Below are 115343 nucleotides of genomic sequence, written 5' to 3'. Positions count from 1 at the left end.
AGTAGTTGGGATGACTAAATATTATTTTATTTAAAATCAATCGGAGGTGGTAAATGGGGGTGGATAAGAATGGGTGGTTTTTGGCTACACCATTGGATGGGATTGAGTTTTGTGCGGATTTTTTTGCTAATTTTATTAGGGTGGATTCAATTTATATTGTGTCGGGTGAGTATTTATTAGACTTTATCAAGCAGCGAGGATTAGAGCTAGATGATGAAGCTGTTGAACATCTGCAGCATTCAGTAGAAAATGACAGCGTTTTTTATAAAGCTTATGCAGTATGGATGTCTGGTGGTAATGCTAAAGAGAAAACAGCGACTTTTCACAGGAAGGTACTCGAATCACTTAACATATTAATGTTATCGCAGATGACATATAAAACCCGTAATTTATATGGGTTACCTAGGCCCTATAACTCTAACTATGGATTTCATTATAGCTCCGTAACATGCCTTGGCCGTGACGGTACAAGTTATAGTGCAATGGAAGCTGTAGGCAAGCCTTTTAGCCTAAAGATTGATGATGATTGGGTAAGAAACTGTAGAGAGGGTTTTTTTGATAGCCTTCTCAAAGTTATAAATGGTAAGTCTGAGGTGAGTGAGAATTGGAGATGGAATATTTATCAAGCAGCAAGTCTGTCTGGAGAAAGTCAAGCATCCAGTAATATGAGGAATGCGTTCATCTGGAATTGGATAGCTATTGAATCAATGTTGTTAACAAAAGAAACCAAAGACCACAAAGGGGAAATAACGAAAAGAATTGACGCGCTAATGGAATGGGCATATGGAATTATTGAATTTAATATGCATGAGGAAATATCAGAAGCCTATTCTAAGCGTTGTGCTTTTATTCATGATGGAAAAGGTGGGGATATAGACATAAAAGATTTAGAGCTCACGGACGTTATTATTATGAATCTTTTGAATACAATTTGTTCACATGCTGAACTTTTTTCCTGTCAGGAGAAAATATATGAGTTTTCGGAGGTTATGGCTGCTGAACGTTTGCTTAAAAAATCGAGCATGAGAAGACCTGACTCATTTACTTTTATAAATTTTGAAGGTGTGGGGGATAGTTATCTTAGATAAAATGATATCCTGTTTGGCGTATTTGTTAGCTAGTGATAATGTTATAGTTTTTCTGTAGTTATGTTTTGGTGTTATATCTCTATGTGATTTCTTTATATTGCCGGTTTTAAGTAGAGCTTTTAATTATTGCGGTAGCTTTTAGAAAAATGTACATGGTCGCATTGCAAGCGTATGTATTTGATATATATAGTGTCAGATCCGTCCTGATTTTGTTAACAATACTTGGCACTATGCTTGCTTGAAAGTGTGATTAAGTGTGGTTGTCAATGCTTAGTAGTGCTCACAGAGCTGGTTGTCGGCAGCAGCATGCTCGGTGTTGCGAGTGCCATCATGAACCGCCATGAGCAAAAATTGTTGCTGACGTGGCGGAGAGCCGCGATATTGGCAGGTCACCTTTCAGCAGTTCGTCACTCGTTGAACGACAAGGAACCCCCAGTGGAACTCACCGTCTGGTTGGCATATGTCAGCGTCATCATCGCCTTGATCACCTTTCCCGGACCGGTTGCGTTGCTGTGCATGGATCATGGCCTGCGGAACGGTCGACGCCGATCCTTCGCGACGGTGGTGGGCGGGGCGGCGGCGTCGCTGGTGTTGATGGCCTTGTCGTCGCTGGGCCTCGGCGCAGCATTGGCGGCGTCCGAGACAGGGTTCCTGGTGCTGAAGATCATCGGGGCGCTCTATCTCATCTATCTGGGCATTCAAGCCTAGCGGGCGCCATCCCAGCCGGTGGTGTTCGATGCCGTGGGGGAGGAGGGCCAGACCCGCGCCAGAGCCACGCGTTGGCAACTGTGCCGCAAGGGCTTCGGTATCGGGATCAGCAACCCGAAGGACCTGCTGTTCTTCGGCGCGCTGTTTCCCAACTTCATCGATATGGCCCAGCCGCAGCTGCCCCAGTTCGTGGTGCTGGCGCTGACCTGGCTGGTGGTGGACCTGCTGACGATGAGCACCTACGCCCATGCGGGTTCCAGCATCAGCCGCTGGTTTGATAGCCACCGGCGCGTGCGGTTGTTCAATCGCACCACGGGCAGTCTGTTCGTCGTGGCCGGCGCGGGACTGGCGGCGTCGCATCGTTGAGCTGAGCCTTGGCTGCTATTGCACATGACGTAAAGCGCATGAAGACGACAACGGCACCCGAGGGTGCCGTTGTCGTGTCTGGAGCCTGTCGATCATCAGTACTATCAGGCTCAGCGCTCAGGGCGTGATTCAAGATACTTGGTCAGCAGAGCACGATCTTGATAGTTGACTTTCTGGTTCCAGCTTTCAATGACGTGCTGGCTGGCGGTTTCAAGGTCTTGGCGCAGTTCCGTTGGCGGAGGTGAAATCAGCTGTGCACCTTCGGCTTGCAGGGTGGCGTGAGCTTTGGCCAGTACTGCACTGGTGGAGGCCCAGCCAGTGTCTTCTACCGCTTGGGCTGCATTGAGCAGTGCCGTCTGTTGTTGCTTGTCGAGCGCGTTGAAGCTATCCGCATTCATGTGAATGATATTGAGCGGCATCGCGTAGTTGAGCGTCGTGAAGTTGGGCATGTAGCGGTAAAGTTCAGCACTGACGCCGCCCATGGCGGAGGTCAGGGCCGCTTTGATGGTGCCGCCTTCAAGTAGTGGGGTCAGCTCTTCCCAGGTCATGATTTGTGGGGCGGCGCCAAGATTGAGAAATACGCGCTGAGTATTGCGATCGTAAGTGCGGACCGGTTGATTGGTGAGCCCTGCGCCATCCTCGATCGGATCTTTGGACCACAGGCCGCTGGGTGGCCAAGGGAGGGCGAAAAGGAGGCGCTGGTTTTCCTCCTTGAGTAGCTCGCGGTAGCGCGGCTTGGCGGTCTGGTACAGACGATGAGCTTCATCAAGATCATAAGCGATAGCCGGTAGCGAAGAGAGTCCAAAGAAGGGTATCTCATCTGCGAGTGCACCACTGAGCGTAGCAGCGATGTCGATGACTCCCCCGCGCGTTGCTTGAAGATGACTGACTGATCGGATGTCGGAGCGAATTTCAACGTTGAGTTTATCTTGGGAGAGCTCAACGACTTTCTGACTGAATTCCTTGACGCGTTCGCCCATTAGCGTACCGGCACCATAGTCACTGCTCATGCTCAATGTGGTTTGTGCATGAAGAGCGCTAGCCGTTAGCATGCCGATTATCAAAAGAGGGCCGATCAGCCAGTAGTGAAGGCGGAGCGCAATCGACATGAGTCGAATCCTTTTCTCATGGGGTTGGATAAAGCAATAGCGGGCCAGCTTAATCTAAACGATCGTTTCTATTAGCTGAAGCGAGTTTACGCCAAGTCTTTTTCGTTAGAATATTTAGTCGTGGCTAATGTGGAAGGGCCGTTATCCTCGCTATAAAAGCGACTCTCCGTTAGAGGACATCGCTATGTAAGAATATGTACTGTCATGGAAAACTCCGCACAGCAGGTTTTGCATGATGGTGTATCAGATACGTATCAACGTTGCTGCATATAGTCATCGAGTATTCTGCGGCCGGTGGCCCCCGCTTTGAGTCGCCAGCTGGTAATGACGTTCTCGCTGGCTTCTACCAGTGCATCTTTCAGCGCACGGCGCGCGGGAGCCGCGACGGTGACGCCTTGCTCTGAAAGCGTAGTATAAGTGTTGATAACGCTATTACGCACGGCATCCCAACTGGCGAGATCAGCTTCTTTGGCAGCTTGTAGTATGGCTTGTTGCTGCTGTGGTTTGAGTGTCTCAAAACGCGCTCGTCCCATATGCACCATGTTGAGCGGCATGGCGTAGTGAATGGCGGTGTAGTACTTCATGTGGGCGGGATAATCGACATTGAGCCCAGCTTCTGCTGAGGTCAGTACTGCATCCAAGCTGCGATTCTCGAGCCCCGGCAATACATCATTCCACGCCATTACCTTCGGAGCTGAGCCTGTATTCAGTAGTACTCGCTGCCCATTGCGATCATAGGTGCGAATGGAGAGAGACTGGAGGTCTTCAGGGCTGCGGAGTGCCTTTCGAGACCAGATGCCGCTGGCGGGCCAGGGCGCGGCGTAGAGTAATATTTGATCATTTTCCATGAAGAGAGCGTCGTATGCCGAGCGAGACATGCGATAGAGCTGCTCTGCCTCCGCAATATCCTGTGTCACGAAGGGCAGTGATGAGAGCATGAAAATGGGGTCGTCGCTGCCAAGTGTACCCGCTAGCGTGTTGGCGATTTGTATCGTGTCATTATTGATGGCACGAGAATGATCGGTGGAGCGTAGTCCCGAGGTGCCGGCGCTTTGCAATATGATTTCCAGCTCATCATTGCTTAGCGCTTGCACGCGCTCGGCAAAGTGGCGTGAACGCTGCCCGATCAAAGTGGTGTCACCGTATTCACTGGTGAATATCAATTGAGTGGTCGAATAGGCGGGCAGGCTGATCAGGCTGCCAAGCATCAGCGCCGCGAGGGAGACAGTAATCCGTGCAGAAAATCTGTACGTCATGGGGTTTCTCTTTTCTATCGGCAGCCATTGAGGTGGGCTGGCGACGAGCGAAAGTACTGCTGAGCCACGGTGTGGCAGTTCCCAGTATTGCGTTGCATCCCGACAATCATGGGCCTAGTGCCGGCCGATAATCTCTTGTTTCGAACAACGATATATAAACGAAGTATGGGACGTGAATTCTGTTGCCGAGCATATGTCGGCGGTCGTGTGAGCCGTACGGACAATGACATTGCTGGCAGAAGGCGACTTGTGGTCTACGCTCAAAACAAGGCCGTGCAATTGCCCTGACACGAATTCCGCGCCGGGAACGCATGACCGGATTGTCGACGACTGTCAACGGGAGGTAGACCACATGCTTACCCACGTATGGGGCCTGATGGCGCATCCGCAGCGGGAATGGCAGACCATCCGCAAGGAACATGAATCCATCACCCACCTCTACGCACACCATGTGCTGCTCATGGCACTGGTCCCTGTTATTTGCGCTTATATCGGCACTACTCAGGTCGGCTGGAGCTTGACGGAGGGGCATTCCATCCAGCTGTCGGCGCTGGATGCCTTCTTTGCCGGCATCGCTTTCTACATCGCTATTCTGACGGCCATCGGGTTCATGGGCACCGTCATCCACATGCTGTCTCAGCGCTTCTCGGGACATCCCAGCCGCCGCCGTTGCATCATCTTTGCTGGTTATGTGGCGACGCCCATGTTCCTGGCTGGGCTGGTCGCGCTCTATCCCATCATCTGGCTATGTATCTTCGCGGGCACTGTGGGGCTTTGCTACAGCGCCTACCTGCTATATCTCGGCATCCCGCCGCTGCTGGATATCTCCAACAAGGAAGGTTTTCTGGTAACAGGCTCTACGCTCGGTATTGGTGTACTGGTGCTGGAAGGGCTGCTGGCCGTGACAGTGCTACTGTGGGGTTATGGAGCCCGCTGGTTCTTATAGCGTAGCGGTTAAGCCTTATCTGCTTAGCCCTGATGATGTCGCTATCGCCGACACTGTGTGGTGGTCTTGAGAAAAGGAGTCCCGAGAAGAAAAGTCCAAGAATATCCTGATAAGTCATGACCAAGGGCGCCCTGATAGCAATATCGGTGGCGCCTTTTGCTGGATACCTACCTGTGCTGGACGCTGCATCGCTTGTGCTAAGCGGCGAGTCCGTGGAAAGTGAGCCCTATTATTGGATGGTCGAGGTGAGGGCGCATGGACAAGTTTGAGCAGAGGTTGGAGCAGGCCGCACGGGCAGCGTGGTTATCTTATGTCGGTGGGCGTACACAGGATGAGATTGCCACGCAGCTTGGTGTCTCGCGCCCTGGTGTACAGCGTTTATTGGCACTCGCGCGGCAGGAACGACTGGTCAAGATCAGCATTGATCATCCAATAGCCGGCAGCATGGCCATGTCGGATGCATTGGTAGAGCGCTTCGGGCTGAGTTTCTGTGATGTGGTGCCTTCCGATACTCAATCTCGAGATAGCATCGCAGAATTCCTCGCGGTAGCGGGCGCTGATCGTTTGTCGTTTTACCTCAATCGCCTTGAACCACAGACCATTTCACTGGGTACCGGGCGTACGGTGCGTTCAGCAGTAGAGGCGCTGAGCCGTAGCGAACGGCCGCAGCATCGGATTGTCTCGCTGGTTGGCAATGTCGCACTGGATGGTTCATCCAATCGTTATGATGGGGTGATGCTGCTGGCGGACAAGATTGGCGCTGAACGTTTCCTGCTTCCCGCGCCGGTGGTCGCCGCTTCAATTGACGATAAGGAATCACTGCTGGGCCAGTACCTGGTCAATGCCGTCTTCAAGGTGGCCTGCGAGGCTGACGTTGGGGTGATTGGTATTGGTCGACTCGATGCGCAGGCGACCCTGTTTCAGGATCAGTTCATCAGTGCTTCCGAACGCGATGAGTTACTGGATGCTGGTGCAGTCGGGGAGTTGATGGGGTGGCCGTTGGATGTGAATGGGCAGTTGATTGATTGCCCGCTGACTCGCCGAATCACCAGTGTGCCGCTTGCTGCGCTCAAGTCTCAGCCATTGATTGGTATGGCGGGTGGTTATGACAAGGGGCCGGCAATTCTAAGCGCACTGCGCGGCGGGTGGCTGGAAGGATTGATCATTGATGAGTCGGCCGCTGCGCGTATCTGTGCCGAGTTGTAAGTTGCCTTGAGAGAGAGGTGATCGCTGCCAATACCACGTCATGCGGGACTATGAAGTGTCATGAGTATGGTGTGTGAGTGCTGCCGAGCTACTGGGTTCAGGCTGCGATGGCTACTCCCTTAGCATCAGATTCTAAGGTTGAATAGCCCAAGGTCTAGCGCACAAGAGTTTGCTTTTTCTGCAACCAGATCCGATCATTTGATCATCGGTTGATTGTTTTGATCGGATGAAGAAGGACAGTCTTGACCTTGGGGAACGCGAGGACAGCGTCTCTTCAAGAGAGCGAACAAGGGAAGAAATCGGTACGGGTAAATCATTGATTACCGATGAGAACAATAACGCCAACAAACGCCCCAGTAGGAGAGCACCATGCGGTTATCTCACTCCATGCTTTCACGTCGTCGCTTGCTGTCATTGGCAGCTCTGGCGGCACTGACACCGCTCAGCGGTCAGGCCAGTGCTGAAACCATCACCGTCGCGACCGTCAACAATGCCGACATGGTGGTGATGCAGAGCCTGACCAATGAATTCGAGAAGTCCCATCCCGATATCAAGCTGGATTGGGTCGTGCTTGAAGAGAACGTGCTGCGCCAGCGACTGACGACCGATATCGCCACCAAGGGCGGTCAGTTTGATGTCATGACCATCGGTACCTATGAAGTGCCTATCTGGGCCAAGCAGGGCTGGCTGACCAAACTCGACAATCTTCCGGCTGACTACAACGAAGCGGATCTCATCAAGCCGATTCGCGATGGCTTGAGCCTGACGGAAGGGGACGATCAAGGGCTGTACGCACTGCCGTTCTACGGCGAAAGCTCCATGCTGTACTACCGCAAGGACCTCTTCGAGAAAGCGGGTATCGACATGCCGGCCAAGCCGACCTGGACCCAGGTCAACGATTGGGCTTCCAAGCTCAATGCACCGGATGAAGGTGTCTACGGTATCTGCTTGCGTGGCAAGCCGGGTTGGGGCGAGAACACGGCGCTGCTGAGCACCATGGTCAACAGCTTCGGCGGCCGCTGGTTTGATGAAGACTGGAAGCCGCAGCTGGATTCCCCGGCCTGGAATGAAGCCGTCAACTTCTATGTCGACCTGATGAACAACTACGGGCCGCCGGGGGCAACTTCCAACGGCTTCAACGAGAACCTGGCACTGTTCTCCAGCGGCAAGTGCGGCATGTGGGTCGATGCGACGTCCGCCGCTGGCAAGCTTTACAACCCGAAGGAATCCTCGGTTGCCGACAAGCTGGGCTTCGCCCCCGCACCGATCGCCAAGACTGAGAAGGGCTCGCATTGGCTGTGGTCCTGGGCACTCGCCATCCCTGAGTCGTCCAAGTCCAAGGATGCAGCACGTACCTTCATCACTTGGGCCACCTCTGAGGAATACATCAATCTGGTCGGTGAGACTCAAGGCTGGGCAAGCATTCCGCCGGGCACTCGCAAGTCAACCTACGAGAATCCGGCCTATCAGGAAGCGGCACCCTTCGCCAGCTTCGTGATGGATGCCATCAACAGTGCTGATCCGACGGATGCGACGCTTGAGCCGGTCCCGTATGTCGGTGTGCAGTTGGTCACCATTCCAGAGTTCCAGTCGATCGGCACTCAGGTGGGGCAGCAAATGGCGGCTGCACTGGCAGGCCAGACATCCGTCGAAGATGCATTGGCCTCTGCTCAGCGCTCCACTGAACGCACCATGCGCCAGTCCGGTTACTGATCACCCTCATCGGTTAGCCATGTCGTTGACATGCTGATCTCGCACCAAAGGCTCCCCGCCGCTCAGGCATGATCACGCGACACTCATTCGATATGCACTTGATATGCACTCGAAAGTTGAATGTTACGCGGACATGAGCGGCGGGTCCCCGTCAGGCGGTGCCAGGCAACTTCCTCTCTATCAGGTTTCTCGCAACGTCCTCGCGGCGTGGCACGGACAGCCTTGGCCGGAAGTTCGCCCATCATCGTCAGACGCTTCTACCGTATTGAAGGACTCACCATGTCTACGAGAGCATCCGGACGCACCGTCGGGGGATTGCGAACCCTGTCGCTGCAAGCCCCAGCCGTTGGCCTGTTATTGATGTGGATGCTGATTCCACTGGTCATGACCCTGTGGTTCTCCTTCCAGCGTTACAACCTGTTGATGCCATCGGTCTCCGGGTTTGCCGGTGTCGATAATTATTACTACCTGTTGACTGATCCTTCTCTGTGGACGGCCATGGGTAACACGCTGTTGCTGGTGGGTTGGGTGCTGGTTGCCACGGTCGTGGGCGGTACCTTGCTGGCGGTACTACTGCAGCAGGAATTCTTTGGACGCGGTGTCGCACGTCTGTTCGTCATCGCGCCGTTCTTCATCATGCCGACCGTGAGTGCACTGGTCTGGAAAAACATGATGATGCATCCGGTCAACGGCATCTTTGCCTGGATCGCCAGCCTGTTTGGTCTGCCGGCGATTGACTGGTTTGCCTCTCTGCCGCTGACCTCCGTGATCATCATCGTCACCTGGCAGTGGCTGCCGTTTGCGGTATTGATCCTGTTGACCGCCATCCAGTCACTGGATGACGACCAGGTCGAGGCCGCGCGCATGGATGGAGCTGGCCCGCTGGCCATCTTCTTCTACATCACGCTGCCACACCTCAAGCGCGCCATCAGCGTGGTGGTGATGATCGAGATGATCTTCCTGCTGACCATCTTTGCCGAGATATTCGTGACCACCTCGGGTGGCCCGGGCCTGGCGACGACCAACCTGGCCTACCTGATCTACATCCGCGCATTGCTGGACTTTGATGTGGGTGGTGCCTCTGCCGGTGGTGTGATCGCCATCATTCTGGCCAACATCGTCGCGTTCTTCCTGGTGCGTACCGTCGCCAAGAATCTTGAGAATTGATGACCCGCGCTCACAGAGGGAGTCTGCATGATGACTAGTTCAACCAATTCCGTGGCAGCTGCCAGCATGGCAGTGAATGCCAGCCGGGCTCGCCGCTCCGTCCTCAACCGCAAGCTGGTACTGACTCTGGTGGCGTGGACCATCGCGCTGATGATGTTCTTCCCGATCTTCTGGATGTTCCTCACCAGCTTCAAGACCGAAGCGGAAGCGATTTCCACACCGCCGAGCCTGTTCTTCACGCCCAGTATCGATGGCTATATCGAGATTCAGGCACGGGCTGACTACTTCAAGTACGCCCTCAACAGTGTGGTGATCTCGCTGGGTGCCACACTGCTGGCACTGCTGATCGCCATTCCGTCGGCCTATTCGATGGCTTTCCTGCCGACCAAGCGCACCCAGACCACGCTGCTGTGGATGCTGTCGACCAAGATGCTGCCGTCCGTTGGCGTATTGCTGCCGGTCTATCTGATCTTCCGTGACATGGGCCTGCTGGATAGCCGCACCGGCCTGATCATCATCTACATGCTGATGAACCTGCCGATCGTGGTCTGGATGCTTTACACCTTCTTCAAGGACATCCCGAAGGACATCCTGGAAGCCGGTCGCATGGACGGCGCCAGCACTTTGCAGGAAATCTTCTACCTGCTGCTGCCGCTGACGCTGCCGGGTATCGCATCGACGGGGCTGCTGTGCGTCATTCTCAGCTGGAACGAAGCGTTCTGGAGTCTGAACCTGACCACATCGAATGCTGCACCGCTGACTGCTTACATCGCCTCCTTCTCCAGTCCTGAAGGGCTGTTCTGGGCCAAGCTGTCAGCGGCCTCCACGCTCGCCGTCGCACCGATACTCATCTTCGGTTGGATGACGCAGAAGCAGATGGTGCGTGGCTTGACCTTCGGCGCGGTGAAGTGATCCGCCGCCTTGTCTGAGCAACAGATCCGTCGTTACTGGATCACGCCTGAGCGCCAATGATGCGCCGGCGGCAATCCACCCAATTTGCCATCGCCTGCTCTTGTGGCAGGCGCGGAAAGGAAGCTTACGATGTCCACACTCACGCTCAAGAATATCGTCAAGGAATTCACCTCCGGCAGCGGGGCAAGCGCCTCCACGACCCAGGTCATCAAGGGTGTCGATCTGGAGGTTAAGGACCAGGAGTTCGTGGTCTTCGTCGGTCCGTCCGGCTGTGGTAAATCCACGCTGATGCGCATGATCGCGGGACTTGAGAATGCGACCTCCGGTGACATCCTGATCGACGGCCAGCGCATCAATGATGTAGGCCCTGCCGAGCGCGGCCTGGCTATGGTGTTCCAGAGCTATGCCCTGTATCCGCACATGACCGTGGGCGAGAACATGGGCTTCAGCTTGAAGCTTGCCGGTGTCTCCAAGGAAGAGCGTGCCAATAAGGTCAATGCGGCGGCGGACGTGCTGCAGCTGGGGCCGCTGCTGGACCGCAAGCCCAAGGCACTCTCCGGTGGTCAGCGTCAGCGTGTCGCCATCGGCCGCGCCATCGTGCGTAACCCGAGCATCTTCCTGTTCGATGAGCCGCTCTCGAATCTGGATGCCGCACTGCGTGTACAGATGCGTATCGAGCTGGCGCGTCTACATGCTGAGCTCAAGGCGACCATGATCTACGTGACCCACGACCAGATTGAAGCCATGACCATGGCAGACAAGATTGTCGTGCTGCAAGGTGGCGTGGTCGAGCAGATCGGTTCGCCGATGGAGCTTTACCACCATCCGCGCAACCGCTTCGTGGCAGGCTTCATTGGCTCGCCGAAGATGAACTTCCTTGATGTGACTGTCACGGACGTGCAGGCCGAAGGCGTAACGGTACGTCTGCCGGATGACAGCGAGAGCCTGGTTCGGGTCGCTGGCCAGCCCGAGGCCGGCTCGGCAGTCAGCGTGGGTGATCGCCTGACAATGGGCGTGCGTCCGGAGCACCTCATCCTGGATGACAGTGGTCCGTTGGGTGGTCAGGTTCAGGTCATCGAGCGTCTGGGCGGAGTGACGTCGCTGTACCTGGCATCGCCGGATGGCTCGGGTGACGGCAAGATTGGGGGGCTCAAGGCTGACGACCAAGCAGATAGTGGTTGGATTCTGATCGCTGACGGTGATGTGGCGAGCCGCGTCGGAGATAATATTCGTTACACCTTTGATTCGGCACGCGCGCATCTGTTCACGAGCGATGGCTTGGCGTTGCCAAGTCTTGATCGCCATCCGCTGACGGGTCTGACGCGTCAGGACAATTCCTTGTCCAGCGTGTCTGCCGCGCAGGCGACGGACGTATGAACGGCGACGACCACCGCTCAGTGAGCGGACAGCCCTCTGCTACAAGAACAGTGCTCCAGCAGGTGATTTTCGATTGTGATGGTGTGCTGGTCGACAGTGAAGTGCTGGCCGAGCAGGTATTGACTCAGCAGCTTGCCAAATGGCTGCCAGATCTGGATGCCGAAACCGAACTGCGTGCAGCACTGGGCATGACAACCGATGCCATCCTCGCGCACCTGGAAGCCATGAGTGCCCATCAGCTGCCCGAGCAAGCACTGGAGCGTATCGACTCGGCCATCGAATCACGACTGGCAGATGAACTTGTCGCCATTGATGGCGTGGCAGAGTTGCTGGAGCAGCTTTCGTTGCAGGGCATGGCAATGGCGATCGTCTCCAATAGCTCAGCGCGGCGGGTGAAAGCCTCGCTGGCGGCAACGGGGCTGGATCGTTGGTTGGGTTCGGTGCCGCTCTTTACGGCTGAGCAGGTCGCCGTGCCGAAACCAGCCCCTGATGTCTATCAGCTGGCCTTGCGCCGTCTGGGACGTGATGTGAGCGAGTGTGTCGTGGTCGAAGACAGTCTGGCGGGAGTCACGGCTGCCGTGGCGGCAGGCCTGCGGGTGATTGGTTTTACCGGGGCTGGTCACATCCCACCGGGGCACGATCATTCCCAGCGAGGCGTCGGAGCCTGGCAGTCCACGGCGAGTATGGCCGAGGTTTCTAGCTTGATCAGCAGCTTGCTCACGGATGACGCGCTAGCAAAGGAGTAGTCGCATGAGCCAGATGACAGCACACACCAGCGATAGCGCTCAACAACCTCGTGATATTCCCTCGCGCAAGCTGGTCGGCAAGGTGGCCGTAGTGACGGGCGGTGCCGGGGGGATTGGTCTGGCGATTGCCACGCGCTATGTTCAGGAAGGTGCCAGCGTGGCGTTGGCAGATATCGATATCGAGAGTGCGAATCGCTCGGCAGTGGCATTGCGTCAACAGGAGGGGTCGCAGGCCCGCGTACTGGCAGTGGAGTTGGATGTCACGTCCAGTGTCTCGCGCCAGAGCATGATCGAGTGTGTTCAGGCGCAGCTGGGGCCGATCGATATTCTGGTCAATAACGCTGCGGTCTTTGACATGGCGCCGGTACTGGAAGTCAGTGAAGGCATGTTGCACACCATGCTGGCGGTCAATGTCGAGGGGCTATTTTTTACCCTCCAGGCAGTGGCCAGAACCATGGTAGATCGTGGTCAGGGAGGGCGCATCATCAACATGGCCTCGCAGGCCGGACGTCGCGGCGAAGCGCTGGTCAGTGCCTATTGCGCCTCCAAGGCAGCAGTGATTAGCCTGACTCAGTCCTGCGGACTCGATCTCATCAAGCACGGTATCAACGTCAATGGTATTGCGCCCGGTGTCGTGGATACGCCGATGTGGGATGAGGTAGACGCGCTATTTGCGCATCATGAGCACCGACCGCTCGGTGAAAAAAAGCGTTTGGTCGGGGAGGCCGTGCCTTTCGGGCGCATGGGGCGCCCGCAGGACCATGCAGGTGCTGCCGTATTTCTGGCCTGTGAGGACAGCGATTTTGTCGTTGCTCAGACACTCAATGTCGACGGTGGCAACTGGATGAGCTAAGGATGGGGAACATGTTCCCTCCTGTTGCAAGGTTGTGCATCCATGAATGAGGTAGCCACGTGACATCTTTACCCAATTCTTGTCTGGCCCACATGGTGCCGGAACTTGGTGATATGGCCAGTCGCATACTGGCTCAACATGCCCGTAGTCAGCGTCCACGCACGGTCGTGGCGCTGGCAGGTCCGCCGGCGGCAGGCAAGTCGACGCTCTCTGAGCGTCTGTGCGAAGCATTGAATGCGCTGGAATCCGATATCGCAGTGGTGGTGCCGATGGACGGCTATCACTTCGACAATGCTGTGCTCGCTCCGCGCGGGCTGTTGGACGTCAAGGGCGCACCAGAGACCTTTGATGCTGAAGGTCTGCGTCAGGACCTGATACGTCTGCGCGCGAATGCTGGCCCGGTCGCTGTGCCCGTGTTCGACCGACCGCTGGATCTGGCGCGCGCCGGTGGGCGTATCGTCGAATCCCATCACCGTATCGTGCTGGTAGAAGGTAACTATCTACTGTTGGAGCACCCCTTGTGGGACACGCTTTCGGCGCTATACGACCTGAGTATCTTTCTCGATATCGAGGATGAAGTGCTGATTCCTCGTCTACTGAACCGTTGGCGGGAAATGGGGCAGGATGCGCGTGGTGCTCATGATCGCACGCATCATAAGGACATGCTCAACGCCCATCTGATCAAGACTGCCTCGCGGTCTGCCGATTGGCGTTGGCGTCTGGCAGACACACCCATTGCCAGGGAAGACGTACTGCCTCCGTCGGTTTGATTCTCTTATCTGTTGTTTACAGCCTTTGCTGTTGTTCATAGCCTTTATTGCCCCAAGGAGTGCCATCATGGCGGTGTCGACATCTACACCTTCTGCTTGTGTGTCCCTGACTCAAGCAGTGCTGGATAAGCCACAGGGGCTGAACAACAGCATTGCGCTGCCGGGGTATGATCGTCGCAGGCTCACCGCCGGGATCGTGCACTTTGGTGTCGGTGGCTTTCATCGCGCTCATCAAGCCATGTATCTAGATCAGTTGATGAACCAGGGTGAGGCACATGATTGGGGTATCGTGGGTGTTGGCGCGATGCCCGGTGATCGGCGCATGCAGGAGGCACTGGCGGCTCAAGACTATCTGTTCACACTGATGGTCAAGCACTCGGATGGGCGTATCGACGCACGGGTAATCGGCAGCATGATCGATTATCTGTTCGCACCGGATGACCCAGAGGCCGTTATCGAGCGCCTGTGTGATCCCGCAATTCGTATCGTCTCGCTGACCGTGACGGAAGGCGGCTACAATTTCCACCAGATCACCGGCGACTATGACGTGGATGCCCCTGCCGTCGTGCATGACCTGGCCAATCCGACACGGCCGCAAACCACTTTCGGACTGGTCATCGAAGCACTGGTTCGCCGTCGTCAGCGCGGCATCGCGCCTTTCACCATCATGTCGTGCGACAACATTCAGGGGAATGGCGATGTAGCGCGGCGCATGTTTGTCGCGCATGCCCAAGCATTGGATGCGCAGAGCAGTGCTGGCAGTAATGCCAAGGCTAGCGAGTTGGGTCCTTGGATCGCGAGTGACGTCAGCTTCCCCAATTCGATGGTGGATCGCATAACGCCCGTCACCACGCCGGAAGATATTGCGCTACTGGAGTCATCGTTCGGGGTGGCCGACCGCTGGCCAGTTACCTGTGAGCCGTTCACCCAGTGGGTGTTGGAAGATCACTTTGACAGCACTGGCAGTAGGGGCGAAGGCGGTGTACATGCCGAGCGTCGTCCAGCGTTTGAAAAGGTGGGTGTTCAGTTGGTCGACGATGTTGTGCCCTATGAACTGATGAAGCTGCGCCTGCTCAATGCCAGCCATCAGGCCTTGACCTACTTTGGCTATCTCACCGGTTTTCGCTATGCACATGAGGTTTGCCAAGACCCTCTCTTCATCGACTTTCTGCTCGCCTATATGGAACGTGAAGCCACACCGACGCTGAGTCCATTGCCCGGGGTAGACCTTGCTGCCTATAAGCGTACGCTGATAGAACGCTTCGCCAATCCGAATATTCGCGATACGCTCGCACGGCTATGTGCCGAGTCCTCGGACCGCATCCCCAAGTGGCTGGTGCCGGTGGTCCGTCAGCAGCTGGCTACCGAAGGCGATGTGCGCCTGTGCGCTGCCATCATTGCTAGCTGGGCGCGTTATGCCGAAGGTGTGGATGAGCAAGGTGAGACTATCACGGTGGTTGATCGCTTGAGCGAGCGACTGACGCGTATCGCGCTGACGCAAAAGTCTCACCCATTAGCCTTCCTTGAGCAGCAGGATCTGTTTGGTGATCTGGCGGCTGTACCGCGCTTTGCCGAGGCTTATAGCGTGGTGCTCAATGACCTACATCAGCTGGGCGCACGTGTGACTCTCGAGCGCCTGATGGTGTCTGTCAGCTAGCCTGTCTGAGCGCTTGCTTTCAAATCGAACAGGGAGAGGGCACATGTTGGTAGGTGTGGATTGTGGCACTCAGAGCACCAAGGTCGTGATTCTTGATCCAGCCCTTGGCCGAATCGTCGCCCAGGGGCAGCGCAGCCATGAGCTGCACGAAGGCGCGAACGGTCGGCGTGAGCAGGACCCTGCTGACTGGATTCGTGCACTGGAAGGTGCCTTTGATGATGCCTTGGCGGCAGGTCAGATTGACCCGCAACACATTCAAGCCATCGGTATCTCCGGTCAGCAGCATGGCATGGTCGCGCTAGGTGCAGACGGCATGCCACTCTATCCTGCCAAGCTGTGGTGCGATACTGAAACCAGCGAGCATAACGCTGCACTTATTGAGGCGCTTGGCGGTGAGCGTGGCTGCCTCGATGCGCTCGGGCTCGTGCTGCAAACTGGCTATACGGCTTCCAAGGTCGCTTGGCTGCGGGAGCAGCATCCTGAGCTATACCAGCAGATTGCAACGTTGCTACTGCCTCACGACTACCTCAATTTCTGGCTGACCGGTGAGCGCGTTACCGAGCGCGGTGATGCCTCCGGTACGGGCTATTTCGATACTCGTCGCCAGCAATGGCATCAGGAAATCTTCCATCTCATTGCACCGGAACTGGATGCGCGCCGCGTGCTGCCGAGGATAATCGAGTCGCATGCGCCGGCAGGGCGGATACGCTCAGAGATCGCTGCGCGGTTTGGCCTACGCGAGGATGTGATTGTCTCCAGCGGTGGTGGCGACAACATGATGAGTGCCATCGGTACCGGCAATATTGCGCCGGGGCGTGTGACACTGAGCATGGGCACCTCGGGCACAGTCTGTGCCTGGTCCACTGACTATCCTGATGGATGTGATTCGCAGGTAGCGAGCTTCAGTTCAAGCGATGGTGGCTGGCTACCGCTGGTGTGCACCATGAATGTCACCTCGGCCACTACGCGAGTGCGTGAGATGTTTGACCTTGATATCACGGCTTTCTCTGCCCAGGTGGCAAGCTCACCGCGCGGTGCGCAGGGCGTGCAGGTATTGCCGTTCTTCAATGGCGAGCGTGTGCCGATGTTGCCGCGTGCTGAGGCTAGCTTCCACGGCCTCGACAGTCGTAACACCACACCCGCGAATTTGTGCCGGGCGACCATGGAAGGTGCCAGTTACGGGCTACGTTACGCGCTTGAATGCCTCGGGCCATTGGGGGCCAATGCGCGCCAGATTCGCGTGGTGGGTGGTGGTGCCAAGAGTCCGCTATGGCGACAGATGCTGGCCGATATTCTCAATGTCGAGGTGGTTTGCCCGCAGGTCTCAGAAGCGGCTGCGCTGGGTGCGGCGATTCAGGCTGCCTGGTGCTTGGGGCTGCAGCAGGGTAATGAGGTGACGCTGAATGGTTTATGTGAGCGATGGGTGATACTGGACCTCTCCACGCGGACCTTGCCTGAAGCCGCTGGCGTCGCTGACTATCGCAGCGGTTACACCCGCTACCGCACGTTGCTGGAAGAGGTGCATGGTATTGCAGTAGGTGCCACGGTAGATTGATGTGACTCTCGTAAAACGCCCGCCTTCTGATCACTCAGAGGCGGGCGTTTGTGTGTCAGAGTACTATTTTTACTCGATCTGGGCTTCAGCCCTAAAGTCACACGTCTCAAGCATCTGAGGAGCGCGCCCATAGATTGACATCGCCATCAACGGCGTAGCGATCAATCTCATCGAGTTCCGCTTGGCTGAATTCAAGGTGATCAAGTGCCTTCACGCAATCGGTGACCTGTTCTGGGCGGCTTGCGCCGATCAATGCTGTGGTGACGCGATTGCCGCGCAGTGCCCAGGCGAGTGCCATCTGCGCGAGCGACTGGTCACGCCGTTCGGCAATCTCGTTCAAGGCACGGACTCGCGCAAGGTTATCCTCACTCAGGTGACTATCCTTGAGCGCTCCGCCCCGTGCCAGGCGGCTATCTTCGGGGATGCCACCGAGATACTTGCCGGTCAGCACGCCCTGCGCCAATGGCGAGAACACGATGGACCCCATACCTTCATCATCAAGAGTGTCCAGCAGGCCATCGTCCTCGATCCAGCGATTGATCATCGAGTAACTGGGCTGATGGATGATGCACGGCGTACCCAGCTCGCGCAGGATGGCTGCGGCCTCGCGGGTGCGTTGGGCGTTATAGGAGGAGATGCCGGCATACAGTGCCTTGCCGGAACGCACCGCGCTATCCAGCGCGCCCATCGTTTCTTCCAGCGGAGTGTCCGGGTCGAAACGGTGGGAGTAGAAGATATCGACATAGTCGAGATCCATACGCTTGAGGCTCTGATCGAGGCTCGACAACAGATACTTGCGGCTACCCCACTCGCCATAAGGGCCAGGCCACATGCGATACCCTGCCTTGCTGGAAATCACTAGCTCATCGCGGTAACCAGCGAAGTCGCGCTTGAGCATGCGACCGAACATCTCTTCGGCGCTGCCCGGCGGCGGGCCATAATTATTGGCCAGGTCAAAGTGGGTGATACCGTGATCGAAGGCAGTGCGGCAGATGGCACGGGCATTGTCTTCGTGACTGTTGTGACCAAAGTTGTGCCACAGCCCCAGTGACAGGCGCGGAAGCTTGAGACCGCTCTTGCCACAGCGCTGATACTGCATGCGCTCGTAACGATCATTGGCGGGGGTATAACTCATGAGGGAATCCCTTCTGACACGTCACCTGACTTGGTCAAGCCAAGTGGTGCTATCGATGAGCAGGGCCGATGCACTACGCACCGGTTATCCATGTCAGTTTAGGTTGCCAGACAGGCACTGATAAGCCGCGCTCAGCGAATAGATTGTTTGCTATAACAGACAATCATCACGAGCTCATTAGTATAGAAAGAGGATAAAGAGGCTAGAGTGAGGCCAGCCCACTGGCTCGCAAGGGGCTGCACATCAGCATACGACAGGAGCCTGCATGCAGCAGCACAAGAAGATGGAGCGCCTGATGTTGTTCGCCCAGGTAGCAGAATCCCTGAATTTCACCCGTGCAGCAGAGGTGCTGGGTATTTCACGAGGTTATCTCTCCGAGCAAGTGCGCCGGCTGGAGCGAGAGATGGGCGCACCTCTATTGATTCGTACTACCCGGGCCGTGCGTTTGACCGAGGAGGGTGAGCGCATTCGTTTGCGCATGCGCGGTGTGCAAAGCGAGCTACTGGCATTGGAGCGCGACCTCGAACATGAGCGCCACAGCTTCAGTGGTGTGCTGCGGATTACCGCGCCGGTGTTGTTTGCCGAACGTTATCTGATGGCCATCTGTCGTGATTTTCAGGTGCGTCATCCGGCACTGGAGATTCGCCTCGACGTCAGTTATGAAAGTCATGATCTGACCCGGGAACCCTTTGATGTGGCGTTTCGCGCCACGCGTCAGCCGCCGGACAACATGATTGCGCGGCATCTACTCGACTATGCTCACTGTTGTTGTGCCTCGACCGGCTATCTGGCGGTTCATGGCACGCCTCATCAGTCGTCGGATCTCACCGCGCATCGCTGTCTGCGCTGGACGGGGCACGCCCATTGGACGATGGCCAACGGTGAGGTAGTCGTCAGCGGTGGCTTGGCCGTCAATGATCATCGCTTGCTGAAGCAGCAGGCACTGGCCGACGGTGGCATCATCCGCGTTGCCGAATATCTGGTGGATCGTGAACTGGCCGATGGGCGTCTGGTTCGGGTGCTGGAAGCCGAAGAAGGTGTACCGCACAGTATTTACATGCTCTACCCTCAGCGCATTCAGCAGTCTGACAAGCTCAGGGCTTTCATGGATGCGGTGATCGCGGGCATGCCGAGATAGGCATGAGCACACAAAAAGGACCAGCGTGCCATTCCTTCAGCATGCTGATCCTTTTTACTGCCAGCCTGACGAATGGCAGGCCAGGCCTGAGAGTTAGAGTCCGAGTGCTGCCACACCAGCCTTGGCGATCTGTGCATCTTGCTCCGGCTTCACGCCTGAGACACCGATGCTGCCGGCGATCTGGCCTTCCACCATGACGGGTACACCGCCGCCCAGCATGCCTTCGAGTTCCGGTGCTGACAGGAATGCTGTGCGCCCTCCATTGATGGAGTCTTCAAATAGCTGAGTCTCGCGGCGACCCAACGCAGCGCTCTTGGCTTTCTGCAGCGCGAAGTGGCCGGTCATCGCCGGAGTATTATCGAGACGACGCAAGCCCATCGGATGGCCGCCATCATCAGCGACGGCGATGGAGACTGCCCAGCCGTTGGTATCGGCTTCTTTCTGTGCGCCCTCCAGCATGAGGTTGACGTCGTCGAGGGTCAGTACGTGGCGAGTGATCATGGAGCTTCCTTTCGTCTTGATGGATGGTCTTGATGGATAAGGAGTGTCAAATATGACTCAGGGTGTGGTGGACAGTGCTTCATCCACCAGTTCGATCCAGTGGCGTACCGGCATTCGTCCGGCACCATTGAGATGCGTCTGGCAACCGATGTTGGCGGTCACGAATGTCGTGGCACCACTGGCTTCCAGTGCATCCAGCTTGCGGTCTCGAAGCTGGCGTGACAACTGCGGCTGGGTGACGGAGTAGGTGCCGGCAGACCCGCAGCACAGATGACCCTCCGCCACGGGAGCAATGTTGAAGCCGAGCCTGCTCAACAGCGCTTCTGTCTTGCCGCCAAGCTGCTGAGCGTGTTGCAGCGTGCAGGGACAGTGGAAGGCCAGTGTCTTCTTGCCGCTCGTCGCTGCATTCAGCAGTAGCATATTGTGTGAGTGATCGGCGGATGCCTCATCTGCTGCGGCAGTGCTCACTGCAGCATCCAAGACCTCGACAATGTCCTTGGCCAGTGCACTAACCCGTGCTGCTCGCTCGGCATAGTCAGGATCATCGGCGAGCATCTCACCGTACTCCTTGACGAAGGCACCGCAGCCGCTGGCAGTCTGCACGATGCTCTCGGCACCAGCTTCAATCGCTGGCCACCAGGCATCGATATTGGTGCGCATGCGTGCCCGACCCGCCTGCTGAGCGTTGAGATGGTAGTCGATGGCCCCGCAGCAACCGGCTTCTTTTACGGAGGCGACACCGATGCCGAAGCGGTCCAGCACGCGTGCCGTGGCGGCATTGGTGTTTGGCGAAAGGCTGGGTTGGACACAGCCCTCTAGTATCAGGACCTGTCTGGAATGACGCTGTGGCGATGGTCGTACAGGCGACGAATGTTGATCCGTGACAGGGATTTTATCGGCCAATGAGGCTGGCGCGAGTGGTCGAAAGCGCACGCCCAGCGCCAACAGCGCCTTGAAGCGCGTGGGCTCAACTAGCGCATGGCGCAAACCAGTGCGCAGCAGTCGTTCATGCCACGGTCGGCTGACGCGACGTTCGAGTTCATGGCGGCCGATATCCAACAGCTTGTGATACTCGACGCCGGAAGGGCAGGTCGTCTCGCAGCTGCGGCAGCTCAGACAGCGATCCAGGTGCAACTGTGTCTCGCGCGTCACCTGTGATGCGCGTTGACGTTCGCTTTCCTCTGCGCTGTCGGGATCGCTCTCCAGCAGCTGTTTGATCAGATAGATACGTCCACGCGGACCGTCGCGCTCGTCGCCCAGCAACTGATAAGTCGGGCAGGTGGCATTGCAGAAGCCACAGTGAACACAGCTACGCAGCACCTTGTCGGCCTTCTGGATGTGCGGCTTGGCGAGTGCGGCTTCGCTGAAGTGTGTCTGCATGGTCAGGCCTTCCTTGAAATAGGGCAGAGTTCTCTATTTATCATTGCGGTATCAATGCTTGTGCCTTATAGCCCTGCATATAGTCGGCCGGAATTCAGGATGCCGAGTGGATCGAGCTGCTGCTTGAGCTGTGCGTGATAGCGGGCATTGATCGTGTCCAGAGGCATCAGTGGGCTGTCTTGCTCACTGACCACGCCTGGCGTGTAGCAGACAGCGTGACCGCCCAGGCGATGCGCTAGCTGACGGACGCGCTCGGCAGGCGCATCGCTGTAAAGCCAGCGCTGCGCACCGGCCCAGTCACACAGCAGGTCTGCCTCATCAATGTGGCCAAGCGTTTCGCTCACCGCGGCCTGCCAGTCGCCATGATTGAATACCAACGGCAGCGATAGGCGCCATAGCGCCTCATGGCTGGCACGAGTCGTGAAAAAGGGAAGTTGGTGCTCGCGTAGAGCAGTCCAATGATTGCCTGTGTCAGAAGATTCGCCCAACGATTCGCCTCCTAGCATCGTCACGCCGGCTTCTACGGAGCGCATCCCGCCTTCCAGCCGCAGGGATAATGTACCGGCCTGCCAGCTGGCAGCAGTGATCGGCAGTGGCGTGCGCCCCCAAGCTGTCAGCCGGGTGAGCGCTTCACTCAGTGGCAGTTCAAGGCAGAGTGACTGGCTCGCCGCCGGACGTGGCATTACCTTGAGCGAGACTTCGCTGATCACTCCCAAGGTGCCCTGAGCTCCCGTCATCAAGCGCGACAGGTCGTAGCCGGCCACGTTCTTCATCACTTCACCGCCAAAGCGCAATGCCTTGCCCTCGGCACTGATGATGCGCGTACCCAACACCAGATCACGCAGACTGCCACTCCACGGGCGGCGTGGGCCCGATAGCCCGCAAGCAAGCGTGCCCCCGACAGTGGCATTCGCTCCGAAGTGGGGCGGCTCGCAGCTCAGGTGCTGATGCTGCTCGGCCAGCACGGCCTCAAGCTCAGCGAGAGGGGTGCCAGCCCGCACCGAGACCATCAGCTCCACGGGGTCATAGTGAGTGATGCCGTGATGCGCGCGCATGTCGAGCACTTCATCGGCCTTGACTTTCCGGCCGAGAAAGGCCTTGCTGCCACTGCCGGTGATGCGCAGCGGGCGCTGTGCCGCATGTGCTGCGCGCACCTGTTCACCGAGTGCCTCACTCGCGTCATGTCCGTTCTGGTTGCCGTGGGCATACTCGGCATGTGCCGGTACCTGACGTTGAGAAACAGGGGATGGCTCTGACATGTCATGTCCTTGTGTGGCAGTGCAGCCTTGGTTCAACGCGAAGCTTTGAGATCAGCCGTACGGATGCTCAGAAGCGCGGCAGCTCGGGGTGCGGCAGCTGGTTGTGGTGTACATGCATGGCACCAAATTCAGCACACCGCGCCAGGGTCGGGATATTCTTGCCGGGATTGAGCAGGCCAGTCGGGTCGAAGGCAGCCTTCACGGCATGAAAGACGGTGATCTCATCACTGTTGAATTGAGCGCACATCTGATTGATCTTCTCGCGGCCCACGCCGTGCTCACCGGTGATACTGCCGCCGGCGGCCACGCAGAGTTCGAGAATCTTGCCGCCGATATCCTCGGCCAGTTCAAGCTCACCCGGACGATTGGCATCAAACAGGATCAGCGGGTGCATGTTGCCGTCACCTGCATGAAAGACATTGGCGACGGCCAGTCCCGACTGGCGTGAAAGCTCGGCAATTCCGGTCAACACTGTCGGGAGTTCGCGGCGAGGGATGGTGCCATCCATGCAGTAATAGTCAGGCGACATGCGACCGACGGCAGGGAAGGCATTCTTGCGTCCGGCCCAGAAGCGCGCGCGCTCCTGCTCGTCACGTGCCAGACGAATCTCGGTGGCGCCGGCGTGCTCCAGCACCTCACGCACTCGCGCGCAGTCGTCACTGACATCCCCTTCGGCACCATCCAGCTCACACAGCAGGATGGCAGTCGCCTCGATCGGGTAGCCAGCATGAATGAAGTCTTCAGCGGCGCGAATGGCCAGGTTATCCATCATCTCCAGGCCACCAGGAATGATGCCGCAGGCGATGATGTCACCGACGGCGCGACCCGCCTTGTCGATGTCATCGAAGCTCGCCATCAGTACCTTGGCTGTCTCCGGTTTTGGCAGTAGACGAACCGTCACTTCCGTTACCACACCCAGCATGCCCTCGGAGCCCGTGAACAGCGCAAGCATGTCCAGTCCCGCGGCATCGAGGCTGTCGGCGCCAAGTGTCATCGGCTCGCCTTCGATGGTCAGCACTTCGAGTTTGAGCAGGTTATGCACGGTCAAACCGTACTTGAGGCAGTGCACGCCACCGGCATTTTCAGCGACGTTGCCGCCGATGGAACAGGCGATCTGAGAGGAGGGGTCCGGGGCGTAGTAGAGGCCATAGGGGGCGGCCGCTTCTGAAATCGCGAGATTGCGCACGCCGGGTTCCAGACGTGCTATGCGTGCATCAGGGTCAATCTCGAGAATTCTCGCCATGCGTGACATCACCAGCAACACCCCCTGCTCCAAGGGCAATGCGCCGCCGGAAAGGCCGGTGCCAGCACCCCGCGTGACCACAGGTACGCCAAGGGCATGGCACTCGCGCAGCAGGGCGGCGACCTGCTCGACGCACTCAGGCAGCGCGACCAGCATCGGCATGACGCGATAGGCTGCCAGACCATCACACTCGAAAGGGTGCAGGTCTTCTTCACGGTGCAGTAGCGTCAGGCTCGGCAGCATCGCCGTGAGATGTGCCAGTACCTTGGCCTTGTCGTGTTGCGTCAGCGGTCCATCCAGCGCTGGGTCGTACAGGATATTCATGAGGCGACTCCCGAAACGGTCAGTCTTCAATCTGGCGTGCAGACCTCGCATTGTCCATGTATGAGTCAAGTGGTCTGACCAGACATTCGTCTAGTGACTGTCGCTAGTGCTCGTCTGTTTGATAGGGATGTCTGTAGGGTGTGAAGAGTGGTCTGACCAGTGAATCGCCGCGATTGATGACAACGAACAACGACACAAAGAGGTCAGCAATGCAGGTAATGAACAGTGCTCTGCCATCTGATCTGCGGGCGCCTGAGCAAGCCGCGGCACGTCTTGAGCAATTGATACTCGATGGCGTACTGAAGCCGGGTCAGATGATTCCCTCTGAGCGTCGCCTGTGTGAGCGATTGGGGATCTCGCGCCCCTCTCTGCGCGAAGGACTGAGACTGTTGCGTGGCAAGGGCATCATCGAAACGCGTCACGGAAAGGGCTCAAGCGTCGCGCAGCTGCTGCCGAGTGCTGATATCAGTCCACTGATGCATCTGTTTCGTGATCATCCGCGCACACTCTACGATCTACTGGAGGTAAGGGCGTTGCTGGAGGGCGAGTCGGCGCGACTTGCAGCACAACGGGGGACGCCGGCTGACCGCGTATTGATTCGCCGCCACTATGAAGCGATGGCAGCCTGCATACGTGAAGCGACTGGAGACACGCTGCCTGATGCTCAGCAACTGGCACGCCTGGACCACGCCTTCCACCATGCCATTTGTGAGGCGTCGCACAATCCGGTGTTGGTGCATACGCTGCAGGGCATCAATGATCTGTTGCTGAGCTCGGTGTTTGCCTCACTGCGCAATCTCTATCACCGACCTATCCCGCGTGGGCAGATCAATGCCCAGCACACGGCGATCTATCGTGCGGTCATGGACCAGCTACCCGAGGCTGCGGAGCAGGCGGCGTTGCATCACCTGCACAGCATCCGCGATAGCCTGCGCGAGCTGGAGGCCGAAGATGAGCGATTGGTGCGCGCCGCGATGCGTCTGGAAGGCTTCGAGTAGACGATGATCGGTAGCGAGATATGGCCACGCTCAGAAGAGTATGGGAGTAGCCGCACGGGCCGACTCAAGGCAAAGTAGGCGAATCCTTGTCCGGAAATCGTGTTGCCACCATGTTGAAACTCTCTTCTGCCAGCGATTGGCTCGACCGTCTCAATCACTCCCGTCACGCCATGCTGTGGCTGTTTGTGGCCTCGGTGCTCGAAACCTTGCTGATCCCGATTCCCATCGAAGTGATCCTGATTCCGTGGATGCTGCGTCACCCTGAGCGGCGCTGGCGGATTGCCGCCGTGGCGCTGGCGGGCAACTTGTCGGCAGCGTTGGTGGGTTTCTATCTCGGTGCGCATGCACTGGCACTCTGGGGTGACAGCCTGATTGGACTCTTTGGTGGCCAGCAGGCCTTCGAGGCCTTCCAGCAGCGCTTCAGTGAGCAGGGCTTCGTCGCCATCATGCTGATCGGCATCGTACCGATTCCCTTCCAGAGCGCCATGTTGGTGGCGGGCGCCAGCGACTATCCAGTCGGACTCTTCATGCTCGCGGCACTGATCGGGCGTGGTCTACGTTACTTCGGACTGGCAGCACTGGTCGCGCTGGTGGAGGACAGGGCCATGGCACTGTGGAGGCGTTATTCGCGACCGTTGGGGTTGGTGGGGCTTGTCGCGGTCGGGGCCTGGCTCTGGCAGGCCTTCGTGGAGTAGCCCCCTCACTACGCAAGGGGGGGCTACGCTCAGCGGCGCCGGGCTAACAAGGCCTTGCCGCGCTGGTATTCTTCTTCCCAGACATCGCGTGGCACCATGCTGCCACCGGTTGACCAGACGACATGTGTGGTATTGGCCTGAACGGCAGGGGTGCCCAGTCCTGTGGCCTGGCGCCATGTCTGCCAATGAGGAGAGTCTTCCAGTACGCGCAGCACTCCGGGTACGCCGGCCAGTGCCGAGGGTTCAAGCCTGAGCCCCTCACTGTCATGAGCCAACGCCAGTAGCTCAAGCAGCGTATCGTCGTGCAGAGTGTAGATGCCGCTCAGCAGTGGAGCCATGACGCGTCCGACAAAGGCGGAAGCACGACCCACCGCCAAGCCATCGGCACAGGTGTGATTGTCGATGCCGATATCCTGTACGGCGATGGCGTCATGTTCGCCGGTCAGCATCCCCAGCAGCATGCAGGGCGAGTGAACGGGTTCGGCGAAGAAGCAATGGACGGCATCACCAAATACCTGCTTCAGTCCAAAGGCCACGCCGCCCGGGCCACCGCCGACACCGCAGGGCAGATAGACGCACAAGGGATGCTGGGCATCGACCTGGATGCTCTGTTCTGCCAGTTGTCGTGCAAGTTCACTGGCGGCTGTCGCGTAGCCATTGAACAGATCCTGTGAGCTTTCATCATCGATGAAGTGTGCGTTGGCGTGCAGCTGTGCTTCACGGCGTCCGGCCTCCACTGCTTCGCTGTAGTCTCCCGTATGCTCCACCACCTGGGCGCCACGCTCGCGCAATAGATCTTTCTTCCACTGACGCGCATCGGCTGACATGTGCACCGTGACGCGAAAGCCAAGGCGTGCACTCATGATGCCGATGCTGAGCCCCAGGTTGCCGGTAGAGCCGACCAGGATGTGCTGTCGTGAAAGATGCTCACGCAGGGCCGGTTGTTCGAAAGCGCGATAGTTGTCGCCATGCATGAGCAAGCCGCTGTCCAGCGCGAGCCTTTCTGCCTGCTTGAGAACTTCGTGAATGCCCCCTCGTGCCTTGATGGAGCCAGACACCGGCAGTGCGTGATCGCACTTGATCATCAGTCGTCCGAGGGGCGCGTTGGCGGTTGGCATCATTACCGACAAGGCCTGTTTCAGCGCTGCTGCCTCGACAAGAGGCGATTCGATCACCCCTGCGCTGTCGTGCGTGTCCGCAAAGGCTTCTGCTATCCACGGCGCGAAGCGTGCGAGTCGCGCCGTGGCATCCTCTACTGAGTGCAGACTCAAACCGCTGTCCTGCAATGCTGATGAAGCCAGTGCCTCGCGATAGGGTAATCGCTCGGGGTTGATCCAGCTGGTTTCCTGATACGCGACAAGGGCGGCAAGTTCAGGAAAGCGGGTGATGAGATCAGCGGAGGTACGAGGCGTCACGGGCATCCATCCTTGGGGTGAGTCGTAAGAGAAGGGCAGTGATAAGCAATGTGCTGCACGCGAGAGAGTTGTCACGTTAGCTCGTCAGGTATGGCGCTGTCTGCCCTCGGTGGTGTCTTCAGCGGGCAACGCAAGTAGCCCAGTCTTCACACTTAGTAAAGTACTGTGACAAAAAAGGCTGAATTCTTTTGGATGAGATGGGATAGAAATTGAAAAGGCGCGGTCGTAGTAAGCAAGGACATGATGTTATCGCGATGTTATGTCTGGCTTTAACTGTTCCTTATCTCCGCCATGATCTTTCCTGGCGGTTTTTTTTGGTTCAAATTCAGACGCTCAGTATAAGACTCATGCGCTTGGCGGTTATTTTCGTCCGAGACAGATCGCTTTCAGGTTGTGATAGCTGCGCCTTTCGGGCACGAAATAGCCTTCTTCAGTACCTGTATTGATTAGCTGTTAGATAACAATTATTGAATATTTCATGATGTTATCAAGCCGTTCGCTTATGGCGACGAGCATATGAAAACGCCCCGCCGGCACACTGCCAGTGGGGCGTTTTCATGCGTGATAGAGAGCTGGATGACGGGGCTTATGATGCGGGGACTCAGCAGCCTGATTGCATGATCAGCAGTGCACTCAGCACGTCGCGGCGTGTGACCATACCCAGCAGACGGCCTTGCTCAACAACGGGGTAGACCTTGGGGCGCTGGCCATTCATGCGCTGCGCCAGGTCAGTGATACTGTCACCGGGGCCCACGCTGAGCACCTCGTTGCGCATCAGATCACCGACATGGGCGTGTTGGCCGCAATGATAAGCACTGTCGAGCAGCTTGCCGAGAATGTCCTGCTCAGAGATAAAACCGATCAGGCGGTCCAGGTCATCGACGACAGGCACTCCAGGCAAACGATGGTGCGTCAGGCCTTGAGCGAGCTCGAGAATGCTGGTGCGTGCTTTTACTCGATAACAGTCGCGGGACATGATGTCGCGAATGGTCGAGGGGACCGCGAGGTGCGCTGCTTTCATGGCAGGTCTCCTACTTCCGACTGGGAGTTGTTCGATGAAGGCTGGTGTTCACTTGGGTGATCACCAGCGACATGCAACATCTAATCAGAGCATAGGGCATCCGCTCGTGGGTTGCCTATGAGCGTGGACTAACGAAAACCTCAGTCGCCGGGGCCACATTCCATGCAGCGTTCGACGATCGCTGGGCCCAGCTGCAGGTTGGCGTTGAGGTCGCGTAGTGCGGTGCGTAGACCTTCTTCGATCACCGGGTGGTAGAAGGGCATCTCCAGCATCTGCTCAATGGTCATGCGCTGTTGATGTGCCCAGGCTAGCAGATGCGCGAGATGCTCAGCGCGCGGGCCGAAGATTTCGGCACCCAGTAGCAGGCCAGTCCCCTGCTCACCGTAGACGCGCAGCATGCCCTTGTTCATGCGCATCACACGCGAACGGCCCTGACCCGTGAAATCCACTTCGCCCGTTGCGTAGCAATCACAGGCACCGTAACGCTGTTCGATCTCGGCAGTGGACAGCCCGATGGTGGCCATCTGCGGATCACTGAACACGACTGCAATGGTGCTCTTGCGATGTCCGGCGCGGACTTCGGGGAAGCGACCTGCATTGTCACCCGCGATACGGCCTTCGTCCGAGGCTTCATGCAGCAGCGGCAGATCGTTGTTGGCGTCACCTGCGATGAAGACGTTGCTTGGCTGATCGTCTGCCAAGCGGGTCTGCAGCGTGTGACGGTTGAAGACCGGTACGCCACGCTCATCCAGCTTGAGGTTCAGTGCGTCAATATTGAGGCTATCCACATTCGGGCGACGGCCAGTGGCTGCCAGCAGATAATCAAAACGCTCCGTCAGACGTGCTTCACTGCCGCGCTCGATGAAGGTGATCTCGACACCCGCGCCGTTGTCGTCTTCGACGCGTTCGATCTTCTCGACCTTGGCGTCCGGGTCCAGGTAGAACTCTTCATTGAAGACGCGATCAGCATTGGCACGGATTGTCTCGTCGCGTAGCGGCCCGATGGCACCGCCGACCCCGAACATGCGGATACGCACCCCCAGACGACTGAGCGCTTGACCCAATTCGAGCCCGATGACGCCGGGGCCGAAGACTGCGACGGACTCAGGTAGATCATTCCACTCGAACACGTTGTCATTGATGATCAGGCGATCACCGGCGTTATCGAAGAAGCCCGGATAGCTGGGGCGTGAACCGGTCGCGATGATGACGCGCTCGAAGGTCACGCGGGTCTCGTTGTCGCCGATGATCAGGCTATTGGCAGTTTCGAAACGCGCGTTGCCACGTAGACGATCATGTGACGGGATACCCTCGATGGACTCGATCACGAAACCGACGAAGCGGTCACGCTCACGCTTGATACGCTCCATCACGGCGCGGCCGTTGACCTTGACCTCGCCTTGGATCTCGATGCCGAAAGGGCCGGCATCACGGGCGTGGTGCGCTGCTTCTGCCGCACTGATCAGAAGCTTGGAGGGCATGCAGCCCACACGGGCACAGGTCGTACCGTAGGGGCCGCCCTCTATCATGACCACCGAATCGGTGTGCGCCTTGGCGGCGCGATAGGCACCGAGTCCCGCACTACCTGCACCAATGATGGCAACTTCTACTTGGCGTTCATTCATCTCGTACTCTCCTGAGGGCCCGTGGCTAGCACGAGCCCTTCTCTTGACGGGGCTGGCAGGGGTGACGTTGGGCTGGTACTGGCTCAAACTCAGGCTTGGCTTCAGGCGCTGGTGAGGCTTCCGAAGTAGCGTGCGACTTCATCGCTGCCGCCGATATGTTCGCCATCAATCCAGACCTGCGGCACAGTTGCGCGGCCTGTCATGGCACGTAGAGAGCGGGAGGTCACGCCACGGGTGCCGACTTCAATGACTTCATAACTGATACGAGCCTCGTCCAACATTTGCTTGGCACGCGAGCAGTAAGGGCAGCCGGGCTTGCTGAACAGTGTCGCGAAGCTGGGGCGACCGGCGTCCGGGTCAAGATAGTCGAGCATGGTATCGGCGTCGGAGACTTCAAAGGGGTCACCGGGCTTTTGCGGTTCAATGAATTGCTTCTCGATCACACCGTTGCGTACCAGCATGGAGTAACGCCAGCTGCGTTTGCCAAAGCCGAGATCACGCTTGTCGACCAGCATGCCCATGCCGTCGGCGAAATCGCCATTACCGTCAGCAATCAAACTCAGGTTCTCGGCTTCCTGATGCTCACCCCAGGATTCCATCACGAAGGCATCATTGACCGATAGGCAGACGATCTCATCGACGCCAGCAGCATAGAAGCGATCGGCCAGTTCGTTGTAGCGCGGTAGATGAGTGGAGGAGCAGGTTGGGGTGAAGGCGCCAGGTAGCGCGAAGACCACCACGTTGCGGCCATTGAAGATCTCGTCACTGGTACGATCAACCAGTCGGCCATCACGGCGTATCTTGAACGTGACCTGAGGGACAGATTGACCTTCACGGATATCGATATTCATGGAGATGATTCCTGGGACTGAAAGGCGAGTGTCGGGCCGCGGGTTGAGTCATCGTCTATCGGCAATGAGCGTCAGGTCACACGTGCCCTCTGAAACTTGCGCCAGTCTAGGCAGAAGCTGTGCTGTGGTGAATTTGATTGAATCAAGCGAGTCGATAGTTTTTATTGATAGCAGGGCTGCGAGTGGATTCTCTGTCGTAACGTTCACTTCAGGGCTTGATATTCAGGATCACCAGCCTCAACTAAAGAGGTAGAACACGATAACGTCAGTTAAGCAGTTCTCTGACAAGTGAGGCATGCGATGAACGCAAAAGAATACATGGCCAAGCATGGCATCTCTCCCGACAGGGAAGAGGACAAGCCTCAGAGTCTGGAGGAGCACGCTTGGGCAAGAGCACGTGAATCCGGCAGTCATCGCCCCCGTAGCGGCACGCCGCACGACTGGGAAGACTGGGAGAAGTATCACGAACAGCTGGCGGCTGACTCGGAACAGCTGTCACAGAAAATCGATCACGATTCTCGTGTGAAGGCATCTCAGTCGAAAGAAGCCAGCGATACTGACGGTGAAGGTCATCAAGACAGTGGCAGTGATGATGACCATGTCGGTAGAGACACCAGCAGTAAACATACACATTGATATTGAGTGCATCAGTCTCGATGAATACGTACTGGCAAGATAGGTGCTGGTGCAAGACTGGTGACAAGTAATCTATCGTTCATGACTTCCGTGAGTTCACGGTCGTCACATCCAGACCGCAAGGAGCACATCATGGATATTATCCGCATCATACTGGCTATCATTTTGCCCCCGTTAGGGGTACTGATGCAGGTCGGGATCGCCAACAAGCACTTCTGGATCAACATCATCCTGACGTGCTTCGGTTTCCTGCCAGGCGTCATTCATGCTGTATGGGTCATTACCAAGTTTTGATGCCGTGAATCGTTGAAAGATTTTGAAACCTGAAAGCCCCACTCGCAGACTCTGCGGGTGGGGCTTTTTGCGTTGGCACTTTTTATCGTCATTCAGACGGATGTTTGCCTGAAAGGCACGCCATATATCGGCTGTAAAGGGGCGTAGTTCATTTATCGTATTGACGCACGGGCTGAGTTAAACGCTATTCAGCGCGGGAATGCCTTGTCGACTTTGGTTTGACGCCGTAGGGTCAAAGTGGATGGCAGTGGCGGAGAGGGCGGTGGGCAAAGGCCCAGCGGTTCCCGAGTTACCGCTAGACTCCACTATAAGAACAACATGATGGATACAGCGTATGGTCATGACTGCAGAGCCCGACGTGCCGCAGGAGACCAGCTCCTGTTTTGCTCGATTCAGTGATGTACAGAAGAGTTACGATGGCGAGACGCTAGTGGTCAAAGGCTTCAATCTTGAAGTCCGCCGCGGCGAGTTCGTCACTCTGCTAGGGCCGTCCGGCTCCGGCAAGACCACCTGCCTGATGATGATGGCAGGCTTCGAAACTCCCACCCATGGCGAAATACTCCTCGATGGCGTCCCGATCAATAAGCTACCGCCTCACAAGCGCGGTATCGGGATGGTATTTCAGAATTACGCACTATTTCCGCACATGAGTGTCGCCGAGAATCTGGCCTTTCCGCTAGAAGTGCGTGGCATGAGCAAGGAGGAAATCGACAGCAAGGTCGCCAATGCATTGGATATGGTGAGACTCGGTGAGTTTGGTGATCGCCGTCCGGGCCAGCTCTCTGGTGGGCAGCAGCAGCGCGTGGCACTCGCCCGTGCACTGGTGTTTGAGCCCGAGTTGGTGCTGATGGATGAGCCGCTTGGTGCGTTGGACAAGAATTTGCGCGAAGAGATGCAGTTCGAGATCAAGCGTATTCATCAGCGTCTTGGCGTTACCATGCTGTATGTGACGCATGATCAAACAGAAGCGCTGACCATGTCGGACCGCATTGCGGTCTTCAATGATGGCATCGTGCAACAGTTGGCTACGCCCGAGGCGTTGTATGAAGCTCCCGAGAATGCGTTTGTGGCTTACTTCATTGGTGAGAACAATCGACTTAATGGTGTGGTGAAAAGCCTCGAGAGCAGTGAGGAATATTGCACGGTGTCACTTGACAGTGGCGAAGAGGTCAAAGCATTACCGATTGCCATAAGTGCGATCGGGGAGCGAACTCAACTATCGCTGCGTCCAGAGCGAGTCAGGCTTTTGGCGACCGAGAGCAATGGTGAGTCTTTACCGGACAATGTCTTCACCGCCGAAGTGAAGGAAGTGATCTATCTTGGAGATCATCTGCGAACTCGTGTGTCGGTCTGTGGGAGTGAGGAATTCATTATTAAAACACCCAATGCTGATGGTTATCCGGTGTTGAAACCCGGGCAATCATTGCGAGTCGGCTGGGATGCGCAAGACTGTCGTGCGCTGGATGCCTAAAGATAGCGAACGCAGGTAGGGGAAGTCAGTCGCAATCAATACCGCAGAACAACAATAAATCAGGGAGTATCATCCATGACAGTATTCAAAAAACTCACATCAACCCGTTCAGGATTACCGCTACGCAGTGCCTTGGTAGTAGCGGTTGCGGCAGCGGGAATGAGTGCGGGTGCTGTTCAGGCCCAGACACTCAATATCGTGTCGTGGGGCGGCGCTTACAGTGACAGCCAGATCAAGGCCTACCACGAGCCTTGGGAGGAGAAGAGCGGTGATACCATCGTCAATATCGACAAGTCCTCGAATGCACTCTCCGGGCTGCGTGCCCAGGTGCAGGCCGGCAATGTGACGTGGGACCTGGTGGACATGCTGCCCAGTGATGCGTTGATCGCCTGTTCCGAAGGGTTGATCGAACCACTGGATGCGGATGCACTGTTCGCCAAGGCGCCTGATGGTACTCCCGCCAGCAAGGATTTCATCGAAGGCTCCCTAGGTGAGTGCTTCGTCCCGCAGATCGTCTATTCCAACATCGTGGCTTTCAATACCGAGATGTTCCCCGAAGACAAGCAGCCGGATTCCATTGATGACGTCTTCAATCTGGAGGACTTCCCGGGTAAGCGCGCGCTGCAGAAAAAACCGATCAATAATCTCGAGTGGGCCTTGGTTGCGGATGGTGTGGCGCCAGAAGATGTCTACGCCATGCTGGACACGGACGAAGGCATTGAACGTGCCTTTGCCAAGCTCGATACCATCAAGGACGACGTGATCTGGTGGGAAGAAGGCGCACAGCCGCCGCAGTTGCTGGCGGATAAGGAAGTTGCCTTCGCTTCGGCATATAACGGCCGTATCTTCAATGCTGAAGTGAATGAAAAGCAGCCTTTTGCGATTGTCTGGGATGCGCAGGTCTTCGAGCTTGATGGCTGGGTAGTGCCGACAGGCAAGCTTGATACGGTGAAAGACTATCTGATGTTCGCCACGGATACTCAGCGGCTGGCAGACCAGGCCAAGTACATCTCCTACGGCCCGGCACGTACCTCGTCCGCGTCACTGGTCTCGACTCATGCTGATACTGGCATCGACATGAAGCCACACATGCCGACCTATGGCCCCAACTTCGAGACCGCCATTCCCAAGGATGATGAATTCTGGGCAGATAATCTCGATGAGCTGAGTCAGCGCTTCAACGCCTGGCTGGCACGTTAATCCTCGCACTGTCCTCGATGGCTCCGGTGGCATAGGCACGCTGGAGCCATTCTTGATGATGCTCGACAGCCATGCGCTATCGCCATGTGTCTGCCGAGTCCTCGCGGATGGCCGATCAAGGAGTGCAGGATGAGCGATTCCTCCGTACCGGCAGCGTCCGGCCCCGAGGGGCTGACTACCGCAGACGGTGTCCCCCTCAAGCAAAGTCTCAGTCGCGCCGTGCGCCGCAGTCGCCTCAAGGCACTGTTGCTCGTGGCACCGCTGTTGATCTTTATCGGGCTGGCTTTCGTCATGCCCATCTTCGACATGCTGTCACGCAGTGTCGATAACCCTGAAGTCTCGACCTACCTTCCTCGTACCAGTGAGTCACTGACCCAATGGGATGGCGAAGGGTTACCAGGTGAAGCGGCTTACGCGGCCTTGGCGCAGGATCTCGCGGCGGGTCTCAAAGCGCGTAATCTGGGTCGGGTAGCATCACGGCTAAACTACGAAATGTCCGGGATGCGTTCACTGTTCATGAAGAGTGCGCGCAAGGCAGGACGGATGGAGGCGCCTTTCAAGGCAGCCTTGATCAAGGCTGATAAGGACTGGCAGGACCCGGACATCTGGCGATTGATCAAGCGTGAGTCGGGGCTTTACACCGCTTCCTACTACCTTGCGGCGATTGATCGACAGTTCTCGCCGACGGGGGAAATTGTCGAGAAGCCCGAGTATCTACAGATCCATGTTGTGCTGTTTATTCGTACTTTCTGGATGAGTGCCGTCATCACTGGTCTGGCGCTATTGTTGGCTTATCCGGTGGCCTGGCTACTGGCGACCTTGCCTGCAGGGCGCGGCAATCTATTGATGATTCTGGTGCTACTGCCGTTCTGGACCTCGCTGCTGGTGCGCACGACAACCTGGATTGCGATTCTCCAGCAACAGGGGGTACTCAACGACATGTTGGTAGGAGTGGGACTGATCGCTGAAGAAGCGCGCATCCAGATGATCTACAACAAGACGGGCACCATCATTGCGATGACGCATATTCTGTTGCCGTTCATGATTCTGCCGCTCTACTCGGTAATGAAGACCATTCCGCCTAGCTATATGCACGCCGCCCGTTCTTTGGGAGCAGGGCCAGTAACGGCTTTCCGGCGCGTCTACTTCCCACAGACACTGCCCGGTATCGGTGCAGGCTCCATCCTGGTGTTCATCCTCTCCATCGGCTACTACATTACGCCGGCGCTGGTAGGTGGCCAGTCAGGACGGTTCATTACCAACTTCATCGCCTACCACATGCAGACCTCGCTTAACTGGGGGCTGGCAGCGGCCATTGGTTCCATTTTGCTGGTCGTGGTGATCCTCTTCTATCTGGTCTACAACCGCTTGATCGGTGTGGACAAGGTCAAACTGGGGTGACAGATGGCCATACCTTCCTATGCAACGCGCGGTGAACGGATCTGGCACTGGGTATTTTGCACGCTCTGTGCGCTGATCTTCCTGTTCTTGATTGGGCCTATCCTGGTCATCATTCCACTATCGTTCAATGCTGAGCCGTATTTCACCTTCTCGGACAAGATGCTCTCACTTGATCCAGCGGGCTTCTCGCTGCGCTGGTATCAGGACTTCTTCACCTCCGATGAGTGGATGCGATCAATAAAGAACAGCATCATCATCGCCATCTGTGCGACGGTGCTGGCGACAGTACTGGGGACGATGGCGGCGCTGGGTCTATCGAGTCGTTTCATGCCGTTTCGCAATACCATCATGGCGATCTTGATCTCACCGATGATCGTGCCATTGATTATCAGCGCGGCGGCGATGTTCTTCTTCTTCTCGAAACTAGGGCTGACTCAGACCTATCTCGGGGTGATTCTGGCGCATACGGCGTTGGGCATTCCCTTTGTGGTCATCACGGTGACAGCGACGCTATCGGGTTTTGATCATTCACTGACACGCGCGGCACACTCGCTGGGAGCCAGTCCGAGTCGCACCTTCTTTCGCATCATTCTGCCATTGGTGACACCTGGCGTGGTGTCGGGGGCGCTGTTCGCCTTCATCACTTCGTTCGATGAAGTGGTCGTGGTGCTGTTTATTGCCGGCCCCGCGCAGACCACTATCCCGATTCAGATGTGGTCCGGTATTCGTGAGGAAATCAGCCCGACTATCCTTGCGGTCGCCACGCTGCTGGTACTGGTGTCGATTATGCTGCTGGCCACACTTGAACTGATTCGACGTCGTAATGAGCGATTGAGAGGTCTGACGCCCAGCTGACCATGTACGTTGATGGATAGGAATGGAGAGAGGAAGAGAGGTCCAGATAAGGACAAAGGATGGTGAGATATGTCGTCCTTGCCGTAATACACAGAAGCCCCGCAAACAACGTTTGCGGGGCTTCTGTGTATTACGGTACTTCCCACCAGTCGCCGATAGACCAATGGCACCTCTGACTAGTCGTGTGTACCTAGTCGCTTGTAAAGCGTCGTGCGGCTGATGCCTAGTGTGCGCGCCAGGCGTGAGACATTGCCACCAAGGGCATCCAGCGCTATTTGCAGTTCTTGTGCGGAAGACAGGTCGTGCAGTGCAGCGATGTGATCATCAAGTGAGTTCTTGGTGACTCGCGAATCGTTATCCGCAGATGATAGTGGATCGGTGTGTGATGGGCAGATGGTGACGGGTGAAGTGCGCAATGCAGGCGACGCAGCAATACCGGCAGTGAAATTCATCACATTCTGCGCGGGATGAAGCATCAGATGGACAGCATCCAGTTGATCACCATCGCACAACGCCAGCGCCAGGCGTAAGCAGTTCTCCAGCTCGCGGATATTTCCCGGCCAGTCATGATCGCGCAAGCAGCGAAGGATGTTCGGTGAAAGGGAGGGTGTATGACGTTGCTGCTCAGCACATAGGCGTGTGAGCAGGGCGCGACTCAGGCCATCGATATCCTGACGCTCTCGCAATGGTGGCAGGGTGATGGTGGCGCCACACAGACGATAATAGAGATCAGCACGGAAGCTGCCTTCACGAACGCGCTCCAGCAATGGCTGATGCGTTGCTGCCACCAGCTCGAAGTCGACCCGCCGTGGCTGGCCACCGCCCAGTGGAGTGATCTCGCGTTCTTGCAGCACTCGTAGCAAGCGCGCTTGAACGTGCAGCGGCATGTCGCCAATTTCATCGAGAAACAGCCGGCCGCCATTCGCTTCTAGCAAGCGTCCCTCACGGCCTGCCGGGTCTGCCCCGGTGAAGGCTCCTCTGCGATATCCGAATAGCTCGGCCTCCACCAACTCAGTCGGCAACGCCGCGCAATTGATGGCTACCAGCGGCTGATGGGCACGACTGCTGGCTTGATGCAGTGCCTTGACCACCTCCTCTTTCCCGACACCTGTTTCACCTTGTAACAGCAGTGGCAAGCGAGCATTGGCGAGCCGTTGCAGCAGGGCACACACCTGCGCCCACCCCGGGTCGCCATGATGAAGTCGCGCCAGGCTGGCAGTGAGGGGAGCGGTTGTTGAGTCTGACGCGAAGAGCGAAGGTGATGTCGTAGTGGCACGCGCTGCCGGTGCACGAGGAGTGATCCGAGGGACAGGCTGTTGGCAACGCAGTGCGTAGCCCGCGAACTGAGGATGATCTGCCAGTGTGAGCTGATGATTTCCCGTCAGCGCAGGCCAATCCAGTTGCCAGCGATCAAGAGGTTGACCCAATAATAGATGCACATCATCTCGAGTAGGTATGTTTGTGCCTTTGGCGAGATTATCGTCAGGGCCTGTGGTTAGTTGACTGGCGAGTAACTGAAGTCCGCGTCGGCTGGCGGCAGCGATGACGCCGGAAGGAGTGACGGCCAGTAGTGCCGCGCTGGGCGAATCCAGTTGGCTCGTATTGAGGTGTAACCGCAGGAGGTGATGATCAGCTCCAAAATGTTCACTCAACCGCCGTTGCTCGATGTCATCGGCCAGTACGCTCAGCATGCCCAGACTGTACTGGCGTACCCGATAGGGGTCACAGATCAGCCCCAGACATCCCTCACAAGCACCCGGTGTCAGGCCACGGCCTGACTGCCAACATGCAGGAGACAACAACGCTGCGCTAGCGCTGGCCAGTCCCTTGAGTAGCGGTGCCTCATGATCTTCCAGTGCCACGCGTGCCAAGCGATTGGCGCGTGGTGCATTCAGCGTCTCGGCCAGTGCATTGTGCCCAAGTGATTCCTCGCGCCAGCGAGCCCCGGGGCTTAACAACAGTGCATCACTACTGAGCAAGCGCTGATGACCATAGCTGGCGAGCACCACACCATCACGATCGGTCAGCACCAGACAGGCTTGCCAGTGTTCGAGAAGATTGAGTGTATGTCCGGCGACAGCTGTCGCGACGGTCGACATCAAACTGGCTGACTGACGCTGGCGCCAGGCCAACTCATCGGGTGGACAGGCAGTGCTGAGGGCAGCACTAGCGAGCAGGTCGTTGGTAGTAGGCGAGAGGGGAGGCGCTGAAGCAGCGGTAGCACATTGCGTTACTGATGAATCGGCGGCGTGACGTGATGGCATGGTAGTCCCTTGTACGGCGGGCCCTGAGAGCCTCTGTTGTTATATGTCTGATCAATTCTGGAGGCGTGAATGTTCACTAGTGCTCATCAAGTGTTCAATCTCACAGCCCAATCTGTTCAGATACTGTTCATCAGAATAGTGGCAAAGGCGCCGTTGCGCGGGCTAGACCATCGTCGCCCCCCTGCCTTGGTCGTGTATGGCAAGTCACTGAAAGCGCATTGAAAGGCATTGTTCCTTACGGTTTGGAATCGGCGTTACAGTGCTTTCTGCAGGTCTGGCGCGACATGGCTGGCACGCGGTTCGCTTTATGATAGTCAACAGGTGGGCGTGAACACTTGGCAGAGAGCTACCGTGCCAGCGCCCTGATGACTTTCACCAGACGAGAAAGCGCCATGTCCCTGAGCCTTGAGGCGGTGACCCGCCGGGTTGGCCGTGAGACCCATATCGATAAGGTTGATCTAACCTTTGAACCCGGCTCCTTCAACGTGCTGCTCGGGCGTACTCTGTCCGGCAAAACATCGCTGATGCGTTTGATGGCGGGTCTGGATGTGCCAAGCGAAGGGCGCATCTTGATGAACGGCGAGGATGTGACCGGTCGACCGGTCCGCGAGCGCAACATCTCGATGGTCTATCAGCAATTCATCAATTACCCCAGTCTGAACGTTTACGACAATATCGCTTCTCCGCTCAAGCTGGCGCGCATGGCGCCGGATGAAATTCGCCGTCGAGTGCACGAAATTGCCGAGATGCTGCATATCGAGCAGTTCCTCAAGCGCCAGCCATCGGAGCTTTCCGGTGGTCAGCAGCAGCGTACGGCGATGGCACGAGCACTGGTCAAGGATGCCGATCTCGTGCTGTTCGATGAGCCGCTGGTCAATCTTGACTACAAGCTGCGTGAAGAGCTACGCCACGAGATGCGCAGCCTGTTCGCGACGCGCAACACCATTGCGGTCTATGCCACGACTGAACCCGGTGAGGCACTGGCACTAGGCGGTACCACCACACTGATGCACGAGGGGCGGGTGTTGCAGTCCGGGCCGACGGAGTCGGTCTATCACCATCCGGTCAGCGTCGAGGCAGCGCGGCTTTATTCTGAGCCTCAGATCAATCTGTTCGAGGCGGAGGTGCGTGGCCGCGAGCTGTCGTTCTCTGGCGCAGCTGATGCGGGCTCCCACGGCAGTCGCTTCGTGTTACCTGCGCCATTGGCGGGACTAGAGAGTGGTGCCTACCGTTTCGGCATTCGCCCCAGTCATCTGGGGTTGGCTCCACTAGCAGATGATGATCTCGAGTTCGCGGTCAACGTGGATATCGCCGAAATCTCCGGCTCTGAAACCTTCCTGCATGTGAGTAACACTGATCACTCGTTAGTGCTGCATCTGTCGGGTATTCACGACTTTGATGTGGATGATTCCATTCGCGTCTACGCACCAGCGCATAAGCTTTTCGTCTATGCCGAAGAGGTAGCGGAAGGGGCTGATAGCGCATTGATTCGCTCCCCGACACGAGCTGACAACATCGTGCCAGACACCTCATCAGGAGGGCTTGTTTGATGGCCGCGATTCATCTTAATGACCTGGCGCACAGCTACATGGCTGCGCCGAGCGAAGACGCCGATTATGCCATTCGGCGCATGAACCACGTCTGGGAGCAGGGTGGTGCTTATGCGTTGCTGGGCCCCTCTGGCTGTGGCAAGAGCACGCTGCTCAATATCATCTCAGGGCTGCTTGCTCCCTCGGAAGGCGAGGTGCGCTTCGATGATCGGGTGGTCAATCAGCTACCCCCGGAAGAGCGCAATATCGCACAGGTTTTTCAGTTCCCGGTGGTCTACGACACCATGACGGTCTACGACAATCTGGCCTTTCCGCTACGCAATCAGCGTCAACCGGAACACAAGGTGCAATCGCGGGTACGTGAGATTGCCCAGGTGCTGGAGCTGGAATCACTGCTCGAACGGCGTGCCAGTAACCTGACGGCTGATGAAAAGCAGAAAGTGTCGATGGGACGTGGACTGGTGCGCGATGACGTGGCCGCCATCCTGTTCGATGAACCACTGACGGTGATCGATCCACATCTCAAATGGAAGCTCAGGCGCAAGCTCAAGCAGATCCACGAGCAGTTCAATATCACGATGGTGTATGTGACTCACGATCAGCTCGAGGCCTCTACCTTCGCCGACAAGATCGCAGTGATGTATGAGGGGCGCATCGTGCAGTTCGGGACTCCGCGTGAGTTGTTTGAAGATCCTGCACATACCTTCGTGGGCTACTTCATCGGCTCACCCGGCATGAATCTGGCGCGTATCTCGCTTGAAACGCAGGGTGTTCGGCTCGGTGAGGGGGATTCTGCTCCATTGCTCAGATTGCCGCGCACGTTGCTGGCGACACTCTCTGAGCGTAACGGTGATCTCAAGCTGGGCATTCGGCCTGAGTTTGTAGAACTCGAGGCTGCAGCGCTTGAGAGAAGCGAGGCCGAAAGCACTGAGCATTGGCTGAGTGGGCAGGTCACGTTGGTGCAGGATCTTGGCACCTACAAGGTAGTGGACATCGATATAGGCGGTGGTTGCGTGTTCAAGGCACGCATTGAAGAAGATGCGGCCATTCCACATGGACGAGTGCGTATGCGCTTACCGGCGCGCTGGCAGCGCTTCTATCTGGACGAACATCTGCTGGATGTACTGCCCGCCTCTGCCGAAGTCACAGATGATGTCGTGGATGACAAGGGAGGAGTGGCCTGATGCAGCGCACTCACAACAATCGCGCCTGGTGGCTGGTGCTCCCGGTCGTCATCGTGGTGGCCTTTTCGGCCATCATCCCGATGATGACGGTGGTCAACTACTCGGTGCAGGACATCTTTGATCCCTCGACGCGCTTCTTCGTCGGTACCGAGTGGTATCGCGAGATTCTGCGCGATGAGCGGTTGCACGATTCGTTGATCCGCCAGTTCATCTATTCTTTCGCCGTACTGGCCATCGAGATACCGCTCGGTATTGCGGTAGCACTCTCGATGCCGCGCAAGGGTGCGATGGTCTCGCTGTGCATGATTCTGTTGGCCCTGCCGTTGCTGATTCCCTGGAACGTGGTCGGCACCATCTGGCAGATCATCGGCCGTGAGGATATTGGGCTCTATGGTTGGGCGTTGGGTCAGTTAGGCATTGACTACAACTACGCCTCCAACCCGGCAGATGCCTGGGTGACGGTGCTGGTAATGGATGTCTGGCACTGGACCTCGCTGGTGGCGCTGCTGTGCTACTCGGGGCTGCGCGCCATTCCCGATGTCTACTATCAGGCCGCGCGCATCGACCGTGCCTCGCCGTGGGCGGTATTCCGCTACATTCAGCTGCCCAAGCTCAAAAGTGTGCTGTTGATCGGCATCATGTTGCGCTTCATGGACAGCTTCATGATCTACACCGAGCCCTTCGTGCTCACCGGTGGTGGTCCCGGCACCACTACCACCTTCCTGTCGCAGACCCTGACCCAGATGGCGATTGGCCAGTTCGACCTCGGACGCGCCGCTGCCTTCTCGCTGATCTACTTCCTCATCATCCTGCTGGTCTCGTGGCTGTTCTATACCGCCATGACCCATCAGGACAGTGACGACGCCTGAGGAGACGAGTGATGAAAACACGCAAGCGTCTGGTAATGACGATTTACCTGCTGTTCCTGCTGGTGCCGATCTATTGGCTGCTGATCATGTCGTTCAAGTCGAATCAGGAGATTCTCGGCGGTCTGACCCTATGGCCCGAGAACTTTACCTTTGATAACTACCACGTGATCTTCACCGATCCGAGTTGGTACATGGGCTATGTGAACTCGATGAGCTATGTGGTGCTCAACATGGCGATCTCGCTAACGGTGGCACTGCCGGCAGCCTATGCCTTCTCGCGCTATCGCTTCCTCGGTGACAAGCATCTGTTCTTCTGGCTGCTGACCAACCGTATGGCACCGCCGGCCGTCTTCTTGTTGCCGTTCTTCCAGCTGTATTCCTCGGTAGGACTGTTCGACACACCACTGGCCGTTGCGCTGGCGCACTGTCTGTTCAACGTGCCACTGGCGGTGTGGATTCTGGAAGGCTTCATGTCTGGCGTACCCAAGGAAATCGATGAAACGGCTTACATCGATGGTTATAGCTTCCCACGCTTCTTCCTGACGCTCTTCATCCCGATGATCCGGCCTGGTATCGGAGTGACGGCCTTCTTCTGCTTCATGTTCTCGTGGGTGGAGCTGCTGCTGGCGCGCACGTTGACGGCGACGGAGGCGAAACCGATTGCGGCGGTGATGACACGAACGGTCTCGGCCTCGGGTATCGACTGGGGCGTACTCGCTGCTGCCGGTGCCCTGACGCTGATACCCGGCATTCTGGTGATCTACTTCGTGCGTAACCATGTTGCCAAGGGCTTCGCGCTGGGCCGTGTGTGATCGGCGTCTTGAGCGCTCTTCACGGGAGCGCTCCTCATTTGAGCCCGTCGCGCTAAATATCGACGGCGGGCAGCAAGAGGAAACACTCATGGAATGGATGGCCTGGACCCTACCCACGACACTGTTCTTTGCCGGTATCGGCATCATTTTACTCGGCATGACCGCATGGCAGTTCGCGACACCGACCCTCAGTCGGCAGGGCTTCCTGCCGATCGCGACGACCCGCGGTGATCGCCTGTTCATCGGACTACTCTCCAGTGGCTGGCTACATCTGTTATGGCTTGGCTTTACCGACCAGGTGTTGTGGATCATCAGCGTCGTATGCGTGGTCTGGATGTTATTGCTGATGAAGTGGGGCTAAGTGAGCGCATAGAGAAGATGCTGGGCAAACGGACTGGAGAGAGCTGGGTAGAAGGGTGTTGCAATCACGCGACAGGGAACCCGATGTGTTGAGTGGAGTCCCAAGCGGTTCTGATGAGTTTTGTCTCCGCCGCTGTCACTGCCATTGCTGATGCTTTCGCCAAGGATTGTCCTGAATGCCGTCTTCTGAGTCTTCCGTTCCCCGCCGCATGATTTGCTTGTTGCTGTCGGGGCTTGCTGTCATGAGCGTGCTGAGTATCGGCTATTGGGTTAGCCAGTCACACGAGTCTTCATCTACTGCACAAGGTACTCAAAGTACAGCCGTCGGTCAGAGTACCGCCGAGCCGGAGGATGGTGAACACGATATTGATAAGCAGGGAACGGTATCCGGCATCCCTTTGTGGCAGCGCTATCGCAGCACTTGGCTTGCCAATCGTGAACGAACTGCTGAAGAGCGCGTGGCATTGCCGCTGCCTGATTTCTCGCATGCTGGCTATCGACAGGGTGAGGCGTTGCCGGCCTCCGTCAATGTGCAAAAGAGTGAGCAGCGAGCTGATGAGAATACGCGGCGTTTTGACGTGACTGACTACGGTGCTCGTGGCGATGATGAGGTGAGTGATCGTTTGGCCGTACTCAAGGCACATGCCGCGATGCGTCGTTGGCAGCAGGCGGGCAGTGATGGTCACAGTGACAGAAGTCCTCGACGTGGGGTGCTCTACTTTCCTGCAGGAGATTACGTACTGTATGGCATTGAAGAGCGTGCCTGGTTCTTTGCACGATTGATTGCTCTCAAGGCAGTGGTGGCTGATGAGGAGCGCCAGCAGCAGTTGCGCGAGTCGCTGTTGAAGATGCAGGGCCTGAGCCTGGCAGGCAGTTATTGGACATTGGCAGGCGCGGGCAGCGGCAGCACGCACCTCAAACAGACGGCAGCGATGCTGCCACTGCATGCCAGCTGGTATTGGAGCACGCCTTGGCTGCTACATCTGGGCAGCCTGGACGAGGGGAGGACGCTAGACGAGGGTGGCAAGCAGGAAGCCTGGCAGCCACTCGCGGCAAGCTCACGGAATCAGCCTGCTGATACGCAAGATACGGTCATGCTGGTGGATTCGACACAAGATGCGGGAGCGGCCTCCTCCCTTGCAGTAGGTGATGAAGTTCTGCTGGAGAGCATCGACAAGCGCTCTGAGGCGGTGGCCCGCGCATTGGCTCCCTACCAGATGGAAAAGGATGCCAAGACCGGCAAGTCACGCTGGTTGATCGAGCGTGATGGCGTCGTCAAGCGAGCGCGTTATCGCGTGGTGGCGCGCGAAGGAAAACGTCTGACGCTCTCATTGCCGCTGGCGCACGAACGCCTTCCCGGTGAGACGTGGCGGATTGCGCGCATTCATCCTGCGCGGGAAGTCGGGGTGGAAGGATTAGCGTTGAGTGGTAACTGGCGTGGACAGTTCAAGCATCACCGTAGTGCCGAGGATGACAGTGGTTTCGGCCTGTTGGATATTGATGGTGTGACCGACAGCTGGGTACGTGACGTGCAGCTTGTCAATTTCAATCAAGGGATCAAGGTACGCCACAGCTCACAGACAACCCTCGAAAATGTGAGGTTGGCAGGCAAACCAGGCCATATCGCGATGACGATCAGCGATAGCAATCAGGTACTGGCGAAACGTGTGATCGACCAAAGTCATGCCTGGCATGCACCCGGTGTTGCGCGCTATGCGACACATAACGTCTACCTTGAACTTGAGCATGCTGGTGACAGTGGTGTTGAGCTACACGGGCAGCAGCCGCGCGATACGCTGTTTGATCGCAAGCGTGGCGGCCATGTGCGGGATCGCTGGGGTGCCAGCGTCGGGCATCAGCCCAATCATCTGCGTGGGATGGTGTTGTGGAATCCGGTCAATACCGGTGAACCGCATGACGCATGGCCCTTCATGCGTGCCGACAGTCACTACGGCAAGGTCATCATGCCGATCGTTGTGGGGGCGACGGGGCGCGCATTAGGGATTGCCAGCCAGCATGACTACGCACGTGTGATGAATGCCAAGGGCGTGACGGATTACGCTGAATTGCCGGCGATGGATGCGTTACAGGCCATCGTCGAGTCACCGGGAGAAGCAGTGACACCGGCCTCTCTCTATCGTGCTCAGCGCGAGTTGGCAACTGAGAAAGGTCGGTGAGAAGAAGATGTTGTAGGAGAAACCTGCCAAGAGGAGCTAGAGACGTAACGTCAGTACCGAAGAGTCGGTGAAGAGGCGCCAGTAGAGAGCTAGTGACCGAGAGAGTGCGTCAACATACAGCAGTCGAGAAAAGTGGTTGATAAAAAGCGGTTGAGAACAATAACGCCAATAAAGGGACATCCCATGAGTCAGCAGATGATCAGACCTGCACGCCTGCGTTACGCGATTGCCTTTGCCACTGCCGCCGGGCTTGCGGGGCTGTCGAGCCAGGCGATGGCGGATCAGTACCAGGACGCCGCCAAGAAGTGGATCGACAAGGAATTCTCGCCTTCTACCCTCAGCCAGGACGAGCAGATGTCCGAGCTTGAGTGGTTCATCAAGGCTGCCGAACCGTTAAGAGGCATGGAGATCAAGGTTGCCTCTGAAACTCTCACGACGCATGAATATGAGTCCAAGGTGCTAGCCAAGGCCTTCAGTGAAATTACTGGCATCAAGCTGACTCATGATCTTATTCAGGAAGGCGATGTCATCGAGAAATTGCAGACCCAGATGCAGTCGGGGCGCAATATCTACGATGCCTATGTCAATGATTCCGACCTGATCGGCACTCACTTCCGTTATGGCAAGGTCGTGCCGATCAGCGACATGATGGAAGGTGATGGCAAGGACTACACCTCACCGACGTTGGACCTGGATGACTTCATCGGGTTGGATTTCACCACCGGACCGGATGACAAGCTCTATCAGCTGCCGGACCAGCAGTTCGCCAACCTTTACTGGTTCCGCGCGGACTGGTTCGAGCGTGAAGACCTCAAGAAGCAGTTCAAGGACAAGTACGGTTACGAATTGGGCGTACCGGTCAACTGGTCTGCCTATGAAGACATCGCCGACTTCTTCACCAATGACGTCAAGGAACTCGACGGCAAGCGTGTCTATGGCCACATGGATTATGGCAAGAAGGACCCGTCACTCGGCTGGCGCTTCACCGATGCGTGGTTCTCCATGGCGGGTGCAGGCGATAAGGGTTTGCCCAACGGCCTGCCAGTGGATGAGTGGGGCATTCGTGTCGAGGAATGTCAGCCGGTCGGCTCCTCCGTGACACGTGGTGGTGCGGCGAACGGTCCGGCGGCGGTCTATGCGACTACCAAGTATGTCGATTGGCTGGACAAGTACGCTCCGCCGGAAGCTCAGGGCATGACCTTCTCCGAGTCCGGCCCTGTGCCGTCGCAGGGTAATATTGCCCAGCAGATTTTCTGGTACACCGCCTTCACTGCAGATATGACGCGTGAGGGATTGCCGGTGGTCAATGATGATGGCACGCCCAAGTGGCGCATGGCCCCGTCACCGCATGGCCCGTATTGGGAAGAGGGCATGAAGCTGGGCTATCAGGATGTGGGTGCCTGGACCTTCTTCGATTCCACGCCGGAGAAGAATCGTCTGGCTGCGTGGTTGTATGCCCAGTTCGTGACGGCAAAAACCGTGTCACTCAAGAAGACGCTGGAAGGACTGACGCCGATTCGCGAGTCTGATATCCAGTCGCAGGCGATGACCGATGCTGCACCCAAGTTGGGTGGTCTGGTCGAATTCTACAGAAGCCCGGCGCGTGTGCAGTGGTCGCCGACTGGCACCAACGTGCCGGATTATCCGAAACTGGCCCAGCTGTGGTGGCAGTACATTTCTCAGGCTGCCAGTGGCGAAGCCACGCCTCAGGAAGCACTGGATGGGCTAGCCAAGGCGCAGGATCGTATCCTTGAGCGTCTGGAACGGGCCAATGTAATGCCAAACTGTGGACCGAAGCTCAATGAAGAACGCGATGCTCAGTACTGGTTTGATCAGCCGGGCGCACCCAAGGCCAAGCTGGAAAACGAGAAGCCCAAGGGAGAGACGATCGGCTACGAGGAATTGTTAGAGAGCTGGAAGCAGTAACGTCTCTTCCGTAACATGTAAGTCAGCAACGCGAACGCCCCTGCCGGAATCCCGGCAGGGGCGTTTTGCATACTACGATTACCCACCTGATCATGACGTTCAGGGAGGGCTCGCGCGAGGCTCAATGGATCAGCAATCATGAGTCTCGCTGGGCGCTAGTCGCGGTAGAGATCGATGCTCGGGCAGGAGCAGATCAGCTGACGATCGCCATGCACGTTATCGACCCGGTTGACTGCTGGCCACTGCTTGGCAGCCTTGACGTGTTCGCTTGGGAAGGCGCCGATTTCCCGCGAGTAGCCACGATTCCAGTCAGCGTCCATCAGATCAGCCTGGGTGTGCGGGGCATGTATCAGCGGGTTGTCTTCCAGCGTCCACTCGCCTTGCTCGACGCGAGTGATCTCGGCACGAATCGCGATCATCGCATCGCAGAAACGATCGATCTCGTAGAGCGACTCGGATTCAGTCGGCTCTACCATCAAGGTACCGGCGACCGGGAACGACATGGTCGGCGCATGGAAACCGTAATCGATCAGGCGCTTGGCGATATCTTCTTCGCTGATACCGGAGGCTGCCTTGAGCGGACGAATGTCGATGATGCATTCATGCGCCACGGTGCCGTTCTTGCCACGATAGAGCACTGGATAATGGCCATCGAGGCGTGTGGCGATGTAGTTGGCATTGAGGATAGCCAGCTCAGTCGCTTCACGCAGCCCGCGTGCGCCCATCATCTTGATGTAAGCCCAGGAAATCGGCAGGATCGCCGCGGACCCGAAAGCAGCCGCTGAGACAGCCGTACATTCTGGCTTCACACCTTGCAGCGGCGTGACCACGTGGTTGGAGACGAAAGGTGCCAGATGTGACTTGACGCCGATAGGGCCCATGCCCGGACCGCCGCCGCCATGCGGAATGCAGAAGGTCTTGTGCAGGTTCAGGTGTGAGACGTCGCCGCCGAAATCGCCAGGGCGGCAGATGCCGACCTGAGCATTCATGTTGGCACCATCGATATATACCTGCCCGCCGTGATCATGAACGACCTGACAGGCCTCGCGCACGGTTTCCTCGAATACGCCGTGGGTAGACGGGTAGGTGATCATGATCGCGGACAGCTTGTCGCTGTGTTGCTCGGCCTTGGCACGCAGGTCGTCGATATCGATGTTGCCGCTGGCATCGCACTCGACCACCACCACCTTCATGGCGGCCATCGCGGCGGAGGCCGGGTTGGTACCGTGAGCGGAGCTGGGGATCAGGCAGATATCACGCTCACTTTCGCCGACGGAGGCCTGATAGCGACGAATCGCGACCAGACCGGCGTACTCGCCCTGGGCACCGGAGTTCGGCTGCATGGAGATGGCGTCATAGCCGGTGATCTCGACCAGGAAGGCAGACAGCTCGTCGATCATCTGACGATAGCCCACCACTTGATCGGATGGCGCGAACGGGTGAATGTTCGCAAACTCAGGCCAAGTGATCGGAATCATCTCGGTGGTGGCATTGAGTTTCATGGTGCAGCTGCCCAGCGGGATCATGGCATGGGTCAGCGACAGATCCTTGTTCTCCAGACGCTTCAGGTAACGCAGCATCTCGGTTTCCGAGTGGTAGCGGCTGAAGGTCGGGTGGGTCAGGAAATCGCTGTCACGGTGGCAGGCAGCAGGGATGCCGCGGGTGCCTGAGGCAAGCAGTTCCTGATCCAGCCCGGCGACCGACAGGCCGTGCTCTTCACCCAGCAGTACGTCAAATAGCACGCCAACATCGGCAGCGGTGGTGGTCTCATCAAGGTTGATCGTGACGCGACCATCGCCGTGATGACGTAGATTGATCTCGTGTGTCAGCTCGCGACCTAGAATCTTGCCTTCATCGATGCCAGTGATGGTGATGGCATCAAACCAGCTGGAATGCTGCAGATTCAGGCCACCACGCATGACGCCTTCGGCGAGAATGCTGGTCAGGCGTTGTACGCGAGTCGCGATACGCTTGAGGCCTTCGGCACCGTGATAGACCGCGTAGAAACCGGCGATGTTGGCAAGCAACGCCTGTGCGGTACAGATGTTGGAGGTCGCCTTCTCGCGGCGGATGTGCTGCTCGCGGGTCTGCATGGCCATGCGCAATGCCGGGTTTCCGCGTGAATCCTTGGAGACGCCGATGATGCGGCCCGGGATGGAGCGCTTGAGCTTGTCAGTGGTCGCGAAGAAGGCTGCGTGTGGGCCGCCGAAGCCCATCGGTACACCGAAACGCTGGGAAGTACCGACGACGATGTCAGCGCCCAGACTGCCGGGCGACTTGAGTACCACGAGGCTGAGCAGATCAGCGGCAACGACGGTCATCGCGCCGCGTTCGCGAGCGGCTTCCAGCAACGGTGCCAGATCACGCACTTCACCGGTATTGCCCGGATACTGGAACAGCGCACCGAAGATATCGTGCTCGCCGACGTTTTCGGCAGCATCGACGATCAGCTCAAAGCCGAAGTAGTCAGCGCGGGTACGCATGACGTCCAGTGTCTGCGGCAGTACATCGTCAGAGATGAAGAAACGGGTGCTCTTGTTCTTCTTGTTGCCACGCTGACATAGCGCCATGGCTTCAGCTGCGGCGGTAGCTTCATCCAGCAGACTGGCGTTGGCCAGTTCCATACCGGTCAGATCCATCACGGCTTGCTGGAAGTTGAGCAGGCCTTCAAGGCGCCCCTGAGCGATTTCCGGTTGATACGGGGTATACGCGGTGTACCAACCCGGGTTTTCCAGCACATTGCGCTGGATGACCGCAGGCAGGTGAGTATTGTGATACCCCTGACCGATGTAGGTCTTGAAGACCTTGTTCTGACGCGCGAGGCGTTTGAGGTAATCCAGTGCCTCGGATTCCGTGCGTGGCCCTTCGAGATCCAGCTCCCGACCCAGACGAATGGCAGCCGGTACGGTGCGGTCAACCAGCTGGGCGATACTCTCTTCACCAAGTGTGGCCAACATGCGCGCCACATTGGCGTCAGTCGGGCCGTTGTGACGGGAAATGAAGTCATCGTGTCCGGCCAGCTGGGCCAGGGTAAGCGTCTCGTGTGCCATGCAAAAAGTCCTGTGCTGCTTCGGGAGCTGCAGGGTGGCAGCCCGCGGGAGGAACATCGCCTTGCTTGTGTAGTGTCAACGTACCTACCGCAATGAAGCCGCGCGGAACGTGCGATGGCAGAGCAAGGGAGTGAAATGAACAGGTGCTGCAAGGAAAGCTCAGCGGATGTGAAACGTACGTAGAGCCAAAGGTGCCTCCCACTCGCGAGGGCAGGAGGCTGACAGGCATCAAGCTTCGCTTTCGACCAGCAGGGTATAGGCATCAGCGTCGAGCAGCTTTTCGAGATCAGTGCTGTCGGCGACTTTCATCTTGAGAATCCAGGCATCGTCGTAAGGGCTTTCGTTGACGGATTCAGGTGCGTCTTCGAGGCTTTCGTTAATGGCAATGACTTCACCTGCTAGAGGTGCATACAGATCGGAAGCTGCCTTGACGGACTCGATGACACCGAATTCTTCTTCAAGCGCCAATTCACGGCCGACTTCCGGCAGCTCGACGAAGACGACATCACCCAGTGCTTCCTGAGCGTGGTCAGTGATTCCGATGGTCACGGTGCCATCACCGTTGTCCTGAACCCACTCGTGACTTTCGGTGTACTTAAGCGTGGCAGGAATATTGCTCATGAGTGTTTTCCTATGTGAAAAGATTTTCTAATTCAGGGAATCGGTTCGTCATTATGCACGAAGGTATCCAAGCGTGGCAGTGGCTGGATGTCACGTGCCGCTACGACTTTTGGCGGGTGCGCATGACGTCCGCCTCTCTATCGTGGTCTGCCGCTCATCGAACGTCCAGTGCCATCCTGCAGTGAACCATGAGTCGCATGTTATCAGGCCCAGGGCAGGCGGTTGTTATATCAGGTGATGCTTGATTCCTTGCCTGGCGAGCACATCAGTCGGCTATGGCCAGGCTTTCAGTGAAAGCCTGGCCTCGACTTGCGAGCTATTTCATCCCGCGCTAAAGTGCTGGCTGTTTCGTATAGGAAACTTGTTTCCATATTGTGCTCCGGTTGCAGGACTGTCAATTGCGTTTGGCACCCGTGTAGAAGTAAGGCCTGCACAGTCCTACCGTTACTCCAAGAGAGTGCTGCTGCCTCACAAGAGAGAGTTACCCGTACTGGATCACCACACGAAAACACGATGAAACGTTATGGAGTGGCGCATTTTTTTGTATTTTTTGCGCACTATCTTGCTCGCAACCTAGCGTAAAGACCTGCCGGACTAGTGAAGTCTGGTGGCTTCCGCTAATGTGAGCTTTCACATGGCGATCGAGACATGTGAAAGCCAGGATGTGTGCACTGCGCATCGTGTAACAAAAATAATTCAGCGGAGGAAATCTGCGTGGAAATGATCAGTTCTGTCTTTACTGCCATCAATGGTGTCGTGTGGGGCCCGTTGATGTTGATCCTCCTGCTCGGGGTGGGTTTCTATCTTCAGGCTGGCCTCAAAGGCATGCCGATTCGCAAGTTGGGCACTGGTTTCAAGTTGCTATGGGGTGGGCGCGCTCCGGGCAAGGAAAGCGATGGTGAGATTTCTCCGTTCAATGCCCTGATGACGTCTCTGTCTGCCACCATCGGCACGGGTAACATTGCCGGTGTGGCCACGGCGATTGCGCTGGGTGGGCCTGGTGCGATCTTCTGGATGTGGATGACGGCGTTAGTCGGCATGGCAACCAAATATGCTGAGGCTGTGTGCGCAGTGCGTTATCGTGAGGTCGATGAGACCGGTGCGCACGTGGGCGGGCCGATGTATTACATCCGCAATGGACTTGGCCCCAAATGGGGCTGGTTGGGCGGCGCGTTTGCCTTCTTTGGCTGCTTCGCGGCATTCGGCATTGGCAATACCGTACAGTCCAACTCAGTGGCCGATGCACTGGAAACGTCCTTCGCTATCCCTCACTGGGTGTCTGGGGTCGTGATGATGGTGCTGGCAGGCGCGGTTATTCTGGGCGGCATCAAGCGTATTTCCAATGTAGCAGGCAAGTTGGTGCCGTTCATGGCGATTGCCTACTTCCTGGCAGGCATCATCATCCTGGTGATCAATGCCAGCCAGATCGGTCATGCCTTTGGCTTGATCTTCACCTACGCGTTCAATCCTGTCGCCGCGACCGGTGGTTTTGCCGGTGCAGCAGTCATGGCAGCGATTCGTTTCGGTGTCGCGCGCGGTATCTTCTCCAACGAGGCTGGTTTGGGGAGTGCGCCGATTGCACACGCAGCTGCGCAAACCAATAACCCGGTGCGTCAGGGCCTGGTAGCGATGCTGGGTACGTTCATCGATACCATCGTCATCTGCACCATTACTGCATTGGCCATCATCACCTCAGGGCTATGGTCTTCTGGTGAGACAGGGGCTGCACTGACCTCGATGTCCTTTGACCAGGCATTGCCGGGCGTGGGCGATCACATCGTGGCTATTGCGTTGGCGGTATTTGCCTTTACTACCATTCTTGGCTGGTCCTTCTATGGTGAGAAGTGCTTCCAGTATCTGTTCGGTGCGCGTCCGATCATGCTGTACCGCATCCTGTTCGTGATCGCGATCCCGGTAGGGGCGATGGCCAAGCTGGATCTGATCTGGCTCATGGCGGATACCTTCAATGCACTGATGGCAATCCCGAACCTTATCGGTCTGGCATTGCTGTCACCGGTGGTCTTCAAGCTCACACGTGATTACTTCGACGGCAAGGATGTGATGGCCGGCGAAGATCGCTAAAACATATTTCTGATGTGATGAATCATGAGGCTATCCATCAGCCCTCGTGATCAGCGGATCGGGACTGGGTGGGGGGCGCTCTGGCAGCTCTCACCCAGGTGTCCAGATTTTCAGTTCACTAGCCTCCCGCGGCCTGGGGCCACACCCTTGGCTGTCTGCGGGTTTTGCATGCCAACCTGGAGAATTCCGATGTCCGATTCCGCCTCAGTGCAAGGTCTCAAGCAGACCGCCCTCCATGACCTGCATGTCGAGCAGGGTGCCAAGATGGTCGAGTTCGCCGGCTACGCCATGCCGGTGCAGTACCCGCTAGGTGTCAAGAAGGAGCATGAGCACACGCGCGCCAAGGCAGGGTTGTTTGATGTCTCTCATATGGGACAGTTGACTCTGCGTGGCGAGAATGTGCAGGCCGCACTGGAGACCTTGGTGCCGACTGATATCGTTGACCTGCCAGTCGGGATGCAGCGTTATGGATTATTCACCTCTGATGCCGGTGGCATCCTCGATGACTTGATGATCGTCAATGGTGGCGATCATCTCTATGTGGTGGTGAATGCCGCCTGCAAGGATCAGGACATCGCGCATCTGCGTGTCGGCTTGCCAACGGAGATCGAGATTGATGTGCTCAATGATCGTGCACTGCTGGCATTACAGGGTCCGTTGGCTCACGCCGTCATGCAGCGTCTTGCTCCTGAGGTGTGCGAGCTGACTTTCATGCATCACGCGCGTGTCAGTATTGAGGGTATCGAGTGCTGGGCTAGCCGTAGCGGCTATACCGGTGAGGATGGCTTCGAGATTTCAGTGCCGAATGCTGATGCAGAACGTTTCGCACGTCTGTTGCTGGCTGAAGATGAAGTCGAGCTTATCGGCTTGGGTGCGCGCGATTCTCTGCGCCTGGAAGCAGGGCTGTGTCTTTACGGCCATGATCTGGACACCACTACCACGCCCGTGGAAGGTAGCTTGATCTGGGCGCTCGGCAAGGTGCGTCGTCACGGTGGTGAGCGTGAGGGCGGCTTCCCGGGAGCAGATGTCATTCTGACCCAGGTTGCCAACAAGGACCACGCACGCAAGCGTGTTGGACTCGTGGCTGAAGGGCGTGCGCCGGTTCGTGAAGGCGCTGAGCTCTTCGATGGTGAAGGGAATCTTATCGGTGTCGTGACCTCGGGTAGCTTCGGGCCGACATATGGCAAACCGGTGGCGATGGGCTATGTAGTGGTCGCGCACAGTGCGCTGGAAACACAGCTGTTTGCTGATGTGCGTGGCAAGCGTCTGCCGATGACAGTGACGAAGATGCCGTTCGTTGAGCAGCGCTACTACCGCGGCTAGAGGCTGGTGAGTTGATGTTGTTGCGTACCGCTCGCGGCGATACGTCACGTCAAAAGGGACTGCCATGGCAGTCCCTTTTTCATGACTGTCTTTTCCGTGACGGTCTCTCAGGCCTGCTTTACTCACCGCCGTTGAGCGTTCCAGCCATCGTGTCGGTGCAGAGGCTGTTGTATCAGTACAGAAATGACAGACGCAAAAAAGCCCGCCGAGGCGGGCTTTTTTGTCGGAGGAGGGGTTAGCCTCTTCCTGCTAAATCAAAGCTTAGTCAACCAGCTTGATGTTAGCGGCCTGGAGGCCTTTCTTGCCCTGGGTGACGTCGAAGGAAACCTTCTGACCGTCTTGCAGAGACTTGAAGCCTTCAGCCTGAATTTCGGAGAAGTGTGCGAACAGGTCGTCACCGTTGTCGTCCGGAGAAATGAAACCAAAACCTTTAGTGTCGTTAAACCACTTGACTGTACCAGTTGCCATGATCGTAATTCCTTACTGATGATATTGCCGGGAGTTACCCGATATACGTGGGTAAAACAAGGAGGATATGCACCAGGTACCGAAGTGTTTCGATCACGACTGACGATATTCGACTTGCTAACCAACGAGAGCAATACTGCGCTGCTAAGGCCGTAAGGTCAAATGAAATATCAAAAACTTCTCTGATTGCCTAATAATCGTGCGCCGGATTTGAGCGCACAAGCGTATTGTAAGGCATGAGAATTGTGTTACGGAAAGAGGACTGTGATAAATGATTTTTTATCCCGTTATCTTGCGAGAAAGCACTACTGTTGTTTGCTTTCAGATCTTTCCTCACAAGAGGGATAGTCGTGTATAGCTTCAGTGGCAAGAAAGTTAGTGAAGATATTAACTCTATATATATCAATAGATTGGATGAAAAAAACCGACAACGATGGCAGCGCTGTCGGTGGATGACTATAACGTCATCAAGGCTCTCGGAGAGAGAGTGTGATGCGCCCATCACACTGTGAGAGATCTTTATCAAAAGGGGAGAGTCAAAGAGGCTGAATCAAGCCAATAAAATTACTGAAAGGCCGGGCAAGAATTCAGCCTCTTGTCGCTTACGCGTCGAGCTGCATTTCTGGCACGTGATCCGGAATAATCAGCTTGCCTGCGGTCAGGCGGCTGATGTCTTCGACACTGACGCCAGGTGCGCGTTCCAGCAGGTGGAAGGCACCGTCCTTGATTTCGAGGAAGGCCAGATCGGTCAATACGCGTCGAATACAGCCAGCACCGGTCAGCGGTAGCTCACACTGGCTAAGCAGCTTTGACTCACCGTGCTTGGAAGCATGAGTCATGGTGCAGATGATGTTCTCGGCACCGGCGACCAGATCCATCGCGCCGCCCATGCCCTTGATCAATTTGCCGGGAATCATCCAGCTGGCGATGTTGCCGTTCACATCGACCTCGAAGGCACCGAGCACGGTCAGATCAACGTGGCCACCGCGAATCATCGCGAAGGATTCGGCCGAGTCGAAGATGGCCGCACCGTCGATGGCGGTTACGGTTTCCTTGCCGGCGTTGATCATGTCTGCGTCGACTTCATCCTCGTAAGGGTAGCGGCCCATGCCCAGCAGGCCATTCTCGGACTGCAGCATCACTTCGATACCATCGGGGATGTAGTTGGCTACCAGTGTCGGAATCCCGATACCTAGATTGACGTAAGAGCCGTCCTGAATTTCCTGAGCCACTCGCTGGGCCATCTGTTCACGTGTCAAAGCCATGATTCATTCCTTGTTCTTGAGCGCCATCAATATGGGCTGACGCAATGCATGCGGGAGAAAGTCAGTGCGGGCGGAGCGAGGCTCAACGCGTGCGTACGGTACGTTTCTCGATGCGCTTCTCGAATTTACCCAGGATGACGCGATCGACGTAGATGCCGGGTGTATGGACATCAGCCGGGTCCAGCTCGCCGGGTTCTACCAGCTCTTCTACTTCCACCACGGTGATCTTGCCGGCTGTCGCGGCGAGCGGATTGAAGTTACGCGCGGTATGGCGATAGACGACGTTGCCGTAGCGATCCGCTTTCCATGCCTTGACGATGGCGAAGTCACCCTTGATGGCTTCTTCAAGAATATAGGGGCGGCCGTCAAATTCGCGTACTTCCTTGCCCTCGCCGATGGGCGTGCCGTAGCCAGTAGCGGTGAAGAAGGCGGGGATACCTGCGCCGCCGGCGCGCATCTTCTCGGCAAGCGTACCTTGCGGCGTGAGGATGACTTCCAACTCGCCACTCAGCATCTGCTGCTCGAACAGGGCGTTCTCGCCGACGTAGGAGGCGATCATGGTCTTGATCTGACGGTCTTCCAGCAGTACGCCGAGCCCGAAGCCGTCGACACCACAGTTATTGGAGACAACGGTCAAGTCTGTGACGGCAAGACGCTTGACTTCCTGGATCAAGTTCTCGGGAATACCGCACAGGCCAAAGCCACCGGCAATCACGGTCATGCCATCTTTCAAGCCAGCCATGGCATCAGCGTAGCTGGTCACCACCTTGTTGAATCCTGCCATGCGAATCTCCTTGAGCGTGTTGTGTTGTTAGAGTCGATGCCGACATGTCGGGACGTTCACGCTATATCCCACTGCAAAAGAGTATGACTTCATCATTGCCGACAAAAGTGGCGCTGTATATATTTGTATAAGTTTGTTTTTCAGATAGATTGATCAGATTTATTTATAAATGGTTGATCTGCAGGCTATCAGTGATTGTCTTCACGGTAGCTGCAGGTGGCACAAGCGGCTGCTTCAGCAGTGATTTTCCCAACGAGGAGTGCTCATGACGCTCAAGCAGTTGCGTGCCTTCGTGGCCGTCGCACGGACCTTGTCATTCGCCGAGGCCGGTACCTTGGTGCATCTCTCGCAGCCGGCATTGTCGTTGGCGGTCAAGAATCTTGAGGAGTCGTTGGGCGGTCGGCTATTTCAGCGCTCCACTCGTCAGGTTAGCTTGACGCCGGAAGGCCGAGCCTTTTTTCCGCTCGCACGGCGGCTGTTGTCTGACTGGGAGCATGCCGAGGATGATATGCGTCAGCGCTTCAGCCTGGGGCGCGGGCGAGTGGCACTGGCGGCCATGCCGACCTTTGCCGGTAATTTGCTGCCGGGCGTATTGGCCGCCTTTCGGCGCCAGTTTCCCGAGATCACCATTGAAGTGAACGATGTGATTGCCGAGGAGGTGGTCGAGCGCGTTACCGATGGCCGAGTGGAGCTGGGCATCAGCTTTGATCCCGGTGTGCGGGAAGACCTGATTTTCGAGTTGCTGTTCGAGGACCGCTACATCGCCATCCTGCCGCCTGGCCATACGCTATTGCAATCCAACCCACGGCACATCGACTGGGCACAACTGCATAAGGAAGATTTCATTACCTTGCAACGGCCTTCTGGTGTGCGGCATATGTTAGAGCAGCGCTTGGCGGAAGCTGGTCTTGGGCTAGCAGTAGCGTTCGAGACCCATCAGCTAGTCACGTGCGGACGCATGGTGGCAGAGGGCCTGGGGGTCAGTGCAGTGCCCGCGATGAGCGCTGGCCAGATGACGGCGCTCGGGTGCCACTGCATTCCGCTTGAAGGTCCCGTGATTCACCAGAAGGTGGGGGTGATACGCCGTCGCCGTCACGAGCTCTCCGTGGCGGTACAAGCCATGCTCGACACGTTGCGCGCCCGCTATCCGAATGCTGCTCTCGCGAGTGATCAGCGTGAGGGTGTCAGTAACTGACGATAGGTCAGGCTAATGCGCAGACCTTCGAGTTTGCGCGGTGGCAGGGCGTGATGCAGGTGATCCTGACAGCCGCGCCCCATGACTAGCAGTGAGCCATGCGGCAACCAGAGATTGAAGGCTGGTGTCTCTGCATGTGGGCTGCGCGGATGGCCTTTGAAGCGTAATGGCCGCATCAGTCCCAGTGAGATCGCCAGTACCACGGGGCGATTCCCCAGCTCTGGCTCATTGTCACTGTGCCAGCCCATGCGATCATTGCCATCGGCATAGCGATTGGCCAACAGGCTGTTGAAGGGGGTGCCTATTCGAGGCTCGATACGCACTTTCTGGTCCGGTTGAGCACCGAGTTCATCATTGATCGCGCACCGTGATAACTCACCAATACGCCAGGCCATCGGTAGCCAGGGCGTTGGCTCAAACAAACTGCCCGAGTAGCGATAGCGTGCTCCTCTATCTCCCATCCAGACCTGTCGGCGGGGTATCGGGTGTGTCTGTCCATGCACGCTCAAGCTAGGACGTTGCCAGTCGAGTGTGCCTTCCAACGTGGCAAGCGCCTGATCGGCCTGGAGCGGCGTCAGTGCTTGCGGTTTGAGGTAAAGCGGATGTAGCGGATGGCGATACCAGCCGTGAGCGAGCGGCTGCCAGTCCTCGGGCAGTCGTCGGACGATATCGACAGCAGACGGTGTCGCATGTGTCGCGAACAGATCATCGGTTGGAGGTGGTGTGCTCATTCATCGAGATTGCCAGAGCCGTCGCGTAGTGAGCAAGCCTCTGTAGAAGGTTCGGTAGAGACGATCGTACTAGCGGGCTAGAGATTCGAAACCCAGGATCGCCAGCTCCGCCAGACCCAGACCGAGCACTGCACCGGCCAATACATCGCTGACGTAATGCAGCCCCAGAATTACGCGAGACAGTGCAATCAGTAGGGCGAGTGGTGTCACGATGATGGCTAATTCAGGCACCTGTTGTGCCGTCAGGCTGGCAAATAGCGTGGCATGCAGGGTGTGGCCGCTGGGGAAGCTGTAGCGGTCCAGCGGTGGCATGGTGCAGTTGATGGTCGTGAACGTGATGAAGGGGCGTTCTCGACAAAGACGTGTTTTCAGTGCGCGATAGAGCAGTGCCCCCACCCCGGCCGCCAGGCTAAATTCCAGTAATAACCAGCCACCCGATGCAGTGTGTAACGGCAGGCTTAGGGTCAGCAAGAGCCAGACTGGCCAGTCGCCCAGTCGAGAGACGCCTCTAAATAGTGCCAGCACTGGTCGAAACAGCGCCAGGCGGGCGACCTGTCGGCACAGCCGCCATTCCAGCAGGTCTAGCCGTTCAAAGACGAGAAGGTTGCGATCGTGCATGAGCTTTTTCCTCGGCGTGGCGCAGGCAGGCGAGAAAGCCATCGGCGATACGGCTCCAGCCTAGCGGTTCGACGCGCACACGTGCAGCGCGTCCCAGGCGGGCGATGCGGGCCGGCCGTTGGCAGACCTCCACCGCCTGTTCGATGAAGCGATCGGGTTGTGTGCATGGTGCTAGCAGCCCCTGATGATCATCACGAATCACTTCTCCCGCCGCCGCGTAATCGAACGCGATGACGGCTAGCCCGCTGGCCATGGCTTCCAGCACGACATTGCCGAAGGTTTCCGACAGTGAGGGGAAAACGAAAATATCGGCGCTGGCATAGTAAGTGGCGAGAGCGTCGCCGGTCTGAAAGCCAGCAAAGATGGCATTTGGCAGGCGCTGCTGTAGTCGTTCACGTAGAGGGCCATCGCCTACCAGTACCAGTACGAGGTCCGGCTGTACTGCCTGCATGGCATCGTAGGTGCGAATCAGTAGCTCGATATTCTTTTCGGCCGCCAGACGCCCGACATAGAGTGCGATGGGTTGCTGAGAGCTTACCCCCCACTGCTCGCGGAGCACCTCGCTACGATGCTTGGGAGAAAAGTGCGAGCAGTCCAGTCCGCGTCCGACGACCTGTACATGCTGAAAGCCTTGCTGCATGAGGGTGTCAGCTTGGGTGCGCGTCGGGACGAGTGTCATGCGTGCGGCATTGTGGAATTGGCGTAGGCCATACCGTACCAGCGGACGTAACGCCTTGAGCCGATAATGGGTGCTGTATTGATCAAAGTTGGTATGGAAGCCAGCGACCACAGGTAGCCCCAAGTGGCGTGCTACCAGCAGGGCACTGATGCCAAGCGGGCCTTCGGTTGCGATATACACTACCGTCGGACGATATCGACGCCACAGTCGCATCAAGCGGCGCGGTGCGGGAACACCGATCTGAACGCTGTCGTAACCGGGAAGGCGGAAGCCACTGACCTGCAGTTCTTGCTGTGCGCGGGGCTCGTGACTGCCATCACGTGTGGCAGGACGGATGAGCTGGAGTTCACAGCCGCGTGCGGCGAGTTGCCCGCACAGATGGCTCAAGGTATGAGTCACACCATTGATCTCCGGGTGCCAGGTTTCACTGACGAAGGCAATACGCTCCATGACGTCTCCCTAGGTGGCCATTGAGGAAAGTATTGGCCAGTGGGGTGACGACGAGATAACAGGCAGGTGACGAAGTGATGACACCCGAGCCTGTGAAGGCCGGGTGTCATGGGGGGTATGCCGATCGGCTGGCGTAAAGTGCCGTCGAGACAGGTGTTGCTTACATCGATATCACTAAGCGCAATGTCTTCATGATCAACAGCTTCAGCGCTTCTCGAGGATGTCGCGTGGATTGATGGGCTTGCCACCATGCCGCACATCGAAGAGCAGCTCATGCTGGCCATTATGGCTTTGCGCGACACGGCATAGCGGTGTGCCCGGTGTGACCTGCTGTCCAACCTTGGCGAGAATCTCACCACACTGCGCTAATACGCTTTGCAGATTGCCAGAGTGGTGAATGATGACCACGTTACCCAGCTGCCGCATGGTATCGGCGAAGCGCACTTGCCCCTTGGCTGGTGCGCTAGCGACACCATTGGTGCCAGTGCGAATCTGCATCGGCGCAAGCTGTCCGTTGCCGTTGGTGCCGAATTCACGCGTGACCTGACCGCTTGCAGGCCAGCGCCACAATTGCCTCGGTTTCTTCAGAGGCCCCGGGTCTGGGCGCGCGACAAGACTGCCGGCGCTGGCGCGTCCTACAGGGGCACTGCTACGACTGGGTCCACCATTGAGTGGTACCGAAATAAGCGTCCCTACCTTCAGGTCATTCGGATTCAGCCCCGTGTTGGCCGCCTGAATCCGTTGAGGACTGGCAGCAAAGTAACGTCCGACCTTGGAGTAGGTGTCACCGGGGCGCATCTGGTACCGATAAGGACCGCCAGAGGGCGCTCGCTCGCTGGCGGTAGGCACCAGGATGCGTTGGCCAACCTTGAGGTCACGAATCTTGACGCCGGGGTTGAAGCGCGTCAGACGCAACAAGGGAATATCGGCATCACGCGCGATCTTGCCCAGCGTATCACCTTGCTGAATGGTGACCCATTGGCCAGCCGGCGAGCCCGAATAGCTACCTGTTGCACAACCGCCAAGCCACAGTGACAGGCACGCGAGCCCCAGCCAGCGAAGAGCAGCGCTGAGAGAGGGGAGTGTAAAAGCACGGCCACCATTGTGGACGATTTCAGTATTCATCAATGTCATTTCCTGCGCGTGACAGTCGGGCATCCTTGTCCTTCCAGACCTGGTTGAGCCATTGCTGGAAGCGCTCGCGATAGGCGGCATCCGCATGATAATTCCCGCTCAGCATCCAAGGTTCCAGAGGGCGCTGCACGATATCGACGCTGATATCGCCACCGTGCCCGCACAGGAATCCCCAGAAGCTGGCGCTGGCATGGCGATAATCGAGGGTCGCATCGAGAATGCCCGAAAGTCGGTCGCCAAGAATATTGATCACCTGAGCACTGCCCCCGGCACGCGGCCTGAGTAGCTGAGTGAACGGGCTTTGCTGCTCATCATGCTTGGTCGGTGTGAAGCGTGTGCCTTCGACAAAGTTGAAGATTGCCATTGGTGCCTGACGCGCTCGCTCGCAGATACGCCGTGTCGCCTCGCGGTCACGTGCCGCCAGATGAGGATTGTCTGCCAGCTGTTCACGGCTATAACGACGCATGAAGGGAAATTCCAACGCCCACCAGGCCAAGCCGATTACCGGCACCCAGATCAACTCCTGCTTGAGGAAGAACTTGGGCATAGGGGTGCGACGATGCAATGCGTATTGCAACACGAAAATATCGGTCCAACTACGGTGATTGGCAATCACCAGCCACCAGCGACGATGAGCGGACCCGTCCTTCAGCGCAGCTGGCACGCTGATATGCCAGCGTGGACGTATCCATGCATGAATCCACACATTATTGGCACCAATCCAGCCCATGGCGAGATAGTTCAATCCTTCCAACAGGTGAAGTTGCAAGCGTCGTGAAGGGGTAATCAGCTTGAGTAGTGCCAACAGGTAGAGCGGTATTGCCCAGAACAAGGTGTTGATGATCAGAAATAGCAGGCTGATGACGCCTCTGATACTCGACATGCATGACTCCTTCATCAGATCGCGCCATCGTAATTCACCGGCGAGTGGAAGCCCACCCCGAAACCACAGATCCAAGCAACTTGTCGTTGCGTCTATTGAACGCATCGCAGGTCGAATGGTGGCGCTTTGCGCCGTGTGGTGTCATGCACATGTCGGCTATTTTGCCAGTCGACCCCAAGGCGATGAAGTCTGCTCATGATGAGCTGGCCAGTGTATGCGCTACTAACTGCTGTCGCACCGGGTGACAATTCAGGGCGGCAACTCAGGGAGAAAGAGTGACATGTGGTTGCAGATATTGTTGGTGGGGCTGGCGTTGGCCGCCTTTGTTCTGATTGCGATCGAGGACGTGATTCACCTCAACAAGGCCAAGACGACCCTATTGTTGGGGACGTTTAGCTGGTTGCTGCTATTTATCTTCGGTCCGATGGCGCTGAAAGTGGATGACGTAGCAGAGGCGCTGAATGAGAATCTGCTGGAAATCGCCACATTATGGCTTTTTTTGATGGCCGCCATGACCTTTGTCGCCTACCTGAATGCCAAGGGATTGATCGCCAACCTGATTTATCGTCTGCTGCCCAAGCGGATCGGTGAGCGAGGGCTGCTCTATCTGACTGGCACCTTTGCTTTCGCTTTCTCATCGCTGGCGGACAACATCACCGCCACGCTGGTCTCGTTGACGTTGGTGCTGTCGTTAGGATTGCCCCCCAAGAAGACCCTGCGCTTTGCAGTACTGGCAGTGTTTGCGGTCAATTCTGGTGGTGTGGCACTGATAACGGGCGATGTCACCACCCTGATGATATTCCTCGCCGGCAAGGTGCGTATCAGCGAATTGATGTTATTGGCCATCCCATCCTTCGTGAGTGTGATGCTGTTGGCGACGCTACTGTTACCCGGCTTGGGTGGAGAAGTGACGCTGTCGCGAGAACGCCGTGAGACTCGCCGACTAGACCGTATTGTGGCCTGGTTATTTCTGGCGACCATCCTTTCAACACTTGGCTTCAATGTGCTGTTTGGCATTCCGCCGTTGCTGACCTTCCTGTTCGGGATGTCAATCATGTTCCTGCTGGGACATTTCGCCGAGCGACGGAGTGATAATGAAGAGAGGCGTATCCTTGATTACATTCGTATAATCGAATTTGATACGTTGCTGTTCTTCCTCGGCATCCTGCTCATGGTGGGTGCGCTGAAGGAAGCTCGCCTGCTGGAAGGGTTGGCTCATCTGTATGAGCTGATGCCAGCCATGCAGGCCAATTACCTGGTCGGTCTGTTGTCGGCAGTGGTCGATAACGTGCCGCTGACGGCAGCAGTACTCAAGGCAGATGTCAGCATGAATGACGCGGAGTGGTTGGCAATGACCTACGCCGCGGGGGTGGGGGGATCGCTGCTGGTCATTGGCTCTGCGGCAGGGGTGATAGCGCTATCCAAGGTGCGAGAAGTCAGCTTCATGAGTTATCTGCGCTTTTTCCCCGCCTTACTGCTGGCCTATAGCGTTGGCTATATGGGCGCGTATTGGCTGGGCAGTCAGGTCACTGATACACCGATGTCCATGCCGCTGACACTGATATCTCTCCAGCAGCTGGTTAGTTGATCAGCAGCTGCGCTGTCAGAAGACGCGGTAACAGAGCAGGTAGCAAGGCCAGCAGTAGAGTGGATATTGGCAATGAGGTCTCTGACTGCTGAAAGCTGTTGATGGTTTTTTGATCAATCTGTTGTCAGTAGCTTGATACCGATGACAACGAGTAGATGTACAGAGATTCTTCACAGCTTTTTCCACAGCTTCTGTTGATAACCTTTTTACGACGTTCAGATGAGATGGTGAATCGTATGTTTCGTGTCGATTAGCCGTGCACATGAGCGGATAGCAGCAGTGGTTTACCTGGATCGGGATACATGAAAGCCCTCGTCGTTTCCGGCGAGGGCTTGGATTATTACGTCAGGCGCTAGAGCTATGCGCTTAGCTGGCAGAGCGTATACTCCGGCAGCAATTGTTCTGCCGCCCGCTGATTCTGGTCGCTTTTCATCGTTGCCAATAGTGCAATACCGCCCAATACCACCATATGCTCATCACCATCAGCAAAGACCATGCGCTGCGCGTGTGCCGGGTAGTAGTGATATTCCAGCTTGGGGTTGATCGGCAATATCGCATGATGGCGTCCTGACTGTGGAGCCATGCCCTGCATCAGCATGCCTTCACAGACGGCTTCCAGGGTTTCGCCGAGCTCATTGGCATTGAAGCCGACATGATGCAGACGGGGCCCCATGACTGACAGCCAGGCGGCCAGCGGATTGGCTTCCAGCAAACGTTCGAAGGTTGGCCAGTTCGGCATGTTCCAGGGGCGGCAGGGCGCAAGAAGATTCTGCCCTTTGCAGTCGTCGCGATGGCTCTGGCTAATCAGGCATTTTAGCAAGTCACGATGTAGAGGAGGCAGGCTATTGGCCTGTAGCTCGGCCAGCATTACTGCTGCTCCACCATCGGGGGGGAGCAGCAGATCCACCAATAAGCCTCGGTCGGCCATCGCATACTGTTTGATGCGGCGATAGCCTTGGTGATAAAGGCTTGGAAGTAGCTTTTCGCTCCGAAACGGTCCTTGATCGAGCGTCAGGAACATCAGATATTCGGGCTTGATGCTATCTGGCCAGATGTCCAGCGCTCCGATATCCGGATGCCGGTGAACAAAGTCCAGCCATAGCTGTTGTTGGAATTCCTCGCGTTGCATGCTGCCTCCTTGAACGGGTTATATGAACCCTGTGCTGGAAGCGATTATAGGTAGTTGCCCAGAAGGCATTTCAACGCCTTTATCCGATTTTTTCAGCCCTTTGTCCGGAGAGTGAAAATGCCAGTGCTGGTGGCGTATTGCGTGGTTCTCATGGTGTGGTCGACGACACCGCTGGCGATTTCATGGAGTGCCTCCGGGTGGCTGCCTGCATGGTCGGCCATGGGTAGGATGTTAATTGCCGCATGTATTGGTTACCCATTGTTACGCGTGATGGGACTGAAAATGGACTTCTCGGTAGCGGCCATGCGCAGTTATATCGCGGCAGCGTTGGGAATATGGGGTGGCATGTACTTTGCTTATATCGCAGCAGGCTGGTTACCAAGCGGTATCATGTCGTTACTCTTTGGACTCGCACCGCTGCTGTCGGGGCTCTATGCCCGCTGGTGGTTGAAAAGTGCGCCACTTGACAAGCTGCAATGGTTAGGGTTCGCATTGGCATTGGGTGGGTTGGCCGTTGCTGTTTCGGATTCTCTGGCATTGCCGCCGGGTAGCTGGAAGGGAGTGCTGACCATGTTGCTGGCGGTTAACTGCTTCGCTGCATCGGGTGTGCTGGTGCAGCGCGAGCGGGCAGGGCTGCATCCTCTTGTACAGACAGAGGGAGCGTTACTGGTCTCGCTACCTCTTTATTTCATCTGTGCGCTGGTCGTGGATGGTGTGCCAGCTGCCTTGCCCGTGGGTCGGCCGCTAGGAGCCATTCTCTATCTCGGGGTGTTCGGGTCTCTGATTGGTTATCTATGCTATTACTTTGTGCTGTCGCGGTTATCGGCCAGCACGGTGGCACTGGCGACCTTGATTACGCCGATATTTGCGATGAGTCTCGGCGCTACACTCAATGGTGAGCTGATCTCCAGCCGTGTCTTGTCAGGTGCGCTGCTGATTGTCGTTGGACTATGCGCGTACCTGTTTGGTCCTCAGTGGCGCTCGCGGCTGCAGGGTGGGCGCATCACGCGTTCGTGATGGCAGACGCCTAGCTGGGCGTAACAAACAAGAAGGCCGACCCCTTGTGGAGTCGGCCTTCTTGTTTGTTACCAGTAGATATCACCCCTACAACCTGCACATATCATCTGCAGAAGCACTGGCGAGAGTAGCCGTGGTGATATCAGGTGTTGTTCTGGAAGAGACGTTTGAGTTCGGCCATGGCGGCTTGCTCGCTGGATACCAGTGCTTTCTGGTCATGGCGATTGTCAAAGTCCTTCTTGAGCATATCGTCATCCATCTCGCGGAAGGCGCGTACGACCTCATTGGCGCGAGCGCTCGGGTACCCCAGTGCTCCCAGCAACCCTCCACCCATCTCGAGGCTGCTGGCGTAGGTTTCACGAATGACGTGCTCGACGCCCAGCTCCATCAGTTGCCAAGCATGGTGACGGTTTCGGGCCCGTACGAATAGCTTAAGATGTGGGAACTGATGACGCACCATACGCACGATATGCGTAGTGGTATCAGCGTCATCCACGGCCACCAGCATGATGCGTGCGTGTTCGGCACCTGCCGCGCGTAACAACTCGGCACGGCTGGCATCCGCGTAGAAGATGCGCGAACCAAACTGACGTACGAATTCGACCTGCGCCATGTTGGGATCGAGGGCGGTGAAGTTGATGCCCTGGGTTTTCAGCAGACGTGCACTGATCTGTCCGAAGCGACCAAAACCTGCGATGAGCACTTGCGGTGACTCTTCGCCGAAGTCTTCGTCGTAAGGACGCTTGGCCTCGCTCGCTGCTCCCAGCTTGTGAGCAAAGCGATAGAGGAAGGGGGTGGCAGCCATCGAGAGTGTCACTGCGCTGATCACTAGACTGGTCAGTGTCTGATCAAAGATGCCCGCGGCCATACCGGCGGTCAACAGGACGAAGTCGAACTCGCCACCCTGTGCCAGCACCGCTGCCAGTGGCAGCGCCTCGGCCAGTTTGAGGCGTGCAGCCCGTCCGATTAGCGCGATTACCAGCACCTTGCCAAACATCAGGGCCAACGTTAGCCCGAGGACGGTGAGAGGGCGCTCCATCACCAGTGATACGTCGACTGACATGCCCACTGCCATGAAGAACAGCCCCAGCAGCAGTCCCTTGAAGGGGTTGATGTTGGCTTCCAGTTCGTGACGATAAACCGTATCGGCCAACAGTACCCCAGCGAGGAAGGCACCGAGTGCCATCGATAGGCCGACCCACTCCATCAGCAGGGCAGTGCCGATCACGACGAATAATGCGGCGGCGGTAAAGATCTCGTGAATTTCGCTGCGCGCCACCATCTTGAGCAAGCGCGGTACGACAAAGCGTCCGACGATAATTACGGCCGCCACCATACCAATACCCTTGATCACGCCTAACCAGCCGCTGCCGGTGCTCGAATCAAAGTTATCCGAGAATAATGGCAGTAGCGCCAGTAGAGGAATGACGGCGAGATCCTGGAAGAGCAGGATGGCAAAGGTTGATTGGCCGTGCGGAGTGGCGAGCTGGTGATTCTCACCAAGGACTTGCAGGGCAAAGGCGGTGGAGGACAGCGCCAGAATGAACCCGAGGAGTATCGATGACGTAAGAGACAGGTCTAGCCATAGTCCGACAGGGGTTAGCAGTGCGCCACACAACAGCATCTGTGCGCTACCGAGTCCGATCAGCTTGAGGCGCATGTCCCACAGTCGCTTGGGTTCAAGCTCTAACCCGATCATGAACAACAGCATGACGACGCCGAATTCAGCGAAATGCAGTACCTCACCGGGGTCAGAGATAAAGCCGATCAGCGATGGCCCTAGTAGTACCCCGATGGCCAGATACCCAAGGATAGATCCCAAACCAAGTCGCTGAAATAGCGGCACGGCAACCACCGCACAGCCCAGCAGCACGGCGCCTTCCAACAACATACTCATTTTCGCTTCCTTGTCCATCTGTAGGCCAGAAGTCGCAAATTGTCGCTGGCCTCCGTCGGGGTCGCAAGCGATATACCTGCTTGTTGGGCAACGAGGATGAACAGGATGTCTTGATTACCCTATCACCAGACACAAAAAGGCCCTCGCATTATGCGAGGGCCTTGGTGCAAATCTCGAGCGCTGGTACTGACATTTCAGAGCCGAGGTGCCAGGGCTGAGGTATCAGGCCTGCGGCATTAGCGCTTCGTCTTGCACATACTGATTGAACTCGGTGAAACCACCGATGTGATTCTGATCGACAAAGATCTGCGGCACGGTATCCACCGGCTTACCGATGGTCTTTTCCATGTCGGCCTTGCTGATGCCTTCGGCATGGATATCGATATAGCGATAGTCGAAATCATCGCGCTTGGCGGTGAGTTCTGCGGCGAGGTCCTTGGCGCGGACACAGAAAGGGCAACCCGGACGACCAAAAATGACTGCAAGCATGATGTTCTCCTGAATATCTCAGCACAGGTTAACGTGACTGGAAATGAGTTTCCGGCAAGGCCGGTGAATGATTCGTTGGTCGCTATTGTGCTTCAGCATCGCTGGGTTTGCCAATTGAGCGGTGCTACTGCAGCGATTGCGGGAATCAATCACCTGACTCATTCGTTGCTTGGGGCGTCTATTGATCAGCTGTCCAGCTGGGTGACTCCAATGCCTGGATCAGGCTTAACCCATCAGCAGAAGGTTGGCACCAAAGCCGCCGACCATTAGCAGGGCGAACAAAATCAAGGCCAGCAGGAAAGGCTTCATGCCGAGTGAACGCAGGCGATCGATGCGTGTTTCGACACCCAACCCAGCCATGGCCATGGTCAGCGCTACACTCCCCAGCGTCGACATGCTGGTATGCAGCGTGGCGGGAATTTCACCGGTGCTGTTGATGCCGGCCATGGCGATGAAGCCAAGCGCGAACCACGGGATGGTCATGCTACCGCCGGATTCGCGCTCGTCACCGTCGGTGCGGGCACGCATGGCCCACAATTTCGGAAGTAGCAGCAGGAAGGGCACCAGCATCATGACGCGCATCAGCTTGACGATCAGCGCGTTGGCGAGGGCATCCGGACCGACCGCTTCACCGGCGGCAACGACCTGTGCCACCTCGTGGATGGTGGAGCCGATATAGATCCCGAACAACCCTTCATGCATGCCCGTCATCGGATAGAGAAGCGGATAGACCAGCATGGCCAGTGAGCCGAACAGCACGACTGTGGCAACGGCCATCGCGGTAGCCGCTGGGCGCGCCTTGATCATGGACTCCGTCGCCAGGACTGCCGCAGCGCCACAGATGGCAGAGCCTGCGCTGGTCAGCAGGGCGGTATCGCGATCAAGTCCCAGCCAGCGAGTACCGATGAAGTAGCCGCTGCTCATGACGGCAGTAATGACCAGGATATCGAGAAAGACCACGCTCCAGCCAAGACCGAGAATCTGCTGCAGAGTAATGGACAGGCCGAACAGGATGATGCCGAGTCTCAGGAGCTTCTTGGTCGCGATATGCAGGCCAGGCGACAGCGTCTTGGCATGACGGCTGACGATAGGAAGGTTGCCGACCACAATGCCGCACAACAATGCGAAGACCAGCGGGCTGACACCGGTGGAGGCCAATGCCGGGATAGCATGCAGCGCCAGTCCGGCAAGTGTCAGACCGCCACACAGCGCAAGTCCAGGCACCATGCGGCGCAGCTGTTCAGAGATAGAGGGGGCGGTCAGGGTCTGTGCGTCCATGGACATTCTCCTTACAGGTATCAGCAGAAGTGCTGCGTATTGTTATCGTGTTGGCATGAGGCAGTGCGTGAGGCAGATGATGTGTGCTTAGTGCCTCTGGTTTGGTGATTAGTCTATCCAGGAATATCATTGACTGGTTAGTCGATTGTTCTTTTACTGCTTACCGGAAAAATCGATATGCAAATCCATATCACCCTACGTCAATTGCAGGTGTTCGTTGCCGTGACACGTCACGGGTCGGTAAGCGCTGCGGCGCGTGAGATCGGACTGTCACAATCGGCGGCGAGTCAGGCGCTTTCTGAGCTGGAGCGCCACCTGGATGTGCAGCTGTTTGAGCGTCTCGGCAGGCGCTTGGCATTGAATGCCAATGGGCGTCGTTTGCTGGCGCGTGCCGAGCAATTGCTTGAGCAGACACATGCGCTGGAGCTGGAAGCTCGTGAACCGGATCTTGAGGGGGGGAACTTGCGCGGTGAGCTGGAGATTGCGGCCAGTGCCACCATTGGCACCTGGCTTCTGCCGGGTCTGGCAGGCAATTTCATGCGTGAGCATCCGGGGACTGAACTCAACCTGCGTCTGCGCAATACGCATCAGGTGGTTGAGGCCGTGCTCAATTACGATGCCGAGCTGGGACTGATCGAGGGTGACTGCCATGCGCCGCGCCTGATGAGTCAGACCTGGCGCGAAGATGAGCTGGTGGTGGTCGCGCCACCGACGCATCCGCTGGCGCTGCGGAGTGAGCCTCTCGGTGATCAAGACCTGGCGACCGCTGACTGGATTCTGCGTGAGGCAGGGTCAGGGACGCGGGCCGTATTTGAGCGGGCGCTGCACGGGCGTATTGAGCGACTCAAGGTGCGTATGGAGCTAGGGCAGCATGAAGCGATCAAGCAGGCCGTCTTCGCCGGGCTCGGAATCGGCTGTCTGTCGCGCTTGTCGGTGGCCGCCGAGTTGGCCCGCGGCGAACTGGTCGTATTGCCGACACCGCAGCTCAATCTCAAGCGTCATTTTTCGATGTTGTGGCATCCGGAGCGTTATCGCAGTCCGCTATGGCAGGCCGTCAAAGTCTATCTGGAGGCTAGCCCTGGCTGAGTCTGTCTGCTGGTTAAGCTTATTCTGCTAGCCGAGCGCATCTCCTAGATAGTCTGCTAACATGAGTGCTTCCTAAAACTTGGTGTCCATAGAGGTGGTGATGAGCACAACGGTCGAGCTTTTTTATAATGAGAGTGACGCTCGTGCAGCCGCTCAAGTAGAAAGTAATGTTCTTCAGGAAGCCCCCCCTCTGGTCGTCCTGCATGGTCTGTTTGGCAGCGCAGATAACTGGCGTTCGCATATCAAGTCGTGGGCTGAGACACGGCGTGTGATCGCGGTAGACCTGCGTAACCATGGCCGCAGCCCACATGTTTCGGGCATGAGTTATTCGGAGCAGGCAGCTGATGTCATCGCCTTGCTTGATCGCCTCGAGATCGAGCAGTGCGATCTGCTGGGTCACTCGATGGGCGGCAAGGTCGCGATGCAAGTGGCACTTGACGCTCCTGAGCGCCTGCGTCGTCTTGTCGTCGCCGATATCGCGCCAGTGGCCTATGGCCACGGTCATGATGAGATATTTGCAGCCTTTGAGGCTGTGCGCGACGCGCATCCTGCATCACGCAAGGAGGCTGATGGCGTGATGGCACAGCATGTCGACACACCGGCCATTCGCCAATTCCTCGCGACCAATCTGGTGCGCCTCGAGGATGACAGTATGGGCTGGCGGGTCGGTCTGGATCAGATCGCGGCGGGTTACATGCAGATTGTCGAAGCACCGCAGGGAGCAGGGCCGGTCGAGCTACCGACATTGCTGCTGTGGGGCGCACGTTCCAACTACGTACAGCAGAATGGTATGGCAGTGATGCGTGAGCGTTTTCCGGCGCTGGAAGATGCTTCATTGGATGCTGGTCACTGGCTGCATGCTGAGCGTGCAGCGGAGTTTCAGCAGGCAGTGCTGGTGTTTCTTGATCGCGACTCACGCACTTGAGCAAGCCGTCATCACGACACCCGCGCCAGGTATCACATGGTGCTCCATCTCCCGTGACCACTCATGAGCGATTAGTGGTGGCGCTGGTCACTCTGTTGCAATTTGCCGTCATCATGGGCTTTACCATGGTGATGGCACTGGGGCCTGACTTCGCACAGTCATTGGGCATTCCGCTGGACCGGCTCGGCTACATCGTCGGTAGCTACCCGCTTGCGGCGGCTGTCGGGACGCTATTGTGGACACGGCATGCCGACCGTTTCGACCGCCGCTGGGCGGTGCTCGGTTTTCTGTTTGGCGCTGCGCTATGTCATCTGATTGCCAGTTTCGCGACCGGCTACGAGACGTTACTGGCGGCGCGTATGCTAGGAGGGCTGTTTGGCGGACCTGCCGCGGCGACGGCATTGGCTATCGTAATCGATGTCGTGCCTGGTATCCGGCGGGGACGTGCGATGGGCATGGTGATGGGCGCTTTCTCGGTCGCGTCAGTGCTTGGGCTGCCTTTTGCGCTGTGGCTATCGGAAGGCTTCGGCTGGCAGGCACCGTTTCGTGCGGTAGCGCTATTGGCGCTGCTGATATGTGGGTTGCTGGCCTGGATTCTGCCCCCGATTCGAGGTCATCTTGATAACCCGGAGACGCGCAATCGCAGTCGCAAGGGCACCACGATCATGGCGATTCTGGCCCAGCCAAATCATCGGCTCGGCCTGGCACTGATTGCCACGGCCATGTTCAGCAACTTCCTGGTCATTCCCAATCTGGCCAGTTATCTGTTGTTCAACCTGGACTTGCCGCGTGAAGACCTCGGTGGGCTCTACATGATTGGCGGCGGGCTTTCACTGGTTGGCATGCAGCTGACTGGCCGTCTGTGTGATCGCTACGGCAGTGTCTGGCCCGGCACCATTACCTGCCTGCTGACAGCGCTTGTCGGGTGGGCCTTCCTGCTGCATTCGCCCGGTCCGTCGTTGATCTGGATAGGTTTTGGGGCTTACATGCTGTTCTCCTCGGCGCGTCGAGTCGCTCAGAACACGCTCAATAGCTTCATTCCGGCCGACCATGAGCGCGCCGCCTTCACCAGCACTCAGAGTGCGGTACAGCATCTGAGTTCTGCTGCCGGTAGCTATCTCGGGGCGGGGTTATTGGTCAGTACGCCGAGTGGTGCGTTGGAAGGCATGCCCTTGCTGGTAGCCGTGCTGGTGGTGGCACTGATGATCCAGCCGCTGCAGATGGCCTGGTTGTCATGGCGTCTGGCGAAGAGCCCCAGCCAGGATGTGTAGCGTACGCTAGAATCAGTGATGCGACACACACGAGAAGCTCCACCCAAAAGCGCCCTGTCGGCATGCCGACAGGGCGCTTTTGCATTGGAATATCAATCTGGGCCTGAACCAGAGTATCAGACGCTCAGAGCATCAGGGCGCATTGACGTCGACGGCCAGGTGGCTGAGTGATTGACGTTGCTTGATCATGCCACGCTCAAACAGGAAGTTCTCGAAATCACGATAGCGTCCGGCATCCAGTGCCGCAGGACGCAGCGCAAAGCGCGGTAACGTGGCATACCAGGCCTTCTTGTTGAGCGGGGTGTCGAGCGCAGGGTCGGAGTCGCGGAACATCTCCCATGCCTTGTCAGGATGATTGATCATCCAGGCCGTCGCCTCGCCCACGGCTGCGAGGAAGGCGGCATATTGAGCGTGCTTGCGCGAGTAGCTGTCGCTATTGGCGACAAAGATCAGCTCGTCATAGGTCGGTACGCCTTCCTCTTCGATATAAAAGGCACGTCCCTTGACGCCTTCCTGTGCCATCTGGGCCAGCTCGAAATTACGGAAGGCGCCAGTGACAGCATCGACCTTACGGGTCAGCAATGATGGTGTCAGCGAGAAGTTGACGTTGGTCAGCGTGATGTCATCAAGGCTCAGCCCACTATGCTGAAGCATGGTGGAGAGCAGTACTTCTTCGACACCGCCGACGGAATAGCCGACCCGTTTGCCCTTGAGATCGGCAATCGACTTGATATCGCTATCGGCGCGCACGACCACTACGTTGAGCGGCGTGGCCACGAGAGTGCCGATGCGCACCAAGGGCAGGCCTTGATCCACCTGCAGGTGCAGTTGTGGCTGATAGCTGATGGCAATGTCGACACGCTCCGCGGCGGCAAGCTTGGGCGGCACGCTAGGGTCCGCCGGCGCGATCAGCTCTACCTCCAGGCCATGTTGCTTGAACAGCCCCAGCTCCTGCGCCAGCACCAGCGGGCCATGCCCCGGGTTGGTGTACCAATCCAGCATGACCTTGAGTGGTATCAGTGGCTTTTCCTGTGTGGGCGAGGCTTCATCAGTTGGTGTCTTGTCACCAGTCGCCTTGTCGCCCGCTGTGCTGCCCATTGCGGCTGCTTCTTTTGTCGCTGCTTTTTCGGTTGCTGAATTTTCTGCGCTCGTCTCTATTTTGGCGTCTTCGGAAGCCGCCTTGGACTCAGTGAGCGTCGTGGTGGTCTTGGCGGTATCTTCGACAGCATCTGCGGCAAATGCCACACCGGACAACGTGCCCAAGCAGAGCGAGGCAAACACTGCCGCAAGCGGTAATCGCAGCTGGCGTGCCAGTGCGCTGAGTCGGCGAGGCACCGATGACACATGAGACATGGCGGAGTTCCTTGTAATCACGAGGTATTGGGTCTGCCTTTCAATAGCGGGCAGAAGGACGTTATTGAGAACATCAGTAAAGCGCCGCTTCAGTTGAGGCGCGTCAGGCTGTCGCGATGCCAAGGCATCAGCTTGCGTAATAGGGCATCAATCGAGAAGTACAGTAGAAGCGAAAATGCGACCAGCACCAGCAGGGCGGCAAACATCAGGTCGATTTCCATGCGTGCGTTGGCATTGAGCATCAGATAGCCCAGCCCTTGGCTGGCGCCGGCCCATTCACCGATGATGGCGCCAATGGGGGCTGCAGTTGCTGCCATGCGCATGCCAGAGGCGAGCGATGGCAAAGCGGCCGGTAGCTGAATATGGATCAACAGCCGCCACGGACTCGCGCCTAGCGTCTGTGCAAGGTCCAACCAGCCTTGTCGTGTCTGACGCAGACCGTCATAGCCGGTAGAAGCGACGGGGAAGTAGATGATCAACGTTGCCATCACGACTTTGGACAGCATGTCGTAGCCTAGCCACAGCACTAATAGCGGTGCGATGGCGAATAGCGGGATGACCTGGCTGATCAACAGCATCGGCAATAGAGTGCGGCGCAAGCGTGGGATGAAGGCGAGTGCCAACGCCGTGCCCAGGCCGAGCAGGATGCCCAATACCAGGCCGGCCAGAATCTCGGTAAAGGTAATGCCAGCATGATGGGCAAGCGAGGGTGCCTGGTGGATCAGTGCCTCCGCCACTGCACGAGGAGCCGGCAGAATATAGGGCGGGACTTCAGTGATGACGATGACCAACTGCCAGAGGCCTAATAATACGCAAGTGCTGATCAGTAGATGGCGCAGTGCATGCAGGCGCTTCATGCATTCACCTCCGCTGCGGCCGGAATGAAGGCCTCATTCGGGTCCCGCAGTCGCGCGATCAACTCGGCCTGTGCTTGTTGCAAGGCGGGTGTATCGAGAGGCACTGGCCGCGGTGGTGATAGTCCGGGCAGGCGATCGAGCACAGCGCCGTAGCCTTCGCGTGCGTCTGGGCGTAGCACTAGTAATTGGTCTGCCAGACGCAGCGCTTCCAGCGGGTCATGCGTGACCATCAATACGGTACGCCCGTCGAGCAGACGGCTGGCAAGATCGTGCAGCTCCAGGCGTGTGATGGCATCCACCGCAGAAAAGGGCTCGTCCATCATGACGACCGGTGCTTCCTGATAAAGGGTGCGTGCTAGCGCGACTCGCTGGCGCTGGCCGCCGGAAAGGGCATCCGGCCAAGAGTGCTCACGTCCCTCTAATCCCACTGCGGACAGCAGCTCCCGTGCACGGGCGACGTTGCGTGGCCGCCGATGAAGGTCATCGCCCAGACATAGATTGTCCAGTACACGCCGCCAGGGAAGCAGCAGGTCTTGCTGAGCCATCCAGGAGATACGCCCTACCAGAGGGCGACCATCATCAGTGTGCAGCTCAAGCTGATGATGGTCCGGCATCTCGAGCCCTGCCAACAGTCGCAGCAGTGAACTCTTGCCACAACCGGAGCGTCCGAGCAGCGCTGTCCAGCTGCCAGCGTCCAGACGAGCTGTCAGGTCGCGGAATAGCGTATGGCCGGCGTAGTCAATGCGAGCATTATTGAGGGTGAGTCCCAGCGACACGATATTGTCCGAGGTCAGGCGGCGTGCCGGCAGGAGGGAGCGCACGGGAGACCTGTCTCGCAATATCAGGTATCCGGGATTCCCTCCGCCGGTATCAACCGGATCAGGTTCCAGGGGTTGCCGTGTTGCGTCTTGACCGCAGTGGCTCTCAGCCCGTTATCGGGCACCCCCATCCAGCGCACAGTGTAACGCCACCGCCTTGTCGGTTGCATCCCTGCCATCGTCGGGAGGGTAGGTCGTTCAAGTCACTGTCCTGTCAGAAAGTATTGTCGTGCCACGCCCGTGCTATGCCGAATGGCATTCAGTTGGGTATGCTGTTGGATATGTTGCTTGCGCCCCTCTGTGATTGGAGATCGCCATGCCTGACACTTCGGATCTCTCGAGTTGTTCTCATTACCCTGTGCCCCCGCAACGACCTGCCGCACCGCCAGAGTCTCTCCCTCGTGGTTGGCCCGAAGAAGCATTGACGCGCAGGCTGTCAATTTATCTCGGTCAATCGCTTGAGCCCCTGGCGTTGGCATGGCCCGACAGTGCCAACTGGCTGTGGCGTCAACGCGGCGGCACGCCCGGCATTATCAAACTGGCGCGTACCGGGCCCGATAACGATCCCTTCTGGCGTGCCATGCGTGGCGTATTTGGCGCTGATCGCTGGCGTGAGCCCGAAGCGCTGACGCGTCTCGCCAGTGCGTTACCGGCACGTTTGCCGCTGCCACCATTGCCACTGACCTATCTCGGGCGTCTCGATGGCGCACCGATCTGGCATCTGCCATGGTCCAGTGGGCAGCCCAGCGATCTCAGCGCTACCTTTTGTGAGCTGCTTGGTGATCAACTGGGACGCTTGCACCAAGATACGGTCTCGGGCTTTGGTCAACCGCTGGCACAGCCAATGCCGTTGTTGTACTGGAATACACGTGTCACTCGCTTCCTCGAGCAGCATCCACGCCGTGCAGAGCTCGGCGATGTGTTGGCACGTACCTTTAGCCAACCGAGTCGAGCAGTCTGGAGTCTGCCAGACATGCGCGCTGATCAATATCTGTGTTCCGCCACCGGTTGGGTGTGGAGCGACTGGGAGGCACTCGTGTGGGCGCCGATCGAATTCGACTGGGCTTTGATCGAAGTGCTATTGGAGACATCCGCTCAGCGTCAGGCGTTCATGGCCGGCTACTCTCGGCATGGCCGCATGGTCGACATTGATGGGCAGCGTGGGCTGTGTCGTGCGCTGTTGTGGGCGATGGAGGCATTTGGCCCGATTCCGTTTACAACGTTGGCGGCAGCACCGGCCTGGGTCTCTCCACGCAGCCTACCTTGAGCTCAGTGCGAGGGGCGATAGCCGCAAGTACATGAATGGCAGAGAAATTTCTCTGCAACCCCGCTCTCGACATGGAATACTGTCTGTGAGTCGTCGCGGACGTCACTCGAGATCTGGTGTAGGGCATGGCGGGGGAGAAAACGTGGTAGAGAACCTTAATTATTACTTTTTATTAGCAGGGATGCTGATTGCGCTGAGCGTATTGGCCAGTCGCGTGTCAGCGCGTCTTGGTACGCCGTTGCTGTTGCTGTTTCTCGGTCTTGGCATGCTGGCTGGTGAGGATGGTGTACTGGGCATCCAGTTTGACGATGCCTCGACAGCCTACCTGATCGGCAACCTTGCTCTGGCATTGATTTTGCTCGATGGCGGCTTGCGTACTCGCCTCTCTACCTTCCGTGCTGGCTTGAGGCCTGCGCTCTGCCTTGCCACCTTTGGTGTCTTCATTACCAGCGGCCTGGTGGGCCTGCTGGCCATGTGGCTGTTTGATCTCACGTTGATCGAGGGCTTGCTGGTCGGTGCGATTGTCGGTTCGACTGATGCCGCCGCCGTTTTCTCGCTGCTCGGCGGACAAAGCGTTCACCTCAATGAGCGTGTCGGTGCCACGCTTGAAATCGAGTCTGGTACTAACGACCCGATGGCCATCTTCCTGACTATTACTCTGGCGGAAATTCTCACCGGACAACTGACAGGGGTGGCAGCTGGCGTAGTGAGCTTCCTGCTGCAGTTTGGTGTCGGGGCTGGCATGGGGCTGGCTGGAGGCTGGTTGATTTCCCGCTTGATGCGTTACCTGGATCTGGCCCCCGGACTCTATTCGCTATTGGCTCTGGCACTGGGGCTGAGCCTGTTCGCGACCACCAATGAGATGGGCGGCAGCGGTTTTCTGGCCATCTATCTGTGTGGCTTGATGATTGGTAATCATCCTGGGCGTCATCTCGAACATATCCTGCCGGTACATGATGGTCTGGCGCATCTGTCGCAAATTGTCCTGTTCCTCATGTTGGGACTGTTGGTCTCGCCATCGACCATGCTGCACTTTGCTTTGCCTGCAGCAGCCTTGAGCTTCGCGCTGATTCTGGTGGTGCGCCCGCTGGCGGTGATTATCTGTCTCAAGCCATTTTTCCGCTTCCGGTGGCGAGAGCTGTGGTTCATCAGTTGGGTAGGATTGAGAGGAGCGGTACCTATCGTGCTGGCCATTTTCCCGGTGATCACTGGCGTCGAGAATGCGGCTGTCTATTTCAATGTCGCGTTCTTCGTCGTGATTATCTCGCTTCTGGTACAGGGTTCATCGCTGGCACCAATGGCGCGTCGGCTCAAGGTGATTGTACCGCCCGGCGCTCAACCTAGTCGGCGTAATCTACTGGGTATCATGCCGGTCAATGATTACGAGATGCTGGTCTACCGTGTCGATAACACGGCACTCGAAGGTGTCGCATTACGCATGCTGCGTTTTCCCTCCGGTGCCAAGGTGGGGGCGCTATTTCGTTCCAAGGTGCTGATACATCCCAAGGGAAGCACCTGCCTGCATCAGCAGGATGTGCTGTGCGTCGTCGGACGTTCCTGCGATGTGCCGAGCCTCAATCGCATGTTCAATGGCGAGAGCCTACAGCATGAGCAGCGTGCTTTTTTCGGCACATTCACGCTTGAAGGGGGGGCCAGCATGCAAGATATCGCTGATGTTTACGGCCTGACCCTCTCTCAGGGTGAGCAGCAGCTGACGATTGGCGAATTCATCACGCGTCGTGTTGGTGGTGTGCCGGTCGTCGGTGATGATGTCGATTGGCATGGTATTCACTGGGTGGTGAATGAGGTTGCAGGTAACCGCATCACCAAAGTGGGGCTGCGCCTGCACTGATGAGTACTGCAAGGGGCCGTTAGAAAAAGGGGAGTGCGTGTAATGCACTGGTCACCTTTCGACTGAGGAATATCGTACTCTGGTTGTGTCAGGCTAATGTGTGCATGACAGAGATTGGCCACCGATTGTGGTCAGTGGCTCAGGAGTCGATCTCATGGCCAGTCCACATCCGCACCTCGCGCGTTTTTTGATGCGCTTTGAACACTTCCCGACCGGCCTGACGCCGGACGAGAAAACCTTTCATGCCACGTTCAATGTGGTGTATACGCTGGCGGTCGCCTGCCATCTTTTCTATGCCATCATGATGCTATGGCTGGGGGAGATGGGTATTTTGGCGCTGAATCTTGCGATGCTCGTTGTCGATCTTGTGTGCCTGCAGTTGCATCGTGCGCGTCGTGAAGTCTTGGCAGCCAATCTTCTTGCCTTGGGTACCTGTGCCCAGATCAGCTTTTCTCTGCGCTATTTCGGTCCTGAAGCGGGTTTTGATTATTTCTACTTCGGTGCGCTGCTGTGCATCTACTGCATCCGCACATCCTTCATGCGCCGTGTGATGCTGTGTGCGGCTTGCCTGTGCATGCCACTGGCAGCCTACGTTGTATTGATGTTGGAAGGGGCGATCAATCCGCTGTCGGCAGGCTGGGCGCTCACTTTCCGTGTCATCAACCTCTGCGTGCTGACTATCTTCTTTACGCTAGTGCTGGTGCAGATGGGGTGGTCATCTGATCGTCTGCGGCAGCGTTTCGAATCAGGCGTGCGTTTTGATGAGTTAACCGGCGCGCTGAGCCGTAGTGAGCTGATCGAGAAGGGACGTGGCATGTTGGCCGATATTGGCCCGATGAGCGTGATGATGGTCGATGTGGATCATCTGAGTCTCATCAACGAGACCTGGGGGCGGCAAGCGGGAGATCAGGTACTGAAAGAGTTGGTCAGGCGGATGCGTAGCATCTTGCGCAATGAAGACCTCGTGGGGCGCTACGGAGGGGAGGAGTTCGTGCTGCTATGCCCTAACTTGCATGGTAAACGAGCTGACCAGGTCGCGGAGCGGCTGTGCAAGGGAGTCTCGGCACTGCCTTTCGTGATCAATGATGGCATTAGTAGCCTGGACGTCAGTCTGTCGATTGGCGTGGCATTGCGTCAGTCTGGCGATAAGGACCTTGAGGCGCTGATTGCCAAGGCGGACGTCAACTTGTTCCGCGCCAAACATGAGGGTTGCAATCAGTTTGTCAGCGACAATCAGCTAGGGCCGGTGTTAGGGCCCGGTGTGGCGGGGGTTATATGAGCTCAGTGAATACTGAGCTCATGATTTTCACTTAGCGCTTGTTCGATTGATGTCGACGACCCTTATGAGCTTTTGAAGGAGCATACGCGGCATTTGAATCAGGCACGGATAAGGTCGGCTCAAAGCCTTCAATCACTTTGCGTGTAACGAAATAGCCTAAATGCTGCTCGATGGCGCAGAGGTTTCGGAAATCATCACGCGAGACAAGTGATATGGCTTCACCTACCGCGCCAGCGCGCCCGGTACGGCCAATACGGTGTACGTAATCTTCCGCTTCGTCGGGCAAGTCGTAGTTGATCACTCGCTCCAGGTCATCAATGTCAATGCCGCGTGCAGCAATGCCTGTCGCTACCAGAAACTGAATCTTTCCGTCCTTGAAGTCTGTCAGCAGTTGTTCACGAACGGCCTGGCTACGGCCACTATGAAAAGACTCAGCGGCAATGTCGCGCTTTTCCAGCTGGCTGACCAGCTTGGCCGCACCCCGTTTGGTTTCGATGAAGATCAGCGCTTGTTGCCAGTTGTTCTCGTGAATCAAGTGGCTGAGCAGCGAAGACTTGAATTCCTTGTCGACGGTAATCAGGTGCTGCTCAATTTCTGGGACCGTGACATTTTCAGGTGTGATTGAAATCTCGACGGCGTCCGTGACGGCCGTTCTTGCCAGGAAGCGTACTTGCTCAGACAAGGTTGCCGAGAATAACAAGTTCTGACGTTCTGACGGCAGCTTCTCGACAATCTTGTTGATGTCGCTGATGAAGCCCATGTCCAGCATGCGGTCAGCTTCATCAATGACGAGAATGCGTGTTTCATCAAAGTGAATGGCGCGACGGGTTTGCATATCCAATAAGCGCCCTGGCGTTGCTACCAGAATATCAACACCTTCAATCAAGCGTTGTTTCTGAGGCTCAATGTCGACACCGCCGTACATCGCCATGGAGCTGATATCGAGGTGTCTGGCATAGTGCTGGACGTTCTCTTCAACTTGGATCGCTAGCTCACGTGTTGGCGTCAAGATGATTGCATGCACGCGTTTTGCACGCACCGCTGGGGCATCAATCAGCTTTTGCAAGATAGGTAGTACAAAACTGGCTGTCTTGCCGGTGCCTGTCTGCGCTGCTGCAATGACATTCTTGCCTGCCAATACCACTGGAATCGCTTTCTCCTGGATAGGCGTCGGCGTTAGGTAACCTTGCTCAGTGACAGATCGTACAATCGGATCGCTTAATCCAAGGGTTGCAAAGGACATTTTTTCTCTACTTGTAAAGTGTGAAGTGGTTTGGAGAAGTTGATTTTAATATTAGAGGATATAGAAGGCTGATGTGCATGTGTCGGAAGGCAATCACTATAGCGCATGGTGCATGACAGGCATCATGAGGTGCTGTGGGGAGGGCGCAAGCTGAGACATTGCGTCAGCGTGCAACCTGAGTCTTTAAAGCGGGGGCCTTTTAAGCAAGACTCTATAAAGCTAGAGCCAGAGCCAGAGCCAGAGCCAGAGCCAGAGCCAGAGCCAGAGCCAGAGCCAGAGCCAGAGCCAGAGCCAGAGCCAGAATGCGGATTCGCCAAGGCAAGCGTCTGCCACATGAGGTCTGGTGGAGAACTGACATAAGAAAAGGCCCGCTCACAGAGTGAACGGGCCTTTTCAAGATCTAGGTGGTGGAGGGACAGGGATTCGAACCCTGGGTAGGTGTTACCCTACGTCGGTTTTCAAGACCGGTGCATTCAACCGCTCTGCCACCCCTCCAACTCACGGAGCAAAATACTACCGAAGTTGGTGAGAATTGCAAGTGCTTCATGATGATTCGTGTCAGAAAAGCTATCACTGGCAGCTACTTGCACCTTGTAACAATCAAGATCGCTTTCTTTACGGCATGAAAAAAGCCCGCTCACCAAGTGAACGGGCTTTTCAGAAGCTGGGTGGTGGAGGGACAGGGATTCGAACCCTGGGTAGGTGTTACCCTACGTCGGTTTTCAAGACCGGTGCATTCAACCGCTCTGCCACCCCTCCAACTCACGAGATCAAATACTACGGATTTTTCAGTCGGGGTCAAGGGGTTAGCGTAAAAATCCTTGTCGTTCAGGTGCTTGAAAGGTTATCTCTGCAATACTGAGCGTCGAGACTGACGCTGTAGTTGCCTTTTATGCGTTTAGCGGTTGCATGAATCGGCTTTTCATCGTCGTGTCTCTTGATTAGGCAACCCCCTAAGGGCATGCTGGGTCAATTCGATGAATCCATCGTAGCAACGTGAGGATAGACACCATGGCTAACAGCTCCTGGCAGGTTTCGCAGGATACCGCGAGCCGTTCCCTCAGTACCCACAAGGTACTGCGTAATACCTACATGATGCTGGCGCTGACGCTATTGTTCTCTGCGCTTACCGCAGGTGTGGCAATGAGCATGGGCGTCGGCCGCATGAACATCTTCGTGCTGCTGATCGGGGCCTATGGCCTCATGTTCCTGGTGCACAAGACAGCTAACTCGACTGCCGGCATCTTCGCGACCTTCGCCTTCACCGGCTTCATGGGCTTCACCATCGGCCCGGTGCTCAACGCCTACATGAGCTTGCCCAATGGTGCACAGCTGGTCATGACGGCGCTCGGCATGACAGGTATCACCTTCGCGGGCCTGTCAGCGGTTGCGTTGGTCACGCGCAAGGACTTCTCGTTCCTGAGCAATTTCCTGTTTGCAGGCGCCATCGTGCTGATCTTGGCGATGCTGGCGGCGATGATCTTCAATATCAGTGGCTTGGCCCTCGCGGTTTCCGCTGGCTTTGTACTGTTCGCCTCAGCGGCGATTCTGTTTGAGACCAGTCAGATCATCCACGGCGGGCAGACCAACTATCTGCTGGCCACGGTGAGCCTGTATGTGTCGATCTACAACATGTTCATCAGCTTGTTGGCATTGTTGGGCTTTGCGTCTTCCGATGATTGATTCTGGCACGCGCTGATTGCCTGTTTGACAACCCCGCTTCGGCGGGGTTGTTTGCGTCTGGAGATTGGCTTTCTCTCGTCGTGGCAAGCGTCTGACAGTGGTGATCACACACGTTAGAATACCTATCTCCATGAGCAGCCCAGTCGAGGTCTTCATGCGTTATGCTCTGGCCGTTTATGGCGGTCCTTATAGTCAGCAGGCTAGTCACTCCGCACTGCGTTTTGCCGAGGCACTGTTAGCGCGCGGACATCAGCTGACCACCGTGTTTTTCTATCATGATGGTGTATACAACGCGGCTTCGATGATGGCCCCGCCACAGGACGAACCGCATCTGCGTGATCGCTGGCTTGGCCTTGCTGCGCAGGGTGAAACGCGCTTGCAGGTGTGTGTTGCAGCAGCGCTGCGACGAGGTTTGCTCGATGAGCGCGAAGCCACGCGTCATGGTAAGCAGGGTTATACGCTGGAGGCGCCTTTCGAGCTGACAGGGCTTGGGCAGCTGGTCGAGGCCACGCTTGAAAACGATCATCTGATCACCTTTGCCTGAGGCGAGAAGGCGTTACGGGACAAGGTGTGGATGACACGATATGAGCGACAAGACATATGAGTGATGAGATGGGCATTGTGAGCCCTGGGGAGTCTTTGGCACCTGGTGAGCTGCTGGTGATTCTGCGTCATGCGCCGCATGGCAGCAGCTGGCTGCGTGAAGGGCTTGAGGCAGCCATGGTCGCTGCCGCCTTCGGGCGTGAAGTCGGGTTGTTGTTTACTGGGGAGGGTGTTCTGGCCCTGTTGGAGGGACAACAGGCCGGAGCACTGGGGCAGAAGGGGAGTGATAATCTGCTGGCAGCATTGGAAATGTATGATGTTGAGCGCTGCTATGTCGATGCTGCGGCGCTAGAGCGGCGTGGGTTGAGTGAAAATGATGTCTCTCTCCTGCCAGTGACGGTGCTGGCACATGCCGATGTAGTGGCACTGACGCAATGCTTCTCACGTGTGCTCAGTTTCTGACATTTTTACGATGCTGTTGGCTGATATGCTTCTTGGGATGTCAGCAGCGTATGCAGGGAGAATCATATGGATAATGTCGTGAATAACTGCATGAATCTTCACCTGCTCAATCGTTCGCCGTTTTCCAGTCGTGTTTATGAAGATGTGCTCAATGCCATGGGCTCCGAAGATCAGCTGTTGCTGATTGAAGACGGTGTCAATGGTGCGCTCAGCAGTGCGGGGCATTATCTGGCCGGACTGGAAGGTCGCTTGTTTGCCTTGCGTGAAGATCTCGAGTCACGTGGCCTGTCGGGACGTTGTAGCGAGAGCGTGATCGTGGTGGACGTGGATGGCTTCGTCGCGCTGACCGAGGCTGCGGACAAGACGATCTCCTGGTTCTGAGCGGCGCGATGTGTCACGCCAGCCGGACAGGCATGCCGCATGTCATTTCTTGAGTGGAACGAATCATCAGGATGAGCAATGGCCAGCAGTGAAACGGTACATACGCTTTCTCTCGACGGGCGTGAGATCGGTCTGGATGCCGAGGGGTATCTGGTGGATCTCGAGGACTGGAGCCCCGCGCTGGCCGAGCGGCTGGCTGCGGAAGAAGGCCGTGAGTTGACTCCTGAACACTGGGAGGTGATCGAGGTATTGCGCGATTTCTACCAACGTTTTTCGTTATCGCCAGCGATGCGTCCGTTGACCAAGGCCATGACTCAGCGCTTTGGCGCTGACAAGGGGCGCTCATTACACCTGATGCGGTTATTTCCGGATAGTCCGCCGAAGGTAGGGGCGCGCATTGCTGGCTTGCCTAAACCGACCAATTGCCTGTAACTGTTGATCAGCAAAGGCGGTATTGGTCAGAGCGGTGCGATGAGCTGAACGCGTGAGACCCGCTATCGATGGCGACGCGCGACGTTGTCTGCGTTATTATTCGTGACAGCGATGTATCTGTGGCTTTCGAGCCATTGGGTGCCTCAGGTTCCGCGACCATGTCGCGTGGACATTTGAATTCAGGGCGAACAAGAGTCGACTTGCATGGGAAGAGCATTCCAAAACCGTAAAGAATCGATGGCGCGTACTTCACTCAACAAGGCGCGCGTGTATTCACGTTATGGTCGCGAGATTTACGTCTCGGCCAAGAGCGGTGGGCTCGATCCCAACGGTAATCTCAGTCTGCGTCGTCTGATCGAGAAGGCCAAGAAAGACCAGGTGCCGACCCACGTCATCGAGAAGGCCATCGACAAGGCCAAAGGCACTGGTGGTGAAGACTTTACGCTGGCGCGCTATGAAGGTTTCGGGCCGGGCAATGTCATGGTCATCGTCGATTGCCTGACCGACAACAACAACCGTACCTTCGGGGAAGTGCGTACCTGCTTCAACAAGGGCAAGGGCAAGTTGGGCGCCCAGGGCTCGGTCTCGCACATGTTCGATCACCGCGCCATCCTGTCCTTCAAGGGCGCGGAAGACGACGAGGAGAAGGTGCTCGAGGCACTGATGGAAGCTGACGTCGATGTCAGCGACATCGAACTCGATGACGGCATCATCACTGTACTGACGCCGACCACCGAGCACTTCAAGGCCAAGGGCGCACTGACCGACCTCTTCGGTGAAGATCTCGATTTTGAAGTCGATGAGATCAGCTTCATCCCGCAGATTCACACCGAGATCAGCGGTGAAGACGCCGAGCTGCTCAACAAGATGCTCGAGATGCTGGACGACTGCGAAGACGTGCAGCAGGTCCATCACAATGGCGAGTTCGTCTGACGGAGCTGTGCATCAAGGCAGATCTCGTGGCATGAGCCATTGAGACGATAGCCCGCAAGGCCCCGCCGGTGTCCACCGGCGGGGCCTTTTCATGTCCGCTCCCTCAAGAAAGCGGTGCGAGATCGTCGCAAGAGCAGCACGAGGAAAGTGTGAAAGCAGTGCAGAGCAAGCCACCGTCACGACGACTGGCTCAGCAGTGAGCGTGATGCTGGGCATGCGGGTCCGTCTCGCGTGGGTCGGCCATGCCTCCCTTGATGCCACGCTTCACCAGCCAGACATTGACGGGCCAGGCGGCGAGCAGGCCGAGGCTCAGCGAGATGACCATCGAATTCCAGAACAGGGCGTCATGCATGCCTGAACTGCCTCCCAGCCACAGGTCGACCGAGATGGCCACCAGCTCCATGACGAAGATCGAGGCGGTCTCGCTTCTGAACGCATCCTGGATGACCTTGCGCTTGTCATCGCTGCCGGCCTGAAGCATCGGGCCGACGGTCAGCAGGAAGCCGAACAGGTAGGCGAAGAGGAAGGTGATGATCGCCGTCGCGAAGTTGCCCAGTGCCAGCAGACCCACCGCTAGCACAACCCCCACGAATTCCCCGAGTCCGCAGCCCGAATAGCAGTGCGCGACGCTCCTCAGTCCCTTGCGTGCATCACTGTTGTCTGCGATCTGGCGGCGTCCGGCGAAGCGATAGACGAGAAGGCCCACTATCCCGGAATATAGAGTGGTCAGCCCCCAGACCCACTTCATCATCGGCGCCAGGTGAGCATTGCTGGAGGTCAGGTCCCGGAGTACCCAGACCAGTGACGGCACCATGAGCAGTAACCAGCCGAGAAACAGACTCCAGTCGGAAAGTAGATCACGTAGCGCGGATTGCATGAGTCCTCCTGTCGTATCGGGTATTCTGATGGTATTGCATGGATGACATGGCGCTGTTGTCCTGGTGTTGATGGCCCGGCGCTGATGTCAGCGAGTCAATATCAGGGCATTCAGTGATACCTGATGGACAAGACGCGAGAGATCAAGGGGGCACAAACGCAACGTACCGGTGCGATAACATGTCAGATGGTGCCTTTCATGGCTTGTTAACCTTCGCTTAAGCCTCCATCGTTGATGATGAGCCTCCGTTGATGTGGGCTACCCTCTTCTTGCCAAGGAATCACGATGTCCAGACACACTGTCTTACCTTTCTCGCGTACCGCACGTACTCTCATGGGCGCGACCAGTCTCGGCTTGCTGGCAGGCGTGATGCTGATAAGTGCACCCGCGCAAGCCAGTGAAGCAAAGGCCGATGGCGGCAAGGTCTTCGGCTGGGTGGAAAAAGCGACCATTGAGCCATGGGGCGCGATGGTAAAGGCAAAATTGGACAGTGGGGCGCTGACATCCTCGATGCATGCCGAGAATATCGAGACCTTCGAACGTGATGATGAGGAATGGGTACGTTTTGACGTCGAGGTCGAGGATGAAGCGACGGGTGATCAGGACGAGAAGTCCTTCGAGCGCCCGCTGTATCGTGATTTGACGGTCTCTGGCGCGGGTGGGCGGGACAAGCGCCCGGTGGTGCTGATGACGCTATGCATGGGCGGCGAGCGTTATGAAGAACAGTTCAGCCTGCGTGATCGTGACGGCATGAATTATCCTGTGCTGTTGGGGCGCCGTACCATTCAGAGTCTTGGACTGTTGGATGTACGCAAGACTTTCCAGACCACTCCCAACTGTAGTGATGATGCGCCGCTGCATCGCTATGAAGATAAAGAATATTCCGACAAGATTGGTGCCGCCTCGTAGTCGAAATCGAGTAGCTCGCATTGGGTTCACGAAAAAAGGTAAGCGATTAGCTGATTTAGAAGGGGGGCGTATTTCAGACACTACGACCAGACCGACGCTCAAGGTCTATTACGATGCCAGCTGCCCCGTCTGTCGGCGTGAACGTGCCCGTTATGAGCGCCTGACGCGCCAAGACTCGAGTGTGGAATGGTGGGATGCCACCGATCACGCCCGCTATCTGGAAGCACGGGGTATCTCGCTTCAGCAGGCGTTGTTGTCATTGCATGTCGAGACGGCTGTCGGCCAGATTGAAGACGGTATGCCTGCCTATCGTTTGCTGCTGGCTCGTATCCCTGGCATGTCGCCGCTTGGTTGGCTGATCACTCGTCCTCTGATCCAGCCGCTGCTGACCCGTTATTACGATGCCTGGGTGCGGCGGCGGCTGTGCAACGATGGTCGCTTGGAACGTGATGAGAGGTCATGATGGTCACTTGTGGCAGGCGTTAATGTCCTTCCGTTTTCCATCAGGTGATTTTAATATGCAAATGCTAATAGTTTTCGTTAAGATGTGAGGCAACGTCCGTCTCTTCACGTCTGCGAGCCCCCCGATGATCGACGCGCTTTCTCCACTCTACTCCGGCCCTCTGGCGGCCTATCGTGATCTCATCACGTCTTGCGCTCGCGTACAGGCGGATGAAGCACAGTCTCTGGACGGATTGATTCCTGCGCGCGAAGTGCTGAGCCCCGGTTGGCTTTCGGCCTGTATCGCTGCACATGGCATGCAGTACGAGGGGCAGCAGGGCGCGGAGGCGCCGGATGAACGCGCACTGCTATCACAGTGGTCGAAATATCTGTTGTCCTCGATGGTGTCGTTGCCACTGGCTGCAAATTTACTGTTGGATCATCAGCTACCGCTGGAGCTTCGCCATCTGTCCTTGCGTTTGGGGGACAACGGCGTCGTCACTCAGCTGGTACTGGACGATGCTGCCGGCCAGGGCGAAAGCCTCACACCAGCCATCATGGCGGCGGGAATTGATGAGCTTGCCATGCTGGAAGCGCGCTTTGGGCATTATCTCGCTCAGCTTGAGGCCGTCATTGCACGGCTAGTGCCGCACACCTCATTGGGGGCCAAGGTGTTCTGGAGTAACGCAGCCCATTACTTCGTGTATGTTGTCGGGATGATGGAAGAGCAGGGCTGGGCGCAGCAGGCAGCACCGGCCCGTCAGTTGATGGCGACCCGTGTGCTGGCGGATGGCCGTCGCAATCCGCTTTATCAGCCAGTCAGTACCGTCATGGACCGGCATGGCGAGCGGCACACGCCGCGCAAGGTCTGCTGCGTACGTTATCGCATCGAGTGCCTCGGATACTGCGGTAACTGCCCCTTGTCGATCGAACGTCCCATCGCCAGCCGTAGCGCTGCACGTCGTACGGATACCGCCCAGGGCAAGCCCGGGCGTGCTTTGATGATCTGCAGCGATCTCTCTTGAGCCACATCCTTGAGTCACCCCTGATTTTATTGAACCGAGCGATGGCAATGGCTGGCTCTGGTAATATGGCCGGCCATTGCCATCGCTCGGAATCCTGTCATGCGCTCGCCCCCCCGTCGTTCTCCCACTACTTCTGCTACTGATCATTCTGGTGTTCAGCCCGCAAAGTCTGGTGATGGCTCATCACAAGCGCGCAAGCAGACAGCAATCAAGGGAAAGCAGGCTGTCGTGAAAGGCGAGCTACACCCACGTAATCCGCATCGTGGACGCTATGACATGGCCGCGCTTGTCAGCGCCAGCCCGGCGTTGGCTCCCTTCGTTATCCAGACGCCAGCAGGCAGTGACTCGATCAGTTTCTCTGATCCACTCGCAGTCAAGGCGCTCAATCGCGCCTTGTTGGCTCACTATTACGACATCGCGCACTGGGATATTCCGGCGGGCTATCTGTGTCCACCGATTCCCGGCCGTGCTGATTATCTGCATTACCTGACAGACCTGCTGGTTGAAGCTAATGCTGGCATATTGCCTGAGGGTGGGCGGGTCAAGGCGCTGGATATTGGTGTCGGTGCCAATGTCATCTATCCGCTGCTGGGGAATCGCAGCTTTGGCTGGCAGATGGTCGGCAGTGATGTCAGTGTGCAAGCCATCGAGTCAGCACGTCAGACCGTGAGCGCCAATCCTCTTGTGCATGGCCAGATTGAACTGCGCCTGCAGGCGAATCAACAGCGCCACTTCACGGGTATCTGGGCGCAAGATGAGCGCTTCGATCTTGTGTTGTGCAATCCGCCATTCCACGCCAGCGAAGCTGATATGGCGCGTGAGGCCGAGCGTAAGTGGCGTGGTCTGGACAAGTCACGCCAACAGCGAGGCGCAAAAGGGAGTAAGCGTGGTCAACGTGGGCGCGCAAACACTGATCGCCACGCCTCTCGGAGCGTCTCTCCGGGCGCGGCACCAGCGCTCAACTTTGCCGGTCAGGCTGCCGAGCTGTGGTGTCCAGGCGGCGAGGAGGCCTTTGTCACACGCATGATAGAGGAGAGCTGTGGCTTCTCTCGACAGTGTCTGTGGTTCAGCTCGCTGGTAGCACATTCGGCCAGCTTGCCCGCGATCAAACGAGCTCTGGCGAACAGTGGCGCGAGTGAGGTGAAAGTGATCGAGATGTCTCAAGGGCAGAAAATAAGCCGTTTCGTCGCCTGGAGCTTTCATTCCTTGGCTCAGCGTCGCGAGTGGGCAGCTGAGCACTGGCAGAAAGAGAGTGCGCATGGCTGAAAGACAAGCCAGGTAAGCGCTGTCCGTCATTCTCTGTGATATTAACGTTCGCTATATATAAAACGCCCTGTCGGTGATTCCGACGGGGCGTTTTATATTGCCATGAAGATGAACCATCGTCGGTGGAGAATTATCGAAGGCTGAGTTCAATGTCATCCAGTGCACATTTAATTTTGTCTTAATGCCAAGACCTCACAGTAGCCACTCACGCATCAGGGAGTCTCTGTCGTCACATGAATCCATCTACCGCACCCACCATGGCCTGCCCCCGCCATACGTCGTCTGACGACGACTCTCTGAATGGTGGCATTTCAGTATTGATTCCAGGGCGCGATGAGCGTGACAACCTGCCGAGACTGGTTGCTGAAGTGCACGCTGCACTGGCAGGCAAGCGTTACGAGATCATCGTGATCGACGATGGTTCCAGCGATGACAGCTGGCGTTGGCTCAAGGATGCGGCGCTTGATGACTCGCGCCTGCGCCCCTTTCATCATGACACCAGCTTCGGGCAGAGCACCTCAGTGTGGCAGGCCGCACGGCTGGCGCGTGGTGAGTGGCTTGCCACGCTGGATGGTGACGGTCAGAACGATCCGGCCGATCTGCCCGATATGCTGAGCCTGGCGAGCCTTGAAGGGCTGGACCTGGTTGCAGGGCACCGTACCGAGCGCCGCGATGACGCCATCAAGCGCATATCGTCGCGTCTTGCCAATGCCATCCGCCAGTCACTGCTGCATGACGACACGCCCGATACCGGCTGCGGCATCAAGGTGATTCGTCGCGAAGTCTTCCTGCGCCTGCCGTACTTCGATCACATGCATCGCTTTTTGCCGGCCCTGGTGCGTGCACAGGGGGGGCAGGTGCAGTCACTGCCGGTACGTCATCGTGAGCGTGTAGCCGGTGTCTCCAAGTACGGATTCTTTGATCGCCTATGGGTCGGTATCAGCGACATTGTTGGCGTGATGTGGCTAGTACGCCGCTCGCAGCTGCCGTCGCCTTTGCAGAACACGTCAGGCCACGCAGCCTCCGAGGCGCTTGGTCCTGTGCGTGGCATCATGCCAGGTAACGCTGAAGACCTTGCTGACGCTGAAGCTGCGGCCCCCACAGAGACTGACATGGCTGCAGATGGCCTGACGCTTCATCAGTCAGGGGCGAATTAATGGACGTCAATCCATGGTGGGTCGCGATTGGTTTTGCAGGCCAGGCACTATTTTCAGCGCGCTTCATCATTCAGTGGCTCGCGAGTGAAAAGGCACGCCGCTCCATCGTGCCACGTGCCTTCTGGTGGTTCTCGCTGGCGGGCGGCATGACCTTGCTGGCCTATGCCATCCATCGTGAAGATCCGGTGTTCATCGCAGGGCAGGGCGCAGGGCTATTCATCTACCTGCGCAACCTGAGCCTGATCAATCGTGATCGCAAGACTCAGCAAGAGACTGACCAACAAGAGACCAGTCAGCACAAGGATGACGCCGTACAACACAAGGACGGCGCGGCATGAGGGCGCAGGGGCAGACAGCACCCTCCCGCGAGGTATCTGAGCGTCTCTATCATCAGCTGATGCGTCATCCGTGGTGGAGCCTCACGTTGCTCTACCTGCTGGTTTCGACGATTGGACTCGGCATGCGGATGCCGTGGCCAGCAGATGAGCCCCGCTTTGCGCTCAATGGGCTCGAGATGTGGGTGACCGGCGATTGGTGGTTGCCGCATCGTGCCGGTGAACTGTATCCCGACAAGCCGCCTATTTTCATGTGGCTGAGTGGTTTGGCGACAGGGCTCACCGGCGATATCCGCCTTGGCTTTGCGTTGCCATCATTGCTTGGTGGGCTTGCGACGCTCGGGCTGAGCGTGGATCTCATCCGGCGTCTGCACGGTCGTCGTAGTGCTTTTATCGCCGGGTTGTGGCTGATCGCCTCACTGCAGTTCGTGTTGCAGGCGCGTACCGCGCAGATCGATATGCTGGTCACTGCCTTCATCCTGCTCGGCACCTGGGGCATGTTGCGTCATGCGCTGCTGAATGATGGCCCGCGCTATTTCTATCTGGGCTGCTTCGCGATGGGGCTGGGCATTATCACCAAGGGCGTCGGTTTCTTGCCGTTGTTGATGCTGCCGCTGTGGCTAATGACGATGCGTCGCTCATCACGCTGGCGTAGTGGCGGGCAGCGTACTGGGCGGTTATCACCGCGCCAGTTGCTGATCGGACTGGGGTGGCTGCTGCTTGCACCGTTGGCTTGGGCAGGGCCAATGCTGGTGATGTCATTGATCTCTTCCAATCCTGAACTTGCGGCCTACCGCGACAATATTCTTCTCAAGCAGACTGCCCAGCGTTATACCGAAAGTTGGCATCACCTCAAGCCGTGGCACTACTTCATCACCAGCGTGATTCCCTGGGCATGGATGCCATTGCTGCTGACATTGCCGTGGTGGCCAAAGGCACTTCTACGTCGCTTTGCACGACGTGACTTGCGGGTCTTGCTGCCGTTGACGGGGGCACTGCTGATTGTCGTGTTCTTCTCGCTATCGCCAGGCAAGCGTGGTGTGTACGTGCTGCCCGCCTTGCCATTGCTGGTCATCGGCCTGTCGCCGTTGCTGCCGGGACTGTCACGCCGCCTTGGCCTCGCTCGACTGGCCTTTGGTCTGTGTGCCTTGTTGTCGAGCATCTTCTTGCTGGCGGCGATTCTCGGTGTCTTCGGGCTACCTGCTCTGACGCATCTTGCCGAGAAGGAAGGGCTGGTGCCGTGGGGCTGGTGGGGATTGCTGGGGGCAAGCGGCCTGGCACTTTGTGTAGGACTCAAGCCGCGCGGTGGATTGCTCGCACTGGGCTTGTGGCTAGTGATGTTCTGGGGGCTATGGGGCACTTGGGGCGCACGTCTGATGGACCCGGTACGCAACCCGGCCGTGCTGATGTCGCAGGTGGCTGAGCAGAGTCACTTCGAAGCGCTGGCCATCCCGGACTTCCGCGAGCAGTACATCTTGCAGGCTCAGCAGCCGGTGTGGCACTTCGGCTACAAGACGCCGGACGCTGCTCAGTTTGCTCGGCTGTTTGCCTGGCTAAAGGCCGAGCCTGAGACACGCTGGACCCTGCTGACGCCGAAGGTACTCGCGCGCAATGCTTGTCTCGATGCGACCCAAGCGGTAGTGCTCAGCGAGCCGGATGAGCACTGGGCGCTGTTGCCCGGTACCGCCGCAATGGCATGCCTGGGAGATGTTGAGGCAGCGCCGCTGTATCTGGCACCGACCTCCGTCTCGGATGAAGCCGCGCGCTTGATCGGGTTGCCAGCACGACATTCAACACGTGCTCGAACCCAGCCCTCAAGTCAGACGCAAGTGCAGGAGCGTGATCAATGAAGCGTCATGAGCAGACACGCGATGCTGGCTCGGCACCGCTGTCGTCATCTACCTCCTCTTCATCCATTTCTCATGCTGCCGAGTCACGTCCCACAAGAAGTGTCTGGGTTGGATTGGGAGGGATTGTCGAGAATGAGCGGCTGTCATGGGCATTGTGGTTAGTGTTGTTGATAGCCGGTGTACTGGCGCGACCTTATCTACCGATCGATGAGACACGTTACGTCTCGGTAGCGTGGGAGATGTGGCACAACGGTCAGTGGTTTGTCTCGACCATGAACGGCACACCCTATGCCGACAAGCCGGTGCTGTTGTTCTGGCTGATTCACGCTGGCTGGGCGCTGTTTGGCGTCAATGACTGGTGGCCGAAGTTGGTGATGCCGCTGGTCAGTCTGCTGGGTATCTGGCAACTGGGCCGAATGGCACGCACCTTGTGGCCGATAGCATTGAACCAGCAAGTGCCTACAGGCGAAGCACTGGCGAGCCGCGAACAGTGGATACGGCTATCGCGTTGGACTTTGGCGGGCTGCCTGATGTGGATGCTCTACAGCCAGGCACTGATGTTCGATGTACTACTGACGAGTTGTCTGCTTGGAGCGCTACGCCCGTGGTGTTCACCGCAGGGTGACGTGTCAATGGCACGTCGCGATGTGCTGGAAAGCGGGCTATGGCTGGGATTGGCCTTGCTCGCCAAGGGGCCGGTCGCACTGCTGTGGTTCGTATTGGTGGTTGGCAGTCGACCCTGGTGGGCGCAGGCACCCGCGCGGCAAGTGCTGGCGGTTGAATGGCGTGGCTGGCTGGGCAGTCTGCTGCTGGGGCTGGGCGTGCTGTGTCTATGGTTGGTGCCTGCCGTGCTTGATGGCCCTGCCAGTTATGTGCAGGACTTGCTGTGGGGGCAGACGGCGAATCGTGTCATGGAGGCGCAAGATCATGCGCGTCCGCTGTGGTGGTATCTGCCTTGGCTCGCGCTGTTGATCTTTCCTTTCAGTTTGCGCCCGCGTCTGCTGGTAGAGGGGTTGCTGTCCTCTATTTCGCAGCGTCCGGATCATGAGCACCCACTGTTACGCATGTGTCGCGTCTGGAGTCTTGCTGGGTTGGCCGTGTTCTCACTGATCTCCGGCAAGCAGATTCATTATCTGATGCCGCTACTGGTGCCGATGAGTTTGCTGATGGCATGGGCTGCGCTGCGCCAGCCGGCTGCACGTACCTCGCTGAGGCTGTTGGCGATGCTGTGTGGTGCGCTTGCTGCCTCAAGTCTGGTGTTGGGCGTACTGGTCATGCCGGCATTGACATTGCTGCCAGCTGACTCAGCGCTGGTGGCGTCAACTTCTGGCAGTCTGGCCTGCGTGTTGGCGGGCGGACTGCTGATGTTGCTGATGCTGTGGTTATGGCCGTGGCACGAGGCAGAAGCAGTATCACTGGCAATACAGCTGAATGCTCAGCGACGGCTAGTGCTGGGAAGTCTGCTGCTGGTGACCTGCCTGCTGACACTGACACTGCGTCCGCTATGGCCGCGCTTGGATCAAGGCTTATTGGCGCAGTGGGTGAATGCACGTCAGCAAGCGGGGCAGCAGGTGGCAGTCGTGGCCAATGACTATCAGGCGACGTATCAGTTTCTAGGCCGGCTGACCCAGCCTCTGGATACCGTGAGCCGTAGTCCACAGCAATTGAGTGACTGGCAGCACGCGCATCCCGATGGCTGGCTATTGATTGATGCTGCCAAGTGTCTGGCGCTGGATGGCTCATCGTTTCAGGGGAGAGACCCTCTCCTCGGCATGCAGTCCTGGTGCCAGACACACACTGCCGGTAGCGTCGCTATCGGAAGTTCTTCACCACTCGACAGCACGCCGGTCTTTCATCAAGGACGTCATCAGCTGATCGCCATTCCTGCACAGGCGTTGGGCTCGCGGTTACACGACAAGGAGGGAGCATGAAGATATTGATTACCGGTGCCGCCGGCTTTATCGGGGCTGCGTTGTGTGAGCGTCTGCTGGAAGAAGGCGTGCATGTCGTGGGAGTCGACAATCTCAATCCCTATTACCCGCTGGCGCTGAAAAGCCATCGTTTGACTCGATTGGAAGCATTGGCAGGCAAGCCGAACCAATCGGAGATGACGGGCAGCTTTCGCTTCGTGAAGATGGATCTCACCGAGCGCGACGCCCTGATGCAACTGATGCAGGACGAACGCTTCGATGTGGTCGTCAATCTCGCGGCACAGGCGGGCGTGCGTCACTCCATCAGCCAGCCACATGATTATGTGGATAGCAATCTAGTCGGCTTCGTCAATCTCCTGGAAGCTTGTCGTGCTGCGCGTCCGTGTCATCTGCTATATGCCTCCAGTAGCTCTGTCTATGGCGACGATGCCCGTCAGCCATTGACGGAAGAGCAGGCGGGTGCGAAGCCATTATCACTCTACGCGGCCACCAAGCGCGCCAATGAATTGATGGCGTATAGCTATGCACATCTCTATGGCTTGCCAGTCACTGGATTACGTTTCTTTACCGTCTATGGCGCGCGTGGCCGGCCTGATATGGCGCCGTTACGATTTGCACGCAAGCTGATGGCGGGTGAGGCGATCGATGTCTATAACCACGGCCAGATGGCACGTGATTTCACGCATATCAGCGATATCGTCGAAGGCATTCGGTGCTTGATAGATCTGCCGCCACCTCGTGAGGTGGATGCGGCGCCCTCACGTGTATTGAATGTCGGCCGCGGCGAGCCCATCGCGCTGAGGGACTTCATCAGTGGGCTAGAGGATGCATTGGGGCTTAAAGCACGCAAACGGTGGCTGCCGATGCAGGCAGGTGATGTTGAGCGTACTTGGGCGGATACCACGGCGCTCGAGGCATTGAGCGGATTTCGCCCTCATGTCAGCTTAAGAGATGGATTAGCGGAGCTGGCTGACTGGGCGCGTGCTTATCCAGAGCTACTGGCGGAGGAGTCGACGGACGCCGCGATTCCCGATCCTGTTCATCGGCCAATAAGTGGCATGTTGGCTTTTACGGCTGATGTGACGCTGGATGCGCGAGTGATGATCTAGGCTATCACTGTCATTGTCAGACCTCTTGGCCCTACGCCCAAACGCACTGCGGCCCGTCAAATAATGACGGGCCGCAGTGCGTTTGGGGTATCAGGTGTCAAGTGCTGAACGTTGAGTGCTGTGGGCGTGAACGAGGCTCAGCAGCGACCCTCGCAATTGGCGGGCTTGTCATTGGCAATACGCCAATCTTCTTCATTCGCCAGCGTCGCCAGCGGTGACAGCATGGCGAAGTCGAACGACGTGAGGGGGGTGCCACGCTTGAGTCGCTTGGGCCAGTCATGATTCGCCAGTGCTGAGCGACCAACCGCGACCAGGTCTGCCTGTGCCAGTACGGCATCAGCTTTCTCTTGGCTGTCAGTGCCCCCATTGGCGATCAGCGTGACATTGGCGTGTTGTGCCTCTCGCACCTGTGCCGCCAAGGCGGTCAGGCTGAGTTGGCGGTCTGCCTCATCTTCAGCCTCAGGGAAGGCCGGGGCCTGTACATCGCCGCTGGTCAGGTGCAGGAAGTCCAGCCCGCTCTCCATCAGGTATGCCAAGCGTTGGCGGGCAGCATCCGGGCCGCCTTGCCACTGAAGTCCAGGTTCGGTCACGGTGCCTTGTGACAGACGCATGCCGATTGGGAAGTCCTCACCGACGGCTTCACGTACGCTGCGGATGACGGCCAGCGGGAAGGCAAGGCGTGCGAGAGCATCCCCCCCCCATGCATCGTCGCGCTGGTTGAAGCGATAGCTGATGAATTGGTGAATCAGGTAACCATTGGCACCGTGAAGCTCGATACCATCAAAGCCTGCCTCCTTGGCCAGTCGTGCACTGGTGGCAAAGCCGGCAATCGCCTCGTGAATCTCTTGCTCACTGATCTCCCGCGCCAGCGGGAAAAGGCCCGAGCCGCCGTAGAAACTCAGCATCTCTCCACTGGCACGGCACTCGGAGGGGGCGACGACCTCATCCTTGAAGCGGTTGTGCTGAGTCTGGGCACCAGCGTGCATCAGCTGAGCAATGATACGTCCCTCCTGTTGATGGACGGCATCGACTACGCAGCGCCAGCTCACCTGTTGTGTCTGATTGGCCAGCCCTGGCTGATTGGCATAGCCCTGACTGAACGCCTCATCGGTATACAGGCCTTCAGTGATCAACAGTGAAAACTGGCCGCGTGCGAAGTCACGGTAGTAATCCACCATGTCGTGATGCACCTGGCCGTTATCTTGTGCGCTGGTGCGTGTCATGGGAGCAAGAACTGCCCGGTTGCCCAGCTCATGTCCTGCGAAGGAAAGAGGGCTGAATAATGAAGTCGTGTCTGTCATCGGTGCTTCTCCCGCGGAGCGAGCTCCGCTGTCATATGGCCACTCACCACTAGCGTGCTGAAAGAGGTAAAGTCTGACGCAGTGGCGGTGCTTTGAGTGAATGATCAACAGATCATCTGCATATCGTTATCCTGCCTGCCGACCTTGGGTGTCACAAGCCGGAAACATGGAAGGAGAGTGTTGTCGTTTCGACAACCAGTCACGCTATTTGACTGAAATATAATGATATTTTCTTGATTTATTCATGGTTTCTGCATGTTGCGGCAACGCAGTACTGTTTTACTGGCACAGTCAATAAGCACCGCATGAACGACACGTGCCCCACAGCGACAGGCTGCGGGGCACGTGAGGGTGTTCTCTGTCCTCGAAATGGCTATGACTGGCCTGACAGAGACTTACTTGCCATTGCAGTGGCTGGACTGCTTGCTGCCTGAAGGAGAGCACCCGAACCAGTTTTCGGTGGGCTTGGCTTGCCCCGTCGTGGCGTGGCGTCCGCCTTCGCTACCGACCTTGCCGCCAGATAAGCTCTTCTGCACCTGACGCTTGGCCTTGTCTTTGGCCTGCTGGCTGGCGATGGGCTGAGAGTCCTGCTGATAACGCGCACCGTTGTCGCTTTTCTTGTCAGCCGTGCGATTGGAATTGCTGCCAGTGGGCAAGCCTTGAGAAGAATGCTGGCTAGCGGCGGTACCGCTGATACCAGCGCTGGTGTCCATGCTGTCTGCAGCATTGGCCGATGATAGCGGCAATGCCAGGCATCCCAAGACCAACAATGTGGAACTGAGCAGGCGTTGTGCAGGCTTGTGAGTCGGCGAGTGTACTGCTGCAAGAGGAGAAATCTTGTGAGGCATGTCTGGAGCTCCTGACGGATCAGGCTGCCCGGATATATGCTTGAGGCAGCCCCGCTGGTGGGGCGGAGGGTAAGTCTTCGGATAACGCAATTCTGCGTTGCTATATAAGTGTTATCGGGGCAGATGACGCGATTTCAACTCTTGGTCAGCTGTCAGCCATCTTTTGATGCTTCGTGACTCACTCATTTCGGCAGTGGCCTTGAAGTCACTCTCCTTCGGGACAATGTCCTTGGTACAGGGCAATCGCCCTTCGGACTTTATTCAAGGTAAGGAGACATGCATGACGATCAAGAAAACCGGTTCCGCGCATTGGGAAGGTAGCGTCAAGCAAGGCAAGGGTACCGTCAGCACGCAGAGCAAAGCGTTGCAAGCCCAGCCATATGGCTTCAATACACGCTTTGAAGAGGGGGCTGGCACCAATCCCGAAGAGCTGATCGGCGCAGCACATGCCAGCTGTTTCTCGATGGCGCTATCGATGATGTTGGGCGAGGCTGGGGTAGAGCCAACCTCAATCGACACGACTGCCACCGTACATCTGGATAAGGATGACAGTGGATTCAGCGTCACGCATATCGCGCTGGAAACGAAAGCCAGCGTGCCGGGGATCAGCGAGTCAGACTTCCAGTCGGTAGCTGAAAAGGCCAAGGCCGGTTGCCCGATCTCCAAGCTATTCACTGCTGAAATCAGCCTGACAGCGACGCTCACGAAGTAACTGCTGGTTCATGGTTGGTTGATGCAGATAGATATGCTCAGCGCCAAAAAGCCGCCCCTTGGGGGCGGCTTTTTGCGTGAGTGAGTCATGAACTGTGCTGATCATTCTTGTCAGGCGGGATGGTGCTCGATACGTCCCTTGAGCTCTCGCCTTGCTCTATCTCATCCTCGGCAATCTCGCCGGTATGCTGCATCGCGTTGCGGCGTGACTGCAGGCGCGTCAGCGGTGTGCGGTTCGGTGTGCGGTACCAGCGGATATTCTCGCGTGAGCACTGCTCCAGCTCGGCGATGACCTGTGCCCCCAACAACAGGATGATGGCGCCGATTTCCAGCCCAAGCAGCAGCACGATCAGTGTGGCGAGGGAGCCGTAAACAGCGCCGACAAAGGAGAGGTGGGTGAAGTACCAGCTCAGCGCTAGTCGTGTCAGTTCCCACAAGGTTGCTGCTACCAGACCACCGACCAGTGCGCGACGCGTCGAGACACGAGTCTGGGGCAGAATCTTGTAGATGGCGCTGAACAGGCCAAACATGCCGACAATACTAATCACATAGATCACCTCGCTACCGGCATCGCCTAATGTCACTTCAATGCCGGTGAGTAGCGTCAGCGCATCATTCATGGCCGATGCCAGCGCCACCAATAGTGTCAGTGCCAACAGGCCAGCGCCTAGCACCATCACGAAGGCGTAGGGCAGTAGCGCGGAGATCCAGGCACTGCGCTTACGAATCACCGGGTGCTGATGGAATATCAGTGCGATGGCATCTTCCAGCATGCGGAAAGCCAGTCCGGCGAAGAATAACAGCCCACCCATGCCCACCCAGCCGATCACCTCGCGGTTGTCGAGCAGCTTACGTACCGCATCGAGCAAGGTATCTTCCTGTCCCGGGCCGAGGTGCTGCACTTGAATGGCAATGATGCTCATCAAGCGCGACTCATCGACCAGATGGGTCAGCAGCACACAAATCACGGCAAACAGTGGCACGCTGGACAGCAGGATGTTGTAGCCGACACCGCCGGCCAGGAGCACACCGCGATTTGCGATGAACTGGCCAAGTATTCGCCAGGCGAACGCGATCAACCGTGGCAGAAAGCGCAGCAGGCGTGCACCAAGGGTGTCGGGTGCTGTCTCGGGTACAGCGTCTTTCATTTCAGCGTCCTCCTTCGCGGGACAGGCTGACCGCTGAGGTACTCGGTGCGGCGATGACGGCGTCTTCATCCGAGACCTGATCAGTGCGTGAATCTTGCGAAATCCATACTCCAGCGAGTACCAGGCTGGCGGCGACCATCTGTATTGGCGTAAACGTTTCGCCTAGCACCATGAAGGCCTGTACGGCGGCGAACAGCGGTAGCAGGTTGACGAAGGCCGAGGCCTGATTGGCCGGTACTCGGCTGATTGCCCAGTTGAAGAGTCCGTAGGCGCCGAGGCTGACGGCGATACCCAGATAGAGCACTGCCCATAGGCTTTCGTTGCCGAGCAGGCCGCCAGGCAGCGCGCTCAGTGACGCTGGCCAGTGGCTGGGAAAGAGTATCAGGCCGGTGCCGAAGAACAATGTCCCCGCGAGCGCTTGCCAAGCCGTGATGAACCACGCTGAGACCCGCGAAGTGAGATGCTTGACCAGCAATGTATAGGCGGTCGCGGCCATCATGGCCGCCAGTTCCAGCAGATTACCCATCAGTGGCGCGGGGGCATGATGATTGCTCTCGCCCGACAGTGATAGCCACAACGCCCCTATCACGGCGAGTACGAAGCCTAGCGATGTGCGCCGCGAGATACGCTCACGTAGAAAGGCCCAGGCGCCTACGGCGACCATCAACGGCAGCAGAGCAGAGATCATGCCGGCTTGGCTTGCGGAGGTACGTTCCAGCGCTAGCGCCTCGAAGACGAAATACAGGCAGGGTTCAAACAACACCAGAATGATCAGCCAGCGTATATCGCGCCCGGTCAGGCGTTTTCGAGGACGAATCCAGCGCCACAAGGGTACGAAACAAGCCAGCGCAATGGCCATGCGGGCAAAAATCACGAAGAGCGGGTCGAGATCCACGAAGGCAATCTTGAGCGCAACAAAGGAAGACCCCCAGAGCCACATCGCGACCAGCAGGGCGAGCGTAGCGCGCCGGTCTCGACTTCCTGACAACTCATGGCCGGACATCGGAGCGCTCCTGCTGAGCTATTTCGTCTCGCTCGGCCCGCCGCCGTCGACCACTGGCGCGGTGCTCCAGCAAGGTTGAGGCGGAATACAGTGCCAGCCCGGACCAGATCAGCACAAAGGTGATCAGCATGGATGCGCTCAGAGCCTCCTGGAAAACCAGCAGTGCGATGACGAATTGCATCGACGGATTGATGTACATCAGAAAGCCGACGGTGGCGAGGCGCAGGCGACGTGCAGCGCCCGCGAAGGCGAGCAAGGGCAGCGCCGTGAGTACGCCACTGGATATCATCAGCACACTGGCGGGCAGCTCGAGCGGCCCGATGTCGGTGGCCAGAAAGTGTGATTCCCCCGCGCGCCACAGGCCGCCGATCAGCAGAAGAGCGAGGGGGGCAAGCATCAACGTCTCGACGAACAGCCCCGAGAGACCATCTAGCGCAACGCGCTTTCTAAGCAGACCATAGGTGCCGAAGGACAGCGCCAGTGACAGCGTGATCCAAGGCAGTTCTGTCAGTCCGATGAGCTGCAGGCTCAACCCCAGCGCAGCCAACCCCAGTGCTATCGCTTGCAGACGCGTCAGACGCTCCTTCAGGAACAGCATGCCGAGCGCCACGTTGACCAGTGGTGTGAGGAAATAGCCGAGACTTGCCTGTAGCACCTCATGTTGCTCCACCGCGTAGATATAGATGCCCCAGTTGGCGGCGATCAATAGCGAACATACCAAGCCAGGCCACAATTGGCGCGGCTTGGCTAGCGCGGCACGGATGGGTGCCCAACGCCGCAGTAGGCTGATCAGTACCACCAGAAATAGGCAGCTCCAGACGATACGGTGCAGCAGCACCTCCCAGGCGGGAATGCCGGAAAACAGCGCGAAGTAGAGGGGGAAGCATCCCCACATCACATAGGCGGTCAGGCCAAAGCCGACGCCCTTGAGCTCCTCACTACGAGCCTGCTGTGGCGCTGTGGCGAGTGTTGGCGATGGCTTGTTCATTACACCTCGCCTGATGTATCGCGGCCCAGCGACTGGCTGGCGATATAATAGTTAGAGGGGCTGAGCGCGATGAAGAAGGTTTCTGCCTCGGGGTAGCCAGCTTTGCGCATGGCCTGATCAATCGCTGTCGCGCAGGCATCACGGGTAGCCTGCCCACGCTCGAACCACAACACCTCAACAAAGGGGAAGGCATCGACTGTTTCGCCATCGAAGACATATTGGGTAGCCACGCATTCCAGGGTGAACTCGTCGCGTGCCGTCGTGGTCGTCTCGCTCAATTGATCAATCAGTACGCGCGAGACAGGGGCAAGACGTGCAGGCGTGACGCCGTGGAAGCGAAGCTGTGGCATGTGAATCTCCTGAAATGGCGCGGTGTTTGTTGTCCGTCGAGGCTCAGCAGAGCTCATGTCCAATATATCATTAGCTTCTGATGCTCACACCCGCGCGACGGCGCCTGTCAGCCTCCGATGAGCTCCTCCAGAGATACTGAAGCGACGACCATCAAGCGTCTCGATCAGCCCCTGGGGAGTGATAGGCAGTCGATGGTGTATTGCCACTCACATCTGGCGGCCACAGACGGTAGAATGAGCGCATTCAAGGCCAGTGCTGCGGGGGGTATAATGACTTGCATGATGACCCGCAGGCACCGTACGTGATCAGGGGGCAGCATGATAATGACGACACAACCACATGCAGAGCAGCTGCAAACGTCAGCCACACCGGCTACACAGCGTCTACGTGTAAGCTTGGTGCAGGCTGATCTTCGCTGGGAAGACCCTGCAGAAAACTGCCGCCTGTTGAGCGAGCAGTTGGATGCTGCGGGTCTTGTTGCAAGTGCTGTCGCCGGGCCCGAAGGTCACAACGCCGTGACCGACCTGATCGTGCTGCCAGAGATGTTTGCGACCGGCTTCACCATGAACTCACGCCAGATGGCCGAGCCCATGGCGACCAGCAGTAGCGTTGCCTGGCTCAAGCAGCAAGCCGTCACTCGTGGCTGCGTGATGACCGGCAGTGTTGCCATTCTCGACGGTGAGGAATGCTATAACCGCATGCTATGGGCGACGCCAGATGGACAGGTGACGCACTACGACAAGCGTCATCTATTCCGCATGGCGGGTGAACACGAACGCTATGGCATGGGGCATGAGCGTGTGATCGTTGAGCTTGGAGGTTTCCGCATTCAGCTCTCGGTCTGCTATGACCTGCGTTTCCCGACCTGGCTGCGTCAACGGCCAGTGATTGGCGGTGTCAGTGAGGCAGAAGCGGCGACCGATAGTGCCTTCGAATATGACTTGCTGCTGTGCGTGGCCAACTGGCCCGGCGTGCGACGGCACCCATGGCGCACCCTGCTTCAGGCGCGCGCCATCGAGAATCTGGCCTACGTGGTGGGCGTCAACCGAGTGGGTGACGACGCTAATGGGCTGCATTATACCGGCGATTCCATGGTCTGCGATTTCAAGGGCGAGCCCATCCTCGACCCTGTGCCAGACCAGCCTTTCATCGAGACCGTGACGCTTGAACGCGCGGCGCTCGACGAGTTTCGTACCAAGTTTCCGGCGTGGATGGACGCCGATCATTTCATTTTGGAGGCCTGATGCGCCTGGACAAATTCCTTACCGAAACCACGGATCTCAGCCGCAGCGACGCCAAGAAAGTCGTGCACCGCGGCGATGTCACTGTGGATGGTGGGGTGGTCAAGAACACCGCGAGCGCTATCAAGGACGGTATGCGTGTCGAATGGAACGGCGAACACCTCGAGTTGATGGGGCTGCGCTATCTGATGCTTTACAAGCCGGCTAATGTTGAATGCACCACCAAGCCGGGCCTCTACGAGCGAGCACATGATCTGATCGATCTACCCAACGTTGATCGTCTGAGCATCGTCGGGCGCTTGGATGTCGACACCACCGGTTTGGTGTTGATGACAGATGATGGCCAGTGGAATCACCGTGTCACCTCGCCCAAGAAGGCGTGTGCCAAACGCTATCGTGTAACCTTGGCGCGCCCGCTGGAAGGTGATGAGCTGACCAGCGCTGTGGCCGATTTTGAGCACGGCCTGATGCTGGATGGTGAGGAAAAGCCGACCCGTCCCGCGCGTCTCGAGATGGAAACGGCCACCGTCGGTCTGTTGTGGATCACCGAAGGCCGTTATCACCAGGTCAAGCGCATGTTCGCGGCGATCGGCAATCACGTCGAAGCGCTGCACCGTGAAGCGATTGGGGATCTGGAGCTGGACCCTGATCTGGAACCGGGTGAATGTCGCTTCCTGCGTCCTGAGGAAGTGGCCAGCTTCTGATGTGTTGCGCGTCCAGGTAGTCGCTGAAAGACATGACCGACACCCCCGTTATCTCTGACCGGATAGCGGGGGTGTCTGCGTTTGTGGCGGATGAGAATGACAGGTGTCGCGTTGGCAAATCTCGCTGGCAAGGGGGAGAGGTGGGTTGTGCCACCGCAAAGAAACCACATAAGGTGGAATGACTTGTTCGTTCTTACATTCGTTCTCACCGCCACTTGCATGAGATCGCTTCTGTCGCACGGCTTTTATAAAAACAATTGAGGACATACTCATCATGTCGATCCCACTACACACATCCCGCCGCCCGAATGCGCTGCCGCTACGTACGCTAATGACGGGAAGCGGTCTTTTACTGGCAACGCTTGCCGCGCCCGTCAGTGCGGCGGAGGATGCCAGTGTCGTCTTCTCGGCTCCGCCTTGGCCTGGCGTGACCATGAAAACGGAAATTGCTTCAGAAGTGCTGGAGGCACTCGGCTATTCTGCTCGCACGCGTCAACTAGGCGCACAGATCACCTACGAAGGCATGTCGTTGGGTGAAGTGGATGCCTTCCTGGCAGCTTGGCTGCCGGGGCAGAGCAGTATGTACAAGGCCGCGATGGACAAGAAGACATTGGTGGATCTGGGGAATAACGTCGAAGGCGCGCGACTCAGCTTTGCTGTGCCGGGCTATGTCGCTGCTGCTGGCGTGACCTCCAACGAAGACTTGGACAAGCCGGAATTTGCCGATAAATTCGACAAGACGATCTACTCCATCGAGATTGGCTCGGGCTCCAGTGAGATCGTCAACAAGATCGTTGATGAAGACGCTTACGGACTGGGCGATTGGGACCTCAAGGAATCCTCTACGCCGGGCATGCTGGCGTCGGTTGCCAATGCGACCAAGCACAAGGAGTGGATTCTCTTCGTCGGCTGGACACCGCACTGGATGAATATCGAATATGACATGGTCTTCCTCGATGATCCGAAGGATGTCTGGGGGCCGGGTGGTGGCGCCAGTGACGTCAAGACGCTCGCCAACAAGGTGTGGTCTGAAGCGCACCCCAATGCCACGCGCTTCCTTGATCAGTTGGCGTTCAGCTCTGATGATCAGAGCGCGCTAATCTACGGCTATGGCAAGGAAGAGAAAGCGCAGGAAGACGTCGCGGGTGAATGGATGAAAGCCAACCCGGCCAAGGTCAAGGGCTGGCTTGACGGCGTGACCACGCGTGACGGCGAACCTGCCTGGCCTGCGGTGCAGGAAGCGCTGGGTCTACCGGATGCCTAATAGAGATGACAGCGTTGCGGTAATGGCGTTGATCAGGATCTGCTCCGCCCTCTGATCCAGGGAATTGCCGCAAGACTCTGGATATATGACCCTCGCCAAAGCCCGCTTTCGTAGCGGGCTTTTTCATGCCTTGGATATATCGGGTGCCAAGCGAGGAAAAGATCTCTAATTCACGCCATGCAAACTTTGCAGGGACACACAGGACAAGGGCGTGGTCGAGCACTTTGCCGCCATATCACCATTGTCCTGAGACTGGCCAGTCGCCTTTAGATCGCCGGTGATGACAGGTATGCGGCACCACTAGGTATCTGCCTGTCAGATACGCCGAGCATGATCAACATGTCGCTGAACGTATCTGATAGGCCTGCCTGGAGGTAGAGGGAGGGCTGTCTGGCGAAGCGTGACTAATAAGTTGCGCCTGGAGGGCTAGAGTGCAGGGTAGGCCATGGCTGATGTGCGGGTATTGCCCTGACTTCAGGACAGGCGACGCGAGTTGGCTGCCGTACGTTTATGGAGCGGCTTGATGAACTGTGTGCCGGTCGTCCACCACGGCACGACCTTGCCACCTGACATCGCGTTCATCCACGACTTCTGCATCACGAACCACATCTCCCAGCTGGCGGCGATCTTCTCCGACACCATCTTCTGGTTCTCGGCGATCATCTTCGGATCCAGCGGCGACTGCGTCCCCCACAACTGCGTGCGCGACATGATGGTCGACATCGCCGTCGACCACATCTCCACCGACGTCGTTCCCAGCTTCCAGACATCGAACATCGCAGCAGGTGTCGTCGGGACCAACTCAGACCAGGCAGGTTGTTGAGTCATTGTGCTCTCCACGTAAAGGAACCTCATGACAGTCTTACGCCTGTTGATGCTGCAGTGCAACATTAGTTTTTTATATCCCTGAATGTGAGCGTGAAACAGACCCCCCCCTCGATTATCACCACTTTCTATATAAATCAGTAAGTTATCGATAGGGTGGGCCAGAAAAAACGGAATTTTCCGGGCCTGGGCGGAAATTTCCCATGGGTCTGGGAAAAGTGGATTTTTGGAATTGTCGGCAATGTCATACGTAAGCGTATGAATTTCGTGAAGCTCGGTATCAGTTCAATGAGACAAGGCACGTAAGCGTTGGCGAATGGCGCGGAAAATTCCGGCGTGAAGCAGGGCGCGATAGAGGGGAGGGTGCAGCGAGGTGCGCTGATTATCGAGTCTGGTGTCTCGTTAATGCGACGCAGAGTGTCGCACTGAACTAACGATTGCTTCTCTCGCATGTCTCGACTCGGCTATTATTAGGTTTCTTGAAATTTCCTATATTCAAATATGCATTTCTCGCCAAGGCAGGACGCCATGGTGGAAGACCATGAGACGGAGCTCGCCCCAGAGGTAAGCGCCGTGCGGTAGCCGTGTGATGGCATGAGAATCGATGCACACCACAGAGAGGAGCCCCAGCGGGCATGCTGGTTTACAACGCTACCAAACAGCAGTTCATTGATGACGTCCGGGCCAATGTCATCGCTGACGCCATTGAGAATGAGGTGTCACGCAAACTAAGCCGCAATTCGCCGCGTAATGAGGTGGCCTCCTGGGAGAACTCCTTGCGCTTCATGATGAGCGTTCTCCTCGACGAGGGGATACCCGCTTCGGCAGGGGTGGCCATCGAATACAACATTCCGCTGACCAATCGCCGAGTGGATTTCATTCTGACCGGCAAGAATGACCAGCGTGAGGACTCTGCAGTCATCATTGAATTGAAGCAGTGGCAGACCGCTGAGGTCACGACCAAAGATGCCATCGTTCGCACTCAGTTAGGGGGCGGTGTACGGGAGACCAACCATCCCTCCTATCAAGCCTGGTCCTATGGTGCGCTGATCGAGGACTACAACGAGACTGTCCGCTCTGAGTCGATCCGGCTGGTGCCTTGTGCCTATCTGCACAACATGAAGCAAGGCAATGCCATCAATGATCCCTTCTATGCGAACCATACTGGCCGCGCTCCTGTCTTCATCTCACCGGATGCCTTGAAGCTCTCCAGGTTTCTGAGCCAGCACATCAAGTACGGCGACAGTAGCGACATCATGTATCGCATCGAGCACGGTGTGATCAAGCCGAGCAAGAATCTAGCGGATGCGCTCAGCTCGATGATGCAAGGCAATGCTGAATTCTTAATGATCGATGAGCAGAAGCTTGTCTATGAAACCGCCGTGGATCTCGCTCACAAGGCAAGCAATGGCAAGAAGCAGTGCCTGATCGTGAAGGGCGGGCCGGGGACGGGCAAGTCAGTTGTGGCCATCAACTTACTCGTTGAGCTGACGAACCGGGAGATGATGACGCAGTACGTCTCGCGTAACCTGGCTCCGAGGGAAGTCTTCAAGAAGAAACTGACCGGCACGCGCAAGAAGACCCATATCGACAACCTGTTCAAAGGGTCTGGTAGCTACATCGATATCGAGCCGGATACCTTTCATGCACTGATCGTGGATGAAGCTCACCGCCTGAACGAAAAGACGGGGATGTTCAAAAAAGGCGACAACCAGCCACGCGAGATCATCACAGCATCACGCCTGTCAGTCTTCTTCGTTGATGAGGCTCAGCGTGTCACGCTGAAGGACGTGGGCACGGTTGAGGAAATTCGACGGCGTGCGGCTGAGTGCGACGCCGAGGTGCATGAGCTCGAGCTCTCCTCACAGTTTCGTTGCAATGGTTCAGATGGCTATCTCGCCTGGTTGGATCATTCCCTGCAGATACGGACGACCGCCAACACCGATCTCGACGATATCGATTACGAGTTCAAGGTATTCGATGATCCGAGCGAATTGCGCAAGGCGATTCTCGAGAAGAACCGCAAAGCCAACAAGGCACGGATGGTAGCGGGATATTGCTGGCCCTGGGCGAGCAAGAAAGACAAGCACGCCATGGACATCGTCTTCCCCGAGTATGGCTTCGCTGCCCAGTGGAACCTCGATGGCGATGGCATGCTGTGGGCGATCGCCGATGGATCAGCAGAGCAGGTAGGTTGCATCCATACCTGCCAAGGCCTCGAGTTTGATTACGTCGGTGTCATCATCGGAGACGACTTCATGATTCGGGATGGCCGCGTGGTGACAGACGCCGCCAAACGGGCGGGGCAGGATACCTCGGTGCATGGGTACAAGAAGATGTTCAAGGAACAACCAGAGCATGCCCGTGCCGTGGCGGATCAGATCATCAAGAACACCTATCGTACGCTGATGACGCGGGGCCAGAAGGGCTGTTACGTCTATGCCACGGACCCTGAGACCCGTGAGTACTTCGCGGCCTTCGCTCGCTCACAGGCAGCCACCGAGCATACTGATCTGGCTGAAGAGGCCGAGACGCTAGATGGCTTGCACCTTCCCATCGTGACGCGTAATCAGGCCGCGCCGTTCGAGCGCCATGTGCCCGTATACGATTTGAGTATCGCAGCGGGCGGGTTCAGCGAGATGCAGATCGCCGACGCCGAGCACTGGGTCGAGTTGCCAGACTTCATGCGAGTAAGTCCAGACCTGTTCGTCAGCCGGGTAGTGGGGGAGTCGATGAACCGGCGCATCCCCAACGGCGCCTGGTGCCTGTTCCGTTCTAACCCCGGCGGCACCCGGCAAGGCAAGGTCGTCGTGGTTCAGCATCGCGCCATCGAGGACCCGGACCACGGCGGCAGCTTCACGGTGAAGCTGTACCAGAGCAAGAAGGTCGAGGAGTATGGCGAGTTCGTGAACCAGCGCATCGTGCTGAAGCCCCAGACCAACGCTTTCGGTTACAAGGATATCGTGCTCGAGGATGAGCTCGAAGACCTGAAGGTCGTCGGCGAATTCCTCTCGGTGCTGTAAGCGAGCGGGAGGCGGTTGGCCGTCTACCTATGGCGACGCTAGCTGGATAGCGAGTGGCAGAACCGTCATGCTAGTCGCTATCCAATACCTCAATATCAGGTGAGTTCGAGATGTCAGACCCGTTCAAGCAGCTTCACGATGCGATGGAAGAGTTCTCCGCCGAACGTGACTGGGACCAGTTCCATTCCCCCAAGAATCTGGCCATGGCACTGACGGTGGAGGCAGCAGAGCTGCAGGAGTGTTTCCAGTGGCTGACCGAGGCGCAGTCCAAGGGGCTGGATGAGCAGCAACTGAACGCCGTTCGCGATGAAATTGCCGATGTTCAGCTCTACCTGATCCGGCTGGCGGGCAAGCTGGACGTGGATATTGAAGCGGCATGCCAGGCGAAGATGGAGAAGAATAAGGAGAAGTATCCTATCGGAGAGTGAGAAAAGGCACTAAGCCATAAATGTTAATATTAATTAACCACGTTGCGCTACATGTTTTCTATATTTACGAATTCCAAGTAAGGAATGCTCGTAATTATAAGAATTTATAACGCTTTTAATTACCTCGTTTTGTCATTGAAAGCAAGTTCTCATGTTCAGTAAATAATAGTTTCTATTGCGTGTGATTTTGAATAACTGTCTCTTGTATTAATTGTAGTAAGAGGGAGGGGATGGGATTGATGACAATAGAATAGATAATAATGATCCTCTGCCAATCTCTATGGGTTAAGGATTGTTCCAATGTCTTGAGTACTTTTGCCATTGGCTTGTAGTGGTAGGTCTAATAGACTGAGTTATTTTACTCAAGATATAATCAATCAGACGGAACCAACAATTAGCTAAAATCTTATTGGGTAGGTTACTATTGTAAAGTGAGGTCTGTATATGAAGAAAATATCTTTTAAAGCGTATAAGAAAATAATGGGGGTTGTTTGTGATTGTAATGGTGATATTGATGAATTAAAATGGCATAAAATTACTATTAATAGATCGGACCTGATTATTCATATTAATAGGTACAATGAAGAAGTGCAAAAGAAGAAAAATTGGCACTTGCCTTTGACTATAGCGTTAACTTTAGCTATTGCAGAATTAACTACAAGTTTTGTCGATGTAATTGAAGTACCATTAACAGGGTATAGCATTAGTACTCCAGTAGGTATGCAAACAATTTTACATTTATCATTATTTTTATCAATTTTTTGGACCGTAGTGGCACTGTTAAGATCAGTAATAGCTGGTAATCCGCTTGAAGAATTACTATTCAGTATTAATGGGTCTATTATCAATAGACCGGACAGGACTGCAATATTTATTGTTAAAAAAGAAGATGAGGATGGGATGAAACTTTTAGTGGAGTACAAGCGTTCTTGGAACTGTTATTTTTTGCCGTACGTTAAGCAACATAGCTTAATACCTTATGCTAGTGATAAAAAAGAAGGGTTAGTTAAAGCTATCTCTGATAAGTTATTAGTTAACTCAGATAATATAAAAGTTGAGCTTATGCAAGATTTCAATTTTAGCTCTGAGAAATTTGATCCTCCGCAAAAAGTTGTGAAAGAATATTATTTTGAGATTTTTCATTTAATGATGAAGGAAAGTACATATCTCGACGATAATTTTGAGGTTGGTGATAGAAGTTACTGCTGGAAGACATTAAATGAACTAGAGGAACACTTAGAGACAAAGCAAAGGAATAAAGATGTTTTGAATCATTTGAGAGATAATTACAACGAATTAATTGTTAAGGTTAATCAGTATCATGCATGACAATATTTTAGATATTATTTGGAATATAAGTTTAATTTGTCCATGGGATTGTGAATTTTGCTGTACTGATGCCGTCCATGTGAAATCAATGAATGGTGAGATTATTGCAAAAGAGCACTCTCTACGTAGTGTTCATTCGGTTGATAAGCAACTGATTGAAATTTTTCAATCTAAATACCCTGATATAAATCCAACTAAATATGATCTTGCATTACTAGATAGGCAATTGTTAGGTAAAGAGCCTACCTACGAAGAGAAAGTATCAATACTACAACATCTTAAAGGGTATGAAGTAAAAATTGATTTTGCCGGCGGCGATCCTTTAGCATGCTATGAAAATTTTCTAATAATAAAAAAAGCCTCGGAGATTTTCGGGAAAGAATCGATATCAATAACTAGTACGGGGGTTTTTATCAAGCGTTATGGTATTGAAGAAGTAGCAAGTATAATAGGTGAGTACGAGTTTACTTATGATCAAGCACCTTTAGGAACTCAGGGTTTTAGGCCGGCAGGCTATAATTTTTCAAATTTAAAACTGGCCTCTGAATTTGCCACACTAGGCATTCGTACAAAAGCACAGCTCCCTCTCCATTCACAGAACTTTAGTAAAGATAATGCGCAAGCTATTTATTCGGAATTATGTAAGCACAATATCGATGAAGTGTTAATAATGCGGCTCTTCCCGGTAGGGCGTGGCCAGGGTAATTTAATGAATAGCTATATAAGCAAAGATAAGCTAATATTAGGTATACAAAACTATAAGGCTTTAAGTAGAGAGGAGGGGACTAAGGTTAGATTGCAGTGTGCTTTACGGCACTTACTAGATGTATCAGATAGCAATCCTTGTGATCTTATGCAAGGATCTTACGGTATTAATTTTTCTGGAAAATTGCTAATAAGTGCTTGGGCGAATAATTCTATGGGTAGACCTCTTAGTGAGGATTTCGTGTTAGGTGATCTTAAAAAAGAATATTTTAAGCATATCAGCGAAACTGAAAAATTTAAAAGATACACTGAAAGGTTGGACGAAAACTTTGGGCATTGTAAAGTTTTTGCATATCTAGCTTCTAAAAACAAAAACGAAGATGCAATATTCAGTAATTTAGATCCTATCTATGTATAGGTTTGATGAATAACGTTTGGTTTATTATGCCAATATTTCCGCACGGATGTTGTACAAGAGAGTTAAAGTGCGGCTGCAGACAATTATTTAAAATATTTCGACTATAATAAATAAGTTTACATAAATTTGCCGCAGTTTCTGAGTGCAACACATGAGTTTTCTTGCAAGGTATTGCACTCATGTCATACTCAGTACTCAGCGTTACTAATCGTGCCACTATCCAGTTTTGCCTTTCTCAAGGCTTAAGCCTTCGAGCCATTGCTCGATGTCTGAGTCACTCCCCTACACTATATTCACCTTCGTTCGCCTGAGGTGGACAAGTGCGAGATGCCTGGGCATTGGGAAGGCGATTTAATCAAGGGCAAAGGCAATGCCTCAGCGGTGGCACTCTTGTAGGGCTCAGTAGCGGATACTTGATACTGGCAAAGATGCATGATGTGACTGCGACCTCAGCCGTAGAGGGTTTTAGTGCTACACTGAACAGGATGCCATTGGCAGCACGAAAGACTCTGACCTATGACCAAGGGCGGGAGGTGGCCAGACATGCCGCTATAACGCAAAATACCAGCGTCGCCATCTACTTCTGTGATCCTCATAGTCCTTGGTAAAGACGCAGCAATGCGAATATTAATGGGGCTGATTCGCTAGTATCTCCCCAAGCGAACGGATCTGTCACCAGGGAAAATGCATGAAAAACCGCTCTACGACGGGCCTCGTAGCGCTTTACCAAAAGGACCTCATGTGGTCATTTATCAGCTTTCGCTCATGGATGATCCGATGCTGACACCGTCTCTTATGCACCATTTATCGATTGTTCCCGACTTCCGCCAGGCGTGGAAAGTGCAGCATCAGCTGTCGGATATCTTGTTTCTGATCGTCTGTGCGGTGATCTGTGGTGCAGAAGGTTGGGATGAAATCGAAGATTTTGGCCACGCGAAGTTGGACTTTCTTCGCCAGTACGGCGATTTTGAGGCTGGCGTGCCGAGTCACGATACCTTGGCCAGGGTGATGGCCCTGGTGAATGCTGAGCAGCTGCAAACTGCATTCGCTGAGTGGATGAAAAGTTGCCATGACGTG

Annotated in this window: 102 protein-coding genes, 2 tRNA genes, 2 pseudogenes and 1 riboswitch; of the genes and pseudogenes, 66 read left to right on the top strand and 40 right to left on the bottom strand. The window is 56.7% G+C overall.

Annotation, left to right across the window (positions count from 1 at the left end; translation table 11 throughout):
- Positions 1–53 precede the first annotated feature (53 nt).
- A complete protein-coding gene (locus CFN46_RS00525; RefSeq protein WP_088742429.1) occupies positions 54–1088 on the top strand; it encodes a HEPN domain-containing protein in 1035 nt (344 codons plus the stop codon).
- A 306-nt stretch (positions 1089–1394) separates the two neighbouring features.
- A pseudogene (locus CFN46_RS00520) lies at positions 1395–2162 on the top strand (LysE family translocator).
- Positions 2163–2272: 110 nt separating this feature from the next.
- Here the strand turns inward: CFN46_RS00520 and CFN46_RS00515 are convergent.
- Both CFN46_RS00515 and dctP read right to left on the bottom strand, forming a co-directional pair.
- Positions 2273–3271, bottom strand: a complete 999-nt coding sequence (locus CFN46_RS00515) for a TRAP transporter substrate-binding protein (protein ID WP_088742428.1) — start codon at positions 3269–3271, stop codon at positions 2273–2275.
- A 254-nt stretch (positions 3272–3525) separates the two neighbouring features.
- Positions 3526–4527 carry a TRAP transporter substrate-binding protein DctP gene (gene dctP / locus CFN46_RS00510; protein ID WP_088742427.1) on the bottom strand — a complete coding sequence of 334 codons (1002 nt, stop codon included), beginning with the start codon at positions 4525–4527 and terminating at the stop codon, positions 3526–3528.
- Between the two features lie 352 nt (positions 4528–4879).
- On the opposite strand from dctP, the gene CFN46_RS00505 reads away from it, so the two are divergent.
- The 11 genes from CFN46_RS00505 (at position 4880) to xylB (ending at position 17429) form a co-directional block, all read left to right on the top strand.
- Positions 4880–5473 carry a Yip1 family protein gene (locus CFN46_RS00505; RefSeq protein WP_024951670.1) on the top strand — a complete coding sequence of 198 codons (594 nt, stop codon included), beginning with the start codon at positions 4880–4882 and terminating at the stop codon, positions 5471–5473.
- Positions 5474–5728: 255 nt separating this feature from the next.
- Positions 5729–6679: a sugar-binding transcriptional regulator gene (locus CFN46_RS00500; RefSeq protein WP_088742426.1), complete on the top strand. Its 951-nt coding sequence runs from the start codon at positions 5729–5731 to the stop codon at positions 6677–6679.
- A gap of 369 nt (positions 6680–7048) precedes the next feature.
- Positions 7049–8392 carry a sugar ABC transporter substrate-binding protein gene (locus CFN46_RS00495; RefSeq protein ID WP_024951669.1) on the top strand — a complete coding sequence of 448 codons (1344 nt, stop codon included), beginning with the start codon at positions 7049–7051 and terminating at the stop codon, positions 8390–8392.
- Positions 8393–8671: 279 nt separating this feature from the next.
- Entirely contained in the window at positions 8672–9559 is an 888-nt protein-coding gene (locus CFN46_RS00490) for a carbohydrate ABC transporter permease (protein ID WP_024951668.1), read from the top strand.
- Between the two features lie 66 nt (positions 9560–9625).
- Positions 9626–10471 carry a carbohydrate ABC transporter permease gene (locus tag CFN46_RS00485; protein WP_088742674.1) on the top strand — a complete coding sequence of 282 codons (846 nt, stop codon included), beginning with the start codon at positions 9626–9628 and terminating at the stop codon, positions 10469–10471.
- A 129-nt stretch (positions 10472–10600) separates the two neighbouring features.
- Positions 10601–11848: an ABC transporter ATP-binding protein gene (locus tag CFN46_RS00480; protein ID WP_088742425.1), complete on the top strand. Its 1248-nt coding sequence runs from the start codon at positions 10601–10603 to the stop codon at positions 11846–11848.
- On the top strand, positions 11845–12594 hold the full coding sequence (locus tag CFN46_RS00475; protein ID WP_088742424.1) for an HAD family phosphatase: 750 nt from the start codon (positions 11845–11847) through the stop codon (positions 12592–12594). Before CFN46_RS00480 ends, CFN46_RS00475 begins: the two co-directional genes overlap by 4 nt.
- 13 nt (positions 12595–12607) lie before the next feature.
- Positions 12608–13447 carry an L-iditol 2-dehydrogenase gene (locus CFN46_RS00470; protein WP_051510811.1) on the top strand — a complete coding sequence of 280 codons (840 nt, stop codon included), beginning with the start codon at positions 12608–12610 and terminating at the stop codon, positions 13445–13447.
- A 59-nt stretch (positions 13448–13506) separates the two neighbouring features.
- A complete protein-coding gene (locus tag CFN46_RS00465; protein WP_339379012.1) occupies positions 13507–14217 on the top strand; it encodes a nucleoside/nucleotide kinase family protein in 711 nt (236 codons plus the stop codon).
- Between the two features lie 67 nt (positions 14218–14284).
- Entirely contained in the window at positions 14285–15874 is a 1590-nt protein-coding gene (locus tag CFN46_RS00460) for a mannitol dehydrogenase family protein (protein ID WP_088742423.1), read from the top strand.
- Positions 15875–15917: 43 nt separating this feature from the next.
- Positions 15918–17429, top strand: coding sequence for a xylulokinase (xylB, locus tag CFN46_RS00455; RefSeq protein WP_088742422.1), 1512 nt, complete (start codon positions 15918–15920; stop codon positions 17427–17429).
- A 106-nt stretch (positions 17430–17535) separates the two neighbouring features.
- Here the strand turns inward: xylB and mgrA are convergent, their stop codons facing one another.
- Positions 17536–18564 carry an L-glyceraldehyde 3-phosphate reductase gene (gene mgrA / locus CFN46_RS00450; protein WP_024951660.1) on the bottom strand — a complete coding sequence of 343 codons (1029 nt, stop codon included), beginning with the start codon at positions 18562–18564 and terminating at the stop codon, positions 17536–17538.
- A 265-nt stretch (positions 18565–18829) separates the two neighbouring features.
- On the opposite strand from mgrA, the gene CFN46_RS00445 reads away from it, so the two are divergent.
- Entirely contained in the window at positions 18830–19702 is an 873-nt protein-coding gene (locus CFN46_RS00445; RefSeq protein WP_024951659.1) for a LysR family transcriptional regulator, read from the top strand.
- 93 nt (positions 19703–19795) lie between these two features.
- Here the strand turns inward: CFN46_RS00445 and CFN46_RS00440 are convergent, their stop codons facing one another.
- The 4 genes from CFN46_RS00440 to glcD form a co-directional block, all read right to left on the bottom strand.
- Positions 19796–20203 (bottom strand): heme-binding protein, encoded by a 408-nt coding sequence (locus tag CFN46_RS00440; RefSeq protein ID WP_024951658.1) that lies wholly within the window; start codon positions 20201–20203, stop codon positions 19796–19798.
- 57 nt (positions 20204–20260) lie between these two features.
- Entirely contained in the window at positions 20261–21583 is a 1323-nt protein-coding gene (glcF, locus tag CFN46_RS00435; RefSeq protein WP_088742421.1) for a glycolate oxidase subunit GlcF, read from the bottom strand.
- Positions 21584–21648: 65 nt separating this feature from the next.
- A complete protein-coding gene (gene glcE / locus CFN46_RS00430; RefSeq protein ID WP_088742420.1) occupies positions 21649–22842 on the bottom strand; it encodes a glycolate oxidase subunit GlcE in 1194 nt (397 codons plus the stop codon).
- Between the two features lie 67 nt (positions 22843–22909).
- The gene (gene glcD, locus CFN46_RS00425) at positions 22910–24409 is read right to left on the bottom strand and encodes a glycolate oxidase subunit GlcD (protein ID WP_088742419.1); all 1500 of its coding nucleotides are present in this window, start codon (positions 24407–24409) and stop codon (positions 22910–22912) included.
- 209 nt (positions 24410–24618) lie between these two features.
- Here glcD and glcC point away from each other — a divergent pair, with 209 nt between their 5' ends.
- Both glcC and CFN46_RS00415 read left to right on the top strand, forming a co-directional pair.
- Positions 24619–25407 carry a transcriptional regulator GlcC gene (gene glcC, locus CFN46_RS00420; RefSeq protein WP_246116577.1) on the top strand — a complete coding sequence of 263 codons (789 nt, stop codon included), beginning with the start codon at positions 24619–24621 and terminating at the stop codon, positions 25405–25407.
- A 110-nt stretch (positions 25408–25517) separates the two neighbouring features.
- Entirely contained in the window at positions 25518–26102 is a 585-nt protein-coding gene (locus tag CFN46_RS00415; RefSeq protein ID WP_088742418.1) for a YqaA family protein, read from the top strand.
- 29 nt (positions 26103–26131) lie between these two features.
- Here CFN46_RS00415 and CFN46_RS00410 read toward each other — a convergent pair whose 3' ends face one another.
- The 4 genes from CFN46_RS00410 to CFN46_RS00395 form a co-directional block, all read right to left on the bottom strand.
- Positions 26132–27517 carry a D-serine ammonia-lyase gene (locus CFN46_RS00410; protein WP_246116578.1) on the bottom strand — a complete coding sequence of 462 codons (1386 nt, stop codon included), beginning with the start codon at positions 27515–27517 and terminating at the stop codon, positions 26132–26134.
- A 601-nt stretch (positions 27518–28118) separates the two neighbouring features.
- Entirely contained in the window at positions 28119–28538 is a 420-nt protein-coding gene (locus tag CFN46_RS00405; RefSeq protein WP_088742416.1) for a CBS domain-containing protein, read from the bottom strand.
- 140 nt (positions 28539–28678) lie between these two features.
- A complete protein-coding gene (locus tag CFN46_RS00400; protein ID WP_088742415.1) occupies positions 28679–30163 on the bottom strand; it encodes a dihydrolipoyl dehydrogenase in 1485 nt (494 codons plus the stop codon).
- Positions 30164–30264: 101 nt separating this feature from the next.
- Positions 30265–31014, bottom strand: a complete 750-nt coding sequence (locus tag CFN46_RS00395) for a glutathione peroxidase (protein WP_088742414.1) — start codon at positions 31012–31014, stop codon at positions 30265–30267.
- Positions 31015–31314: 300 nt separating this feature from the next.
- Here CFN46_RS00395 and CFN46_RS17530 point away from each other — a divergent pair, with 300 nt between their 5' ends.
- The 6 genes from CFN46_RS17530 to CFN46_RS00365 all read left to right on the top strand — a co-directional run bounded on the left by CFN46_RS17530 (position 31315) and on the right by CFN46_RS00365 (position 36871).
- Positions 31315–31650 carry a hypothetical protein gene (locus CFN46_RS17530; protein ID WP_176426383.1) on the top strand — a complete coding sequence of 112 codons (336 nt, stop codon included), beginning with the start codon at positions 31315–31317 and terminating at the stop codon, positions 31648–31650.
- A 132-nt stretch (positions 31651–31782) separates the two neighbouring features.
- The gene (locus CFN46_RS00385) at positions 31783–31944 is read left to right on the top strand and encodes a YqaE/Pmp3 family membrane protein (protein WP_035159406.1); all 162 of its coding nucleotides are present in this window, start codon (positions 31783–31785) and stop codon (positions 31942–31944) included.
- A 340-nt stretch (positions 31945–32284) separates the two neighbouring features.
- Entirely contained in the window at positions 32285–33415 is a 1131-nt protein-coding gene (locus CFN46_RS00380; RefSeq protein ID WP_088742672.1) for an ABC transporter ATP-binding protein, read from the top strand.
- Positions 33416–33490: 75 nt separating this feature from the next.
- Positions 33491–34615, top strand: a complete 1125-nt coding sequence (locus tag CFN46_RS00375; protein WP_088742413.1) for an extracellular solute-binding protein — start codon at positions 33491–33493, stop codon at positions 34613–34615.
- 129 nt (positions 34616–34744) lie between these two features.
- The gene (locus CFN46_RS00370) at positions 34745–36016 is read left to right on the top strand and encodes an ABC transporter permease (protein WP_088742412.1); all 1272 of its coding nucleotides are present in this window, start codon (positions 34745–34747) and stop codon (positions 36014–36016) included.
- A 3-nt stretch (positions 36017–36019) separates the two neighbouring features.
- Positions 36020–36871: an ABC transporter permease gene (locus tag CFN46_RS00365; protein WP_088742411.1), complete on the top strand. Its 852-nt coding sequence runs from the start codon at positions 36020–36022 to the stop codon at positions 36869–36871.
- A 176-nt stretch (positions 36872–37047) separates the two neighbouring features.
- On the opposite strand, the gene CFN46_RS00360 is transcribed toward CFN46_RS00365, so the two are convergent.
- Positions 37048–39135, bottom strand: coding sequence for a sigma-54-dependent Fis family transcriptional regulator (locus CFN46_RS00360; RefSeq protein ID WP_088742410.1), 2088 nt, complete (start codon positions 39133–39135; stop codon positions 37048–37050).
- 392 nt (positions 39136–39527) lie between these two features.
- Here CFN46_RS00360 and CFN46_RS00355 point away from each other — a divergent pair, with 392 nt between their 5' ends.
- From CFN46_RS00355 to CFN46_RS00325, 7 genes are all read left to right on the top strand, one after another.
- Positions 39528–40685 carry an ABC transporter ATP-binding protein gene (locus tag CFN46_RS00355; protein WP_088742409.1) on the top strand — a complete coding sequence of 386 codons (1158 nt, stop codon included), beginning with the start codon at positions 39528–39530 and terminating at the stop codon, positions 40683–40685.
- On the top strand, positions 40685–41869 hold the full coding sequence (locus CFN46_RS00350) for an ABC transporter ATP-binding protein (RefSeq protein ID WP_088742408.1): 1185 nt from the start codon (positions 40685–40687) through the stop codon (positions 41867–41869). Before CFN46_RS00355 ends, CFN46_RS00350 begins: the two co-directional genes overlap by 1 nt.
- Entirely contained in the window at positions 41869–42738 is an 870-nt protein-coding gene (locus CFN46_RS00345) for a carbohydrate ABC transporter permease (RefSeq protein ID WP_024951645.1), read from the top strand. The genes CFN46_RS00350 and CFN46_RS00345 overlap by 1 nt, the downstream gene beginning before the upstream one ends.
- Before the next feature lie 11 nt (positions 42739–42749).
- Positions 42750–43550: a carbohydrate ABC transporter permease gene (locus CFN46_RS00340; RefSeq protein ID WP_024951644.1), complete on the top strand. Its 801-nt coding sequence runs from the start codon at positions 42750–42752 to the stop codon at positions 43548–43550.
- 88 nt (positions 43551–43638) lie between these two features.
- Positions 43639–43911 carry a DUF2160 domain-containing protein gene (locus CFN46_RS00335; RefSeq protein ID WP_024951643.1) on the top strand — a complete coding sequence of 91 codons (273 nt, stop codon included), beginning with the start codon at positions 43639–43641 and terminating at the stop codon, positions 43909–43911.
- 175 nt (positions 43912–44086) lie between these two features.
- Positions 44087–46087: a DUF4955 domain-containing protein gene (locus CFN46_RS00330; protein ID WP_088742406.1), complete on the top strand. Its 2001-nt coding sequence runs from the start codon at positions 44087–44089 to the stop codon at positions 46085–46087.
- A gap of 273 nt (positions 46088–46360) precedes the next feature.
- Complete coding sequence (locus CFN46_RS00325; protein WP_246116590.1) at positions 46361–48013, top strand: ABC transporter substrate-binding protein; 1653 nt, start codon at positions 46361–46363, stop codon at positions 48011–48013.
- A gap of 155 nt (positions 48014–48168) precedes the next feature.
- On the opposite strand, the gene gcvP is transcribed toward CFN46_RS00325, so the two are convergent.
- The gene (gene gcvP / locus CFN46_RS00320) at positions 48169–51063 is read right to left on the bottom strand and encodes an aminomethyl-transferring glycine dehydrogenase (protein WP_088742405.1); all 2895 of its coding nucleotides are present in this window, start codon (positions 51061–51063) and stop codon (positions 48169–48171) included.
- Between the two features lie 228 nt (positions 51064–51291).
- Complete coding sequence (gene gcvH, locus CFN46_RS00315) at positions 51292–51684, bottom strand: glycine cleavage system protein GcvH (RefSeq protein WP_088742404.1); 393 nt, start codon at positions 51682–51684, stop codon at positions 51292–51294.
- Positions 51685–52398: 714 nt separating this feature from the next.
- Here gcvH and CFN46_RS00310 point away from each other — a divergent pair.
- Both CFN46_RS00310 and gcvT read left to right on the top strand, forming a co-directional pair.
- Positions 52399–53766: a sodium:alanine symporter family protein gene (locus tag CFN46_RS00310; RefSeq protein ID WP_088742403.1), complete on the top strand. Its 1368-nt coding sequence runs from the start codon at positions 52399–52401 to the stop codon at positions 53764–53766.
- A gap of 207 nt (positions 53767–53973) precedes the next feature.
- Positions 53974–55089, top strand: coding sequence for a glycine cleavage system aminomethyltransferase GcvT (gene gcvT / locus CFN46_RS00305; RefSeq protein ID WP_088742671.1), 1116 nt, complete (start codon positions 53974–53976; stop codon positions 55087–55089).
- Between the two features lie 261 nt (positions 55090–55350).
- Here gcvT and CFN46_RS00300 read toward each other — a convergent pair whose 3' ends face one another.
- From CFN46_RS00300 to CFN46_RS00290, 3 genes are all read right to left on the bottom strand, one after another.
- Positions 55351–55557, bottom strand: coding sequence for a cold-shock protein (locus CFN46_RS00300; RefSeq protein ID WP_024951638.1), 207 nt, complete (start codon positions 55555–55557; stop codon positions 55351–55353).
- 602 nt (positions 55558–56159) lie between these two features.
- Positions 56160–56822 carry a 3-oxoacid CoA-transferase subunit B gene (locus tag CFN46_RS00295; protein ID WP_024951637.1) on the bottom strand — a complete coding sequence of 221 codons (663 nt, stop codon included), beginning with the start codon at positions 56820–56822 and terminating at the stop codon, positions 56160–56162.
- Between the two features lie 82 nt (positions 56823–56904).
- Positions 56905–57606: a CoA transferase subunit A gene (locus CFN46_RS00290; RefSeq protein WP_088742402.1), complete on the bottom strand. Its 702-nt coding sequence runs from the start codon at positions 57604–57606 to the stop codon at positions 56905–56907.
- Between the two features lie 265 nt (positions 57607–57871).
- On the opposite strand from CFN46_RS00290, the gene CFN46_RS00285 reads away from it, so the two are divergent.
- Positions 57872–58801, top strand: coding sequence for a LysR family transcriptional regulator (locus CFN46_RS00285; RefSeq protein WP_088742401.1), 930 nt, complete (start codon positions 57872–57874; stop codon positions 58799–58801).
- Here the strand turns inward: CFN46_RS00285 and CFN46_RS00280 are convergent.
- The 5 genes from CFN46_RS00280 to CFN46_RS00260 form a co-directional block, all read right to left on the bottom strand.
- The gene (locus tag CFN46_RS00280; protein WP_088742400.1) at positions 58777–59532 is read right to left on the bottom strand and encodes an alpha-ketoglutarate-dependent dioxygenase AlkB; all 756 of its coding nucleotides are present in this window, start codon (positions 59530–59532) and stop codon (positions 58777–58779) included. The two genes, CFN46_RS00285 and CFN46_RS00280, sit on opposite strands and share 25 nt — an antisense overlap.
- Before the next feature lie 69 nt (positions 59533–59601).
- The gene (locus CFN46_RS00275; RefSeq protein WP_088742399.1) at positions 59602–60150 is read right to left on the bottom strand and encodes a phosphatase PAP2 family protein; all 549 of its coding nucleotides are present in this window, start codon (positions 60148–60150) and stop codon (positions 59602–59604) included.
- Positions 60122–61279: a glycosyltransferase family 1 protein gene (locus tag CFN46_RS00270; protein ID WP_088742398.1), complete on the bottom strand. Its 1158-nt coding sequence runs from the start codon at positions 61277–61279 to the stop codon at positions 60122–60124. The genes CFN46_RS00275 and CFN46_RS00270 overlap by 29 nt, the downstream gene beginning before the upstream one ends.
- A gap of 204 nt (positions 61280–61483) precedes the next feature.
- Positions 61484–62404, bottom strand: coding sequence for a LysM peptidoglycan-binding domain-containing protein (locus CFN46_RS00265; RefSeq protein WP_024952747.1), 921 nt, complete (start codon positions 62402–62404; stop codon positions 61484–61486).
- Entirely contained in the window at positions 62394–63296 is a 903-nt protein-coding gene (locus CFN46_RS00260; protein ID WP_088742397.1) for an acyltransferase, read from the bottom strand. The genes CFN46_RS00265 and CFN46_RS00260 overlap by 11 nt, the downstream gene beginning before the upstream one ends.
- A 280-nt stretch (positions 63297–63576) precedes the next feature.
- On the opposite strand from CFN46_RS00260, the gene nhaD reads away from it, so the two are divergent.
- Complete coding sequence (gene nhaD, locus CFN46_RS00255) at positions 63577–64884, top strand: sodium:proton antiporter NhaD (protein WP_024952745.1); 1308 nt, start codon at positions 63577–63579, stop codon at positions 64882–64884.
- A 358-nt stretch (positions 64885–65242) separates the two neighbouring features.
- On the opposite strand, the gene CFN46_RS00250 is transcribed toward nhaD, so the two are convergent.
- The gene (locus tag CFN46_RS00250; protein ID WP_088742396.1) at positions 65243–66013 is read right to left on the bottom strand and encodes a DUF1338 family protein; all 771 of its coding nucleotides are present in this window, start codon (positions 66011–66013) and stop codon (positions 65243–65245) included.
- A gap of 117 nt (positions 66014–66130) precedes the next feature.
- Here CFN46_RS00250 and CFN46_RS00245 point away from each other — a divergent pair, with 117 nt between their 5' ends.
- Complete coding sequence (locus tag CFN46_RS00245; protein WP_088742395.1) at positions 66131–67030, top strand: DMT family transporter; 900 nt, start codon at positions 66131–66133, stop codon at positions 67028–67030.
- 142 nt (positions 67031–67172) lie between these two features.
- On the opposite strand, the gene CFN46_RS00240 is transcribed toward CFN46_RS00245, so the two are convergent.
- The 3 genes from CFN46_RS00240 to CFN46_RS00230 form a co-directional block, all read right to left on the bottom strand.
- Complete coding sequence (locus CFN46_RS00240) at positions 67173–68927, bottom strand: monovalent cation:proton antiporter-2 (CPA2) family protein (RefSeq protein WP_024952742.1); 1755 nt, start codon at positions 68925–68927, stop codon at positions 67173–67175.
- A gap of 222 nt (positions 68928–69149) precedes the next feature.
- On the bottom strand, positions 69150–69416 hold the full coding sequence (locus CFN46_RS00235; protein WP_024952741.1) for a GrxA family glutaredoxin: 267 nt from the start codon (positions 69414–69416) through the stop codon (positions 69150–69152).
- A 225-nt stretch (positions 69417–69641) separates the two neighbouring features.
- The gene (locus CFN46_RS00230; RefSeq protein WP_246116579.1) at positions 69642–70694 is read right to left on the bottom strand and encodes a YeiH family protein; all 1053 of its coding nucleotides are present in this window, start codon (positions 70692–70694) and stop codon (positions 69642–69644) included.
- A 177-nt stretch (positions 70695–70871) separates the two neighbouring features.
- Between CFN46_RS00230 and CFN46_RS00225 the strand changes: the two genes are divergently transcribed.
- The 3 genes from CFN46_RS00225 (at position 70872) to CFN46_RS00215 (ending at position 73976) form a co-directional block, all read left to right on the top strand.
- The gene (locus tag CFN46_RS00225) at positions 70872–71780 is read left to right on the top strand and encodes a LysR family transcriptional regulator (protein ID WP_088742394.1); all 909 of its coding nucleotides are present in this window, start codon (positions 70872–70874) and stop codon (positions 71778–71780) included.
- Between the two features lie 100 nt (positions 71781–71880).
- Positions 71881–72705 (top strand): alpha/beta fold hydrolase, encoded by an 825-nt coding sequence (locus tag CFN46_RS00220; protein ID WP_088742393.1) that lies wholly within the window; start codon positions 71881–71883, stop codon positions 72703–72705.
- Positions 72702–73976: an MFS transporter gene (locus CFN46_RS00215; RefSeq protein ID WP_141103609.1), complete on the top strand. Its 1275-nt coding sequence runs from the start codon at positions 72702–72704 to the stop codon at positions 73974–73976. The genes CFN46_RS00220 and CFN46_RS00215 overlap by 4 nt, the downstream gene beginning before the upstream one ends.
- Before the next feature lie 132 nt (positions 73977–74108).
- Here the strand turns inward: CFN46_RS00215 and CFN46_RS00210 are convergent, their stop codons facing one another.
- The 3 genes from CFN46_RS00210 to CFN46_RS00200 form a co-directional block, all read right to left on the bottom strand.
- Entirely contained in the window at positions 74109–75329 is a 1221-nt protein-coding gene (locus CFN46_RS00210) for an ABC transporter substrate-binding protein (RefSeq protein ID WP_024952737.1), read from the bottom strand.
- 89 nt (positions 75330–75418) lie between these two features.
- Positions 75419–76186, bottom strand: a complete 768-nt coding sequence (locus CFN46_RS00205; RefSeq protein WP_024952736.1) for an ABC transporter permease — start codon at positions 76184–76186, stop codon at positions 75419–75421.
- Complete coding sequence (locus CFN46_RS00200) at positions 76183–77007, bottom strand: ABC transporter ATP-binding protein (RefSeq protein ID WP_254918367.1); 825 nt, start codon at positions 77005–77007, stop codon at positions 76183–76185. The genes CFN46_RS00205 and CFN46_RS00200 overlap by 4 nt, the downstream gene beginning before the upstream one ends.
- An 18-nt stretch (positions 77008–77025) precedes the next feature.
- A riboswitch (TPP riboswitch) is annotated at positions 77026–77143 on the bottom strand.
- A 177-nt stretch (positions 77144–77320) separates the two neighbouring features.
- On the opposite strand from CFN46_RS00200, the gene CFN46_RS00195 reads away from it, so the two are divergent.
- From CFN46_RS00195 to CFN46_RS00185, 3 genes are all read left to right on the top strand, one after another.
- The gene (locus CFN46_RS00195) at positions 77321–78271 is read left to right on the top strand and encodes a hypothetical protein (RefSeq protein WP_141103608.1); all 951 of its coding nucleotides are present in this window, start codon (positions 77321–77323) and stop codon (positions 78269–78271) included.
- 142 nt (positions 78272–78413) lie between these two features.
- Positions 78414–80123 (top strand): potassium/proton antiporter, encoded by a 1710-nt coding sequence (locus CFN46_RS00190; RefSeq protein WP_024952733.1) that lies wholly within the window; start codon positions 78414–78416, stop codon positions 80121–80123.
- Between the two features lie 154 nt (positions 80124–80277).
- Complete coding sequence (locus tag CFN46_RS00185; protein ID WP_024952732.1) at positions 80278–81402, top strand: GGDEF domain-containing protein; 1125 nt, start codon at positions 80278–80280, stop codon at positions 81400–81402.
- A gap of 31 nt (positions 81403–81433) precedes the next feature.
- Here the strand turns inward: CFN46_RS00185 and CFN46_RS00180 are convergent, their stop codons facing one another.
- From CFN46_RS00180 to CFN46_RS00170, 3 genes are all read right to left on the bottom strand, one after another.
- Positions 81434–82645 (bottom strand): DEAD/DEAH box helicase, encoded by a 1212-nt coding sequence (locus tag CFN46_RS00180; RefSeq protein ID WP_024952731.1) that lies wholly within the window; start codon positions 82643–82645, stop codon positions 81434–81436.
- 405 nt (positions 82646–83050) lie between these two features.
- Positions 83051–83140: transfer RNA gene (locus CFN46_RS00175), tRNA-Ser, on the bottom strand.
- 174 nt (positions 83141–83314) lie between these two features.
- Positions 83315–83404, bottom strand: a tRNA-Ser gene (locus tag CFN46_RS00170).
- Positions 83405–83656: 252 nt separating this feature from the next.
- Between CFN46_RS00170 and CFN46_RS00165 the strand changes: the two genes are divergently transcribed.
- From CFN46_RS00165 to CFN46_RS00140, 6 genes are all read left to right on the top strand, one after another.
- Positions 83657–84328, top strand: coding sequence for a Bax inhibitor-1/YccA family protein (locus CFN46_RS00165; protein ID WP_024953239.1), 672 nt, complete (start codon positions 83657–83659; stop codon positions 84326–84328).
- Positions 84329–84482: 154 nt separating this feature from the next.
- Positions 84483–84872 (top strand): sulfurtransferase complex subunit TusD, encoded by a 390-nt coding sequence (gene tusD / locus CFN46_RS00160; protein ID WP_088742392.1) that lies wholly within the window; start codon positions 84483–84485, stop codon positions 84870–84872.
- Between the two features lie 68 nt (positions 84873–84940).
- Positions 84941–85333, top strand: coding sequence for a sulfurtransferase complex subunit TusC (gene tusC, locus CFN46_RS00155; protein WP_088742669.1), 393 nt, complete (start codon positions 84941–84943; stop codon positions 85331–85333).
- A 66-nt stretch (positions 85334–85399) separates the two neighbouring features.
- Entirely contained in the window at positions 85400–85714 is a 315-nt protein-coding gene (gene tusB / locus CFN46_RS00150) for a sulfurtransferase complex subunit TusB (RefSeq protein ID WP_246116581.1), read from the top strand.
- A gap of 78 nt (positions 85715–85792) precedes the next feature.
- Positions 85793–86146, top strand: coding sequence for a TusE/DsrC/DsvC family sulfur relay protein (locus CFN46_RS00145; protein WP_088742391.1), 354 nt, complete (start codon positions 85793–85795; stop codon positions 86144–86146).
- Positions 86147–86350: 204 nt separating this feature from the next.
- Positions 86351–87079: a YebC/PmpR family DNA-binding transcriptional regulator gene (locus CFN46_RS00140; RefSeq protein WP_024953234.1), complete on the top strand. Its 729-nt coding sequence runs from the start codon at positions 86351–86353 to the stop codon at positions 87077–87079.
- A gap of 190 nt (positions 87080–87269) precedes the next feature.
- Here CFN46_RS00140 and CFN46_RS00135 read toward each other — a convergent pair whose 3' ends face one another.
- On the bottom strand, positions 87270–87956 hold the full coding sequence (locus CFN46_RS00135) for a DUF4396 domain-containing protein (RefSeq protein ID WP_088742390.1): 687 nt from the start codon (positions 87954–87956) through the stop codon (positions 87270–87272).
- A 369-nt stretch (positions 87957–88325) separates the two neighbouring features.
- Between CFN46_RS00135 and CFN46_RS00130 the strand changes: the two genes are divergently transcribed.
- The 9 genes from CFN46_RS00130 (at position 88326) to CFN46_RS00090 (ending at position 97979) form a co-directional block, all read left to right on the top strand.
- On the top strand, positions 88326–88865 hold the full coding sequence (locus CFN46_RS00130; protein ID WP_246116591.1) for a RimK/LysX family protein: 540 nt from the start codon (positions 88326–88328) through the stop codon (positions 88863–88865).
- Positions 88762–89328: a DCC1-like thiol-disulfide oxidoreductase family protein gene (locus CFN46_RS00125; RefSeq protein WP_345917451.1), complete on the top strand. Its 567-nt coding sequence runs from the start codon at positions 88762–88764 to the stop codon at positions 89326–89328. Before CFN46_RS00130 ends, CFN46_RS00125 begins: the two co-directional genes overlap by 104 nt.
- A gap of 124 nt (positions 89329–89452) precedes the next feature.
- Positions 89453–90331: a siderophore-iron reductase FhuF gene (gene fhuF, locus CFN46_RS00120; RefSeq protein WP_024953230.1), complete on the top strand. Its 879-nt coding sequence runs from the start codon at positions 89453–89455 to the stop codon at positions 90329–90331.
- Between the two features lie 99 nt (positions 90332–90430).
- Complete coding sequence (gene rlmF / locus CFN46_RS00115; RefSeq protein ID WP_024953229.1) at positions 90431–91597, top strand: 23S rRNA (adenine(1618)-N(6))-methyltransferase RlmF; 1167 nt, start codon at positions 90431–90433, stop codon at positions 91595–91597.
- A 233-nt stretch (positions 91598–91830) separates the two neighbouring features.
- Positions 91831–92754 (top strand): glycosyltransferase family 2 protein, encoded by a 924-nt coding sequence (locus tag CFN46_RS00110; protein ID WP_254918366.1) that lies wholly within the window; start codon positions 91831–91833, stop codon positions 92752–92754.
- Positions 92754–93092 (top strand): lipid-A-disaccharide synthase N-terminal domain-containing protein, encoded by a 339-nt coding sequence (locus CFN46_RS00105; protein ID WP_024953227.1) that lies wholly within the window; start codon positions 92754–92756, stop codon positions 93090–93092. Before CFN46_RS00110 ends, CFN46_RS00105 begins: the two co-directional genes overlap by 1 nt.
- A complete protein-coding gene (locus CFN46_RS00100; protein WP_088742389.1) occupies positions 93089–94939 on the top strand; it encodes a glycosyltransferase family 39 protein in 1851 nt (616 codons plus the stop codon). Before CFN46_RS00105 ends, CFN46_RS00100 begins: the two co-directional genes overlap by 4 nt.
- Positions 94936–96870: a glycosyltransferase family 39 protein gene (locus CFN46_RS00095; RefSeq protein ID WP_088742388.1), complete on the top strand. Its 1935-nt coding sequence runs from the start codon at positions 94936–94938 to the stop codon at positions 96868–96870. Before CFN46_RS00100 ends, CFN46_RS00095 begins: the two co-directional genes overlap by 4 nt.
- Positions 96867–97979: an SDR family NAD(P)-dependent oxidoreductase gene (locus CFN46_RS00090; RefSeq protein ID WP_088742387.1), complete on the top strand. Its 1113-nt coding sequence runs from the start codon at positions 96867–96869 to the stop codon at positions 97977–97979. The genes CFN46_RS00095 and CFN46_RS00090 overlap by 4 nt, the downstream gene beginning before the upstream one ends.
- 137 nt (positions 97980–98116) lie before the next feature.
- Here CFN46_RS00090 and CFN46_RS00085 read toward each other — a convergent pair whose 3' ends face one another.
- Together CFN46_RS00085 and CFN46_RS00080 are read right to left on the bottom strand one after the other, a co-directional pair.
- Positions 98117–99280: an NADH:flavin oxidoreductase gene (locus CFN46_RS00085; protein ID WP_088742386.1), complete on the bottom strand. Its 1164-nt coding sequence runs from the start codon at positions 99278–99280 to the stop codon at positions 98117–98119.
- Between the two features lie 395 nt (positions 99281–99675).
- A complete protein-coding gene (locus CFN46_RS00080; protein WP_088742385.1) occupies positions 99676–100128 on the bottom strand; it encodes a hypothetical protein in 453 nt (150 codons plus the stop codon).
- Positions 100129–100408: 280 nt separating this feature from the next.
- Between CFN46_RS00080 and CFN46_RS00075 the strand changes: the two genes are divergently transcribed.
- Positions 100409–100840, top strand: coding sequence for an OsmC family protein (locus tag CFN46_RS00075; RefSeq protein WP_024953221.1), 432 nt, complete (start codon positions 100409–100411; stop codon positions 100838–100840).
- Between the two features lie 85 nt (positions 100841–100925).
- Here CFN46_RS00075 and CFN46_RS00070 read toward each other — a convergent pair whose 3' ends face one another.
- The 4 genes from CFN46_RS00070 to CFN46_RS00055 are packed head-to-tail and all read right to left on the bottom strand — an operon-like array spanning position 100926 to position 104328.
- Positions 100926–101987, bottom strand: a complete 1062-nt coding sequence (locus CFN46_RS00070) for a YihY/virulence factor BrkB family protein (protein WP_088742384.1) — start codon at positions 101985–101987, stop codon at positions 100926–100928.
- A gap of 1 nt (position 101988) precedes the next feature.
- Complete coding sequence (locus tag CFN46_RS00065; protein ID WP_088742383.1) at positions 101989–102990, bottom strand: DMT family transporter; 1002 nt, start codon at positions 102988–102990, stop codon at positions 101989–101991.
- Positions 102977–103978, bottom strand: a complete 1002-nt coding sequence (rarD, locus tag CFN46_RS00060; RefSeq protein WP_088742382.1) for an EamA family transporter RarD — start codon at positions 103976–103978, stop codon at positions 102977–102979. Before rarD ends, CFN46_RS00065 begins: the two co-directional genes overlap by 14 nt.
- Positions 103978–104328 (bottom strand): DUF1904 family protein, encoded by a 351-nt coding sequence (locus CFN46_RS00055; protein ID WP_176426381.1) that lies wholly within the window; start codon positions 104326–104328, stop codon positions 103978–103980. The genes rarD and CFN46_RS00055 overlap by 1 nt, the downstream gene beginning before the upstream one ends.
- A gap of 324 nt (positions 104329–104652) precedes the next feature.
- Here CFN46_RS00055 and CFN46_RS00050 point away from each other — a divergent pair, with 324 nt between their 5' ends.
- From CFN46_RS00050 to CFN46_RS00040, 3 genes are all read left to right on the top strand, one after another.
- Entirely contained in the window at positions 104653–105573 is a 921-nt protein-coding gene (locus tag CFN46_RS00050; protein ID WP_024953218.1) for a nitrilase family protein, read from the top strand.
- Positions 105573–106274 (top strand): pseudouridine synthase, encoded by a 702-nt coding sequence (locus CFN46_RS00045; RefSeq protein WP_088742380.1) that lies wholly within the window; start codon positions 105573–105575, stop codon positions 106272–106274. Before CFN46_RS00050 ends, CFN46_RS00045 begins: the two co-directional genes overlap by 1 nt.
- A 274-nt stretch (positions 106275–106548) precedes the next feature.
- Complete coding sequence (locus tag CFN46_RS00040; protein WP_246116584.1) at positions 106549–107538, top strand: ABC transporter substrate-binding protein; 990 nt, start codon at positions 106549–106551, stop codon at positions 107536–107538.
- A 474-nt stretch (positions 107539–108012) separates the two neighbouring features.
- Here the strand turns inward: CFN46_RS00040 and CFN46_RS00035 are convergent, their stop codons facing one another.
- Positions 108013–108366, bottom strand: coding sequence for a hypothetical protein (locus tag CFN46_RS00035; protein WP_246116585.1), 354 nt, complete (start codon positions 108364–108366; stop codon positions 108013–108015).
- A gap of 632 nt (positions 108367–108998) precedes the next feature.
- On the opposite strand from CFN46_RS00035, the gene CFN46_RS00030 reads away from it, so the two are divergent.
- From CFN46_RS00030 to CFN46_RS00005, 7 genes and pseudogenes are all read left to right on the top strand, one after another.
- The gene (locus CFN46_RS00030; RefSeq protein WP_088742379.1) at positions 108999–111386 is read left to right on the top strand and encodes a DNA/RNA helicase domain-containing protein; all 2388 of its coding nucleotides are present in this window, start codon (positions 108999–109001) and stop codon (positions 111384–111386) included.
- 110 nt (positions 111387–111496) lie between these two features.
- Complete coding sequence (locus CFN46_RS00025) at positions 111497–111814, top strand: nucleotide pyrophosphohydrolase (protein ID WP_088742378.1); 318 nt, start codon at positions 111497–111499, stop codon at positions 111812–111814.
- Positions 111815–112258: 444 nt separating this feature from the next.
- Entirely contained in the window at positions 112259–113143 is an 885-nt protein-coding gene (locus CFN46_RS00020; RefSeq protein ID WP_088742377.1) for a hypothetical protein, read from the top strand.
- On the top strand, positions 113136–114266 hold the full coding sequence (locus tag CFN46_RS00015) for a hypothetical protein (RefSeq protein ID WP_141103606.1): 1131 nt from the start codon (positions 113136–113138) through the stop codon (positions 114264–114266). The genes CFN46_RS00020 and CFN46_RS00015 overlap by 8 nt, the downstream gene beginning before the upstream one ends.
- 179 nt (positions 114267–114445) lie before the next feature.
- Positions 114446–114577 carry a helix-turn-helix domain-containing protein gene (locus CFN46_RS17825; protein WP_369597138.1) on the top strand — a complete coding sequence of 44 codons (132 nt, stop codon included), beginning with the start codon at positions 114446–114448 and terminating at the stop codon, positions 114575–114577.
- A pseudogene (locus CFN46_RS00010) lies at positions 114558–114911 on the top strand (IS30 family transposase); the annotation flags it as partial. The gene CFN46_RS17825 and the pseudogene CFN46_RS00010, both read left to right, overlap by 20 nt.
- Before the next feature lie 132 nt (positions 114912–115043).
- Positions 115044–115343, top strand: a 300-nt coding sequence (locus CFN46_RS00005; RefSeq protein ID WP_254918389.1) for an ISAs1 family transposase, incomplete at its 3' end; no start/stop codon positions are given.

It is taken from the genome of Cobetia sp. QF-1, assembly GCF_002213105.1.
GTDB classification, from domain to species: Bacteria; Pseudomonadota; Gammaproteobacteria; order Pseudomonadales; family Halomonadaceae; genus Cobetia; species Cobetia crustatorum.
This window is presented reverse-complemented; position numbering and strand designations above follow the sequence as displayed.

Excerpts from the sequence above, each read along its gene's own strand:
- CFN46_RS00525 (WP_088742429.1), top strand. The coding sequence starts at position 54 with ATGGGGGTGGATAAGAATGGGTGGTTTTTGGCTACACCATTGGATGGG.
- CFN46_RS00515 (WP_088742428.1), bottom strand. The coding sequence starts at position 3,271 with ATGTCGATTGCGCTCCGCCTTCACTACTGGCTGATCGGCCCTCTTTTG.
- dctP (WP_088742427.1), bottom strand. The coding sequence starts at position 4,527 with ATGACGTACAGATTTTCTGCACGGATTACTGTCTCCCTCGCGGCGCTG.
- CFN46_RS00505 (WP_024951670.1), top strand. The coding sequence starts at position 4,880 with ATGCTTACCCACGTATGGGGCCTGATGGCGCATCCGCAGCGGGAATGG.
- CFN46_RS00500 (WP_088742426.1), top strand. The coding sequence starts at position 5,729 with ATGGACAAGTTTGAGCAGAGGTTGGAGCAGGCCGCACGGGCAGCGTGG.
- CFN46_RS00495 (WP_024951669.1), top strand. The coding sequence starts at position 7,049 with ATGCGGTTATCTCACTCCATGCTTTCACGTCGTCGCTTGCTGTCATTG.
- CFN46_RS00490 (WP_024951668.1), top strand. The coding sequence starts at position 8,672 with ATGTCTACGAGAGCATCCGGACGCACCGTCGGGGGATTGCGAACCCTG.
- CFN46_RS00485 (WP_088742674.1), top strand. The coding sequence starts at position 9,626 with ATGGCAGTGAATGCCAGCCGGGCTCGCCGCTCCGTCCTCAACCGCAAG.
- CFN46_RS00480 (WP_088742425.1), top strand. The coding sequence starts at position 10,601 with ATGTCCACACTCACGCTCAAGAATATCGTCAAGGAATTCACCTCCGGC.
- CFN46_RS00475 (WP_088742424.1), top strand. The coding sequence starts at position 11,845 with ATGAACGGCGACGACCACCGCTCAGTGAGCGGACAGCCCTCTGCTACA.
- CFN46_RS00470 (WP_051510811.1), top strand. The coding sequence starts at position 12,608 with ATGACAGCACACACCAGCGATAGCGCTCAACAACCTCGTGATATTCCC.
- CFN46_RS00460 (WP_088742423.1), top strand. The coding sequence starts at position 14,285 with ATGGCGGTGTCGACATCTACACCTTCTGCTTGTGTGTCCCTGACTCAA.
- xylB (WP_088742422.1), top strand. The coding sequence starts at position 15,918 with ATGTTGGTAGGTGTGGATTGTGGCACTCAGAGCACCAAGGTCGTGATT.
- mgrA (WP_024951660.1), bottom strand. The coding sequence starts at position 18,564 with ATGAGTTATACCCCCGCCAATGATCGTTACGAGCGCATGCAGTATCAG.
- CFN46_RS00445 (WP_024951659.1), top strand. The coding sequence starts at position 18,830 with ATGCAGCAGCACAAGAAGATGGAGCGCCTGATGTTGTTCGCCCAGGTA.
- CFN46_RS00440 (WP_024951658.1), bottom strand. The coding sequence starts at position 20,203 with ATGATCACTCGCCACGTACTGACCCTCGACGACGTCAACCTCATGCTG.
- glcF (WP_088742421.1), bottom strand. The coding sequence starts at position 21,583 with ATGCAGACACACTTCAGCGAAGCCGCACTCGCCAAGCCGCACATCCAG.
- glcE (WP_088742420.1), bottom strand. The coding sequence starts at position 22,842 with ATGTCAGAGCCATCCCCTGTTTCTCAACGTCAGGTACCGGCACATGCC.
- glcD (WP_088742419.1), bottom strand. The coding sequence starts at position 24,409 with ATGAATATCCTGTACGACCCAGCGCTGGATGGACCGCTGACGCAACAC.
- glcC (WP_246116577.1), top strand. The coding sequence starts at position 24,619 with ATGCAGGTAATGAACAGTGCTCTGCCATCTGATCTGCGGGCGCCTGAG.
- CFN46_RS00415 (WP_088742418.1), top strand. The coding sequence starts at position 25,518 with ATGTTGAAACTCTCTTCTGCCAGCGATTGGCTCGACCGTCTCAATCAC.
- CFN46_RS00405 (WP_088742416.1), bottom strand. The coding sequence starts at position 28,538 with ATGAAAGCAGCGCACCTCGCGGTCCCCTCGACCATTCGCGACATCATG.
- CFN46_RS00400 (WP_088742415.1), bottom strand. The coding sequence starts at position 30,163 with ATGAATGAACGCCAAGTAGAAGTTGCCATCATTGGTGCAGGTAGTGCG.
- CFN46_RS00395 (WP_088742414.1), bottom strand. The coding sequence starts at position 31,014 with ATGAATATCGATATCCGTGAAGGTCAATCTGTCCCTCAGGTCACGTTC.
- CFN46_RS17530 (WP_176426383.1), top strand. The coding sequence starts at position 31,315 with ATGAACGCAAAAGAATACATGGCCAAGCATGGCATCTCTCCCGACAGG.
- CFN46_RS00385 (WP_035159406.1), top strand. The coding sequence starts at position 31,783 with ATGGATATTATCCGCATCATACTGGCTATCATTTTGCCCCCGTTAGGG.
- CFN46_RS00380 (WP_088742672.1), top strand. The coding sequence starts at position 32,285 with ATGACTGCAGAGCCCGACGTGCCGCAGGAGACCAGCTCCTGTTTTGCT.
- CFN46_RS00375 (WP_088742413.1), top strand. The coding sequence starts at position 33,491 with ATGACAGTATTCAAAAAACTCACATCAACCCGTTCAGGATTACCGCTA.
- CFN46_RS00370 (WP_088742412.1), top strand. The coding sequence starts at position 34,745 with ATGAGCGATTCCTCCGTACCGGCAGCGTCCGGCCCCGAGGGGCTGACT.
- CFN46_RS00365 (WP_088742411.1), top strand. The coding sequence starts at position 36,020 with ATGGCCATACCTTCCTATGCAACGCGCGGTGAACGGATCTGGCACTGG.
- CFN46_RS00360 (WP_088742410.1), bottom strand. The coding sequence starts at position 39,135 with ATGCCATCACGTCACGCCGCCGATTCATCAGTAACGCAATGTGCTACC.
- CFN46_RS00355 (WP_088742409.1), top strand. The coding sequence starts at position 39,528 with ATGTCCCTGAGCCTTGAGGCGGTGACCCGCCGGGTTGGCCGTGAGACC.
- CFN46_RS00350 (WP_088742408.1), top strand. The coding sequence starts at position 40,685 with ATGGCCGCGATTCATCTTAATGACCTGGCGCACAGCTACATGGCTGCG.
- CFN46_RS00345 (WP_024951645.1), top strand. The coding sequence starts at position 41,869 with ATGCAGCGCACTCACAACAATCGCGCCTGGTGGCTGGTGCTCCCGGTC.
- CFN46_RS00340 (WP_024951644.1), top strand. The coding sequence starts at position 42,750 with ATGAAAACACGCAAGCGTCTGGTAATGACGATTTACCTGCTGTTCCTG.
- CFN46_RS00335 (WP_024951643.1), top strand. The coding sequence starts at position 43,639 with ATGGAATGGATGGCCTGGACCCTACCCACGACACTGTTCTTTGCCGGT.
- CFN46_RS00330 (WP_088742406.1), top strand. The coding sequence starts at position 44,087 with ATGCCGTCTTCTGAGTCTTCCGTTCCCCGCCGCATGATTTGCTTGTTG.
- CFN46_RS00325 (WP_246116590.1), top strand. The coding sequence starts at position 46,361 with ATGGCGGATCAGTACCAGGACGCCGCCAAGAAGTGGATCGACAAGGAA.
- gcvP (WP_088742405.1), bottom strand. The coding sequence starts at position 51,063 with ATGGCACACGAGACGCTTACCCTGGCCCAGCTGGCCGGACACGATGAC.
- gcvH (WP_088742404.1), bottom strand. The coding sequence starts at position 51,684 with ATGAGCAATATTCCTGCCACGCTTAAGTACACCGAAAGTCACGAGTGG.
- CFN46_RS00300 (WP_024951638.1), bottom strand. The coding sequence starts at position 55,557 with ATGGCAACTGGTACAGTCAAGTGGTTTAACGACACTAAAGGTTTTGGT.
- CFN46_RS00295 (WP_024951637.1), bottom strand. The coding sequence starts at position 56,822 with ATGGCTTTGACACGTGAACAGATGGCCCAGCGAGTGGCTCAGGAAATT.
- CFN46_RS00290 (WP_088742402.1), bottom strand. The coding sequence starts at position 57,606 with ATGGCAGGATTCAACAAGGTGGTGACCAGCTACGCTGATGCCATGGCT.
- CFN46_RS00285 (WP_088742401.1), top strand. The coding sequence starts at position 57,872 with ATGACGCTCAAGCAGTTGCGTGCCTTCGTGGCCGTCGCACGGACCTTG.
- CFN46_RS00280 (WP_088742400.1), bottom strand. The coding sequence starts at position 59,532 with ATGAGCACACCACCTCCAACCGATGATCTGTTCGCGACACATGCGACA.
- CFN46_RS00275 (WP_088742399.1), bottom strand. The coding sequence starts at position 60,150 with ATGCACGATCGCAACCTTCTCGTCTTTGAACGGCTAGACCTGCTGGAA.
- CFN46_RS00270 (WP_088742398.1), bottom strand. The coding sequence starts at position 61,279 with ATGGAGCGTATTGCCTTCGTCAGTGAAACCTGGCACCCGGAGATCAAT.
- CFN46_RS00265 (WP_024952747.1), bottom strand. The coding sequence starts at position 62,404 with ATGAATACTGAAATCGTCCACAATGGTGGCCGTGCTTTTACACTCCCC.
- CFN46_RS00260 (WP_088742397.1), bottom strand. The coding sequence starts at position 63,296 with ATGTCGAGTATCAGAGGCGTCATCAGCCTGCTATTTCTGATCATCAAC.
- nhaD (WP_024952745.1), top strand. The coding sequence starts at position 63,577 with ATGTGGTTGCAGATATTGTTGGTGGGGCTGGCGTTGGCCGCCTTTGTT.
- CFN46_RS00250 (WP_088742396.1), bottom strand. The coding sequence starts at position 66,013 with ATGCAACGCGAGGAATTCCAACAACAGCTATGGCTGGACTTTGTTCAC.
- CFN46_RS00245 (WP_088742395.1), top strand. The coding sequence starts at position 66,131 with ATGCCAGTGCTGGTGGCGTATTGCGTGGTTCTCATGGTGTGGTCGACG.
- CFN46_RS00240 (WP_024952742.1), bottom strand. The coding sequence starts at position 68,927 with ATGAGTATGTTGTTGGAAGGCGCCGTGCTGCTGGGCTGTGCGGTGGTT.
- CFN46_RS00235 (WP_024952741.1), bottom strand. The coding sequence starts at position 69,416 with ATGCTTGCAGTCATTTTTGGTCGTCCGGGTTGCCCTTTCTGTGTCCGC.
- CFN46_RS00230 (WP_246116579.1), bottom strand. The coding sequence starts at position 70,694 with ATGGACGCACAGACCCTGACCGCCCCCTCTATCTCTGAACAGCTGCGC.
- CFN46_RS00225 (WP_088742394.1), top strand. The coding sequence starts at position 70,872 with ATGCAAATCCATATCACCCTACGTCAATTGCAGGTGTTCGTTGCCGTG.
- CFN46_RS00220 (WP_088742393.1), top strand. The coding sequence starts at position 71,881 with ATGAGCACAACGGTCGAGCTTTTTTATAATGAGAGTGACGCTCGTGCA.
- CFN46_RS00210 (WP_024952737.1), bottom strand. The coding sequence starts at position 75,329 with ATGTCTCATGTGTCATCGGTGCCTCGCCGACTCAGCGCACTGGCACGC.
- CFN46_RS00205 (WP_024952736.1), bottom strand. The coding sequence starts at position 76,186 with ATGAAGCGCCTGCATGCACTGCGCCATCTACTGATCAGCACTTGCGTA.
- CFN46_RS00195 (WP_141103608.1), top strand. The coding sequence starts at position 77,321 with ATGCCTGACACTTCGGATCTCTCGAGTTGTTCTCATTACCCTGTGCCC.
- CFN46_RS00185 (WP_024952732.1), top strand. The coding sequence starts at position 80,278 with ATGGCCAGTCCACATCCGCACCTCGCGCGTTTTTTGATGCGCTTTGAA.
- CFN46_RS00180 (WP_024952731.1), bottom strand. The coding sequence starts at position 82,645 with ATGTCCTTTGCAACCCTTGGATTAAGCGATCCGATTGTACGATCTGTC.
- CFN46_RS00165 (WP_024953239.1), top strand. The coding sequence starts at position 83,657 with ATGGCTAACAGCTCCTGGCAGGTTTCGCAGGATACCGCGAGCCGTTCC.
- tusD (WP_088742392.1), top strand. The coding sequence starts at position 84,483 with ATGCGTTATGCTCTGGCCGTTTATGGCGGTCCTTATAGTCAGCAGGCT.
- tusC (WP_088742669.1), top strand. The coding sequence starts at position 84,941 with ATGGGCATTGTGAGCCCTGGGGAGTCTTTGGCACCTGGTGAGCTGCTG.
- tusB (WP_246116581.1), top strand. The coding sequence starts at position 85,400 with ATGGATAATGTCGTGAATAACTGCATGAATCTTCACCTGCTCAATCGT.
- CFN46_RS00145 (WP_088742391.1), top strand. The coding sequence starts at position 85,793 with ATGGCCAGCAGTGAAACGGTACATACGCTTTCTCTCGACGGGCGTGAG.
- CFN46_RS00140 (WP_024953234.1), top strand. The coding sequence starts at position 86,351 with ATGGGAAGAGCATTCCAAAACCGTAAAGAATCGATGGCGCGTACTTCA.
- CFN46_RS00135 (WP_088742390.1), bottom strand. The coding sequence starts at position 87,956 with ATGCAATCCGCGCTACGTGATCTACTTTCCGACTGGAGTCTGTTTCTC.
- CFN46_RS00130 (WP_246116591.1), top strand. The coding sequence starts at position 88,326 with ATGCTGATAAGTGCACCCGCGCAAGCCAGTGAAGCAAAGGCCGATGGC.
- CFN46_RS00125 (WP_345917451.1), top strand. The coding sequence starts at position 88,762 with ATGTACGCAAGACTTTCCAGACCACTCCCAACTGTAGTGATGATGCGC.
- fhuF (WP_024953230.1), top strand. The coding sequence starts at position 89,453 with ATGATCGACGCGCTTTCTCCACTCTACTCCGGCCCTCTGGCGGCCTAT.
- rlmF (WP_024953229.1), top strand. The coding sequence starts at position 90,431 with ATGCGCTCGCCCCCCCGTCGTTCTCCCACTACTTCTGCTACTGATCAT.
- CFN46_RS00110 (WP_254918366.1), top strand. The coding sequence starts at position 91,831 with ATGAATCCATCTACCGCACCCACCATGGCCTGCCCCCGCCATACGTCG.
- CFN46_RS00105 (WP_024953227.1), top strand. The coding sequence starts at position 92,754 with ATGGACGTCAATCCATGGTGGGTCGCGATTGGTTTTGCAGGCCAGGCA.
- CFN46_RS00100 (WP_088742389.1), top strand. The coding sequence starts at position 93,089 with ATGAGGGCGCAGGGGCAGACAGCACCCTCCCGCGAGGTATCTGAGCGT.
- CFN46_RS00095 (WP_088742388.1), top strand. The coding sequence starts at position 94,936 with ATGAAGCGTCATGAGCAGACACGCGATGCTGGCTCGGCACCGCTGTCG.
- CFN46_RS00090 (WP_088742387.1), top strand. The coding sequence starts at position 96,867 with ATGAAGATATTGATTACCGGTGCCGCCGGCTTTATCGGGGCTGCGTTG.
- CFN46_RS00085 (WP_088742386.1), bottom strand. The coding sequence starts at position 99,280 with ATGACAGACACGACTTCATTATTCAGCCCTCTTTCCTTCGCAGGACAT.
- CFN46_RS00080 (WP_088742385.1), bottom strand. The coding sequence starts at position 100,128 with ATGCCTCACAAGATTTCTCCTCTTGCAGCAGTACACTCGCCGACTCAC.
- CFN46_RS00075 (WP_024953221.1), top strand. The coding sequence starts at position 100,409 with ATGACGATCAAGAAAACCGGTTCCGCGCATTGGGAAGGTAGCGTCAAG.
- CFN46_RS00070 (WP_088742384.1), bottom strand. The coding sequence starts at position 101,987 with ATGAAAGACGCTGTACCCGAGACAGCACCCGACACCCTTGGTGCACGC.
- CFN46_RS00065 (WP_088742383.1), bottom strand. The coding sequence starts at position 102,990 with ATGTCCGGCCATGAGTTGTCAGGAAGTCGAGACCGGCGCGCTACGCTC.
- rarD (WP_088742382.1), bottom strand. The coding sequence starts at position 103,978 with ATGAACAAGCCATCGCCAACACTCGCCACAGCGCCACAGCAGGCTCGT.
- CFN46_RS00055 (WP_176426381.1), bottom strand. The coding sequence starts at position 104,328 with ATGCCACAGCTTCGCTTCCACGGCGTCACGCCTGCACGTCTTGCCCCT.
- CFN46_RS00050 (WP_024953218.1), top strand. The coding sequence starts at position 104,653 with ATGACGACACAACCACATGCAGAGCAGCTGCAAACGTCAGCCACACCG.
- CFN46_RS00045 (WP_088742380.1), top strand. The coding sequence starts at position 105,573 with ATGCGCCTGGACAAATTCCTTACCGAAACCACGGATCTCAGCCGCAGC.
- CFN46_RS00040 (WP_246116584.1), top strand. The coding sequence starts at position 106,549 with ATGTCGATCCCACTACACACATCCCGCCGCCCGAATGCGCTGCCGCTA.
- CFN46_RS00035 (WP_246116585.1), bottom strand. The coding sequence starts at position 108,366 with ATGACTCAACAACCTGCCTGGTCTGAGTTGGTCCCGACGACACCTGCT.
- CFN46_RS00030 (WP_088742379.1), top strand. The coding sequence starts at position 108,999 with ATGCTGGTTTACAACGCTACCAAACAGCAGTTCATTGATGACGTCCGG.
- CFN46_RS00025 (WP_088742378.1), top strand. The coding sequence starts at position 111,497 with ATGTCAGACCCGTTCAAGCAGCTTCACGATGCGATGGAAGAGTTCTCC.
- CFN46_RS00020 (WP_088742377.1), top strand. The coding sequence starts at position 112,259 with ATGAAGAAAATATCTTTTAAAGCGTATAAGAAAATAATGGGGGTTGTT.
- CFN46_RS00015 (WP_141103606.1), top strand. The coding sequence starts at position 113,136 with ATGCATGACAATATTTTAGATATTATTTGGAATATAAGTTTAATTTGT.
- CFN46_RS17825 (WP_369597138.1), top strand. The coding sequence starts at position 114,446 with ATGTCATACTCAGTACTCAGCGTTACTAATCGTGCCACTATCCAGTTT.